We start from the raw sequence: 115,343 nt of genomic DNA, 5'->3' as shown, positions 1-115,343 counted from the left end.
AGAGGTATTATTGATAGTGAATTTTACTTCAGCTGCAATTCGTTCTAATGTGATAGCATCTAATGTCTGATTTTCTTTGGTAATAGAAACTACTTGCTCTCCTACTAGCGGAATTGCGTTAGATGAATTGACTGGTAATGTATAAATAGTATTCTTTAGTGCTTCATAGTTTTGTTTTCCTAATTGGAAAACAATGCTTTTATCTACATTAGCAATTACTACCAGTTTCATATTAGCCCCTGCTACTAATTCTACTGTTTCTGCAGAGTTGATACTGAATCGTAGTTCTTTTATAACTGCAACATTTTTACCTTGTTGATCGAATTCTAATAACCAAAAGTTTTCAATAGAAGTTCTGTTATCATTTATATTGGTTCCCATTGCGTTGATAGGAGCAATATTTAATGATACATTTACATTTGTTTTTTCTCCTTCCGGAATAATAGAGGTGTTTTCGTCGTCTTTTGAACAAGAACTGAAAATTGCGCTTATGATAAGATATGCGCTAAGCCAAATTAGGTTCTTCATAATTCTAGTTTTAAATAATTAATATTGATTTTCTTGCTATATCACATTTTATATTATATATTAATAGTTTAATCAAGATGTTATTATAGAATCTGATTTTGCTTACGTTTGATATTGCAAAGTTATGGAATATGATTTATGAATACAAAAAAAGCATTGGACAATAGATATTATATAAATCGCTAATAATTAATGTGTTAATGTAAATAGGTATAGATTACCATTGGACAAATGGCAATTAAATCCTTTTATTATGAATAGATGTTAATGTAAGGAGGGATATTTCAGAATCTTTGAATAAAATCATCTAAAGAGATGTTTTTATCTGTAATGTTTAGTTTTTCTTGTTTGATTCTAAGTTTTCTTTTGCTAATTGCAGCTTTACTTCTGCAGTAGATATTGGCAAGGGTATTTAAATCTAATTGTATTTTTATTAAACAGCAGAACTGAATTTCATTTTTGTCGAGTAGTGGATATTCTTTCTTTAGTCTTACTGTAAATTGATCAAAAGTAGCATTAATATCTTTTTCCAGATTAGCAAAATCCTCATTAGAAAGTTTGATAACGAGATCGTTTGCTTTATTATTTAGAGATGGAATGTTGATAGCCACTAATCTGCGTAAAAAGTCTGCTTGTAGTGAAGATAGTTTTTCTTCTTTTTGAAGATTTTCTATAGCTTGCTGTTGTAGTTTATCTTTGGCTTGAGATATTTCTCTTTCTTGTTTTCGTATACGTTCACTCTTCTTTTTGTAGGTTATGAAGTAGCATAATCCTGTAATTAGTAACGCGAAAGCTGCAATTGCACTTATTTTATATACAAGAGAACTAATTTCTTCCATCTTTTTAGATAGTTCTTTGTTGTTTTTCTGCAGTTTTTCGTTTTGAAATAGATTCTGCATTTTAATAATTGCCACGCTTTGGTTTTGATCTTCTATTGAATCTCTTAATAGTTCATAGGTTTTGATAAATTCTAACGCTTTAAGAATGTTCCCTTTTTTTTCATAAATTTCTCCCAGATAGCTATAACTGAGTGCTTTTGCATATATATATTGGTTTTTACTACTTAGGGTAAAATAATGGATAGCAGAATCATATTGTTGTATATCTTGAAAGATTACTCCTTTGATAATGTAATTGTTATATCGGTCAATTGAATCCTTTTCACATGCAATGGCCTCATTGCAGATTTTTAGTGCGGAAATATAATCTTTTTTATTTATATATGCATAACATATATCGTTTAAAGCAGAAGAGGTGGCTTTGGGATGTACTTTTTGAGCAATAGGGAATGCCTTTTCGAAAAAATAAAGTGCGCTATCGATTTGCTCTTTGGTAGAATAAGCATGTCCCAGATCTGCCAATGCATAATAAATAGACAGACTATCTTTAGAAATCTGTGCATAATTATATCCTCTCCATGCCTCTGTTAACTTATAATCAAATAATCCTTGTTTAGAGTAGATGTCGCACAAGTCATGGGAAATTTTGAATGCTAGATTGTAGTCATTTGCTTTCTCCGCGAAATCTCTTGCTTTTAATAAGTATTGAGCAGCTTCTTCTATGTTTCTTATTTCTTTACTGATAAGTGCAGTATAAAAATATGTTCTTGCTGTTAGTATCGGGTCGGATGTGTCTTTGGAAAAATAATCAAAAGCTTTAAAAACAAATGAGTCCGGAACTAAGCTTTGAGCATTGTTATATTTTGCTTGAGCTACTAATAGGCACCATTTTGCATAATCCTTTGGGGACATATTTTCAGGATGCTGGATAGCTTTCAAATATGTCAGGGAACTATCAGGATAAAAATTTATTAGTTGGTCAGCCTTTGATAGATTGGGATGCGGATTACAAGAAGTAAATATACTAATTACTCCCATAATAATTGTGATAAGTGTATCTTTCCTCATTCCCATTTATCAAGACTTAACAGACCTTACAAAAGTATGAGTAAAAATATAATTCTACAAGACTTTAAAGTGAATTTTATCTTGCAGCAGAAAGTAGGGCAGCTTTTACTAGTTATTTAGTATTTTGCCTGATATTTCTTATAAAAAATCAAGAATAAAGTAAATCCAATTAGAGCAAATGGTACACCCGCCAGAGCCGGATAACGGTATCCACCACTAACAGCCAGTCCGCCTGCATAAGCACCGATGGCATTTCCGAGATTGAATGCAACCTGCACGCAGGCTGCTCCCAGCATTTCTCCTCCCTTTGATACGCGGATAATTAATATCTGCTCCGGACTGGATACTGCGAACAGTCCTGCCGTACAAAGACACATCAACAGGGCTGCTGCCCATTTATAGGGAGAAAGGAAGAAAATGAGCAATAACATAATACAGATAAGTGCTTGTGCGGCAGTCCCTACTTTTCCGGGGGTGTAGCGGTCGGAGAGACGTCCGCTAATCAGGTTTCCCATCACCATACCGAAGCCGGCAAGGATCATTAAAGGCGTAATGCTTTCAGCGGAGAAGCCGGACACATTGGTAAGCATCGGATTGATGTAGCTATACCAGCAGAATACACCGCCATTACCTAGTGCCGTAGCACCGAGAATCAGCCACGGAGCCGGAGTTCTAAGAAAGCGGAATTGTCCTTTAAAGCCGGTATCCTTTAAGCCTTCTACATGCGGAACCCATCGCCAGATGTAATATAGGATAACAATTCCCCAGATACCGACCAGCAAGAAAGTGGCACGCCAGGAAAGCATGGTACTTAGGGAAGTGCCCAAAGGTACACCAAACAGGTTGGCAATGGTCATTCCTGCAATCATGATGGAGACGGCTTCCGAACCTTTACCCTTGTCGGCTAGTTTCTCTGCAACAATAGAGCCTACTCCGAAGTATGCACCATGAGGCAAGCCGGAGATAAAACGGGCAGCGAGCAACACCCAGTAATTGGGAGCCATAGCCGCACAGATATTACCTATCATAATTAAGGTAACTAATACTAACAGAATATGTTTTAGCGGATATTTGCGAGCCAGTGTCAATACAGGTGCACCGACACAGACGCCTAATGCATAAGCAGAAATGAAATGCCCTGCGGTAGGAATACTAATACCTAAATCTTTTGCCACATCGGGCAAAATTCCCATCATTACAAATTCGGCAATACCTAATCCCAGTGTGCCGAACGCCAATGCAATAAGACTCTTCTTCATACAAAACTTAACCTTAATACCTGTTACCTTTTTACCTTACTATTATTTGCCGCTTATTTATTTCGGCTGCAAAGGTAAAACAAAATCTTTCAGGGTGAGTTCGATGAGATAGATTTTGATTTAAATCAAATTAGACAATGTTGGTGTAAGCTGATGACGGGAGATTTATGTAGTATATGTAAATTGTAGCCATTTACTTTCTTTCCAATTCTTGCAAATATTTGAAGAATTTGCAAGAATTAGCAAGAAAAGAATGTGATATTGAGAAATGTGTACTTGCTAAGTAATATCATTAATAGACTTATTGTTTCCTTATCCATTCAATGATATCTTTCAAGACTTCCGGATTGATTGTTTCTTCCAACTGCCCGTATTCAGCCAATGTTCCTTTTTCGCAAGTCTGAAACAGATGATTTAAGTTCGGATAGGCTTTGACTGTTACATTTTTGTTTCCATTTCCGGTGATTCTTTCCTGAATGGCAGCAAGATTCATGGCGGCATCCACTTGAATATCCTTTTCTCCGTTCAGAGCCAGAACCGGACATTTTAGTTTCTTCAAATCCTGGGCCGGGTCATATCTCATAAAATGAAGATACCACGGAGAAGTCATCGAACTGATTTGTGCGGATAGTTGCTGGATGGTATTCAGGTCTTTCAATTGTTCGGGAGACATTGTTTTTGTAACATCTGCATACAGTTCTTTCTGCAACTCTTCGGGAGTTTTGTCTGTTTGTTGCAGTATGGCATATCTGTTCCGTATCGAAGGCTTCATCCCTTGCCAGACGGCATCCGGCATTCCCTGGGATTTAGAGATTAACTCTACCTGCTTCAGCATCAGACTGTCGCCTCTCACGCCGGCTCCTGCCAATGAAACGACAAATGCAATGGATGGGTCCTTTTTGGCAACGATGAATGCAATGATTCCGCCTGCGCTATGTCCGATAATTCCGATTTTCTTTGCATTTATTTCTTTTCTGCTGCGCAGATAATTCACCATTGCTTCCGTATCTGTGGCAAAATCCTCATTGGTAGCTGTTGCGTGAGTACCTTGTGAAGCGGCAGTACCCCTGTCATCACATCTAAGCACAGCAATTCCGTTTCGGGTCAGATAATCGGCGATGACAAAGAAAGGTTTGTGTCCCATGATTTCCTCATCCCGGTTCTGCGCACCGCTTCCTGTCACCATTACCACTGCCGGAAATTTAGTTCCTTTTTCGGGAAGAGTCAATGTTCCGGCAAGGTTAATACCATCGCGTTCATTCCTCACGGTGACTTCTTCACTTCTGTAAGGGAAAGGCGGTTGAGGCTCCTGCGGACGCTTGGGGCGGCTGGCTTCTCCCTTTTTCAAATTCAACGGAAGGGGCATCCCTTGCGTAAATGTTCCGTTGATTGTGTTATCACTGTTCAGTTTTCCTTTGTACGAAGCATGAATCACAGGTATCTGGATAATTAAAGTAGAATCATTGAAAGAAGTAGTCTGTGTCTTGATACCGTTGGCTCCCTGGTCGGGACTGTCCAGTGTGGTCACATAAGCGCCTTGTTCCGTTTGACTGATGTGGAATACAATAGTCAATGAACCGGTGGGAAGGGAAAGTTTTCCGTGCCAGGCTCCCGAAATATCTTGGGCGGAAACAGAGGATGAGAAGAACACTCCGGCTAATAGTCCGGTAATGAATATAACGATGTAGGTAGCCTTAACTATTTTCATAAGCGAAAAATTAGGTTTAATCTTAATTGTAAATATAAGATATATACAAAGGTAACAATTTTCATCATTATAAAAATAAGACATTACCTAATCTTGTCAGAATCCGGTAATATCTTATTGGGCTGTTCCTGTATACTATTACAGTTTTTATTGTTAAGCACAACCTCTATTCCAAACTATATAGCCTCCCTTAAAAAACGATGATTCTTAAAAAAGGAATATTTAATCATCGGAGAAGGACATAAATCGCAGTTTGGTAAAGAAAAGCCGGAAAATGCCATGCATTTGTAATTACGTGATTCTCTATTCTCGCTGTTTTGAGAATATACTAATCGAATTGCGATAGATTCTTGATTCTTTTTGTTATTTGGAGAGTAGATACCTGAATAACCAATCATTTTATTATTTTCTCCTTTCCAATATATTATGATAAACTAGGGAGAAAATATTTCTTAATAGTCCATTTTTATCTTCTTCACCGGAGAACGATAGCTTCCTCGGTGAGGAACAAGTCGATGCACACCGAGGAACACTTCGTTGGTTTTAAGGCAATGAACGGTTCCTGAATAGAGAAAGATGTATATCTTGTTTGGCTTTATGCAATATTAGACTGTTTTTTGTATGCTCATGCGTTTATTTATACAGTTTATTTTCTAGTTTGCTACTTTCTAACTGGCTATTTTCCTGTAGAATATTAAAAGTAGAACATTGACAGGCCTATGCTATCATTTCGAGTTAATTCATCACACGCATTTTCATACCTTATTTCTCTGGAATAGTTGCAGGATGGACATTTCTCCCCATTATTAAACATTTGTTCTACATAAATAAATAAGTGGTGGCTAAATTTGCATCGTTATTAACTACATAATATTATGAAAAAGATAATCTATCTAGTTCCTACGTTGTCTTTAGTAGGTTGTACCTCACAGCCAGTAGAAGAAAAGCCGAATGTGATTGTGATTCTTGCCGATGATCTGGGATTTGGTGATGTCAGCGCTTATGGCTCTACTACGATTCATACTCCGAATATCGACAGTCTGGCTCATGGCGGAGTTTGTTTCACGAACGGATATGCCACTTCGGCAACTTCCACTCCCAGCCGTTATGCTTTGATGACCGGAATGTATCCGTGGAAAAATAAGGATGCAAAAATCCTGCCGGGAGATGCTCCTCTTATCATTAATGAAAATCAGTTTACCTTGCCGAAGATGATGCAGCAGTGCGGGTATGTGACCGGAGCTATCGGAAAGTGGCATTTGGGGATGGGAGACGGCAATGTCAACTGGAACGAAACCGTCAAACCGGGTGCCAAAGAAATCGGTTTCGACTACTCTTGCCTGATTGCGGCAACCAACGACCGTGTCCCGACGGTTTACGTGGAAAACGGTGATGTAGTAGGACTCGACCCGGCCGACCCTATCGAAGTGAGTTACGAGCATAATTTTGAGGGCGAACCGACTGCCATCTCTCATCCGGAGATGCTGAAAATGCAGTGGGCACACGGACATAATAACTCTATAGTAAACGGAATTCCTCGTATCGGATATATGAAAGGCGGACAGAAAGCCCGTTGGAAAGACGAGGATATGGCCGACTATTTTGTAGATAAGGTAAAGAACTTTGTTACTGAACACAAAGGTGCTCCTTTCTTCCTGTATTATGGCTTACACGAACCTCACGTCCCTCGTGCTCCCCACCAGCGATTTGTGGGCAAAACAACGATGGGGCCTCGTGGCGATGCCATCGTTGAGGCAGACTGGTGTGTCGGCGAACTGCTTGCCCACTTGAAGAAAGAAGGCTTGTTGGAAAAGACACTGATTATCTTCTCCAGCGATAACGGGCCGGTTCTGAATGACGGTTACAAAGACGGTGCTCCCGAACTGGCAGGCGATCACCTTCCTGCAGGAGGTCTGCGCGGAGGTAAATATAGTTTGTTCGACGGTGGTACGCATATTCCTCTGTTTGTTTATTGGAAAGGAAAGATTCAGCCGGTCGTATCCGATGCACTGGTTTGTCAGGTAGATATTCTCGCTTCTCTGGGTTCGATGATACATGCCGATTTGCCGGAAGGTTTGGATAGTCGGAACTATCTGGATGCTTTCTTCGGAAAAGAGCAGACTGCCCGCAAGGATGTAGTGCTGGAAGCGCAAGGACGTATGGCTTATCGTTCGGGCGACTGGATTATGATGCCTCCTTATAAAGGTTCCGAACGAAACCTGACCGGAAATGAATTGGGTAATCTGGGTGAATACGGATTATTTAATGTAAAAGCCGACCGGACTCAACAACAGAATATGGCGGCACAACAGCCCGAACTTCTGGACTCCCTGAAGCAGAATTTCTTTGCTGAAGTGGACGGTTATTATCGCAGTGAAGTAGAAGAAGAACCATTAAAATAAGGTCAAATGTTTATTCTGAACATAAATCCCGTTGATAAAACAATCGTTCTATTCTACCGGAGTTTATTTCTCTACCTTTGTTCTGTTCGATGTCGGACAATTAACCTTGAAGTATGTATATGAAAATGAAAGCTTTTTTAATGTTTGTATTGCTGTTCTTATGTTCGATGGGAACAAAGGCGCAGGATTTGGGGGCGAACTATAATGAAAATATAGATTACCCGATTACGGAAATAGAGATGTTGAAACAGTCGAAAGTGACTTGGGTGAGAGGATTTGTCAATATCCCCAATCTGTTTCTTCAAAATGAAAACGGGAAGATTGTTGGTGTGAAAGAAAATGCCATCAGGACACATATTCCTACACTGAAATTTATTCAGGCCAAGAAAGCCTTGGGCGACCGTGTGAAATTTATATTGAGCCTGAAAATACCTTTTGAATTATATACCGACACGGTTCCCAAAGTAGGAACTAAGGAGATGGAGTACATATTTCAGGCAACTGAAGTATTACTGAAAACCTATGATATGGCGAAGAATATTGAAATACTTGTCATGGGTAACGAACCGGAATGGGAGAATGCATTGGATACCGATCTCTGTCATGCGGACGGTGAGGATTATCGGGCATTTCTGAATGAGTTTGCCAATCGGCTGACTGCCTGGAAACAGGCTAATGGATGGACATTTGATATTTATGCCGGAGCATTGAACCGTGTATCCGAATTGCCGAAGAGCGAAACGGTACCTGCGGTAGTCTCTGTGGTTAATAACAATCCTAATGTTGTAGGGCTCGACTTACACGTTCACGCATTGAAAATCAACCAGGCGGAAGATGATTTCCGTATTATCCGCGATAAATATGGTGTAACAAAGAAACTGATTTGCACGGAATTCTCTATGGTACGTGCTTTAAATCCTCATGTAGCCGACGCACTGGGAGAATGGGGAACCAAGCATGGTTATACGGCCGGGATGAAAATTTACGAATACCTTAATCTGATAGCTGAAAAAGCTAATGCCGGTACACCGGTCAGTGCAACCGAGTTCAAGAGCCTTTTTGAGAGTTATTCCTGGTATCCGAAGAATTGGTATAAGACTTTTTATGAAGTATTCAAGAAATATGATACGTATGCCATTACCGGACGTTTTAGTGTGGTTCCCGGTGGAGCGAGAGCTGTTTACGATGCGAAGACTGAAATGTGGGAACTTGGAGGAATTTATTTTTCCCGTTATTTAGGACTGGATGCAGACGGATTCTACAATCCCAATCCATTGTTATATCCTGATTTTATTGCTGCCCGGGATGGATTGACAGTTTCCAGCCTTGTCGGAGGACAACGGGAATTGTTCATAAGTTGGGGTAATGGAGCCGATAAAACAGGTATATTGTCAGTAACAGATGAGGAGGGAACAGAGGTGGTGCGTCGATCGCTTGATTCGGAGAATGACTATACATTGGTTGAAAATCTTGCTCCCGGAACGACTTATCATGTAGCATTGCTGAAATCGGATGATGCCGTGTTGTGGAAGGATGATGTTAAGACCAAGTCTGTAACAGGAAAGTTTCCTTTGTTGAAATATCAACAAGTGGATGGATATATGTTGGTACAACTATTAAATTTGCCGGATGATGTCTCATCTTATAAAGTAAAGCTGGATGGACAGGAAATCAATATAGTGAATAAGAACCTGAACGGACAAATACTTACCGCCGAAGTGACTTATAAGGATGGATCGGTAGAAATGTTGTCGACAACTATTAGAAAGTAATTATCTTAAATTTATTCGCTTATGAAAGTAATATATGTAGTGTTGGTATGTTTGTTGGTTTTCGCCTCTTGTGCGGAGACGGAATATGCCGAAAACGGGGTTGATAAAAAGAATATAACGGGATATACCGAAGTTGGGTTTTATAGTTTGGATGGAATTTGTACTTTTACAGAGCAGGAACAACTTCAGGCTGCAATTAATCCTAAACGGTTGACTTATCGCCTGCAAAATTCGGATCAAAGCAAATACATTCATGTGAAGTTTGACGGGAAGCCCACGGCTGTTGGTCAAAAGATGAAGACTGAATTCTCATTCCAAGGAGTTTCTTTCCTCAAAGAAGGGATGGAGATGGAGGTAGTTCGTATAGACGGAGATAAAGTTTGGTTGTCAGGAGATAACGTCGGTATAGTAATCCCTGTTTTTAATAATTAAAAGAAAGATATTATGAAAAGATACATTCCTATTGTAGCGTCATTAATGGTGTTTTCGTTGATATCATGTGGTGAAGTCATGGATCTGACACAGCCGGAAAAGGCTGAAGTTACCTATTCCAATATTACCTTGTCGCTTTATCAGACAGGCAAATATGATTTATATCTGGATGAGCCGGAATACCAATATAACATTATGGTGGAGAAAAGCCATTGCGAAAAAGAAGCAAAGGCGAAATTGGCTGTTGTTGATGCCAAAGAGTTTGGTGAAGAATATCACCTCTTACCTGTGGAATATTATGATCTGGATGGAAGTAATTTTAATTTTAAGGGGGACGATGTCCTGCGTATGGTAAATTTGCGCTTCCATGATTTAGGTACGCTTGACGGATCAAAGAAATACGTTCTCGGTTTGAAACTGGTTTCCGACGATCTTGCAGTCAATCAAGAGAAAAGTACAATGACTTTCTTCCTGCAACAGAAACAGGGAGAAATCGACAACCCTTATACCGTGGCGACAACGAGCGACTTGATAACTCTCGGAGAGAAACTCAAAGATGGTAAGACGATTTATGCCAAGATAGAGAATGATATTGATTTGCAAGGTGTAGACTGGCAACCGATAGAGACCTCGGTTTCCAAACAACTTGTATTGGATGGAGGCGGACATACGATTCGTAATCTGAAAGTAAATACTTCCTCTTCTGTTAATCAGGGATTCTTTGGATTGTTGGTTGGTAAGTGTTCCAATATAAACTTTGAAAATGCGCAGATTACAGCCAATACAAAGATGGCAGGCATCCTTGCCGGACAGGTGGGAGCTGCTACTTCTCCGGGTATCGTGGAGAATGTTCGGGTATCCGGTACGATTTCTTTAACTTCGGGAACGGGAGCGGCTGCCTGGGATAACGGTCAGGCTGGTGGTATCTGTGCAAGACTTCATGGTGCAGATAGTAAAATTCATCAGTGTACATCGGCAACGGATATTACTGCCGTATGGTGCGCCGGCGGTATTTGTGGGGAAACGAGAGGCGGAGCAACGATCTCTCAATGCTCTTCCACTGGGGATATTGTGACTGAATCATGTGTAGGAGGCATTGTTGGACGTATGTTATATTCTATCGTTACGCAGTGTTATTCTTCAGGTCTTGCACAAGCTTTCCCGATGAAAGTGGCGAATCCTGCGGGTGGTATTGCCGGATTTGTAGATCCTAGTCCGACAGCTGTGATCTCTTATTGTTATTCCGATTGCGAGATTTCCGCTCAAAATCAGGTAGGCGGTATTATGGGATTTGCTAACAAGGCGACAGGAATCACCGTAACACATTGTGTGGCTTGGAACCAGAAATTATTCTCTAACGGTGCACCCAAGTCGGGAAGAATTTGCGGACGCTTTAACAAGAATGAGGCTAATAATTGCTATGCGAATCCAAATATGGAATGTCGTTTCTCTGCCAATACGCCCGCTATCGTAGACGAAGAAATACCCAATTACGGAGCACAAACATTTGGTGCCGACCGTTACAATGGTCTTTCTACGATGAGTACCCCGATAGATGCTGCCAAGGCTCTTTCTTGGGATGAAGCAATATGGAATCTCGCAGGGGAGAAACCCGGTTTGGTTTGGATGTTAGATTGAAATTTTGTAGATGAGATAAAGATCAGATATAGAATAAAATAGGTATGAAAAAACATAAAATGACAAAAAGACTTATTCTCGCATTAGGAATCATTGGTTTGTCTGTCACTGGGGGACGGGCTGATTCGGTTAATGAGAAGGAGATCACTTATGCTGATCCTACAATTTATGTGGAAAACGGCAAGTATTACCTCACCGGTACACGCAATCAGGAACCACAGGGCTTTGCTATCCTCGAATCGACCGATCTAGAGCATTGGACAGTGCCTGATGGCAGTTCCCTGCAACTGATTCTGCGGAAAGGAGATCGAACGTATGGTGAAAAAGGCTTCTGGGCACCTCAATACTTTAAGGATAAAAGAACTTATTATTTCACTTATACTGCCAATGAGCAAACGGTGATCGCTTCTTCCAAATCGGTATTCGGACCTTTCCGGCAGAAGGAAGTCAAGCCGATAGACGCTTCCGCTAAGAATATAGACTCTTTCCTATTTAAGGATGATGATGGGAAGTACTACCTATATCATGTCCGCTTTAATAAAGGTAATTACCTTTGGGTAGCCGAGTTTGACATAAAGAAGGGAAGTATCAAACCGGAAACATTGAAACAATGTATGGACTGTACGGAGGCTTGGGAAAAGACTCCGACCTACAAGTCTGCACCAGTGATGGAAGGACCGACTGTTATGAAGTGGGACGGGGTATATTACCTCTTCTATTCTGCCAATCATTTTATGAATATCGACTACTCGGTAGGCTATGCTACTGCTTCTTCCCCTTTCGGTCCGTGGAAGAAGCACCCGAACAGTCCGATCATTCATCGCAGCCTCGTAGGAGAAAACGGATCAGGACATGGAGATGTATTTAAAGGGCTGGATGGAAAATATTACTATGTTTACCACGTTCATCGTTCGGATTCCACCGTGTCTCCTCGTAAAACACGTATTGTTCCGCTCATCCTGAAGAAAGGAAACGATGGCATATACAATATCACCGTAGACAAAGAGCACGTCATAAAGCCAATGTGGAAATGATTTGTTCAGAAATGTAGTAGAGAAATCTATTTTGCACATTTGTACGGGTTTTAAGGAGATTCTTCCCTTTCATTTGAAGATTTTCCCGCTTAATTTGTGTCTTGAGATAAAGAATTTGTTAACAGTTAAAAATAATGTTTATGAAAAGAGACAGACTTTATTTTTCTTTCTTATGTCTTTGTTGCTTTTTGTTTTGTGCGCTGGACGTGCAGGCACAACAAGACTATTGGAAGGGACAAGTGAAGGATGCAGTATCCGGTGAACCGATGATTGGCGTCAGTGTTCGCGTGAAAGGTACGGGAAGCGGTACGATTACTGATTTTGACGGTAATTTTACTGTGAAGGCATCAAAAGGAGACATACTTGTCATTTCTTATGTGGGTTATAAAACTCTGGAACTGGATTTAAAGAATAAAACGACTTTAGGCGTAATCTCTTTAGGAGAAGATACGGAGACCCTGGAAGAAGTGGTAGTGGTTGGATACGGTGTACAGAAAAAGGTGTCCAGTGTCGGTTCCATTGCCACTGCAAAAGGAGATGACTTATTAAAGATAGGTAGCGTGAACTCCGTTTCCGAAGCTTTACAAGGCCAGATGCCCGGTGTGGTTGCCATTAACTCCACCTCAAAGCCGGGAGCCGATAAAGCTTCTTTGTTGATTCGTGGTAAGTCCACTTGGGGAGAAGCTGCTCCGTTAGTATTGGTGGACGGTATCGAACGTGATTTCAACGATGTCGATGTGAACGAAATTGAATCTATTTCCGTACTGAAAGACGCTTCGGCAACTGCGGTTTACGGTGTGAAAGGTGCGAACGGCGTTATCTTGCTGACAACCAAACGCGGACTCGAACAGAAACCGGAAATCTCATTCACTGCTAACTTCGGTTTTAAACAACCTTCTGCCGCTCCTGAATGGTCTGACTATGTGACCTCTATGAAACAGTATAATAGGGCACAGGCTAATGATGGTAACTGGGGAGCAATGGTTCCCGAATCTACCATTACCGCATGGGAAAATGCGTATGCTACCGGAAATTACGGTCCGTATAACGATGTCTTTCCCGAAGTGGACTGGTGGAAAGAACTGGTAAAGAATGTAGGTTATGAACAGGCTTATAATCTTAATGTACGCGGTGGTACGAAGAAAATGAGTTATTTCGTATCCTTGGGTTATTTGCATGACGGAGATATTTTTAATACTACCAAACAAGAGGATTTCGATCCTTCCTTCTCCTACCGTCGCTATAATTGGCGTAGTAATTTCGACTTCAATATCACAAGTACTACTAAGCTTTCGTTCAATGTGGCCGGTAAGATGGGTTATCAGAATCAGCCGTCTTATTATGAGAATGTCGATTCTCCGGATGAACGCTTTTTTAAAACGTTTTTCACGGCTCCAAGTAATGAATTTCCGATTAAATATAGTAATGGAATATGGGGAGACGGGTTAAGTTCCGATCAGAATATAGCCTGTCTGATGAATGAAGGAGGTAGTCGTAATATTAAACAGCATCAAGGTTTTTACGATGTAATCCTGAATCAAAAGCTGGACTTCATTACAAAGGGGTTATCATTGAAAGCATCGTTGTCTTACACTACTTCTTCATCATGGACCACCCAGATCATGCCGGGTAAGATTTTAGGTAAAGACGATTTGGTTGCCCAACGTACGCATATTCGTATGAATCGTGTGTATGATTACGCCAATCCTATTTATAATGCTGATGGAACAATTACTTATAATTATACCGAGAAACGTTATCCGGATGAGAATGCTCCCGGAGATTTGCCTGTTGGTGGTGTTTATGACGGATTCAAGGCTTACGGACGTAAACTTTATTACGAATTAGCATTGAATTATAGTCGTCAGTTTGGCGATCATGATGTAAGTGCCTTATTTGTATTTAACCGTAAGATGAACGAATCGACCAATCAGAATGTGATGAACTTCCCGGCTTACGAAGAAGATTGGGTAGGTCGTGTCACTTACAATTTTAAAGAGCGTTATCTTGCCGAATTTAACGGTGCTTATACTGGTTCGGAGAAGTTTGCTCCGGGACACCGTTTCGGATTCTTCCCCTCTGCCTCTATTGGTTGGCGTATCAGTGAAGAGCCATGGGTGAAGAAATGGACTAAAGGAATACTGACGAACTTGAAAGTACGTTATTCGTATGGGGTAGTTGGTAATGATAAAGGTGCTACCCGTTTCAACTATATCCAGAAGTTTGAGCAACTCTCCGACAATGCGCAGTTTGGTAAATATCAGACCAGTAACTGGGGACCTTTGTACAAAGAAGGGAAACTGGCCGACCCCGATGCTACCTGGGAAGAATCTATTAAGCAGAATATCGGTATCGAAATAGGTTTGTGGGGTAAACTAAACTTTACTGTGGATTTGTTCGACGAAAAGCGTAATAACATTCTGATGACACGTAATACGATTCCGTCATGGGCTGATAGCGGTATTGCTTTCCCACAAGTGAATCTGGGTAAGACTAAAAATCACGGTCTCGAACTGGATGTCACTTGGAACGACCGTATCGGAAAGTTTAATTATTACGCGAAGTTTAATTTTGCAACCAGTGAGAACCGTGTTGTCTTTATTGATGACCCGAAGAATCAGAGCGAATATTTGAAAAAAGCCGGAAAGTCAATCGGATATGTGAACAAATACTTGGCAACGGGAAACTTCCAGTCGTTGGATGATATTTATAACTCGGCACAGTCCACTATTGCCAATGGTGCACACAACACATTGATTCCGGGAGACTTGTACTACATCGATTATAATGGAGACGGTATGATTGATGCTAAGGATATGGTTCCGATGAAAAACCTGAACTATCCGACCACTACCCTCGGATTTACATTGGGAGGTTCTTACAAAGGAATCGGATTCAATATGTTGTGGTACAGTGCTATGGATGTTTATAAAGAAGCAATACCATCTTACTTATGGGATTTCCCGGAAGGTAATATCAAGGCTCAACCGAATACATTGAATACATGGACAGCCGATGCTCCGATTCAAAGCGGTCCGGTTCGCCCCAGTATTCATGTGCAGAGAAGTTATAATTCGGTGGCCAGTACATACACATATACCAACCATGCTTATCTTCGTTTGAAGAACCTGGAAGTGAATTATCAGATTCCGAAACGTTGGTTGCAGCCTTTACGTCTGACAAAACTGCAAGTATATGTCAACGGCAGCAATTTGCTGACGTTCTCAAAAGGAGATTCCCGTCGTGACCCCGAACATTCGGGACAGAATGTTTATCCGATGGTGAGACGTTATAACATTGGTTTTAGATTAGGATTATGAGACACTTTAAATTTACTGATATGAGAAGACATAAGTTGAATTGGATATGGATCATTCTGTTGGGTCTGTTTGTAGGAAGCTGTGAGGACTATCTGGACCGCTCTCCCGATGACGGACTTTCCGAAGATGATGTTTATAAAGATTATAGCAGTTTGTTAGGGTTCATGGACCGTATCTTTCAAAATGGTGATATATTAATCTTTACACATGGTATCAACTCTTATTCGAATACATATGTAACGGTAGGCAATTTGTCGGATGAATATGCATCCGTCCGCGATAATGATCCGTCGAAGTTTGTCAATGCAGGTAACTGGCTGGAGAATGCTAGTACACGTTTCGAAATCGGAAGTAAAAGTGATGGAGCGAATTTCAAAAGTGCTATTTCTCGTGCTTATACCGGACTTCGTATCGTGAACCGTGTAATTAGTGGAGTAGATCAAGTGAAATCCATCACAGACGACCAAAGGAGAAAACTGTTGGGACAGGCTCATTTCCTGCGTGCCTACTTCTATTTTGAGATTATCAAACGATATGGCGGAATGCCCATCTTTGACCAGCTTTGGGGAGCATCGGACGACTTTGACTTTCCCCGTAAAACTTATCAGGAATCCAATGCTTGGATGCAGACTGACTTGGATAAAGCCATTGAATATTTACCTATAAGCTGGCCTGACGAGGAACATGGACGGCCTGACAGAGTAAGCGCCATGGCATTAAAAGCGATGACACAGCTGTATGCTGCCAGCCCTTTGATGCAGAATGACCTGAATTCTATTGAAAACAAAGGATATGGAAAAGAGATGGCTGCTGAAGCTGCCCGTAGTGCGCAAAAGGCGATCAATGCTATTGAAAGTCACGAATATTATCGCCTGATGAATCATGACGAATATCGTAGTATTCAGCTAATGCCTAATTCCAATCAATTCGCACAACCGGAATATTTATGGTTCCTGCGTTGGCATCATGGCAACTGGTCTGCTTTCGTCAGAGCGCAGTGGCTGACACAACCATACGATAATAAAACCGGTGCCGAAGGTACTCCTTATAATGCTCCGACACAAAATGCGGTAGATATGTACGAACGTAAGGGAGCTGACGGCAACTACTATCCGATCACTGATCCGCGTTCTGGTTATGATGCGGTAAAGACTACCAATCCTTACTCGGATAGAGACCCTCGCTTTACGAATAATATCCTCGTGCCCGGTGAGCAATGGGGGAAGAATTTACAGGGTGTTCCCTATTATCTGACTACTTATTCGGGCGGTTACTCCGAGAACTTCATTTCTACCAATCAGTTTACGAGAGGCTCTCAACAGACCGGATATATGTGTAAGAAGTTCATTTGGCCGGAAGCAAGTGTGCCTTTGTTTGGCGAAGCTGGTTTCCAATTATATCGTTTGGTGGCTGTGTACATTCGTGTTTCGCAAGTTTATCTGGATATGGCAGAGGCTTCATACGAAGCGACAGGTGATCCGGATGCAGTCGTTACGGGTTGTACGATGTCGGCCCGTCAGGCTTTGAATAAAATCCGTGTAAGAGCCGGAATCGGTGAATTGCCGGATGGAGTTGACTTTAGAGAAGCTTATCGTCGGGAACGTGGTGTGGAATTGATGTTCGAAGGACACCGCTGGTATGATATTCGCCGTTGGATGATTGCTGAAGACCTGTTTAAGGGTGAATATCCGATCATGGGCGTCAAAGCAACCCCGATCAATCATTCTTATACGGCCGACCAGTTGAAAGTGGAAAAAGCCTGCACTTATAAGCTGACTGACTTTACTTACGAGTATGTTCCGGTGAGGACAGCCGTGCGGACGTTTAACAAGCGTAATTATTGGTATCCGCTACCGATGGATGAAGTGGCGGCTTTGGATAATCTTCAACAGAACCCCGGATGGTGATACCTAAAATAAAGAAAAGTATATGAGAAACAAGATTAGATATATAAGACTGATAGGGCTCATATTTGTCCTTATCGTTGGCTCTAGCCTGACTTTCGCACAAAATAAATCAAAGAGAAAGTCGGCGAAGAAGCCTTTGGTGGAAGTAGTTTCTATTGTTACCGACGAGAAAGGTAGCCCGTTGAAGAATGTTTCTATCATTTGTGGAGAAGGCGCAGTCGTTCTATATACAGATGCAAAGGGACGTTTTCAGACGAAGGTCGAGAATGACGCAACCGTCATGGTGGAGGCTTTGGGATATGAAGATAAAGTGTATAAGCTGACAGGCAGCAATATCGTTCCTGAAAAGATTGTCCTGAAGAAAGAGCCTCTGTTCCTGACCGAAGAATCGCTGGTGAATAGAGCCGATGGTGGCAAGACATATAAAGGGAATGAAGTAGGCGCAACGAGCGTACTGGAGAACGGACAGTTCGGAACCTTCCCTGATTTGACGCTGACTAATATGCTGCAAGGTAAAATGTTAGGTCTGCAAGTTCGCTCCACAGTCAGCGGATTGGGTAATAATACTCCTGATTTATTTATCCGTGGCCAGCATGGCATGTCGGAGAATACAGCTATTGTTATCATCGATGGTGTGGAACGTCCGGCAGCGGATTTGATTCCTGAAGAAATCGAACGTATCGAGTTGCTGAAAGATGCCACTGCCAAGATTCTTTATGGGGCACGTGCTGCGAATGGCGTACTTTGGGTGACTACCCGCAGAGGAAAGGCCAACCGCCGCATTTATAACGCAACCGCCGAAGCAGGTGTGGTACAGATGACGCGTACTCCTGATTTCCTGAATTCTTATCAGTATGCTAATCTGTATAATGAAGCGCGTGCAAACGACGGACTGACTCCTTACTATAATCAGAAACAACTGGAAGGATATAAAAACTCCAAAGGAGTCAATGACCTATTGTATCCGAACGTCGATCTGTACGATCAGTTGTTGAACAAAAATGCCAATTATCGGAAAGTATCGTTCGATATGACGGGTGGTACCGACAGAGTGCGTTATGCCCTGATTGCCGGATATGTAGGAGGTAGCGGATTTGAAGACGTCACCTATACTCCGCAATTGCACCGCCTGACTCTTCGCGGAAACCTCGACTTCAATGTAACGGATTTCCTGACTATATCCGCAGACGTTGCCGGACGTATGGAAATGCGTAAATGGGGGCAATTGGACTGTGGTCAGGTATTTACGGCCCTGTCTACGCATCGTCCGAATGAATACCCGCTGACTATGTCACCGGAAGAAACCGGACTAGCCAGCTCGGACGGGATTCCCTTGTTTGGCGCAAGTCTGTTGCGTCCGATGAATGCATACGCGGAAACGATGTACGGAGGATATACGGATGAGCGTTATACACGCAGCCAGACCAATATCGGTTTGAAATTTGATCTTGATATGCTGACAAAAGGATTGAAAGCCGGTGCTTTCCTTTCTTTCGACAACTATGATTACCTGCAACTCTCTTTGAGCAAAGTCTATCCGACGTATGCCATCAAGACATATCGTGACTTTGCCGGTGAGGAACAAATTATGTACACCCAGATGAAGAAAACAGATGTAGCCACTTCACAAAGCCGGAAGTCGACTACCTTGCAGCAGACATTGGGTTGGAATGCCTTTGCCGCATACGAGAATACATTCAACCAAAAGCATGATGTATCGGCACGGCTGACTTACATGTACTCGAAAACAACGAATCAGGGAGTGACCCAAGACATCATCAATGCAAACTACGCATTGCGTCTGAACTATATGTATGACCACCGCTATGCTGTGGAAGCCGACATGGCATTGATGGGAAGCAACCGTTTCAAATCGGGAGATAAATACTTCTTCTCGGCAGCAGGCGGCCTAGCCTGGATTCTAAGCAATGAAGATTTCCTGAAAGACAATGAATACGTGAACTTCCTGAAACTGAAAACCAGCGCCGGTATATTGGGCTATGACAGAAGCACGGAACATTTATTGTATGAACGCGCCTGGTCGCAAGACGGCAGCTTCCGGTTCGGAACAACGAACAACGGTGCTACGGCTTACTATTCCACTTTTGTCCGTGCAGGCAATCCGAACCTGAAATGGGAAAAGGCAGCAGAATGGAACATTGGTGTGGAAGGCCTGTTCCTGAATAACCGCTTATATACCGAAATAAACTATTTCCGTGAGAAACATACGGACATCATTGGTTCTGTTGATGCCTCTTACGGGGATTATACTGGTAACTTTACCTACCAGGACAACATGGGCTCTGTCTTGAATCACGGTATAGAAGGAATGTTCACTTGGAGCGACCGTATCAACGACTGGGCTTATTCGGTAGGAGCCAATTTCGTATGGTCTAAGAATAAAGTATTGAAATGGAACCAGGTGAAGCATGGTGAAGAATACCGTTACACAGTGGGGCGTTCTACCGATGCTATGATGGGACTGGTTGCCGAAGGATTATTTGGCAAAGATGTAGCCATCAACGGACATGCCCCCCAGACGTTTGCCGATTATCAGGAAGGCGACATCGCCTACAAAGACCTGAACGGCGATAAGATCATTGACGGTCGTGACGTAAAGGAACTCGGAAACTCATTCCCACGTACTACATTGGGCATTGACTTCAATGTAAGTTACAAAGGCTGGGGATTGTATCTTCAGGGATATTCCGAACTGGGCGTTCACACTTGGGCAACGAATGCTTATTACTGGAATAATGGAGAAGGTAAATACTCCAAACTGGCATTAGACCGTTATCATCCGGCAAACAATCCGACCGGAAGTTATCCGCGCCTGACAACCACTGCCGGTGAGAACAACTTCCGCAATTCTTCTTTCTGGTTGAAGAATACAAGCTTCTTCCGTATGAAGAATGTTGAATTGAGCTACACGTTTAATCAGTTCTCCCCAAGTTCGGTCGTGAAGAAGATGAAGGTTTTCGCTCGTGGTGCAAACTTATTTGTCCTTTCTTCCGTGAAAGATTTGGATCCTGAATTGCTGAATGCCGGTGTGACAAACTATCCGGTGACACGTACTTTTACAGGCGGAGTCTCTTTTGTATTTTAATTTTGAACAATTAATAGATGGCAATATGAAACATATATTAGGAAGTTGCGTTTTAGCAGGTCTGTTTCTCTTTTGTGCTTGTGACGACACATTGGATACAAAGGTGACATGGCAGATCGGAGACTCTGATACCTGGAGAGTTCCGGAACTTGCTCAAGGCGTACTATATAAAGCTTATAATGGCATAGCCAACCGTCCAGATTGTTTTGACAATAACTTTCTGGATTGTGCTACCGATAATGCAGTGACTAATCTGCGCAGCTCTTCTGTCTATAAATTAAATATGGGTGGGATGACGGCGTTTAACAACCCGATCGGAAACTGGAGTAATGCGTACAACATGTTGAACTATGTAAACTCCTTCCTCGAAAACGGCCTGACCGACCAGGTGCAGTACAACCGCACCGATCCGGAAGTGGACAAGCAAATCAAGCTGCGTCTGGAAGGTGAATCGTATTTCTTGCGTGCATGGTGGCATTTTGAGCTATTGAAGATGTATGGCGGAAAGGCGAAGAATGGAAAAGCGTTGGGTATTCCGTTGGCAGATCATTTTATTTCGCAGGATGAGGCCGCGCAGAACGGTGAATTTCTTCGTCCTACTTATCAGGCAACAGTCGATTTTATCGTCAACGATTTGAATAATGCCATCGAGTTATTGCCGAATGTGTATCAGGGAGATGACCTGGAGTTTGGTAATACACAAATCGGCCGTGCCACGAAAGCGGCGGCAGCTGTTCTGAAAAGTCGTGCGCTTTTATATAGCGCAAGTCCTGCCATGCAGGATGATGACGTGACGAAGGTCACCGGCATGGGACAATTCGAAATTCTGAACCCTACGGTTTACCAGGCAAAATGGGAAGCGGTGGCCAAAGAGATCAATAAGATTCTGGGCATGGAAGGTTTCGGAACTTATGTTCCTGTTACGGCTTCCTCCATTGCCGATGTGCAGACCGAAAGTTCCGATTATGCTTTCCGCAAATATTTTAATAGTAATCTACTGGAAGGCCTTCATTTCCCGCCATTCTATTATGGAAGTGCCCGTGCCACTCCTTCTCATAATCTGGTAAAGGCTTTTTATGCGAAGAATGGTTATCCGGCAACCGATGTCCGTTCCGGTGTCGATCTGTCTGATCCTGATTTCGATCTGACGCAGCTTTATGCCGTACTGGATAATCGCTTTGCACTGAATGTCTACTATCATAGTGCTACATTTGGCGATTCCGGCCAGCCGTTGGATATGTCCGAGGGTGGAAAAGATTCTCCTTCGTTTAGTGAGAATGCTACACGTACGGGTTATTATTTGGCTAAATTCGTTTCCAAGAAATCGGCTATGCTGAATCCGATTCAGACCTTAAACTCGGTTCATTACAATCCTTTGTTACGAAAATCGGAAGTTCTTCTTAACTTTGCCGAAGCTGCTAATGAGGCTTGGGGCAACCCGACGGTGAAAGCCGAAGGATGCCTGTATTCTGCATACGAAATATTGAAAACAATCCGTTCGCAAGCCGGGGGTATCAATTTTGATCTTTATCTGGATGAAATGGCTCAAAGTAAAGACTCGTTCAGAAAGTTGATTCAGAACGAACGCCGCTTGGAATTTACTTTCGAGAATCATCGTTATTTTGATATGCGTCGTTGGGTATTACCGTTGAACGAAGAGGTGGAGGGCGTTGCCGTTACCCGCAAGGAAGATGGTACATTCAGCTTCAAAGTACAGAAAGTGGAACAACGGAAATATGAAGTGAAAAACTATTTCATGCCGCTACCGTATGCAGAGCTGGAAAAGAATAAGAATCTAATGAATAATCAGGGTTGGGAATAACGTGCTGTTGATATAAATACTTATTTACAATGAAAAGACTAAATATATTATGGATAGGGCTGATAAGCGTTCTGATGACTGCTTGTTATGACGATTATGAAAAGGACTACGATAAGAGTTCTGTGTACTTTGCTTCGCAAAAACCTCTGCGGACACTGATAGCCGATACAGATATGTCGATAAAGGTGGGAGTGGCTATTGGCGGTAAAAGAGAGGTGCATACCGATGATTGGGCTACATTTGAGATCGATCCGTCTTTACTGGATGGTACGGGCTTGACACTGATGCCGGAAAACTATTATCAGTTGGCTAATCCGAATAAGATGACAATTAGCAATCCGAATCTGGCAATAGCAGATGTGAAAGTGACTTTCTCCGATGCTTTCTATAATGACAATGCTGCCTTGGACAAGCACTATGCAATCCCTTTCCGGTTGGTCGATCATAATCAGGATGAAATAAGTACTGATGTGAATGGCAATTTGAAGGATTACAGTATTGTAGTTGTCAAATTTGTCAGCCAGTATCATGGTACCTACTTTGTGAAAGGAAAAGTTACCAATTTGTCCACCCAGCAGGTTACTGAATACAGTAACAAGGATTTGAGTCAGAATATGACCCGCGACTTTGTTTCGTTAGGTAGAAACAAAGTACGCAGACCGGGTTTCGGAAACACATTGGAAAACAATGAATCGGTGAATCTGACAGTCAATCCGGATGGAAGCGTCAATATTGAAGCCGGAGGAAGTGTCGCTATCACAGATGCATCCGCTACATTAGATCCTGCTGCCGAATCATTGGAATTTGTAGGGAAACAGCCTAAGTTTACCCTTTCTTATAAGTACACGAAAGGTGGCGTCACTTATCAGGTTGACGAGGAACTGATTCGTCGTCAGAATCCGGAAGCCGATTTACGCTTCCAGGAGTGGTAGAATAGGTATGAGTTGATTATAGATTTCTATTGCTCGCCGGTAATTAGCTGCATCAGTGAATGTTGTAGATTAATTACCGGCGATATCTTTTTCTGTTGGGCGTAGTTGATTTACAAGATATACCTACTTGACCTGTTGACTATTAATAGATAACTTCCTTTTGCTATAGACCAAACTATCTTTCTCCGGTTAGATAACTTTCTCTTCCTTCGTTCCAAACTATAAATGCAAGTTCCGTTTATAGTTTGAAATAGGGCAAAGACAACTTTACTATGAAGGGAAGAGATCTTTGCAAAGGGAGCAAAAGAACTTTTCTATTAATAGTTGACACGTTGTCTAAGGGTAGGTTGAATTTCTGAAGCAGTTGCTTTTGCTTTCTATTTCAACTGCTTGAGAAACTCTGTCGGAGTGATATTAAATTCTTTCTTGAAACACTTTGTAAAGTAGTTCGGATCTGATATACCGACGGCAAATGATGCTTCGGAGACATTCATACCATTCAGTAAATGAGTTTTAGCCTCTTTCATTTTGATGATCCGTATGAATTGAGTGATGGAGCATCCGGTGAGTGATTTCAGCTTCATGTGCAACAGGCTGCGGCTGATGCGGAGATGGGCTGTGATTTCCGTTACTCCGAAGTCTTCCTTGGTGAGGTTCGCCATAATCAGTTCCATCAGTTCTTTCATGAATATTTCATCCCGCGGGTTGTTGGTTATTTGCTTGATGTTCAGTTCTTCTGCCTGTTTGAAGTGTTCAATACTCTGTTTCCGGCTCTTTTGGATATTCTGTACCAGCAGTTCCAGATTCTTGGCGTTGAAAGGTTTAGTGATATACGCATCGGCTCCCCGCAGATAACCTTCCGTATGGTCGTTCTCATCGGTCTTTGCAGTCAGGAGGATAACGGGGATATGGCTGGTCGTTACGTCCTGTTTGACACGTTCCGTGAATTCCAGGCCGTCCATCACCGGCATCATTAAATCCGATATAATGAGGTTGGGCAGCTGTTTGGCTATCTTCTTGCAGGCTTCCGCACCGTTATACGCCCGTATAATATCATATTTCTCGCTGAATATGCTGGCAAGATAATCATTCATTTCTTTATTGTCCTCTACAATCATAATAGATTCCCGGGCAGGATCTTTTTCTTTGTTGGTCAGCTTTTCAGGAATGAGTTCGATGGTTTCCTTGATTCGCTGGTTATATTTCTGTATTTCTTCGGTCGTGATGTTCTCGGACGAGCGTTCATCGGGGTTGTAAGCATCCTCGGATACATTCAGGGTAACGATAAAATCCGAACCTTTGTTGATTTCGCTTTCTACCCGGATTTCCCCTTTGTGCATGTGTATGAGCGAACGCGTAAGCGATAATCCCAGTCCGAATCCTTCGCGATGGTCGCGCTTCTCAACCTGGTAATAACTTTCAAATATTTGTTCCTGAGCTTCTTTAGGAATCCCCCTGCCATTGTCTTTGACGGAGATTTGCACAAATGTTTCTTTCTCTTCTTTTATTAGTTTGGCACTCAACTTGACGTATCCGCCGGGTTGGGTATATTTAAATGCGTTTGAGAGCAAGTTATAAAGAATCCGTTCCAGTTTGGAAGGCGAGAACCAGACTTCCTCTTCGGTGTCTTCCAGATTGACGATGAAGTCAATTTCCCGTTCCCCGGCTACAATGTCGAAGATGTGCGACAGTTCTTCCAGAAAGTGCATGATGTCTCCCTTCCGGACGCTGATACGCATCTGTTTCATCTCGATTTTACTGAACGTCAATAGTTCATTAATCAGATAATTCATCCGGTTGGCGTTTCGGTAGATGACTTCCAGTTTCTCTTTATCGTTGTTGCTGATTTGTGGCTGCTGGATCAATCGTTGCAGAGGCGATAGAATCAGGGTCAGCGGTGTTTTCAGGTCATGGGAGATGTAAGTGAAGAAATTGATCTTCTGTTGATTCATATTCTCTATGTTGACGCGTTGTTCATGCTCCGTTTTCAGTCGCATGAGCAGGATGATACGCGTTTTGGTATATCTGTATGCGGCGTAAATGATTAATAGGAAGAGTAGTGCATAAACTAAATATGCTCCCGGTGAGAGCCACCAAGGAGGAAGGACTCTGATGGCAAGGTCCTTTTGGCCCGTTTCGTCCCAGTGGATACCATCTTTGCTGGCTTTGATCTTTAAGATATATCTTCCTGAAGGCAGATTGGAGAAGCGTACCTGATGCTGGTTGCCTACAAACTGCCAGTCCTTGTCGATACCTTCCATTTTCATCGCATATTGAGTGTTGTCGGTATATTGATAATTCAGGCCGGAATATTCGAGACGCAGGGATTGGGCTTGTTCGTGCGTCAGGGTGATCTCTGTCAGTTCGGAGATAGAGGAAGGGATGAATGCTTTCTCATTGTTGGGTGACATATATTCGCTGTTGCTCCAAATGGCAGTCAGTGCAATGTTGAAACGGGGATTGACGGAGCGTACCTGTTCCGGGTAGAAAGAAATCATACCGTTGATAGTTCCGAAATACAATTCTCCGTCAGGCTTCTTGCAGGCGGAGGAGTAGTTGAACTGGTTGATGGGTAATCCGTCGGCCGTGGTATATCGGTCAATGCTTCCTGTTTGGGAATTGATACAACAAAGTCCGTTTCCGGTACCTACCCAAACATTACTCATCTCATCTTCAATGATACCTTTGATGGCGTTGGATCCCAACTGTTCTTTACTGTAAAAGGCGATAATGTTACCGTTGCGGTCTGATACATAAAGCCCGTTGTTGTCTGTACCTATCCATATCCGTTGATGTGAATCGGGGTAGATATAGGTGATGTAGAGATTGGTGTGCGGCAGGATAGGGAGCGAGGTTACTTTCAGTGTATGGGTATTGATCTGAAATATACTGCCTTTTCGGGTTCCTGCCCAAAGTATACTGTCATTAAACTGTACCAGGTTAAAGACACGGAGAGATGAAATTTTTTCCGGGCGGGAGTTTGCTTTCTTCCTGTTGATCAGGAATAAGCCGGAAGGGCCTCCGTACCAGATATGATCGTTCTTGTCTTCGATGATGCAGAAGCCGGAAGAAACCTCATCCGACAATAGATTATAGTCCACCGTGCGGTTTAGATGCGGTATATAGTGAAGAGCTCCTTTCAGGAACAGTCCGAGCCACAAGCTGTTATCTTTGTCGAGCCATAAAGAATGTATGTTCTTGGCGTAGATTTGCATTTGCTTGTGCAGCCGTTCGGCACGGGTGATTTCCTTCTTATTGTCCAGGTAGTTCAATCCGCCATCTTCGGTGGCGATGTACAGACCGTTGTCCGGAGCATTGATAATCTGGCGGACAGCCTTTCCGCTCAAATGATTGAAACTGGCTCCGTATGGATATATCTGGAACTGGTCGGAACCGAATATATAATAGTTGACTCCTCCGAAATAGGTTCCTACCCACATATTATGAGCCTTGTCCTGATAAAGGCTGTAAATGGGAGAATCGTTCAGCGCACTTAAATCCCGTTCCGATTGTTCGTAATGTGCAATCAGTTGGTAGAGTTTGTTGAAGACAAAGATGCCATACTCCGTGCCTACCCATATATTCCCCGTATGGTCGGTTGCCGCACACCGGAAGTCTTTCACTTCAAGGTCTTTCGAGAGATTACACAGCGTATTGCTTTGTATATGATAGACGAAAAAATCGTTGTTAGTATTAAATAAAAGCTGGTTGGACGAGATCAGGACGGCATTGTTGCATTGCTGTGTAAAAGGCTGGATGAGAGTCGGGAGGGAAACGAACTGTTTCTTCTCCAGACTGTATCGCATCAGTCCTTTGTTGGTGTCTATCCATAAGGTTTTGTCTCCGTCCTCCGCAAGGTATCTCACATGAGGTTTTTCTTCATCGAGAAGAAAAGGAACGAACAGACTGTCTTGTTCATTGTAGCGATAGAGTCCGTTGCTACAAGCGGCCAGAAGCACACCATCGCTGGTATTCAGGAAACAAACATCATCCTTAGTGTTCCCTTTAATCTGGTAACGACTGAAATCTTCTGTCTCGTAGTTATAGCTGCAGATGCCCTGATCGGTAGAGATCCATAGAATGTTACGGAGCGAATCGTTATATAAGCGCGTGATGAAATTGTGGCGGAGTGAGGTGCTGTCGGCTTCATTATGTGCGAACAGGTTGATATTATAACCGTCATATCGGCACAATCCGTTGCGTGTACCAAACCAGATGAACCCGTGGTTGTCCTGGGTGATTGCATTGATCGTATTATGCGGGAGTCCTTCAGCTATACTTAGCTGTTTGAAGCGTATATTATTATATTGAATCTGTCCCGTCAATAAGCTTGTATTTAAGAGCACGAGACTAAATAAGAGTACGAATTTAAGTAAGGTGGTTCTCATGGCTTTTCTGATTGATTTTCACGACCTAAAGATACGTCTTTTTTTGTTTTGAACAGTCGTAGAATTGTTCAAACGGGCAGCACTCATGTTCAGTTTGCCGCTTCGCTACAGATTTTTATACATGATTGCAGGTATTAAGCATTATTTTTCTGTTTTTCTTGGATAGAAAAGACCACATTTGCAATGTGAAACTCTAAAAACAAATGCTATGAATCATTCGACATTCAAATCCTTTACGTTTGGTATCGGTCTGTTTTTCACATTACCTCTGGTATATGGGAATAGTTCCTCTCTGTCTTTCTCCGATGGAACGTTGTATATCAATAAATCGAAAACCCACAAAGTGGCTCCCGTAAAGTACGGTTTCCATTATGAGGAAATAGGAATGATGGGCGAGGGTGCTCTGCACGCCGAATTGATACGTAACCGTTCGTTTGAAGAAGCTACACCGCCTGCCGGATTATCTGTGAAGAATGGTCTTTATGAAAATGTTCCGGCTCCCCGCGTTAAAGAGAAAAAGGTGTTTCAGGCCGATCCGCTGATTGGATGGACGACTTATCCGTTATCATATACTCCTGTATTTATCAGTCGCACGGATGAAAATCCGATGAGCGGGGAAAATAAGTATTCGATGCTGGTTAATGTCACGGAAGATATTGCGAACCATTCGGATGCCCTGATTCTCAACCGTGGATATTATGGAATGAACCTGAAGACAGATACGTCTTACCGCCTTTCCTTGTTTCTGAAGAACAGGAATTATTCCGCTCCGTTACGTGTATTTCTAGTTGACGAATGGGGACAGCGGGTGAGCAATGTGATCGAAGTGAATGTAGGAAATCGGGACTGGACAAAATATACCGGTGAACTGAAACCGGAAAAGAACGTCCGGCGTGGAATGTTTGCCATACAACCGATGTCGAAAGGGCAATTTCAGGTAGATGTTGTTTCCCTGTTCCCGTCCGATACCTGGAACGATGGAAAATCCGTATTTCGTAAAGACATTGTTCAGAACTTGAAAGAGTTTTCTCCTAGCTTTATCCGTTTTCCGGGCGGGTGCATCGTGCACGGAGTCAATGAAGAAACGATGTATCACTGGAAAAAGACGCTCGGACCGATTGAAAATCGTCCGGGACAGTGGAGCAAATGGGCGCCTTATTACCGTACCGACGGAATCGGTTATCATGAGTTTTATGAATTGTGCGAATATGTGGGAGCTGATGCGATGTATGTGATGCCTACGGGTATGATTTGCAGCGGTTGGGTGAAGCAAAGTCCACAGTGGAATTTCAGACACATTGATGTCGATCTGGACGCTTATATCCAGGATGCATTGGATGCCATCGAGTATGCCATTGGTGATACAACTACGAAATGGGGAGCCGAACGGGCAAAGAACGGTCATCCTGCTCCTTTCCCGCTAAAATATATCGAGATTGGAAATGAAGATTTCGGACCTGTGTATTGGGAGCGTTATGAGAAAATCTATCAGGCGTTGTCCGCCAAATATCCTGACTTGATTTATATAGCCAATAGTGTCATCCGTGTAGTCGGAAGAGAGAATGATGACAAACGGAAGGATATTCCCAATTTTGTCAACCCGAAGAATGTGAAAGTGTTCGACGAACATTATTATAACTCAATCGAATGGGCTTGCGAACAGCATTATCGTTTTGATAACTACAAACGGGGTGTTGCCGATCTATTTATCGGCGAATTGGGAATCAACGGAAAATATCCTTATAACCTGCTGGCTACCGGAGCCATCCGTATGTCAATAGAACGCAACGGCGATTTGAATCCCTTGTTTGCTGAACGTCCGGTGATGAGGCATTGGGACTTTCTGGAACACCGTATCTTCCTGCCGATGTTGATTAATGGAGTAGACAGTAGCGTAAAGACTTCCTTCTTCTACCTGGCAAAGATGTTCAGGGATAACACGTTTGACGTGTGTCTGGATGCAGCGATCAAGGATATAGAAGGTTTGCAGAACATCTTTGTTACGATGGGATATGATACGGCCAGCAAACAATATATCCTGAAACTGATAAACCTGCAGGATAAAAAAGTCACTCTACAACCGGAAGTTTCCGGCTTCAAACGTCCCGTCAAGGCACATAAAACAAGTCTGGTACTGGTTCCGGGAAAAGAAAACACACCGTTTGCTCCGAATGAAGTCCAACCGGTAGAGACGGAAGTCGGGCTGGACCTGAATCAACCGTTCGAACTGGAGGCAGCTTCCATGGTTGTATATCGTTTTTAGTTCACCACAGAGGACACAGAGAGCACAGAGGACACAGCATTTTTTCTCTCTTTCTGCAAGGAACAGAGTGATAGATGCAGTTAGCTGTAAAAAAAGCGTGAGACTCTGTGTTACTCTGTAATGAATAAAATGATTAAGCCTCCGTGTCCTCTGTGTCCTCCGTGGTGAACTCTAAATTGTCAAATAGCAAATAAAAATAAAATGAAAACAATCTTTTGTATCACAGGACTTGCCATACAAGGTTTGGCTATGTCAGTTCAGGCGCAAACCGGCAAACCGAATATTGTGGTTATTATGACCGATCAGCAGCGTGCCGATTTGTGCGGCAGGGAAGGTTTTCCGCTGGAAGTGACTCCCTTTGTCGACCGTTTGGCGCAGGAGAATGTATGGTTCAATAAGGCATACACTGTGATGCCGGCCAGCTCTCCGGCACGTTGTTCCATGTTCACCGGGCGTTTTCCTTCCGCCACTCACGTACGCACGAATCACAATATCCCCGACATCTCCTATCAACAGGACTTAGTGGGCGTATTGAAAGAAAACGGATATAAAACAGCATTGGTTGGCAAGAATCACGCTTACCTGAAACCTGCCGACTTGGATTTCTGGTCTGAATACGGACACTGGGGAAAGCACAAAAAGACGACTCCCGCAGAGAAAGAGACTGCCCGTTTCCTGAATCAGCAAGCCAGGGGGCAATGGCTGGAGCCATCTCCCATCTCGCTGGAAGAACAGCATCCCACCAAAATCGTGAACGAAGCGCTGGCATGGATTAAACAGCAGAAAGAAAATCCTTTCTTCGTATGGGTCTCTTTTCCGGAACCTCACAACCCTTATCAGGTATGTGAACCCTATTACTCCATGTTCTCCCCCGATAAGCTCCCTGTCTTAAAGACCTCCCGCAAAGATTTGGCAAAGAAAGGAGAGAAATACCGTATTTTGGCGCAACTGGAAGACGCGTCCTGCCCGAACCTGGAACAAGACTTGCCTCGAATCCGTGCCAACTATATCGGAATGATCCGGTTGATAGACGATCAGATCAAGAGACTGATCGAATCATTGAAAGCCAGCGGACAATATGAAAACACCCTCTTTGTCGTACTTTCCGACCACGGTGACTACTGGGGGGAATACGGATTGATCCGTAAAGGAGCCGGACTTTCCGAAAGCCTCGCACGTATCCCGATGGTATGGGCAGGATATCACATTAAAAACCAGCCTGCCCCTATGGATAGCCACGTATCGATAGCCGACCTTTTCCCCACCTTCTGCTCTGCCATCGGTGCCGAAATACCGGCAGGAGTTCAGGGTCGTAGCTTGTGGCCGATGCTGACCGGAAAAGCTTACCCTAAAGAAGAATTCTCCAGCATGGTCGTACAACAAGGCTTCGGAGGAGCCGATGTCGGACTGGATGCCTCCCTGACTTTTGAACAGGAAGGAGCATTGACTCCCGGCAAAATAGCCCACTTCGACGAACTGAACACCTGGACGCAAAGCGGTACCTCACGCATGATAAGAAAGGATGACTGGAAACTGGTCATGAATCATTATGGCAACGGAGAACTCTATAATTTAAAGAAAGATCCTTCGGAAGTTCATAATCTGTTTGGCGAGAAGAAATACAGCGAAATTCAAACAGAACTTCTGACCCGTTTACTGGCATGGGAGTTGCGTTTGCAGGACCCGCTGCCTCTCCCGCAAAGACGTTACCATTTTAAACAGAATCCATTTAATTATCTCCATCCGGAATACTAAAAAATAAGAAGATTGTACATACCTACGGATATTAAAAACATGATTCCATGAAGTCTGCCCCGCAACGGCCTATTTTTGTATCCGTAAACATAAAACAGAAATATATGAAATTGATTTTGCGATTAGGATTGATCTTGTTTACAGGATTTATTTCCATCTCTACAGCATCAGCACAGTTATATGGAACGGCAGATACAAACGCTCCGGAACTACGTGTTCCGACATCTGTAAAGCCGGCATTTGATTATTGGATGAGGGACACTTGGGCTACACTGGGTCCCGACGGTTATTATTATATCACAGGAACCACCTCTACTCCCGATCGTTACTTTCCGGGACAGAGGCATTGCTGGGACTGGAACGACGGTTTGTACCTGTGGCGTTCCAAAGATATGAAGTCCTGGGAAGCCAGAGGACAAATATGGTCGATGGAAAAAGACGGAACCTGGCAAAAGAAACCGAAAGTATATAAAGCAGGAGAGAAATATCAGAAGAAATCCATCAACGGTGATCCGATGGACAACCGCTTTCATGCAGTGTGGGCTCCGGAAATGCATTATATCAAAAGCGCGAAGAACTGGTTTATCGTTGCCTGCATGAATGAGTCGGCAGGCGGGAGAGGTTCTTTTATTTTGCGGAGCAAGACCGGAAAACCGGAAGGTCCGTACGAGAATATCGAAGGTAATAAAGACAAAGCTATCTTCCCGAACATCGACGGAAGTTTGTTCGAAGATACGAACGGCACTGTCTACTTTGTCGGGCACAACCATTATATCGCCCGTATGAAACCGGATATGAGCGGATTTGCCGAGGAACTGAAAACATTGAAAGAGAAAAAATATAATCCGGAACCGTATATTGAAGGAGCGTTTATCTTCAAATATGATAACAAATATCACCTCGTACAGGCTATATGGTCGCACCGTACGTCGGAGGGAGATACCTATATCGAGAAAAAGGGAGTAACCTCGCCGAAGACACGTTATAGTTACGACTGCATCATCTCGACAGCCGATAATGTGTATGGTCCCTATAGCGAACGCTACAATGCCATCACGGGAGGAGGACACAACAATCTTTTCCAGGATAAGGATGGAAACTGGTGGGCTACCATGTTCTTCAATCCGCGTGGGGCACAGGCGGCAGAGTATAAAGTGACGTGCCGTCCCGGATTAATTCCGATGATCTATGAGAATGGTAAATTCAAACCCAACTTTAATTATAATACCAAATGAAAACTTCTTTATTGATAGCAGGCAGCCTGGCTCTGGTCCCGATGACGTATGCGCAGGACAAGCCGAATATTATTATCATACTGGCAGACGATTTGGGCTTCTCCGATCTCGGCTGTTTCGGTGGTGAGATTCATACACCGGTACTGGATAAACTGGCAAAGAATGGCGTCCGTATGACGCAGATGTACAACAGTGCCCGTAGTTGCCCGTCGCGTGCCAACCTGTTGACGGGACTTTATCCGCATCAGACGGGATTGGGACACATGGACGGCAGTCATCCTGCCTGGCCGAAAGGATATTCCGGTTTCCGTTCCAATTCGGACAACGTCACGATTGCAGAAGTCCTGAAAGATGCCGGATATTTTACGGCTATGTCAGGAAAGTGGCATCTAGGGAATAAGTCGAATCCCATTCTTCGTGGTTTCCAGGAGTATTACGGTTTGTTGGGCGGATTTAATTCTTTCTGGAATCCGGCAGTATATACCCGTTTGCCGAAAGACCGTACCCCCAGACATTATGAGGAAGGAACTTTCTACGCTACCAATGTGATAACGGATTATGCGATTGACTTTATCGACCAGGCACATCAGGAGAAGAAACCGTTGTTCCTGTATCTGGCCTATAACGCTCCCCATTTCCCTTTGCACGCACCGAAAGAAGTGACCGATAAATATATGTCTCTCTATATGCAGGGATGGGACAAGATTCGTGACGCCCGCTGGAAACGGATTGTGGACCTGAAACTTATGCAGGGAAAGCCGGCACTTAGTCCGCGTGGTGTAGTTCCCGAAAGTCTGTTTGAAGATGAAACGCATCCGCTACCGGCATGGGATTCATTGACGAAAGATCAGCAGACCGACCTCGCACGCCGTATGTCCATTTTTGCCGCTATGGTAGATGTGATGGACGCGAACATCGGCCGGGTAGTGGATGAATTGAAGAAAAACGGTGAGTTGGACAATACGTTTATCATGTTTATGTCCGATAACGGAGCTTGTGCCGAATGGCACGAATTTGGCTTCGACAAACAGACCGGAGTCGAATACCATACCCATACCGGAGAAGAACTCGACCAGATGGGTTTGCCCGGAACCTATCATCATTACGGTACAGGCTGGGCAAATGTCTGCTGCACGCCGTTCACGCTCTATAAACATTATGCACACGAAGGAGGTATTTCCACTCCGTGTATCATTTCCTGGGGTAATCATGTGAAGAACAAAGGCGGACTGAATCATCAGCCTGCACAATTCTCCGATATCATGTCTACCTGTGTGGAACTGGCAGGAGCCACTTATCCGAAAGAATATCAGGGAAGAGCGATTCTGCCTACGGCAGGTCAGTCTATCCTTCCGATTGTGAAAGGAAAGAAGATGCCCGAAAGATATATTTATGCCGAGCATGAAGGCAACCGCATGGTGCGTAAAGGTGACTGGAAGCTGGTTTCCGCCAACTTCAAGGGAGATGAATGGGAATTGTACAACATCAAGGAAGACCGTACCGAACAGCACAACCTGATCGGTAAATATCCTGAAATGGCAAAAGAATTGGAAACAGCCTATTTCGAATGGGCGGACAAGAGTGATGTCTTGTATTTCCAGAAAATGTGGAATACCTACAATAAGAATCGACGGAAAGATTTTAAAGAATATAAAACCCGCTAATGCTTATGGATAAGAGAATCTTACTAACTCTGGCTTTAGGAGCCATGTCGCAGGTGTTTACCCATGCATGGGAGCCTAAAGGAGATAAAATTAAAACAGTATGGGCTGAACAGGTGACGCCGGAAAATGTGTGGCAAAGTTATCCTAGACCACAGTTGCAACGGGCAGAATGGATCAATCTGAACGGATTGTGGAAGTATGCCGTAACGGATCAGAACACGTCCCGGAAGAATGTTTCCTTTGAAGGGGAAATCTTGGTCCCGTTTGCGATTGAATCATCTCTGTCCGGAGTGCAGAAAACATTTCTTCCTACGGATAAACTATGGTATCAACGTGAGTTCTCCTTAGATCCTTCCTGGAAGAATAAATCTGCTATTCTGCATTTCGGAGCAGTGGATTATGAATGTCAAGTATGGGTGAATAACCGGTTGGTCGGTACGCATAAAGGAGGAAACAACCCGTTCTCGTTCGATATTACTAAATACCTGAAGAAGAGTGGTCCTCAAAGCATTGAAGTAGCCGTCACCGACCCGACGGACACGGAATCTATCTCCCGAGGGAAACAGCAACTTAACCAGGAAGGTATCTGGTATACGCCTGTATCGGGCATTTGGCAAACTGTGTGGCTGGAAGCGGTGAATAAAACCTATATCCGTCAGGTACTTCCTTCCACTGATATTGAAAGAAAATCCGTGAAGCTGGCTTTCGATATAATCGGAGCCAAAGGCAATGAAGAAGTGAAAATAGAAGTGTTGGATGATGGCAAAGTAATCAAGACGGTGGAACAGAAGTTGCGTGATGTGATGGAGATAGACGTTCCAAACGCTGTCTTATGGTCTCCCGAATCTCCGAAACTGTATCATTTGAATATTGTCTTATCCAATGGAGGACGTGTTTTAGACCGGGTAAAGAGTTACTTTGCCTTGAGAAAAGTAGATGCCCGTAAAGATGAATGTGGATACAACCGTATTTGCCTGAATAACCAACCCATCTTCCAATACGGTCCGCTGGATCAAGGCTGGTGGCCCGACGGATTGTTGACTCCTCCTTCCGAGGAAGCGATGTTGTGGGACATGGTGCAGTTGAAGAAGATGGGATTCAATATGATCCGTAAACATATCAAAGTAGAACCGGAGCAATATTATTATTACGCCGATTCTCTGGGATTGATGATGTGGCAAGACATGGTTTCCGGTTTTGCTACGTCAAGGAAGAAGGAGGAACACGTCAATCCGTTGGCTACTACTGATTGGAACGCCCCCGAAGAACACACCCGCCAATGGCAAAAAGAAATGTTCGAGATGATCGACCGTCTCCGTTTCTATCCCTGTATCACTACCTGGGTGGTTTTCAATGAAGGATGGGGACAGCATAACACGGTGGAAATCGTAAATAAAGTGATAAAATACGACGATACACGCCTGATAAACGGAGTGACCGGCTGGACGGACAGAGGCGTAGGCGATATGTACGACGTACATAATTATCCTGTCACTTCCATGATTCTGCCGGAGAACAACGGCAACCGCATTTCCGTACTGGGAGAATTCGGCGGCTATGGCTGGGCAATCAAAGAGCATATCTGGAATCCGAATATGAGGAACTGGGGGTATAAGAATATAGACGGAGCAATGGCTCTGATTGATAGTTACGGCCGTCTGGTATATGATTTGGAAACGCTGATTGCCCAAGGATTGAGTGCGGCAGTCTATACACAAACCACTGATGTGGAAGGAGAAGTGAACGGCCTGATTACTTACGACCGGAAAGTAACTAAAATACCGGAAGGCTTGTTACACCTGATGCACAACCGTTTGTATGAAATCACCCCTGCGAAAGCTGTTACTTTGATTGCAGACGGTCAGAACGGAAGCAAGAATACCCGTCTTGTCGGTCTGAACGGTCAGGAGCTGAAAATGACTTCTTTGCCTTTCGACTGTCCCCCTCGTTCTACGGTAGTATCAGAAGCTACTTTTAAGGTGGATAAGGATTTCAATCATCTGTCTTTATGGCTGAATGTTGCCGGAGAAGCCAAAGTTTGGCTGAATGGAGTGGAAGTCTTTGCGCAGGAGGCAAAGCAGACCAGGCAATATAATCAATATAATATCAGCGATTACAGCCGTTACTTGCGAAAAGGAAGTAATTTGTTGAAAATTGAAGTGAAAGATAGCAAGAAGATGAGATTCGATTATGGGTTGAGGGCTTATTAACAGAATTGTTTTTCTTTTGTCTGTTTCTATTGTAAGGTATGTACCTTTTATTATTTATTACCTTATTTCCAATATATTCCAAATAAATCATTTATCTTTGTCACACGCTTTCTGCCCATCAGCGTGATGGAACTGGTGGAAAGTGGTTTTATCTCTTATTGGAGTAAAAGCGTATTATCTCTCGCTCATGAAAATTAGCAACTTTCGACCAAAGAGAGATGATTCAGCAGATACTCCACGCGAACGGTGTATATCAACATATCCGTCAGGAATGTGTTATATATAAACGATTGGCGTGGGTGTCTGTTGTTATCATTATCCTTTGGAAAGGTCTTGCTAAGCCTCATGAGCGGATAATGGTGCAACAGCATCTGCGCCTTTCTTGTATCCGGTCGGTTTATTCATAATACCCCAATATAACCTAACCAATCCCCGCCCACCGGACTGCAGGAAGCGTAGATGCCCGTTGCACTAATATAATAAAAAGAGTATCCCTCTTTCATTGTATCACACATAAAAAAACGAACATTATGTCAGAATGGATTAGCGTAGAAGAAGCGGCTAAGAAATACAATCTTAAAAAAGAATATATCCAACTTTGGGTGGATATGCGGGTAATCATGTCATATTTCAAGGATTACAAAACGGTTGTAAACGATGAAAGTCTCCGTGGATTCCTGAAAACCAGGGAGAAAGGCATTGATCCGGAATATGTGAAAGCATTGGAACAATTCTGTATCAGTAAATCCGAGACGTGCTTGATATATGCTTTCCTCTTAGGGGCACGCGACAAAGAGCTTGAAATGTATAGGGAAGCCAAATCACAGCGAGATGCGTTACGGGGCATGTGGATGGAACAAAACGAACGGGTACGGGATTTAGAAATAGAACTTGAATTAGGACAGTTCAACTGTTATAAATGCCGGTTAAAAAAGTGGTGTATGAGAATCAAAAGAATAAAATTGAATTGGTTTACAAAGGTCTGGAAATGAGGTAAATGTCAACTCAAACATGGAAATTTAGGGGCATAGCGCCCCTAAATTTCCATTTAACTAAGAACGGTGCAGTCATGAGTACATCAATTAAAAATTCAGCAAGCTCTGCAAACGATTTGGTTCTTAATCAAATTCCGTGCTACTTATTTATGTTCAATTACCTTATTCATGGCTATTCTGGAGTACTTTAAGATGCATATAGTTTGGATAATTTATTTGTTATTTCTAATATGCCGATATCCCTTTATCCATCGGCCTTTCAATGAGCTTTACTAGCACGGAATTTGATTAAGAACCACGATTTTTCATTTTTATTTCTCATATTCTCATTGATGACTGATAAACAACAAAGAATCAAATAAGTAGCTTATGAGAAATACTTTCTAATATGGTATTTCTCATAACGTACCCTCTATTTTAGCTTAAAATTCACCTTGTTCTCATAGTATTTCAAGGTATTTCTCATAGTCAAGATACTGTCTTCTTCCTTTTTCTAGTTGGAGATAAACTAGTTCCGATCGTCCCATATATTGTGGGAAAGTATTTCCTCATATTATGGGAATTTGTTCCCACAAAATGAGGGAATCTTTTCCCAGTTAGTAGGGAATACTTTCCCACAATATATGGGACAAAAAGAATATGTACTTCCCTGATAATGGTTGACTAGTTGTTTTTTTATTCTTGTTATAGGTTGACTGGAAAGACACTATGAGAAATGAAAATTTGTGTATTCAGAATAATTATATCAGGCAGAGTTTCTATCTGACTTCTTCCATCCGTTCCAACTCCCATCCGCGAAACTGCATGACGATGCAATGCAACTCGGTGTCGTATATCATCCTGCGTACCTTGGGACCGGCAGCATAACCTTTTATCTGCTCTACAGCTTCTTTCCATTGGGCTTCGGCTTTCGCTTCCGAGTCTTTGACAGAGAGATATTTTAGTTCGATGATATAACTGTGCTTCACGTCATAGCGTATCAGGTCGGGCATTAGGAACAGATCACAATAACCGTGGTTCAATTCTACTTCCGGGGCTATCAGGTAATATGCATTCGTACTCAGGTAAGCAGTAAAGAAGCCTTGCAGGTTGCGCTCTCCCTCAATAGCGTTGCGCACGGAAGAGTTTTCCTTGTAGGCATGGGCGATAAATTCCAGCGTTTCACGCCAATGGCCGTCGTAAGCCATTTCGTAATACATCAGGCCAAGGTCGTTCAGATTAATATGTCGATTGTCCTGATATTCTTCCAACAAGAATTCGTAATACTGTTTACGCACGTTATTATTGGGAATACTTAACACCAGATAGTTGCCGCGAGTGGCAGTAATGGTAAGCATACCATAATAAAAAAGCAGACTGGGGAAAATCTCAGGTTTGGTAATATCGGTAGCGGGAAAGGTAGTTGTCAACGTGGTGACAATCTGCCCATCTTCGGTGATTTTACGTAACACTCCTTTGCGGTTACCGTCCAATTTGTCCAGCCGGATAAGTTTTTTCATCTTATTATAGTCCGTGCGGGTATTGGGGTCTATCATTTCTTTGGGGGATTTGCCCAAAGTCATATAATGACGCAGATAATAAAACACCATGTCACAGTTGAACATCTTCGGGTCACGCTCCAAGCTTTCTTCGGCAAAACAATAATTGTCATACCACGGTCGCATTTCCTCTATCATCGCATCTATGTTCGTATTGCCCGGCAACTGTCCGGCATCCTTATAGTATTGGATCATCTCGCGTACATCGGTCTCGCTGAATCCCAACATCATATTAAACTGATGATCGGTGCTGATATTCCAGCCGATATTGAATCCGCTAGTCAGGTCGTCCAGCGTTACGGGGCTGACTCCGGTCATGAAGATGCGTTCGAACATGCCTTTGAACTTCTTGAAGATTTCGCGGTAGAAACCACTGGCGTGGGTTAGGGCGTGATAGACTTTGTCGCCTTGCTCGTTTAGCACCACATTCGTGAAATTATCATATTCATCCACTATCAGATAAAGCTTGGAGCCGTTGTTGCGTGCCTTGCGATCGAGGAAATTCAGTTTGTTGGTAGTGCCGTATTGGGCTTTCATTTCCTCTTCAAAGCCGGGATAATAATAGGGTTCATAGATAGAAGCAAAATCATCCAGTCCGCCGCAACAGTAATCATCAAAGTTTTCGGCAAGCGTTCTGTCAAGCCCTCCCACTCTGGAGAAATCAAGAAAGAGTATTTGGAAAGTCCCTTGCAACTGTGTAGGACGACTGCCTATCCATAAATTGCTGAAACGTTTTTCGAACTTTTCTTTTTGAGCGATGTCATAATAAGTTCGGAGCATACTCAGAAAGATGCTCTTGCCGAAACGGCGGGGGCGGATAAAGAACAAATTACTAGGTTGTTTTTCCAACAACGGCAGATACATAGTCTTATCCACGTAATATTGATTCTGTTCCACCACTTCCACAAAGTTGGAAACTCCGTAAGGGATTCTTTTTACTTCTTCCATAATTTGTTCCTTTCTTTAGTTCTCATATTTATGAGATAATGCAAAAGTAGCATATTCCCGCAGAAAGAACAAAGAAAGGGAAAGAAAGTTGGGGATGTTGACGCACCAGAGTGATGAATATAAACCCTCTTGCGTTTTTATGTCATTAGCCAAATAATGTTGATAATGGAGATGCTTTGCTAATAACCGTACCAAAAATGAATGAAACCTTATTCTTAACTATTCATTTCTAGGATTTATAGTCTAATAATTCTTTTGTAACCAGACTCCCAACAGTTTATCAGCTATTTCATACTGATTTTGTTCCTGCGAGACTAGATTCTTTTCCAGTAATCCCTTGAGTGCAGCTTGTACGGAACTCGGAGTACTTAGCTTGTATTTTTTTATAAATTTTCCTGAAGTGACTCCGGTTGCTTTTTGTTCTTTTCCGATAGCAATCAGTACTTCTTTCTGTTTTTCCGGAAGGCGGGAGAAAATCTCCTGATATGTGAAGTCCTGCATCTGCAGGATATTGGTCAGGGCAATACTTTGGAGGGAACGATCACACACTTCCCCTTTTCCGGTCAGTATATATAATTCATTAAACATGAGTTGTACATACCAGGTATGTCCTTCAAAGAAATTATATACTTCGTCTATCAGTTCTTCTTCAATACGTTTCTTATTTTCAAGGAAAAGCCTTTCAACAAATGCCCTGTATGCCGTAAGCGGAATGCTCTTTAGTTGCATCATATTGACACTTTGATAAAAAGGTCGGGCCGGGCTGTTGAACATATTCATCATAATGTGTTTCTGGCTTCCGGCAAAGATGAAACGAGCATTTTGGCAATGCTGGACTTTAGTTCTCAATATGGCTTCTACATTCTTCTCTGTGTAATTGCCTATTTGCTGAAATTCGTCGATGGCTACGATACAAGGTTTATCAGCCTGTTCTAAATAAGCGAAGATTTCATCCAGTGTTGTTTCTGCAGTATGAATGTCTCCTAATCCAATATCGAAGGTGGGTTCTCCCGTAACAGAATCCAGTTTAAAACCTGCGCGCAGTGAGGAAATGACGGAGAAGAAACGTTCGATGAACTTTATTCCTTTGGGTTTGAGCTTCTCGAAAATCTCTTTTCCCAAAGCGAATACAAATTCCCTAAGGCTGGCTGTCGCATAAATATCAATGAAGAATGTATAGTAATGCTCTTTAATCTCATCCTGATAAAAGCAATGACGAATCAGACCTGTCTTTCCCATGCGACGCACAGAAATGATAACGACATTTCTTCCATTGGTTATGTTACGTATCAACTGTTCTGTTTCCACTTCGCGGTCACAAAAGTAATGGGGAGATAGGTATCCGCCTACGATAAAAGGGTTATTAACGATTGCCATACTGATTATTATAAATACAATTATTACAAATATAATAATTATGTTTATAATAAATCCGATTTACCTCCTCTTTTTAATAAACATTGTTTTTCTGCCTGCAATAATTTTCTCCTGAAAGCCGGAAGTTTCTGAAAGACTTTTATCTTTGCAACTATAATACATACGGCACTATGAAAAAAGTGATTCTGATTTTTGTGACAATCGTCCTTTCCGGTCTGCTTTATGCAAAAGATAATAAGAGTACCGATGCGTTACTTCGTGAGATTGATGGTATCATTAAAAACCGTCAGACCTATGGAGCAGAAAAGGAGGCGCGTATCGCTGACCTGAAGAAATTGTTGGCGGAGGCTACTTCCGATGAACAACGATATGGTTTTTGCGGACGTCTTTTCGATGAATACCGGGCTTATAATCTGGATTCGTCTTTTGTCTATGCTCAACGGAAAGAGGAACTGGCGCATCGCATGGATAAACTGGATTACCTGGATGATGCTGCCATGAATATGGCGGAAGTGATGGGAACTACCGGAATGTATAAAGAAGCGTTGGAACTATTGGGGCAGATTGATAAGAAAACGTTGCCCGATTATCTCTATGGTTACTATTATCATCTGTATCGCACTATTTACGGATTGATGGGAGATTATGCCGTTACGGAGAAAGTCAAGAAAGAGTATTATCGAATGACGGATCTGTATCGTGACTCTCTTCTGCAGGTCAACGCTTCCGACTCTTTGGGGCACGTGTTGGTGATGGCGGATAAGTGTATCGTACATGCTCAATACGATGAAGCCATCCGTATGCTGATGGAATATTACAACAAACCTTCTTTGGATGACCATTCAAAAGCAATGCTTACTTATACTCTCTCCGAGGGTTACCGGTTGAAAGGCGACAAACAGGGGCAAAAACATTACCTGGCTCTTTCGGCCATTGCCGACCTGAAATCGGCAGTAAAGGAATATGTATCTTTGCGCAAACTCGCTTCTCTTGTCTACGATGAAGGGGATATTGACCGTGCCTACAATTACCTGAAATGCTCCTTAGAGGATGCCACTCTTTGTAATGCCCGCCTTCGTACGTTAGAAATCTCGCAAGTCTTTCCTATCATTGACCAGGCTTACCAATTGAAAACCAAACGGCAGCAACAGGAGATGAAAGTATCATTGATTTGTATCAGTTTGCTTTCCGTATTTTTGTTGGTTGCCATTTTCTTCGTTTACAAGCAGATGAAAAAGGTTGCTGCCGCACGTCGCGAAGTGGTTGATACTAATACGTTGTTGCAAGAACTGAACGAAGAACTTCACGACTCCAATTCGCAACTGAAAGAGATGAACCATACGCTTTCGGAAGCCAACTATATCAAGGAGGAATATATCGGCCGATATATGGACCAATGCTCCACTTATCTCGACAAGATGGATTTATACCGTCGTTCCCTAAATAAAATTGCCGCTGCCGGAAGAGTGGAAGAACTATATAAAGCCATTAAATCTTCTCAATTCCTTGACGAAGAACTGAAAGAGTTTTATGCAAATTTCGACATGACTTTCCTGCAACTCTTCCCCAATTTTGTGGAAGAATTTAATGCGCTGCTTACCGAACCCATGCAACCCAAACCGGGAGAACTGTTGAACACCGAACTCCGTATATTTGCCCTTATCCGGCTGGGGATTACGGACAGTACCAAGATAGCGCAATTCCTCCGTTATTCCGTGACTACCATTTATAATTACCGGACCCGTGTCCGTAACAAAGCTTTGGGAGAAAGAGATGAATTTGAGACTAAAGTAATGCAAATAGGGAAGGTGGAAGAATAAGAAAATCACTACTTTTTTAGTCTGACTTCTATTTTATAACGTTCTTATATTTAGTGGTTTATGCTGTGAGATACTGTATAAATCACTATATTTTTGCTATCTGCTTTAAGAAGCAGTATGAAATGTGGATACTTTTGTTTCACGGTCATTCAGCAATGACACAGAGAACGAAAACAAAAGTAACCCTAATATTAACTTTAAATTAATGTACATGAAACAGAGTATGAAGTCGAAAGGCTTTGAACGCCGCCTCTTATTAATAATGTGGGGCTTGTTCCTATCTCTTAGTGCATTCGCACAACAGATTTCAATAAAAGGACATGTAGTAGATGCCACGGGTGAACCGGTGATCGGTGCCAGTGTGGTGGAAGGACGTACAACGAATGGTACGATAACCGATGTAGACGGTAATTTCTCATTAAGCGTTCCGGCTAACAGCACGCTGACTATCTCTTTTGTCGGCTATAAAACGCAGACAGTTCCGGTGAACGGGAAAAACTCGTTGAAAGTAACCTTGCAGGAAGATACGGAAGTATTGGACGAAGTAGTAGTGGTAGGTTACGGAACAATGAAAAAGAGCGATTTGACTGGTGCCGTATCTTCTGTCGGAGTGAAGGACATCAAAGACTCTCCGGTAGCTAATATCGGTCAGGCAATGCAGGGAAAAGTATCCGGCGTGCAGATAATCGATGCCGGTAAGCCGGGTGATAATGTCACTATTAAAATTCGCGGTTTGGGTACGATCAACAACAGTAACCCGCTGATTGTCATTGACGGAATTCCTACCGACTTGGGATTGTCTTCTTTGAATATGGCTGATGTGGAACGGGTAGACGTATTGAAGGATGCTTCGGCAACAGCTATCTATGGTTCCCGTGGTGCCAACGGTGTGGTGATGATTACCAGCAAACGTGGTGCCGAGGGTGCCGGAAAAGTAACGGTAAACGCAAACTGGGCTATTCAGAACGCTACTAAAGTGCCCGATATGCTGAATGCTGCGCAATATGCCGCTTTGAGCAATGATATGCTGTCTAATAATGATGATAATACAAACCCTTATTGGGCAGATCCTTCTTTATTGGGAACAGGAACGAACTGGCTGGATGAGATGCTACGTACGGGAGTGAAACAAAGCTATTCGGTTAGCTATTCCGGCGGTACGGAAAAGGCACATTACTATGTATCCGGCGGTTTCCTCGACCAGTCCGGTATCGTGGAAAGCGTTAATTACCGTCGTTTCAATTTCCAGGCAAATAGTGATGCCCAGGTCAATAAATGGTTGAAGTTCACTACCAATCTGACATTCAGTACGGACGTGAAAGAGGGAGGAAGCTATAGCATCGGAGATGCGATGAAAGCACTTCCCACCCAGCCGGTGAAGAATGAAGACGGTGGCTGGAGCGGTCCCGGACAGGAAGCGCAATGGTATGGAAGTGTCCGCAATCCGATCGGTACGTTGTATATGATGACGAACGAGACAAAAGGATATAACTTTCTGGCAAACATCACCGGAGAGATTGCCTTTACCAAATGGTTGAAGTTGAAAAGTACCTTTGGTTATGATGCCAAATTCTGGTTTGTCGACAACTTTACTCCGGCTTACGACTGGAAACCGAATCCGGTAGAAGAATCTTCCCGCTATAAGAGTGACAACAAATCATTTACCTACCTGTGGGATAATTATTTTGTATTCGACCATACTTTCGCCCAAAAACATCGTGTAGGTGTGATGGCAGGTTCTTCCGCCCAGTGGAACAACTATGATTACCTGAATGCTCAAAAGAATATCTTCATGTTTGATAATATCCATGAAATGGACAACGGCGAGAAGATGTACAGTATCGGTGGCAGCCAGAGCGACTGGGCACTGCTTTCTCTGATGGCACGTCTCAACTATTCTTACGAAGATAAATACCTGCTTACAGCCACTGTGCGCCGTGACGGTTCCTCCCGCTTCGGTAAGAACAACCGTTGGGGAACATTCCCTTCCGTTTCTCTGGCATGGCGTATTTCGCAGGAAGAATGGTTTCCGAAAGACAACTCTCCGGTGAATGACCTCAAACTGCGTATTGGATACGGTGTGACCGGTAATCAGGAAATCGGTAACTACGGCTTTGTGGCTTCCTATAATACAGGAGTCTATCCTTTCGGCAACAACAACTCCACCGCTTTGGTATCTACCACCCTTTCCAATCCGAATATTCATTGGGAAGAGGTACGCCAAACCAACTTCGGTGTGGATATGAGCCTGTTCAATTCACGTGTCAACCTTTCGCTGGATGCCTACATCAAAAAGACGGCAGACATGTTGGTGAAAGCTTCCATCCCTATCACCTCCGGTTTTGAAGATACTACTGAAACCTTTACCAATGCCGGCAAGATGCGCAACAAAGGAGTGGAAATGACCCTGCGCACCATCAACCTGAAAGGTCTTTTCTCTTGGGAATCTGCTTTAACGGCTACCTATAACAAGAATGAAATTCTGGACCTGAACAGCGAAACTCCGATGTTTATCAATCAGATGGGTAACTCATACGTGACTATGCTTAGAGCCGGTTATCCGATCAATGTATTCTACGGATACGTGACCGACGGACTTTTCCAAAACTGGGAGGAAGTAAACCGCCATGCCACCCAACCGGGAGCAGCTCCGGGGGATATCCGTTTCCGGGATTTGAATAACGATGGAGTCATCAACGATGAAGACCGTACCGTTATCGGTAACCCGAATCCGAACTGGTTCTTCTCTTTAAGCAATAATTTCTCTTATAAGGGATGGGAACTCTCCGTTTTCCTGCAAGGCGTATCGGGAAACAAGATTTATAATGCCAACAATGTTGACAACGAAGGAATGGCAGCCGCTTACAACCAGACCACAGCCGTATTGAACCGCTGGACGGGTGAAGGAACCAGCAACTCTATGCCCCGCGCCATTTGGGGAGACCCGAACCAGAACTGCCGTGTATCCGACAGATTTGTGGAAAACGGTTCCTATCTCCGTCTGAAGAATATCACGCTTTCGTATACACTGCCTAAAAAGTGGATGCAAAAGATTCAACTGGAAAATGCCCGCATCTCTTTCTCTTGCGAGAATGTGGCAACTATTACCGGATATTCCGGCTTTGACCCGGAAGTTGATATTAATGGCATCGACAGCAGCCGTTACCCGATTTCACGTACCTTCAGTATGGGCTTGAACTTTAACTTTTAAATCAGGAGAAAGAATATGAAAAAGATAATAACTTTGGTATTTATGTCTGCCGTGCTGGCATTGACATCGTGCAACGATTTCTTAGATAAATATCCCAAATATGGCGTCGATCCCGAGTCGGAAGTGACGAATGAGATTGCTGTGGCACTGACTACTGCCTGCTACAAGACTCTTCAGTCATCTAATATGTATAACCAGCGTATTTGGAGCCTCGACATCATCGCAGGTAACAGTGAAGTAGGAGCCGGAGGAGGTACTGACGGTTTGGAGACTGTTCAGGCTTCCAATTTCATTGCCCAGAGCGATAACGGCTTTGCCTTGTATGTATGGCGTTCTCCGTGGGTAGGGATCGGACGTTGCAACATCGTGCTTTCCAATTTGCCTTCAGCATCTGTCTCCAATGAGATAAAGACCCGTTGCATGGGTGAGGCTTATTTTCTGCGTGCACATTATTATTATATTCTGGTTCGTTTGTACGGAGGGGTGCCTTTGCGCTTGGAGCCGTTTGAACCGGGAGAATCTGCGGATATTGCCCGTAATACGGTAGATGAGGTATATGCTCAAATTCTTTCCGACTGCAAAAATGCAGTGAATATGCTTCCTCCGAAAAGCAGTTATGGAGATGCTGACAGGGGACGTGCCTGCAAAGAGGCTGCAATGGCGATGCTGGCGGATATTTACCTGACACTGGCTCCCAACCATCGCGACTATTATAATGAAGTAGTGACCTTGTGCAATAACATTGCTGCAATGGGATATGATCTGACTCAATGCAATTATGCTGATAACTTTAATGCGACGATCAATAATGGTGCAGAATCTCTCTTCGAAGTGCAATACTCCGGTAGTACGGAATATGACTTCTGGGGCGGCGATAATCAAGCATCCTGGCTGTCTACTTTCATGGGGCCTCGTAATTCGGGTATGGTAGCCGGTGCTTATGGATGGAACTTGCCTACGGAAGAGTTTGTCAAGCAATACGAGGACGGTGATTTGCGGAAAGACATCACTGTGTTGTATCAGGGTTGTCCTGCTTTTGACGGTATGGAATACAGACGTTCCTGGTCGAATACGGGTTATAACGTACGTAAGTTCCTTGTGTCGAAAACCGTCTCTCCGGAGTATAATACCAACCCCAACAACTTTGTAGTATATCGTTATGCGGATGTCTTACTGAAGAAAGCGGAAGCCTTGAATGAGCAGGGACATCCGGATCAGGCTGCCGAACCATTGAATATCGTTCGTAAGCGTGCCGGACTGACAGGGTTGCCGACCACTCTGACGCAGACCGAAATGAGAGAAAAGATTATTCACGAACGTCGGATGGAACTTGCTTTTGAGGGACATCGCTGGTTCGATATGATCCGGGTTGATAATGGAAATTATGCATTGACATTCCTGAAATCTATCGGTAAGAATAATGTGACCAAAGAACGTCTCTTGTTGCCTATTCCGCAAACGGAGATGGACTCCAATCACCTGATGACTCAAAATCCCGGTTATTAATCCGTTTTATAATCATTCATTTAGACAAATAATATGATGAAAAAATATATATATCAGTTGTTATGCTCTCTTTTCATCGGCGCAACGATGGTTGCTTGTACCGAGGATTATATGGAGACAGATAAAGGACATGATACCCTCACCCTTTCGGTGAATCAGCAGGAGTTGGTGTTGAACGAAAAGAACCATAGTCAGGAGGCGCTGGCGCTTTCATGGACTACCGGAACGAATTATGGAAGCGGTAACCGTATCTCTTATACGCTTGAACTGGCGAAAGCCGGAACGGACTTTGCGAATGCTTATTCGGTGGATTTGGGTACGGGAACGTATCAATGGACTAAGAAAGTGGAAGAACTTAACCAATTTCTGCATACGCAGTTCGGTATCGGTTATGACGTGAAGGCAGAGCTGGAAGCACGTATCACAGCCGTCGTTGCCGGAATGGAAGATCAGAAGCAGATTGCGACGACTGCCTTTACGTTGACTACTTACCAGCCGGTTACTACGACGCTTTACCTGATTGGTGATGCTACTCCGAACGGATGGAGTGCCGATAACGCAACGGCAATGGAGCGCACGGATAACGGACAGTTTACATGGACAGGAAAGCTGAATACCGGATCGTTTAAGTTTATAACGACCTTAGGAGAATTCCTGCCGTCGTACAACCGTGATGCTACTGCCGGAGAAGGACTCAAACTGACCTATCGTACATCGGGTGACCAACCGGACGAACAGTTCACAATCAGTAAAGAAGCAACTTATATCGTAAAAGCAAACCTGCTCGACTTGACGTTGACACTTACTGAAACAGAAGATATTGGCTGGAGATATGAAGAATTTTTCATTGTCGGTTCGTTTACGGGTAACAATGGTTGGGGATTTGAAGCACTGTCTAAAGATGCTGTTCAGATGAACCTGTTCCATTATGGAGCCGTGATTCCCTGGAAGGCGGACGGAGAATTTAAATTCGCTTCTGTGACAGATTTCGGTCAGGCGGATGCTTTCTTCCATCCTACTGTGGCTAATGCTCCGTACACTTCGACATCAGTAGTGCTTGGAGGTGACGATAATAAATGGCAGATGAAGGAAGCCGAATGTGGCAAACCTTATAAAGTATGGTTCTATACAGGCAAAGGAAAAGAAAAGATGCTGATGCGTCCGTTCACTCCTTACGAAGGGCTGTATCTGGTGGGTGAGGCAACTCCAAACGGATGGGATTTAGGCAATGCTACTCCGATGACGAAGAGTGCCGACAGTCCTTACATCTTTACCTGGAGCGGCACACTGAAAACAGGTGAGATGAAGATTTCCTGCGACAAGCAATCAGACTGGAACGGGGATTGGTTTATGGCGGATAAGAGCAACAAGGCTCCGACGGGAGAAGTAGAGACGGCATTGTTTGTTGTTAAGTCGGATGCGGAGTTGAGCAGTATGTATCCGGATGCAGATTTGGGTAGTTTGGATAATAAGTGGAATATTCAGGAAGCCGGTTCTTATCGGATTACGATTGACCAGTTGAAAGAGACGATTTCGATTGTGAAACAATAAAACAAGAATTCAAGATGAAGAAAATAATATATTGGGTGGCTGCTTTTCTGTGTATGGCTTGCAGTGACGATCATGGGGCGAACCAGGAGAATGGAGGAGCTTCGGGCAGTGTTACCGAAGTGACTCCGGTAACATCGGATTTAAGTGTGGACCTGTCTACGGATAAGGCTTTCTATAAACCGGGGGAGAAAGTGGTATTTACAGCAGAAGATGCGTTGCCTGCCGGAACTAAAGTTCGCTATCGTCTTTTAGGGGAGGTTGTCGGAGAAGAGTCGGTAAATGGTACGAGCTGGATATGGCAACCGCCTACTACTGATTTCAAAGGATATATGGCGGAACTGTACCGTCAGGAGAATGGTACGGATGTGATTGTCGGTACGATTGCGGTAGATGTATCCAGTGATCCGTCACGTTTTCCGCGTTATGGTTTTGTCGCTGATTTCAGTCAGGAGAAGACGGCTGAAAAGACACAGGAAGAGATGGCGTATCTGAATCGTCATCACATCAATTGGGTACAGTTTCAGGACTGGCATAATAAACATCACTGGCCGTTGGGCGGTACACGCACACAGTTGGACGAAGTATATATGGACATCGCTAACCGGGAGGTTTATACAAGTTCGGTGAAAAATTACATTGAAGCGCAGCATCGTTTCGGTATGAAGTCTATGTTTTACAATCTTTGTTTCGGGGCGTTGAAGGATGCTGCTACGGACGGGGTGAAGGAGGAATGGTATTTGTTTAAGGATGCTTCTCACACTACTAAAGACAGTCATGATTTGCCGGGCGGATGGAAAAGTAATATTTATCTGGTCGACCCTTCTAATAAGGAATGGCAGAAATATTTGAACGAAAGGAATGATGATGTATACGCGAACTTTGCCTTCGACGGCTATCAGATAGACCAGTTGGGACGACGTAGCACGCTTTACAATTACAATGGTATTCCGGTCAATCTGCGTGAGGGATATGCTTCTTTTATTGAAGCGACGAAGCAGGCTCATCCGGACAAGAGTTTGGTGATGAATGCGGTCAGCCGTTACGGTGCCCGTCAGATAGGGGAGACAGGTAAAGTTGATTTCTTCTATAATGAGGTGTGGGCGGATGAGGCTGATTTTACCAATCTGAAAGCCATTCTTTATGAAAATGGAGTCTATGGCAATTATCAGTTGAATACGGTTTTTGCAGCTTATATGAATTATAATAAAGCGGATAACCGGGGAGAATTTAATACGCCGGGTATCTTATTGACAGATGCTGTCATGTTTGCTTTGGGTGGTTCGCACCTGGAGTTGGGAGGCGATCACATGTTGTGCAAAGAGTACTTTCCGAATGAGAACCTGACAATGAGCGAGGAATTGAAAACAGCGATGGTTCGTTACTATGACTTCCTGACTTCTTATCAAAATCTGCTTCGTGACGGTGGTACGGAGAATAGTGTTTCCATGAATTGTACCAATGGCGAAATGAGATTGAATAGCTGGCCTCCTCAACAGGGATCAGTTACTACTTATGCCAAGCAGGTAGGTGGCAAGCAAGTGATACATCTTCTTAACTTTTCGCAAGCGAACAGCCTTAGCTGGAGAGATGTGGACGGTACGATGCCGGAACCGGCTCTGATTACAAAAGCAGCTTTGCAAATGAATCTGTCGGCAAAAGTGAATAAGTTGTGGGTAGCGTCGCCGGATGCACACGGAGGGGCTTTGCAGGAGTTGGCCTTTACACAGGAGAACGGGGTTGTCTCATTCACATTGCCTTCCCTGAAATATTGGACGATGATTGTGGTTGAATAAAGCGGCTGCTACAGAATAACTAAAATGATAGGTATGATGATTAGATATAGATTATGGGTATGGGTGTTGTGCCTGATATTTCCAACATGGGTTTGGGCGGAAAATACGACACGTACATGCACTTCTTTTACACAGCAGGGACGTCAGGTGACTTTTCACCTGGCGGACAGTGCCGCCTTACAATTGCAACTTTGCAGCTCTTCCGTCGTGAAAATCTGGTTCTCACCCGACGGGCAATTGCAACGAAGAAATGCTTCGTTTGCAGTGATTAATGAAGAACTGGAAGAGGTAGGAACTATTCATGTGGATGAACAGGCGGCCTGTTACGAGATATTTACTCCGAAGTTGCGTATCCGGGTGAATAAATCTCCGATGAGTCTTCAGATATTCGATAAATATCAGAAACTCCTGTTTAGTGATTATGCCGATAAAGGCCATGTCAGTGAAGGAACGAAGAAGGTGGAATATAAAGTGCTTCGTCGTGACGAGCACTTCTTCGGACTTGGTGAGAAAGCGGGAAAGATGGACCGTCGTGGCGAGTCTTATAAGATGTGGAATAGTGACAAACCTTGTTATAGTGTGGTAGAAGATCCTCTTTACAAGAGTATTCCTTTCTTTATGAGCAATTACCGGTATGGTATTTTCCTTGATAATACCTATAAGACGGAATTCAAATTCGGAACGGAAAGCCGTGATTATTACAGCTTTGAAGCGCCGAACGGGGAAATGATATATTACTTTATTTTCGGTAAAGACTATAAAGAAATCATCAGCCAATACGTCGGACTGACCGGAAAACCTATCATGCCGCCGAAATGGGCGTTGGGTTTTGCTCAATGCCGCGGTCTGTTGACAAGTGAAAAGCTAAGTCGTGAAATAGCCGAAGGTTACCGGAAACGGAGAATACCTTGTGATATTATCTATCAGGATATCGGCTGGACAGAATATTTGCAGGATTTCGAATGGCGCAAAGGAAACTATGAAAACCCTAGGAAGATGCTTTCGGATTTGAAAGAGATGGGTTTTAAGGTAGTCGTATCTCAAGACCCGGTAATTGCACAAGCCAACAAAAAACAATGGGAAGAAGCAGACCGCCTGGGCTATTTTGTAAAGGACAGTACGAACGGTAAAAGCTACGATATGCCCTGGCCGTGGGGTGGAAACTGCGGAGTGGTAGACTTCACCCTGCCTGCCGTAGCCGACTGGTGGGGAACTTATCAGCAGAAACCTATTGACGATGGTGTCTCCGGCTTCTGGACAGACATGGGCGAACCTGCCTGGAGTAACGAGGAGCAGACGGAACGCCTGGTGATGAAGCACCATCTCGGTATGCACGATGAAATCCATAACGTCTATGGCCTGACTTGGGACAAAGTGGTAAAAGAGCAATTTGAAAAGAGGAATCCGGACCGTCGTGTTTTCCAAATGACTCGTGCTGCTTATGCCGGATTGCAACGTTATACGTTCGGTTGGACGGGTGATAGCGGAAACGGAGACGATGTACTGCAAGGGTGGGGACAATTAGCCAATCAGATTCCTGTAATGCTTTCCGCCGGATTGGGATTAATCCCATTTTCTTCCTGTGATATTACCGGTTACTGTGGAGATGTTGAGGATTATCCGGCTATGGCGGAACTCTATACCCGTTGGATTCAATTCGGAGCATTTAATCCTTTGAGCCGTATTCACCACGAGGGAGATAATCCGGTGGAACCGTGGCTTTTCGGACCGGAAGCGGAAAAGAACGCGAAAGCGGCTATCGAACTGAAATATCGTTTGTTGCCGTATATCTACACTTACGCCCGCGAAGCGTATGATACAGGATTGCCTATCATGCGGCCTCTATTTCTCGAATATCCAATGGATATGGAAACGTTTTCTACGGATGCCCAATTCTTGTTCGGTCGTGAATTGTTGGTAGCCCCCGTGGTGAAGAAAGGTGCCCGCACAAAGAACGTGTACCTTCCCGAAGGTACATGGATAGACTACAACAACAAGCAGACGGTCTACACCGGAGAGCAATGGACTACCGTTGATGCTCCCTTGTCTTCTGTTCCTATGTTTGTGAAGCAAGGTTCTATCATCCCTACGATGCCGGTGATGAACTACACCCACGAGAAACCGGTATATCCACTTACTTTTGAAATCTTCCCCGCACAGGAAGATGCACAGGCAGCCTTTACTCTTTACGAAGATGAAGGAGAAAACTTAGGGTACCAGCGTGATGAATTTGTCAAAACACCGATTATTTGCAGTACTTTGGCAAATGGATATGAATTGACTGTCTCTGCCCGTGAAGGAAAAGGATACACTGTCCCCGGTCCGAGAAATCTGTTGTTCCGTATTTATTCTGCGAAAGCCCCGAAAGAGGTAACTGTCAAAGGAAAGAAGATAAAGAAAACTAAACCGGAACGTTTGGAAGAAAATCTGGAGAATGACACTGAAACTGTGGTGTGGAGTTGGGATAAAGGAACAGGTGTCTGTAGTGTGAGAATACCTGATAAAGGTGTTGGTGAAAAGATTATGATTATCTTTAAGTAGTAATTGCAGAAATCATGGGTTACTTTGCCTATGTTTTTTGCTTATATTTTCTTCATTTTGCCTATGTTTTTAGGCGGTTATTTCGTTAAATTGCCTATGTTCTTAGAATAAAATGGTATATTTGTAGCTGATTAACAATGATTTTTATGTTTGAAAGAGATATTTATAATCAGTTGCAAAAGTGGGCCGAACGTACAGGGCGTAAACCCTTGGTGTTGCGTGGTGCGCGTCAGGTAGGAAAAACGACGTTAGTTAATGAGTTTGCCCGGAACTTTGAGAATTATCTTCATTTGAATCTGGAGCGTGAAGAAGATGCGCGCCTGTTTCAGAGTACGGATAAAGTACAGGAAATAATGAAGATAGCTTGTTTTCAAAAGAATATTCTTCTGCGTGAGGGGCGGACGTTGCTATTTATAGATGAGATACAGAATGTGCCTAAGGCGGTAGCATTGTTGCGGTATTTTTATGAAGATATGCCTGATTTGTATGTTATCGCTGCCGGTTCACGTTTACAGTCATTGTTGAAAGAACGTATCTCTTTTCCGGTGGGTAGAGTAGAATATATGCAACTTTCCCCTTGTACTTTCGGAGAATATCTGACTGCTATGGGCGAGGGGCATTATCGTACTGCTATAGATGAAATAAGTTTGCCATCTGCGTTGCATGAAGAGGCAATGTCTCGTTTTCATAGATATACATTGATTGGTGGTATGCCCGAAGTAGTAGCCGATTATGCGGAGAATGGAGACTTGGTGCGTTTGAAGTCTATTTATAATTCTTTATTGAAAGGTTATAACGAGGATGTTGAAAAGTATGCACCGACCCAGTTGCAGACGTATGTCATCCGGCATATATTGCGGACGGGCTGGAACAAGGCAGGACAGACTATTAAACTGGGAAATTTTGGAGAGTCAACCTATAACTCAAAGGAAGTGCGTGAAGCTTTCAATATTTTGGAAAAAGCTTTTATACTACATTTAGTTTATCCTGTTACAGCTATGCACGCACCGGCGCTGCCTGCTCTAAAACGTGCTCCTAAATTGATGTGGCTGGATACAGGACTAGTTAATTTTGCTGCAAATATCCAAACTGAAGTTCTGCATGACCGTACGTTGATGGATACGTGGCAAGGAGCTATCGCCGAACATATTGTAGCACAACAATTGCAGGTATTACTTGATGAACAGTATATTTCCGACTTGCATTTTTGGGTACGTGACAAACAAGGCTCCAATGCCGAAACAGATTTTGTATGGCAAAAAGGAACACAAATTATTCCGGTTGAAGTGAAATGCGGAAAGAATGCGCATCTCCGTTCGTTACATTCTTTCATGGATTTGTCTGGCGGTGATTTAGCTGTCCGTATTTGGAGTGGTCCATATTCTATTGATGATGTGAAGACGGTTGCCGGAAAGAGTTTCCGATTGATAAATCTTCCTTTTTATTATTTGGGTAGTTTACCGAAGATACTTTCTTCGATTTGAATACAATGCATTTATCCTGAATTTTTCTTTCGTTTTATATGGATAATGTGTGTATTCGCACGAAACTCGTATCGAAAATGTGTAAATTATTACATTTCTGATATCAAAAATGTGATTTATGATGAGAAGCTTTTCCAGCCTGCTTGCCGGATCCGGTATTCAATACTGAATTTGAAACAAGATGGTAATTTGATTAATATTCCCCTATTTTTGGCGGATAAGACAAAAGAGCTATTGAAGGATAAAAGTTGAAATAACCTTCTTAAAAAACGATGATTCTTAAAAAAGGAATATTTAATCATTGGAAGAAGGACGTGAATTGCAGTTTGGTAAAGAAAAGCAGGGAAATGTCCTGCATTTGTAATTACGCGATTTTTATATTTCTGCTGTTTCGAAAATATACCAATCGAACTGCGGTAGATTTTTGATTATTTTTGTTATTCGGATAGTGGATGCCCGAATAACTAATCATTTTGTTATTTTTTTCTTTCCGACATATTCTGATAAACTGGAGAAAAAATGCTTCTTAATAGTCCATTTTTATCTTCCTCACCGGGAAACGATAGCTTCCCCGGTGAGGAACAAGTCGATGCACACCGAGGAACACTTCGTTGGTTTTAAAGCAATGAACGGTTTCCGAATAGAGAAAGATACATATCCTGTTTGCTTTTATGCAATATTAGGCTGTTTTTTGTATGCTCATGCAATTATTTATGCAGTTTATTTTCTAGTTCGTTACTTTCTAATTAGCTATTTCCCTGCAGAATATTAAAAATAGAACATTGAAAGCATATTGTTTAGAGAATGGAAATCGGAGGAGAGCAATGCTTTCCCGGGATTCAGTTGCTACTTGTCGGATGATCTGGTAAACTGGATGCTTGAACGAAATTCTATCAAATTGTACATGATTCTATCTTGTTTTAGAACTTGATGTCGTATTTTTGTACAATCTAAAAACATGAAACTTATGAGATGTAAAACCTTACTTCCCTTATTTCTTTTCTTAATGACAGTCTTGTCGGTTCAGGGCAAGCAAAAAGAGTTTATTCTGCAATCCGGTCAGACGGTTACGATAGCATGCTGTAACTCGGAAAAGCTAGTGGTACGCACTTCGCTGGAAATGCTCGGTCGCGATATTCGGACTGTATTGTCTGCAACCACCGAACTGAATGATAAGGTAGGGGCTATTGTGGTAGGAACTGTAGGGCAGAGTAATCTAATCAACGAAACAGGTATTGATCTTTCCGCATTAAAAAATAAAAAACAGGCTTTCCTGCTGACTGTCTCACAAGATGGAAAGCTGGTTGTAGCCGGTAGTGACAGTCATGGTACAGCTTACGGCATACTCGAAATATCCCGTTTGTTGGGTGTCTCCCCTTGGGAATGGTGGGCGGACGTGACTCCTGAAAAGAGAGAAACCTTCCGTCTTTCTTCAAAGTTCAGAGAGTTGCAATCGCCTTCTGTAGAGTATCGGGGCATCTTCATTAATGATGAAGACTGGGGACTGATGCCTTGGGGCAACCAAACTTACGAACCGTCGGATGTGAAAGGAGAAATCGGTCCGCGTACCAACGAACGTATTTTTGAGCTGCTGCTCCGTTTGCGGGCTAATACTTACTGGCCTGCTATGCACGAGTGCACCCTTCCTTTCTTTCTGACGAAAGGGAATCGGGAAATGGCGAAGAAATACGGCATTTTTGTGGGGGCTTCCCATTGCGAACCGATGGCATGTAATGCTGCCGGTGAATGGTCGAGAAGGGGAAAAGGCGTATACGATTACGTGAATAACAGTCCGGCTGTTTATAAATTTTGGGAAGATCGTGTGAAGGAAGTTGCCGGACAAGAGATACTTTACACATTAGGTATGCGTGGCGTGCACGATGGAAAGATGCAGGGTGCCAAAACGGTAGAAGAGCAGAAAGCGGTCTTGGACCGTGTACCTGCAGATCAGCGCGGGTTGCTTGAAAAGTATGTAAATAAAGAGGTTACTCAAGTGCCACAGGTCTTTATTCCTTATAAAGAGGTACTCGATATTTATCATGCGGGATTGCAAGTGCCCGAAGATGTGACACTGATGTGGTGTGATGATAACTATGGTTATATCCGCCATTTCCCCACTGCCGTTGAGCGGGCACGTAAAGGAGGTAATGGAGTTTACTATCATGTCTCTTACTGGGGACGTCCGCACGATTATTTATGGCTGGGCACCATGAGTCCTTCACTGATCTATCAGCAGATGAAACTGGCCTATGACCAGGGAATACAGAAAATGTGGATACTGAACGTCGGAGACATCAAGCCGGCCGAATATCAGATCGAACTGTTCATGGATATGGCATGGAATCTGGATAAGGTGTCTTCCGAAGGAGTGACCGTGCATCTGAAACATTGGCTGGAACGGGAACTGGGAACTTCCTGTGCAAAGGCTGTACTTCCCGTTATGCAGGAACATTATCGCTTGGCGCATATCCGCAAACCCGAATTTATGGGAAATACACGGGAGGAGGAAAATAATCCGATTTATCGGGTGGTCAAAGACCTGCCGTGGAGCGAAAGAGAGATAAACGAACGTCTGAATGCTTACGACGAACTTTCGGAAACGGTGGAGAAGGCGGCCTCTAAAGTGCCTGTCGACAGACAGAGCGCCTACTTCGAACTGGTGAAATATCCGGTACAGGCTGCGGCACAAATGAATCGCAAATTGTTATATGCCCAGTTGGCACGCCATGATAAGGTAGACTGGGAAAAGAGTGATGCCGCTTATGATAGCATTGCCGCGCTCACTCAACACTACAATTCTCTGGAGAATGGAAAATGGAACCGTATGATGGATTTCAAGCCCCGCAAGCTTCCTGTATTCAATCGTGTGGAACGAAAAGCAGCTGCAGCTCCAATGATAGCTGACCGTAAGGCAGCCTGTCAATGGAACGGGGCGGATGCTAAAAAAGGAAATGCTGTTGTCTGCGAAGGCTTGGGATATGAAGGTAAAGCCGCAGAAATAAGAAAAGGTGATGCGCTGACTTTCTATTTCGGTAATTTGAAAACGGATTTATTAGAAGTAGATATCCGGTTGCTTCCCAATCATCCGGTACAGGGTGATAAGCTGCGTATCTCGGTTTCTTTGGATGGTGCCGAGCCTGAAGTGATAGCTTATGAAACGGAGGGACGTAGCGAAGAATGGAAAGAGAATGTGCTTCGTAATCAGGCAATCCGGAAAATCGTACTCCCCGTTTCCGGCAAAAAATCACATCAACTTGTCATTAAAGCATTGGACGAGGGGGTGATACTGGATCAGATAATGCTTTATGAGGCGGGTCATAGTGATTTGCCATAATGCGGGATCGTTCTTTACGTGAAGCTTCCCGGTTGGAGTTATAACCCATCCGGATAGTTGATAATTGTCAGGCGCGTATTATATAAAGTACGTGTCGTGTGGATGCAGATAGCAAGGCAGGCTATTGACATTCCGGATTTATGAACGATAGTTTTGTGGTTAATATTTACTATTAATCCTAGCTAAAACCATTCATTCGTTTTCTTGTTTTTATAGTCTATTGAAAATAGTTTACCATTTATGCACAAACTCTTTTTTAGTTTATAATAAAAACCGTCATCGTTTATTATAAACGGGTCTGGAGTTTATTATAGACTCTCATCTGCCGTTTTAGTAGTTTCTACTTGATTTTTTGCAACAAAAAAGGCTGCAAACCCCATAAGAGTTTGTAGCCTTAAGCCTTCAGGAGATGCTTTATGTTCTAGCTTTCATAAGAACCGGCTATGTATATTGTTATGATATTATACTTCGTTAGAGTAGGACACAGGTGCTTATATGGATTTCTTTCTTTCATGTTTAGGTTTCAATTTATAGTTTTTATTATATGTTACGCAAACAAAATCTCTAATACTTATTGAACTTATCTTACGGGAAACAGCGTTATCCGTAGGGTACTACATCCATAAGGGATTAATTCGATGTCGTATTCTTTGGGTTCCGGACTATCATGATGTTGTACAAGATAAGCAATAGAACCGGTAGAATTACGGTTTTCTGTTCAGCCGGGTAGTCGGTATGCTTTGCTCCGAATAGTTATGGGAACATCTGCTGACGTCCATGGATAGGTTGCAATGTTCTTCTTTTTCTCGACGATGAAATTCTTTTCAATTTATACATATCTCGCTTCATGTCTTTAATATAGTAGAAACTCTACTTGACTAAATTCGAAGAGAGTGAATAAAAAGAGATATTTTGCTTATTTACCTGTTTTTTTCCTTCATATTACTTGTAAATAATGAAAAAAGCTATATATTTGTGGTATCTATCCGTTGTGAGCATGTTGATAACCGGGAGATAGTTATTTTAATAGTTGAATTAATTATATTAAGTAGAGTCTGTATTATAAAAGAAATAATGAATAAGAAAGTAACTTTAAAGGATATAACCATGATGCAATCCGGTATATATATGAAAACTGATTCGCAGGGTGAGGTCAGATATTTGCAGGTGAAGGATGTTGATCCGGAGAGTCGACTTGATTATACTCAAGTAGCTACGGTAATAAATACAGGAATTAATGATAAGCATTGGTTGAAAAAAGGTGATTTGCTATTTGCGGCTAAAGGAGGCTCTAATTATTGCATATTGTATGAGGGGGCAGAACGAAGTACTATAGCATCTTCATCCTTTATTATTATACGTCCCATTACTAGTGATGTATTACCGGAATTTCTTTGTTGTTTTTTAAATACGCCGTCTATTCTTGGTATGTTGAAGAGCGCAGCGGTAGGTACGGGCATTCAAGTGATTCCCCAATCGGTAATAGGAGAAATACAGCTTGATATACCATCTATAGAAGTACAGAAGCTTGTTGTAGAAATGGATCAGTTGAGAAGAGAAAGTGAATGTATTCGTAGTGAAATAAATGAACTTAAACAAAGTTTGCAGGATCAGTTGCTGATGGATTCTTTAAAATGATTGTACTATGAAAGAAAAAGCGTATTATATTGCAAATAAAGCGCGCCAAATCTTGGGTGGAACGCTTTCTGCCAATCAGTGTAGGGATTATGTATTGGCTTTGCTATTTCTGAAGTCTGCAAGTGAATATTATAAGTCTAATGATTCTTTTCAACAAGACGATAACAAACTTACTCTACACTTATTGGTGTCCGAGCGTAGTTCTTTTGATTATCTATGTAAAGCGCTTGATTCACCGGATCTTGGTAGATTGATAAATATGGCTCTTTATGAATTGGAGCAGGCAAATGGGTTCGTAACTGAAGGTTATGAAATCAATAAAGCTATTGATTTTGAAAGTAATATATTAGGAGAAGCAAACACGCGATCGAGTAAATTGCGTGGACTCCTTCAACTTTTTCAAGAAGTCAGGTTGACTGATGCTATCGGGCAGTTGATAGATGTTGGTGATTTATATAATCAGTTATTATATATTTTTGCTGAAGAGGCGGGGAAAAAGATAAATAATGTACTTGCTCCTACAGAGGTAGTTAGTTTGATCACGAAACTAATAGATGGCAATAGAAAAAATGCTTGTTTGTGCGATCCGGCTTCTGGTAGTGGTACTCTGTTGATTGAGGTCGGTAAAAAAATGGGGATCAGGGGTACTGATATCTATGGGCAGGAAGTGAATTGGAATTTGTATGCATTGACAAAAATGAATCTGATGCTGAATGGCTTCAAGGGTGCGACTTTTCTTTGGGGAGATAGTCTTCGTAGTCCTAAATTATTGGATCATGGAGGGTTGAAAAAGTTTGATATTGTTGTTTCTGTACCTCCATTTGCAGATAAGTGGGCATCTGAGGAAGCTTATGATGATTTTTACAGACGCTTTAAATATGGTATTCCTCCTAAAAGTCAAGTTACATGGGCATATATAAGTCATATTTTGGCAAGTTTGCGGAATGATGGACAAGCTGTTGTAGTAGTGCCGGTAGGTGTTCTGTTCCGAAATACTGAAAGCAAGATACGAGAGCAGATTATTGAATACAATCTACTTGAGGCGGTTATTGAATTGCCGTCGAATCTATTTCATGGAACGGCTATTTCTACGGCAATTCTCGTATTCAGAAAAGAAAGAATGAGGACGCAAACTTTATTCGTTGACGCACGGAAGGGGTATATTTCGAATAAAGGTCTTTATAAACTTTCTGATAAAGTATTGGAACAACTTCCGAATATATATAAGAAGTTTCTTATCGGAGAAGAGGTGGGGGGAGAAAAAAACGGTTGTCCGGTCTATGTTGCTACGCAGGATGAGATACGGCATAACAAATATGACTTGAAAGTAATTAAATATGTGGAGGATAAGATTGAAAGAAAGGAGATTGATGTAAAAGATGCTTTACGAAAAATTGATGAATTGGAAGAGCGGCTAACGTATATTGATAAGCAATTCAAAGATTGTGCATGGCGATTGAGGGAACTGACTAAAGAATAGTAATTATGAAAAAAAGACACAGACATATGATAGAAATTGTAGTTACAACAGTCACAATTCTAGCGGGAGTGGTTACTTTGCTTTCATATTTCTCGAAAGAAAAAGTCAGAGTGACGGTTTGCTGTACAGAGAGTACATTGCTGACGCAAAAACCTAAAATACCGGGGATTACTGTCTTTGTACAGTATGAAGATACGATACTGGTTGAAAATCTTTGGAGAATATGTTATACGTTAGAGAATACGGGAAATAAGAATATTATTGGGGAAGGTGCCCAATCTTCTTTAGTAGTTAAAGGGGGTGGCCTTCCATTATATACGAGAAATATAAAAAAGATGATTCAATTATCAGCCACGGAAAATAACATGGTAGAACTGAGAGATAATATGCTACATTTTAAACAGTGGCTGCCGGATGAGTGTATCACAATCGAAGCTTTGGTGGAAAGCTCAGGTGAGAATCCTGAATTATATATTGATGAACATGACATTATTAACTCTAAAGTAATTTTTAAGAATAGTACTAATAGATGAATATAAAATAAATGAAACCATGAAAAAGATTTGCCTTCTTCTCTTTTTGCTTTGTGCTTGCATTGCTCAAGCACAAAATGCTTATCGCACAAACAAAGATATATCTTATGTCTCTGGCTCCGAAACGGATACCTATCGTCTGGAACGTTGTAAACTGGATATTTATTATCCTGAAAACAAGAAGGATTTCTCAACTATCGTCTGGTTTCACGGTGGTGGTATGGAAGGTGGAAATAAATTTATTCCCAAAGAATTGAGAGAACAAGGGTTTGCAGTAGTGGCGGTGAATTACCGTTTGAGTCCGAAAGCAAAGAATCCGGCTTACATCGAAGATGCGGCTGAAGCTGTGGCATGGGTTTTCAAGAATATTGAGAAGTATGGTGGTCGTAAGGATCACATTTTTGTTTCCGGTCATTCAGCGGGAGGCTATCTTTCGTTGATTCTGGCAATGGATAAAAAGTACATGGCAGCATATGGAGCAGATGCCGATAGTGTAGCTGCTTATCTTCCGGTGAGTGGTCAGACGGTGACACATTTCACTATTCGTAAGGAACGCGGTTTGCCTGACGGTATTCCGGTGGTTGATGAGTATGCTCCGGTAAATAAGGCTCGTAAGGAAACAGCTCCTCTCGTGTTGATTACGGGGGACAAGCATCTGGAGATGGCGGCAAGATATGAAGAAAATGCGTTGTTGGAAGCTGTCTTGAAAAGTATAGGTAACAAGAAAGTGACTTTGTACGAAATGCAAGGATTCGATCATGGGCAAGTACTCGGCCCGGCATGTTATCTGATTGCAGATTATGTGAAGAGATTCAAATAATATAGTTATAAATAAGAATAGATTGGAAGATGAAAACACGCAGTGATGCTTTTCAGTTTGAGAAAGAATTGGATTGGGAGAAACCGGCTCCGGGAATCCGTCGCCAGATAATGGGGTATGACGGGCAACTGATGATGGTGAAAGTGGAATTTGAGAAAGGTGCCGTCGGTTCTATGCATCAACATTATCATAGCCAGGCTACTTATGTTGCAAGCGGTAAGTTTGAATTGACCATTGGAGATCGGAAAGAAATTCTTTCTACAGGTGATGGTTATTATGTGGAACCTGACCAGCCTCATGGATGTGTTTGTCTGGAAGCAGGTGTATTGATTGATACATTCAGCCCTATGAGAGCTGATTTCTTAATATAATATCTGGCAGGAAGTCAGATATATGTGGTATGAATTTACCACATATATGGTATTTACCCTGAACAGAATCCGCACTATCTTTGTCATATATTAAAACAAGAGAAATTTAAAACAGATATATATGGAAAAGATAGCAAGAAAATTGACGGATTTGGTGGGTAACACTCCGTTATTGGAACTTAGTAACTATAATACAAGTAACGACCTGAAAGCTCGTCTGATTGTAAAGATTGAATCTTTCAATCCCGCAGGAAGCGTGAAGGACCGCATAGCATTGGCTATGATTGAGGATGCAGAAACGAAAGGAATTTTGTATCCCGGAGCGACTATCATTGAACCGACCAGCGGGAATACCGGTGTGGGATTGGCTTTTGTTTCAGCTGCTAAAGGCTATAAACTGATTCTGACGATGCCCGATACCATGAGTATCGAACGGCGTAATCTTCTGAAAGCTTTAGGTGCGGAATTAGTATTGACTCCTGGTGCAGATGGTATGAAAGGAGCCATTGCCAAAGCTGAAGAACTGAAAGCGGTCACTCCGGGGGCAGTCATCTTGCAACAATTTGAGAATCCTGCTAACCCCGCCATGCATTTACGAACTACTGGTCTGGAAATATGGAGAGATACCGAGGGGAAAGTCGATATCTTTGTAGCCGGAGTAGGTACTGGCGGGACAGTTAGCGGTGTAGGTGAAGCGCTGAAGATGCGTGATCCGAGTATAAAGATCGTGGCAGTAGAACCTTCTGATTCTCCGGTACTCTCGGGAGGAAAACCAGGGCCGCATAAGATTCAGGGAATTGGTGCAGGGTTTGTTCCTAAAACGTACAAGGCTTCTATCGTAGATGAGATTATTCAGGTGCAGAATGACGATGCCATTCGTACGAGTCGTGAATTAGCCAAACAGGAAGGTTTGTTGGTAGGCATATCTTCAGGCGCAGCCGTATATGCTGCTACGGAACTGGCGAAGCGACCGGAAAATGCCGGGAAAATGATTGTTGCATTATTACCCGATACAGGTGAACGTTATTTATCTACCATTTTGTATGCTTTTGAGGAATATCCTTTGTAAAGATGAACTAATTTATGGCATGAGGATGGATGTGTCAAAACTAATATTTGATAAATAATTCATCCTCATGTATTTCGTTCCATTATTTTATAAGACGTTCGCTAATTCTTATTAAAACTACTGTAATAATCTCGTATGATATACCAAGCTTTTTTACGGTATCCTTGATCGGATACTAAGCCTTTGCGATTCCATTCACCTCCTTGATTGGGGTGAAAGCGAAAAGGAGAGCGAAAATCAAATAAGATCCATGGAGATATTCCGCGTAGATTAGGAATATGGCTGAACATTTTTAAATTATCCAGATATAATTGCGTCTGATAATCTTCACTCCATGAACTTTTGATATCAACTTTGCCTTTTTTCCCATACAACGCTTCCCCTCCGAATTCTGATATAATGAGAGGTTGTCCAGATGCGATATTCCATTTTACCTGCTCAGGTTTGGCAGGCCAATTGTGATACCATCCCATATATTTATTGATTGCAACCACATCCAGTTCTTTTATGAATGGATCTTTCATCTCGAAGGCTTTTGTTTCTTGATTATACCTTGCCAGATCAAATGCGGCAGTAATGAGTCTGGTAGTATCCAATTCATGGCAACAATTAATTAAATATCTGAGGAATTGGTTACGAGGTTCGGAAGTGGCTGTTTCGTTGGCAACTCCCCAAAATATAAGAGCACATCGGTTCTTATCACGCATGATCATTTCCTTAATCATTGTACCGGCTTTATTTTTGGTTTGTTCATTACCAAAGTCTATTCCTTGCCAGATAGGAATTTCTTCCCATAAAAGAAACCCCATTTTTTCAGCGTTTCTTACGATGTATTCGTTTTGGGGATAATGAGCTAAACGAATCATGTTAGCTCCTAATGCTTTTGCTTCCGATAATAGCATGATTGCATCGCTTTCTGAAAAAGCGCGTCCTTTGCGTTGTGGTATTTCTTCATGGAAGCTTATACTTCGCATGAAGATGGGGGCGCCATTTAGATAAACATCTTCTTCTTTCACATAGATATTACGAAATCCAATCTTTTCTTCTATTTTATCGGAATCGGATGAAATAACGACTGTATATAGTTTGGGAGATTCGGGTGACCAACGTTGTAACTTTCGGGTTGTGAAAGAGAGTTGTGCGCTACCTGAAAGATCTGTTACTAATTCTTTTCTTACTTTCAGTTCCGGTATTTCAAGTATTATTTTCTGCCCCTCTTTTTTATCTGACAAAGAAATATGCGCATTGATTTTATCAGAATTGAATTTATCCAACTGGATAAAATAATCTTTAATATACTTTTGAGGAACTGTTACAAGCATGACATCTCTTGTAATTCCTCCATAATTCCACCAGTCGAAAGACATGGCGGGTATTGCATCTTTGGTTCGGGTGTTATTCACTGCTACAGCCAGAAAATTATCATTCTCTTTAACTTTATCAGTTATATCTATTTGAAAAGGAGTGAACCCTCCTTCGTGCTGACCTATTTCATTCCCGTTTAGGTACACTTTACAACGATAACTGACTGCATTGAAGTATAATAACAATCTTTCGTTTTCCTTTTTCTTGATGTCCAAATGGCGAGCATACCAAACTGTTCCTTCATAAAATTTAAGTTCGGGAATCTGAGAGTTCCAGTCGGAAGGAACGTTCAAAATTAAACCTTCCTCAAATGAGTATTCATAAAAATCAGTTTTACCCACAGGCTTTTTATTCTTAAACATACCCATTCGGATGCCTTGGTCATAAGGGTCTATGATTGCATTCCATTTGCCATTCAGTAGTTGGTAGTTGCGTCCATAGACATTTGCGATAAGCTCCTGAGACCGACAGTTTTGACTTACCAGGATGAGTGACAATAACGTCAGGATGATGTGTTTTTTAGTTCTCATAAATGTTATTTATTTCAGTTATTATGTTGTATATCTGAATGAAGTCAGGCTATTTGTTGGAAGATATTCGTGTCTCCAGTAATTCAAAAGAGGTAGCCCGTAGGTTGTCGGAACTATTACCTGCAAATAGTTTAAACTCGCCGGGTTCAGTAATGAATACTTTTTCATGGCTGTAAAATGAAAGATCTTCCGTAAACAGAATGAATTCGACAATCTTTTCTTCTTTAGGTGCTAATTCTACTTGTCGGATGCCGCAAAGCTCTATGAGAGGACGTGTAATGGAACTTACGACGTCTTGTAAATAGAGTTGTACGGTTTCTATTCCTTTATATTTTCCGTTATTTCTGACTTTTACTTTTACCTTAATAGGTTCGTTAAAAAAATATTTCTCTTTCTCAAGTACTGGGGTGTCTATTTCAAATTGTGTGTAGCTTAGTCCGAAACCAAAGGGGTAGGCAGGCAAAGCTGTTTCGTCACAGTATCCGCTGACATATAGATTATTGGGAACCCAAGGTCTTCCGGTTCGCTTCTGGTTATAATAAATAGGACATTGACCTACTTGTTTGGGAAAAGTAACCGGTAGCTTTCCGGAAGGATTATATTTTCCGGTGAGTATATCTGCAACAGAGTTCCCTGCTTCGGATCCCAACCACCAAGTCATTAGTATGGCATCGGCATAAGGTTCCATATCTGAGAAAATCAATGGTCGTCCTCCCATTATGAGTGCTACAACCGGTTTGTTGCTTTTTTCTTTTAATTGTTTTACTAGCAACTGTTGATTTCTGTGGATATTGATATCCACTTTTGACCTTGCTTCTCCTGATTCCATTGCTCTTTCTCCTACCGCTACAATAATCATGTCGAAGCGGTCTAATGCCGGTAATGGTTTGAGTTCATTATTTTCCAAATCATATCCTTCGATATAACTTATTTGTGCGTGTGGGATAGCATTACGTAAACCCTCATCGACTGTAACAACCTCTTTTTCGTCTCCTACTGCTTTCCAATTGCCTAACATATCTTTGGAGGCTTTGTTGAGAGGACCGATTAGTGCGATGTTGGATATATGCGGCTGGATAGGAAGGACTTGATTGTTTTTGAGAAGGACGATTGACTTGCTTCCCATCAGGCGTGCTGATTTTCGATGTTCGTTGATTATCTTTTTATCACTTAGTTCCTGATATCTGTTGTTGTAACAATAAGGGTCGTCAAACAGCCCTAATTCGTATTTCAATGTCAGTATTCGTCTTACGGCATTATCTATCAGGTTTACATCTACTTGGCCTTCGTTTACAAGGTCGACCAGATTTCTTTTATAAGACATGGAGTGCATATCCATATCACATCCTGCTATGACGGCAATTCTGGTAGCATCTTTGTTGTCTTTGCCCATTCCGTGTCGGGCAATTTCTCCAATGGAACCCCAATCGCTTACGGTAAAACCTTTAAATCCCCATTTTTCTTTTAATAGCTCACTTTGAAGATATTTGTGGGCAGTAGCCGGAATACCGTTTATTTCATTGAATCCTGTCATTAACGTAGCTACACCGGCTTTTACAGCACTATGAAAGGGAGGGAGATATACTTGATGGAGTGTAGCATCCGAAATATCGGCTTCCGCGTAGTCTTTTCCGGCGAGGGCAGCACCGTATGCAGCTAAATGTTTGGCACAGGCAAGAACAGTATTCTGTCGGGAATAGTCTGTTCCCTGAAAGCCTTCTATGCGCGCTTTGGCTACCTGGCTTCCGTACCATGTATCTTCGCCTGCACCTTCCATACCTCTTCCCCAACGGGCATCTCTGGCTATATCTACCATTGGCGCAAAGGTCCAGTGAATACCGTATGCTGACGTTTCGGAAGCGGCTATCCGGGCGGTCTTCTTTATCATTTTCAGGTCAAAACTGGCAGCTTCTCCTAATGGAATAGGGAAGATAGTCCTCATCCCATGCACAACATCCAAACCAAATATCAAAGGAATCTTGAGGCGTGATTGCATAGCCAAATCCTGATACTGTCTGGCACGTTCTACCGTAATGATGTTGAACATCGAACCGACCATTCCCTTTTTTATTTCTTCTACATGATTTTGGTTTTTGATGGTAGGACCTGTCTGGAGTTTGTCATTGGAGTATTGGATCATCTGTCCGACTTTCTCTTCCAACGTCATTTGTTGAAGAAGAGAATCTACTTTCCGGCTATAATCTTTTTTTATAGGTTGTGCCGATAAGTCATTCAGCAATATGCTGTAATTAATAAGTAGTAGGATATAAACAATATACTTTCTCATTTTATTTTTTGATTGAATGGTGATTATGATTTTCCGTAATGATGCTTACAAAAGTAGGGCTTATAAACATAGGTAAGAAAGGCGTGCGTCTCAAAAACTTGCGGAATCGTCTCATACCCGAAATTTAGCCTTGCAACGCTTGTTAGCAAGGAATGAAATGTATAGTTTTGCTCTCAATCATTTAAAACCAAGTTATAAGAATAAATATGAAAAACATTACATTAATTTCTCTATTTCTGTTTTCGGCTACTTTGGGATGGAGCCAGAAACGCTATGAAGTATTCTCTCCTGACAAACAACTGAAGGTGTCTGTAAAAACGGGGAATGTTCTTTCTTATGCATTGTTACATAAAGGCGATACTTTGATTTATCCTTCTTCTATTTCTATGATATTGGGAGACGGAGAGGTGTGGGGACCAAACTCAAAAGTACGGTCTGTGCGTAATAATACGGTGAATAAGACGATAGCTTCTCCTTTTTATAAACGTGCTGCCGTTACTGACCATTTCAATGAGATGACACTGGTTTTTAAGAATGGTTTTAACCTTATTTTCAGGATGTATAATGAAGGTATGGCCTATCGTTTTGTATCGAGCGGGGATAAGCCTTTTACGGTAGTGTCGGAAGAAGCGCGTTTTCATTTCCAGACAGACCGGAATGCTTACATACCGTATGTCCGTACTAAAAGCGAAGACCGTGAGAAGCAGTTCTTTAATTCATTTGAAAATATATATACTTATGAGGCCATTAGCCGGATGAATCCTCATAAACTGTTATTTTCTCCTATGGTTGTTGAGACGGGTGATAATCGTAAATTATGTATTGCTGAGGCTGATTTGGAACAATATCCCGGTATGTTTCTGGTTAAAACGAAAGATCGGAACGCATTGGAGGGAGTATATGCTCCTTATCCCAAGGAGAAAAAGCAAGGAGGATATAATTCCTTGCAGGAAGTGATACAAGTGCGCGAACCTTATATCGCTAGTTGTCAGGCTAATGCTGTATTTCCCTGGCGTATTGTTGTCGTTTCCGAGAATGATAAAGAGTTGGCAGATAATGATATGGTCTATAAGCTTGCTGCTCCTTCGCGCGTGAAGGATATATCATGGATACGTCCGGGAAAAGTTGCCTGGGAATGGTGGAATGCCTGGAATTTGAAAGGAGTTGATTTTAAGACCGGAGTGAATAATGAAACTTATATGGCATATATTGATTTTGCTTCTCGTCATGGCGTTGAATATGTAATTCTGGATGAAGGATGGGCTGTGAATTTGAAGGCAGACCTTTTTCAGGTAGTACCGGAAGTTGATTTGAAGAAACTGATAAATTATGCCGCTTCCCGTAATGTCGGGTTAATTTTATGGGCGGGATATTATGCCTTTAATCGTGATTTGGAGAAAGTCTGCAAGCATTATTCCGAGTTAGGAATAAAAGGTTTTAAGGTTGATTTTATGGACAGGGATGACCAGCCGATGGTTGAATTTTACTATAAAGCGGCGGAGATTGCTGCAAAACATCGGTTATTGCTGGATTTTCATGGAGCTTATAAGCCGACAGGACTAAACCGCACTTATCCGAATGTGCTTAATTTTGAGGGAGTGCATGGGCTTGAACAATTAAAGTTTACTAGTAATAATATAGATCAGGTGACTTATGATGTGACTATTCCGTTTATCCGTATGCTTGCCGGACCTATGGATTATACGCAAGGTGCCATGCGTAACGCAAATAAAAAGAATTTCCGCTATATTACTGAGGAGCCGATGAGTCAAGGCACTCGTTGTCGTCAGTTGGCGGAGTATGTAGTTTTTGAATCTCCTTTGAATATGCTGTGTGACAGTCCTTCTATGTATGAGCGCGAAGCGGAATGTACGAGTTTTATAACTTCGATCCCCACTGTATGGGATCATACAATATCTTTGGATGGGGCTATCGGGAAATATGTGGCAATTGCCCGTAAGAAAGGAAAAGACTGGTATGTGGGAGCAATGACTAATTGGGATGAACGCACGTTGACACTTGACTTGTCGTTTGTCGGTGAAGGTGCGTTTGCGGCGGAAGTCTATCGTGATGGAGCAAATGCTCACAGAGTAGCATCCGACTATGTAAAAGAAGTGATTGATATTCCTGCAGACAGGAAACTGAAGATATCTATGGCGCCAGGTGGAGGTTGCGCAATGAAAATCTATAAAAAACCGTAGTTATCAATGGAAAGACGGAATAATATTCTTTTAAAGGTCCTTTTGTGGCCGTTTATATATATCGGTATGCTATTTTGCTTAGGCAACCATTCCATATATGCTAAGGAGACTTGTAGGATTGAAACTGCAAGTTATATTCTTCAAGCATCCGGTTTTGACGAAATATTTGTTATGAATAAACAATCGGAAAAGCTTGTCCGGTTGGGAAGTATGAGGTTGGGATGGTCACCGGCGATTGTTCCGGAAGCGTGTACTTATGAAATGGTGAAGGAGGATGGTTGTCAGGCTATTCGTGCTCATTTTACGTTTCCTGAAAGAGATGACAGTGGAAGGAAAATTCCGGAGACGCTGGTTCTTACGGGTACTTATATAGCACGTCCTTCTGCGGTAGATGTCCATTATACTGTTAGTGGGATGCCCGAAGGATATGTAGAAAAGAAATGGGGCGGTTCCCAATTCCGTTTCGTTTTATTAGGGGAGCGGAGCTTGGAACTGCCTGTAGCGAAAACTGGTCTTTGGCAACGTCATTCTGAAGGTGGGCTTCCCATTGAAGAGTTTGATGCAAAATTTGTTCCTTTTCGGAACGGCAATTATAAGATATGTTTGGCGTATAACAAAGGTAATTCTGCTAATCTTAATTGGAAAGACGAGGGATTCAGACATACAGTATTTACTGAGAAAAGTCTACAGGGAGAAAAGGTTCTGGATACTCGCTTTTCTGTTGTGATTGCTTCGGCAGACGAATCTTACGAGGTCATCAGCTCACGATGGCACGGGCGTCCGTTTGCACTGACTCTGACTACAGATAAAACCTACAACTGGTGGGAAGACGCCTTGGAGACTTTGGAAGTGAATGTTAACGTAACCAATACAGCTCAAGAAAAAAAGAACTTTAGGTTAAATTATTGGGTACGTGATTTTAAGGGCAATGTAGTTGTCAGACAGAGCGAAGCTTTGGTATTAGCTAGCGGAGAGTGTGTTGTTCGGCCTGTCCGGTTCAGGTCGGAGCAAGAACGGGATTTGTTTTTTGTAGAAGCCTCTCTGGTCGACAATGAGGGGCGTGAGCAAGTTTTTTCCAGAACTAATATTTGCGTATTGCCTCCTCATAAGTTTTTTTCTTCTCCTGAGAAAAGCATTATGGGGCTTTCTGCCTATTGGGAGATTCCTGATTTGGATAATTTGAGCCGCTTGTTGCAGAGAATGGGAGTAAAATGGTTGCGGAATGGAGATACGGCAAATTTTCCTTCTATATGGGCGATGTTCCATAATAATGTTAATTGGAAAAAGGAATGGGACGAACAGATGCGTAAAAGAACGGTTCGTGCTTGTCTTGAAAAAATGGTTTGCAATGGCAATAGGATATGGGAGTTTGGCAATGAAATCAACATGGATAATGCAGGTATTGCCGTAAGCAAAGATGGCATCGGAGGCGCTGTGTTGCTTGAACCTTATGTGGCGTGGCTGAAAACAATTCGCCGGGTGCAGCAGGAAAAACCGGAATGGCAGGCAATTAAACTGATTTCATTTGGCATGGCAGGTTGGGATGAAATATTTATGAATAAGTTGGTAGAGGTTGGTGGTTGGGACTTGTTGGATGGCATTGCATTGCATCCGGGTAGAGGAAATTATACTCCTGATTATCCTGTAGTTACTCCGTGGAAAAAATATCAGAAACCGGTTAAAGGATATCCTTATTGGAATTATTACGCTTCCATTCGATTGGCAAATGATTTTATAAAGAAGCATGGCGGAAATAAGGAACTGTATTTGACGGAGGTTTATGCGTTGGATTATCCCAATCATTCATGGAACGACACTCCTCGTGGTTCTGCCGAGAATGTAGTCTTGTCGTATGTATTGGCAGCGGCGGAAGGAGTGAAGAATGCTCTTTATTACCAATTGTTTAATTCAGTTTGGTTCGACCAACTGGGAGTGAATGCCGGCAACCGGGAGTATTTCTTCGGTCTTATCAACAGAGATCTTAGCTTTAAGCCTTCACTGATGGCTTATTGCACGATTGCCGAAGCACTGGACGGGGCAACATGCAAGGGATGGATTAAATTCCCAGATGAGAACAGCCATCATAGAGGATTGCTGTTCGACACTCCCAGCGGGGCGATGGCCGTCCTTTGGAATAGAGCGGAAGGGTTTATCCAGAAACACAATGCCCTGTCTCCAGAACCTTGGGTGGATACATGGCGTGTGCACACGGAGTTGGAACTCCCTGCTGCCGGAGAAAGTCTGAAGTTGGTGAACGTCATTGGACAGAAAATACGGTTGAGAGCTCCTGATCATAAGGCAACCATATCATTGACCGGGGCACCTGTCATCGTATATGGAATAGATACCGCAAGACTCAACCTTTACACTGTTGATTGATTCTTTCTTTGAGGTCTTTTGAAGTTTCTACTATAAAGAGGCATTTCGAAGGTTCATAGGTTTCACATTAGCCCGGATGATTGTGAATCGGTGTTTTATGGTGATTGGAAACGTAAAAGATGAGATAAATCGCTCTTCACCTCCTTCACATTGTACCGGTAAGCGTCTCCGCGCTGCCGTCTTGTTTTACCGCTCCCTGCAAACGATTTTTCATTTTCATTTCTCATATTCTCATTCATCAATCATAAGTAGCAGAAAGCTAATAGAATAGACTATGAGAAATGATTTCTAAAACAGCATTTCTCATAGTTTTTCCGTCAAATACCCCCGATTTTACCCTGTTTCTCATACTTGTTGGATTCATTTCTCATAGTGTCTTTCCTGCCAACCTATAACAAGAATAAAGAAACAACTAGTCAACCATTATCAGAGAAGTACATATTCTCTTTGTCCCATATATTATGGGAAAGTATTCTCTGATATTATGGGAATTTGTTCCCACAAAATAAGAGAATCTTTTCCCATAATATTAGAGAATACTTTCCCACAATATGTGGGACAATCGGAACTTGCTTGTCTTCCACCAGAAAAAGGGAGAAGATAGTATTCGACTATAAGAAATACCTTGAAAATGCCACCTGAATACCCACCCGGACAAGTCATGGGTGCGACATGAAGTCGCATAGATAATTGTTGGAATGATACTTACGGGTATCAGCTTTAACCCGCTGTTCCGTCAGCGGTAGCCTACCGACCGATGCACCTTAATGTTGTATTAAGCGGTCGGGACGAAGTACACTTTCGCAAGACAAGACAGAACCGTGAGGGGAAGTCAAGTACGGTTAGTATCATACCGTAGAGTGGCGAGGCTGGATAGTATGGTTAGCGCAAGCGAACTGTTAGTAAACTTCGTAATGTCACGAAAGAGTGTAAGATACTGGCACACTCTACCCAAAAGGGAAGCGGTCGGTTAATCCTCTCCATGGTAGGATTACACGGATATAAGCACCGCCGGAGGATGAGACAGAACCTAACCTATTCGTTAGTTATCTATGTGGAACATGGTAAGCCTGTATATCTCCTGTCATGTAAAAATGACAGGTAAGCTGACAGCAATGAAGGCCGAATGGTGTGCAGGTATAAGATAACAGAAAAAGCGAACGCCGTTCTGTAATGGAGCGGATACGGATTGAACCGACATCACGGGCTGATGTGGGCGACATCATCCGACACGAAAGTGGGCAGACTTCTGTGACGACATTAGGTAGGCAATCAAACCGAATGTTGTCAAATGGTGATTCTTTACAATTAACTTTTAGAACTTTCAAAAGGAGGAAAGCAAATGAACGAAAACAAGACATCGTGTGCGCCTGCTGACAATCAGCAAACACTTTGGGACAGAATAGACTGGACTAAAGCGGAGTTGGCTGTCAGAAAGCTACAAGCACGAATTGTAAAGGCTCAGAAGGAAGGCAGATACAACAAGGTGAAAGCCTTGCAGTGGACGCTGACCCACTCTTTTTACGCAAAAGCCTTAGCCGTAAAGAGAATTACTTCTAACGGAGGTGGCAACACCCCCGGAGTGGACATGGAAACATGGGAGAAACCCGAAGCAAAAACACAAGCGATAAGCGAACTCAAACGCAGAGGCTACCAGCCGAAGCCATTGAGAAGAGTCCACATCAAAAAGAGTAATGGCAAACTGCGACCGTTGGGAATACCGACAATGAAAGACAGAGCCATGCAAGCACTCTACCTTATGGCATTAGAACCAGTGTCGGAAACAACAGCCGACTCACGTTCATACGGTTTCCGCAAGGAACGCCGCTGTATGGACGCGGTAATGCAATGCCATAACATTCTCCGAAAAGGCTATTCTCCCGAATGGATTTTGGAGGGTGACATCAAAGGGTGCTTCGACCATATCAGCCACGAATGGCTGCTTGCCAACATCCCTATGGACAAGGCAATACTCCGAAAATGGCTGAAATGCGGCTATGTCTTCAACAAACAGATGTTCCCGACAGAGGAGGGAACGCCACAAGGTGGCATTATCTCTCCCACGCTTGCCAATATGACATTGGACGGATTGCAGAAAGTCCTTGCAGAGAAATATAAGCGAGTTAGAATCAAAGGCAAGTTATATTCGCCAATGGTGAATCTTGTCCGCTATGCTGATGACTTTATAATTACCTGCGAGAACCGTGAAACACTTGAAAAGGAAATCAAACCATTGGTAGCCGACTTTATGTCTGAAAGAGGTCTGACCCTATCGGAAGAAAAGACGGTGATAACCAACATTCGTGACGGTTTCGATTTTCTCGGGTTCAATATCCGCAAATACGGCAATGAAATATTGACCAAGCCGACCAAGAAAGCCGAAAAACGTTTTATGGAAAATATCCGTAAGGTGACAAAAGGCCATAAAGGTTGTAAGCAGGAGTCGTTAATCAGGATGTTGAACGCTAAAATCCGAGGATGGGGAGCATATTATCAGCATGGGGCGACACGTGATTCATTTCACAGAATCGACCATCAGATATTTCTCGCCTTGTGGCAGTGGGCTAAACGCCGTCACTCCAAGAAGGGGAAACGGTGGATAAAAGACCGCTATTGGCACAATATCCGAGGGAACAGTTGGACTTTCGCCGCTAAGTTCAAGAAATCAAACGGCAAAGAAGACCAACTCACCTTGTTGAAACTGGCATCTTCGTTTCCTTTTCTGCAATATACGCAGATAAAGGGGGACATGAATCCGTTTGACGCAGACTGCCGCCTGTACTTCAATAAAAGAATGAAGTCAAAGATGCTTGTGACGCTGAAAGGACGTAAATCCCTGCTTTACCTATGGGAAAAGCAAGGTCGGAAATGTCCGATATGTGGTGAACCGATTGACACGCATAAGGCATGGAATGTAATGCCGACCGTACAAGACGGACGGAAATGCAATCTGTTGGTTCATGATGAATGTTTCAAATTATCCCGTAAAAACAATGGAAACAAGAAGTAGGATGAGCCGGTCTCTGCACACGAACAGAGACTTTGAAAAGCTTGAGCCGTATGAGGGGAAACCCTCACGTACGGTTCTGAGGGGGGAAGAGGGCAGTAATGCCCTTGACCTACCCGATAATACAGAAAGAAGCATATGCTCCCTATATTAAGCGAATTAAAAGATGAACTGTTGCAAATACAGACGAAAAAGACAACCCTGCCCAAAAGTAATTTGAGCAAGGCGGTCAATTATACCCTGAATGAATATCCGGCATTGTGCAATTATGTGCTCAAACCGGACTACAAGCTGGATAACGAGATAGAAAGGTTAAACAGGTATATCAGTTTAAGTAGAAAGAACTCGCTATTCTGCGGAAGTCATCAAGGGGCAAAGAGAGCGGCGCTGATATATTCATTGGCGTGCTCATGCAGACTTAACGGGATAAACACATTCGACTACTTCAAAGACATACTTAACAGATTTATTGGGATTAAACCAAACACTGACAAAAAGGTGCTAAGGGAACTGTTACCGGACAAATGGAGAAAGTAACGGCAACGCGGAGACGCTTACAGCTTAACTGCGTTAAATCAGGATTTTCCGTATTGTTCTTTGTATTTTTTAGGAGATATCCCGTATATACTTTTGAAGAAATCGCTGAAATGGCTGTAACTGCCGAATCCGACTTGTATTGCGATTTCGGTGGCAGTCAGTTGTGAGTTGCGTAATAATTCGGAAGCACATTCCAAACGTATATTTCTTATCATTTCCGCTGGTGATAAGGTAGTGATTGCTTTGACTTTCCTATATAAATTGGCCCGGCTTATAGCTAGTTCTTTACAAAGTTGGTCAATGTTGAAATCTGGATTAGAGATGTTTTCTTTGACAATGGCAATGTATTTATCAACAAAAGCTTTATCTATAGATTCTACTTCTATGCCGGCACTCTTCAATGATAATTGCTTGCCGTAAATCTTTTTCATCTTCTCTTGTCGGTTCAGAATATTTTTGATACGTATTTTCAGTGTAGACACTTTGAAGGGTTTGACGATGTAATCGTCTGCTCCGGCCTGGAAGCCTTCTTCTATATACAGATTCATGGCTTTTGCCGTGAGTAGGATGATGGGGAGATGAGACAGGTTATGGTCTGTTTTTATTCGTTTGCATAATTCGATACCATCTATTTCGGGCATCATGACATCGCTCACCACTAATGAGATATTCTGTTGTTGTAACATGCCCAATGCTTCCTTTCCGTTGGTGGCAGTGAGTATATTGAAAGATTTTCCAAGTTCTTTTTTCAGATAGTTCAGTATCTCAGGATTGTCGTCTACCAGCAAGATAGTTTTTTCGAGCAGATTTACCTTTAGCGGGAATTGTCCGATGTCTTCCTTTCTCACGTCTTCTTCATCAATGATAGTGGGCGAGATGGTGTATTGGGGATTGAATACCCAGGGAAGTTCTATATGGATGCAAGTCCCGTGCGGAGGATTGTTTTGAATTTGTATGGTTCCTTTGTGATGTTCTATAATTGTCCGGGTGATACTCAGTCCTACTCCACTGCCGCTGATATTTCCATGCAAGTCTTTACGTGATAGGGCAAAGGGACGGAAAATCTTCTCAACGTCTTCGGGCGAGATACCGATACCGGTATCTTTTATCTCAATCAGGATACTTTTGGATTCGACAGTTTTTTCTGTGGTGACGGACAGGTGTACCTCTCCGCCTTCAGGAGTAAATTTGAAAGCATTGGAAAGCAAATTGAAAAGTACCTTCTCCATGGCTTCTCTGTCAAAAGTAGCCATGATGGGAGTATTTGGCAAGTTTAACAAAAATTTTAGATGACGTTGTCCGGCAATTCCTTGAAAAGTATAATAAACTTCTTTGGTGAAATCGTTGAAATCAAAATTAGAAAGGTTTAGCTTATCCGTTCCGGATTCTATTTTCCGCAAATCCATCAGGTCGTTGACCAATGCCAGCAACCGTTGTGCATTTCTGCGGATAAGTTTCAATGCTTCTTGCACGCCTGCTATGTGTATAATTTTATCCTGTATTTCGTCCAGAGGATTTAATATTAAAGATAAAGGAGTACGAAATTCGTGTGCCACTTGGGTGAAAAACAATTGCAGCTCATGATTCAGTTCTTCCGCTTTTTGTTGTTCAATCTGTTTCAGATGCAATTCATGCTCTAGTCTTTGTTTTCTCTGCCGGTATATTACGTATCTGTGTATCAACAAGTATATAATGACTGCGTACATAAGAAATGCCCACCAGCGTATCCAAAAAGGAGGGAGAACGATGATTTCTATCTCTTTTTCTCCGCAGAACATATTGTCGTTGTTGAAGGCTTTGATATGAAACCGGTAATGTCCCGGGCGCAAGTTACTGTAATATACCGTTTTCCGGTTGTTGGCATCAATCCACTCTTCATCTACACCATCCATTTTGTAAAAAAAGGTATTGTTGTCCGGATAGATGAAATTGGAACAGGTATAACTGATAGCGATATTAGTCTGATTGTAATTAAGGCTCAGTGTCCGAGTCTCATTAAAATTCTGTTTCAATACGGATTCGGGTGCCAAAGGGTGTTGAACACGGTTGTTTACCAATAAATCAGTGAAGATGATTGGAGAACGTGATGTATTTAGTGGAAAATTTTCGGTATCCAGCATTGCAATTCCCCGGTTGCCCGAAAACCACAGTTGCCGATTGATATCCATCCAGCAAGAATAGGCACTGAAGTCCTTCAGGTTAAGTCCGTTATGGCTGTCAAATGAACGGATGAGGCGCGTATTGGTATCATACAAAAGAATGCTTTTGTTGGTCATCAGCCATAGCTGGTTTTCTTTTCCTTCTGCTACGTGATACAAATCTTCCAGATAATTGTTTCCCGAATGGAATAAATGCTCCTTTATTTGAAAGTCCGTATCCAATAGGAACAACCCTTGATTTTCTGTTGTCACCCATATCTGGTTGTCTTTCGTTTTGCAGAAAGAAGTTATGCTGATGTTGGTATCTTCCGGAAGTTTAAAGAAACGATTATCAAGATGTTGCCATTGGTTGGTTGACGTATGGTATATATAGATACCTTTCGTTTTGGAACCGAACAGTATGATTTCGTTTGGAAGTTCTTCTATGACACATACGTCTTCTATGGGAATAAGACTGCTAGTTGACTGTTTGACATATTTTCCGTCGGCATTTTTTGCTAACTGTATAATTTCTTGTTTGGTGCCAATCCAGATATGTTGTTTGGAGTCTTTAAAAATAGCAAGGATATTACTGTCACCTAGACGTGTGTAGAATGAGAACTTTTTCTTTTTTATGGAGAAAATAAAAATCTCTCCCTTTTGATTGCCGCACCAGATAGAATCTCCGTCAATAAACAGAGATTTGAGGATATTGGCATAATAGGTTGATTTCTCTTTGCCGTGTACTAGATAATTTTCCTGATAACCGGTTTGCTGGTTGTAAGAGAACAATCCTCCGCCTTCTGTAGCTACCCATATATTGTTTTCTTGGTCCTTGCGTATCATCCCCATGCGTCCTAAAAACAGATTGGGATGGATCGTTTTGAAACGTTGATTGTAAGGATGACAAAAATTCACGCCTCCTGCATTAGTACCTACCCACAAAATGTTCTGCTTGTCTTTGTAGAGACTATAAATCGAGAAATGGTTTAAAGTGCCCTCTTCCTCTGTTTGTGGAGAAAGAACGTGAGAAGGATTCAAGGTTTCTTTATCCAATCTGAAAAGACCGTTAAAAGTTGCGATAAGCATATAATCTTTATCCATTTCAATCATGTCGCGTACGTCAGGATTGATAAATGATGTATTCGATAAGCTATATTTGGTGATACTCTTTGTTTGAGGGGTATACCGTTCGATACTTTGGTTTTTTATGCCATACCAAAGTCTGTTTTCCGAGTCTATACACAAAGGAAAAACCAATCCTTTGTTTGCCGGACCTTTTTGTTTTAGTGCAGACTGGATTCGTGATGTGATATTCCAGTTGCTGTCGCATCTTAGCACCTCATATTGTCGGGTACCAATGTAATATCCTCCTTGTTTATCTTTTATTAGAGAGAATAGGGAGTAGTTTTCAGGGGCAGTGAACAACCGTTTGTAAGACCGTGACGGTTTTATGTATTGCCATACTTCCTGATCGCAGAGGATGAGCAGTTGTTGATTATAGTCAGTGCAGATATCGATAACTGATTTTCCGATAGAGTCGTGCGCCCATCCATGTCGGACATTTCGGGTAATGTAATTGATTTCGTCCGTTCCTTTTTCGTGTTGTACCCAGATATTATTGTCGCGGTCTTGAAGAATCTTTTTAATGCCATTTCCTCTAATACTGTTGGCGGTGGATGAATCTCTTTTTTTATAGAGCCTGAAATTATGACCGTCATAGCAGTTCAGTCCTTTTTGTGTTCCTAGCCACAAAATTCCGTCCTTACTTTGGAAAATAGCTGATACATGATTGTTGGAAAGCCCGTCTTCCATAGTCAGATGTTGAAAGAAGAAAGGCTTGTCATGTGTTGTTGCTGTCATAGAATGAAAGCAGGAAAACAAAGTTATAATGAATGTAAACCACAAACGATACATGCTGCAAATATATTATTTTTTTCTTTTGTTTCTTTTCTATGAGACAGAAAAGAATGTTTTTGAGATATATAATTCTGTATCTGTGAAGAAGCATTTCTACTTTTACGGCAGAATTTAAAAATACAAATGTGATGAAAGTACAGCTATTGTTTGAAAAACACTTGAATAGGGGAAGAAAGAAGAAGTCTTTTTTTCTGTTGGGGTTGTTATTTCTTTTAGGAAAGACGGTGGTGGCTCAAGACACTTTTTATGGTTATTTAAAGAAGGATACATTGATTATGGGGAATAATCGGATTGAACGTACTTTTCTTTGGAATAATGGAAATCTGATAACTCATACACTGACTGATAAAACAAATCGGTATTCCTGGAGGAATACTTCACGTACTCCTGATTTTCAATTAAATAAAGAACTTGTGGAGGCGGAGAAAGCTTCTGTAGATATAGTACGGGTGGCGCAAACAACTATTCACCCGGCATATTTGCAGATAGAAGTAAAGTTTGCTTTACGGCAGTTGCAAGTTAAACGTGTTTATAAAGTATATAATGATTGTCCGGCTATCGCCTGCAACACCTATTTAAAAGGGAATGTGTCCATTCTGGGGAAAAGTGAGGAGTTGAATAATGCCGATCGAAAGAATATTGAGTTCCTTGAAGATATGCAAATTAACCAAACTGCATCTACGCTTGATAAATTGAATTTCAAAGGGCAACACTGGAATGTCGATTGTATTGAATTCTTTGATGCGACAGACTGGAATAATAATTTAGTGGTGGAGAGAAACTTCCTGTCTTATCGTAAAAATCATTATCGGGGAAATCTATTACAAGTTCGTGAAAATATCAGTAAGAACGGTTTCTTTTTTCTAAAAGAGGCTCCTTGCTCAAATGTACAGCTAGCCTATCAAGGATATGATTTTATGGCTGAGTTTGGGAGCTTTACTGTTACGGGCCTAGGGGTTTCAGAGAAAGATATTACTCCGGACAAATGGACTCCTGCTTATGGATGCGTTATCGGGGTTTATGGTCCGGAAGCGGTTGACAAGTTGGTGGCGTTACGTACTTATCAGAAACAAATACGCCGGCTGCTTCCTCAACGGGATGAAATGATAATGATGAATACATGGGGAGACCGCAGTCAAGATTCGAAAGTAAACGAGGCATTTTGCTTGCGGGAATTAGAGCGGGCGGTTCAACTGGGAATTACTCATTTTCAGATTGACGATGGCTGGCAAACCGGGAAGAGTCCTAATTCGGCAGTAGCGAAAGGCTCTTTTAAGGATATATGGAGTAATCCGGATTATTGGACACCGGATAAAAGCAAGTATCCTCGCGGATTGTCTCCTATCATAAAAAGAGGCAAAGAACTGGGCATTGACATAGCATTGTGGTTTAATCCCAGCATACAAGATAATTTTGCAGATTGGAAAAAGGATGCGGAAGCTATTATCAGATTATATAAAGAATATGGCATCTGTATATTTAAGATTGATGGACTGTCTATCCCGACTAAAGAAGCGGAAATGAATTTGCATAGGTTGTTTGACTACGTTTTGGCTGAAACCGACAATCAAGTGGTTTTTAATTTGGATGCGACGGCCGGTCGCCGTGGGGGATACCATACATTTAATCGGTATGGAAATATATTCTTGGAAAATCGGTATACAGATTGGCAGAATTATTATCCTTATTGGACTTTACGTAACTTGTGGCAGCTTTCCAAATATGTACCTGCTGAAAAGCTACAAATTGAATTTTTAAATAAATGGCGTAATGAGAAGAAGTATGCCAATGATCCTTTCGGGCCGGCTAATTATTCATTTGAATATCTTTTTGCCATTACTATGGCAGGGCAGCCATTGGCTTGGATGGAGGGAACTAATCTGCCGCAAGAGGCTTTGCTGTTGCGTGAACAGGTAGAAAAATATCGTGGTTTTCAACATGATTTTCATCAGGGAATCATTTTGCCGGTAGGTGATATGCCCGACGGCAGGTCATGGACAGGTTTCCAATCTATACGGGAGCACCAAGGATACTTTATTTTTTTTCGAGAGTATCATCCTTTGCAATCTTATCATGTAAAAACTTGGTTGGCTCCGGGAACGGAAATAGAATGTGTACCTCTGTTGGGACACGGTAAAGCGATAAAGACAATAGTGGATGAAAAAGGAACAATTGAGGTTTTTTTACCTTCAATGAATGATTATGTGGTGTATAAATACGTGATAGTTCAATCGCAAAGCCTGGTTGAGATAAAATAGAAAGTGTTTGAGACTTTAGAATGAGTGCATAACCTCATGAAATACTATGTTTGCATGGTCAATCAGAAGAAATGATGAATAATGAAGAGGTGCATGAATTAATATAATAGAAAAATATATGAAGTATACGGTTTTAATATCCTTACTCTTTTGGGTGTTCGATGGCATAAAGGCCCAGTCGGTTCGTGAAGTAGATATATGTATATATGGTGGTACATCCGCGGGTGTCATTGCGGCATATACGGCTAAGAATATGGGGAAGAGTGTCATTCTTATCGAACCTCGCCGTAATCTGGGTGGGATGACTTCCGGAGGATTGGGATATACGGATATCGGCAATAAATATGTGGTAAAAGGATTGGCCCTGGATTTTTATCGTAAACTGGGAACGCACTATGGTAAGCTTGAGCAGTGGATTTTTGAACCTAAAGTAGCAGAATCTATTTTTGTCGATTATATAAATAAGGCAGAGATAGAAACTTGGTATGAATATCGTATCGTATCTTCTACAGTGGCTGAAAGGAAGATAAATGAAATAATGCTGGAGAATACATATAATCCGCAGCCGGCAACAAACAGGAGTGTTCGGGCTAAAGTGTTTATAGACTGTTCATATGAGGGAGATTTGATGGCACGGGCGGGTGTGTCATATATGACCGGACGTGAGTCTAATGCTACTTATGGTGAGACTCTAAACGGAGTTCAAATACATAAAGGTCATCAATTTAACCGAAAAGTTGATCCTTATAAGATTAAGGGTGATCCGACAAGCGGTTTGTTGTGGGGAATACATCATACTGTTCCTCAACCTACGGGCAGCGGTGATAAGAAGATACAAGCTTATAATTTCAGGATTACTTTGACCAACAATCCGAGAAATAGAATACCCATTACCCGGCCGGAAAACTATGATTCGAAGAAATATGAATTATTGGTTCGCTTGAAAGAAGTGGAGCCTTGGAAAGGGTTACAAGATGTTTTTATCTGGAGTTTGATGCCCGGCGATAAGACTGATATCAATAATAAAGGTGCTTTTTCTACGGATATGATTGGTGCTAATTGGGAATATCCGGAAGCCTCTTATGAAAAAAGAGACAGTATTTGGCAAGAACATGTGGATTATACGAAGGGATTGCTTTATTTTGTCGGGCATGATAGAAGGATTCCAAAGGAGATCAGGCGCGAAATGAGGAAATGGGGTTATCCGAAAGATGAATTTGTAGGCAATGGGTATTGGTCACATCAGTTGTATGTTCGTGAGGCGCGCAGAATGCTTGGAGAAGTGGTGATGACTCAGCAGCATTGTGTCGGAAAGAAGACATGTGACGATGGCATTGGTTGGGCTGCTTATACTATGGATTCGCATAATTGTGACAGACACGTTATCAATGGCTTTGTAAAGAATGAGGGAAATGTCGAAGTCGGTGGTTTCAAACCTTATCCGATTTCCTATCGCTGCATAGTTCCCCGTCGGGAAGAAGTCAGGAATCTTCTGGTACCGGTTTGTCTTTCCGCTTCTCATATAGCTTATGGCTCTATTCGTATGGAACCGGTTTTTATGGTACTGGCACAGTCATCGGCAGTAGCGGCCAGTCTCGCCATAGATAACAAATGTGATGTGCAAGAAGTTTGTGTGTCTGACATTAAACGGTTGCTGGACGAAAATCCTTATTCCGACGGCCGACCGGGAGATATACTGGTGGATGATGACCAGGCAGCGTATGTTCAGATGACCGGAGACTGGAAAACGAAACAGAAACCCGGATATGGACTTACATTCCGTACGCATGAGTCGGATGGCAGGAATATAGCCAAAGTGAGATATCAGCTTCCGATAAAGAAGGAAGGATTGTATAAAGTCTATATTTATTCTCCCAAGATGAAGCAGGCGGATACGTATACTGTCAGGATTGGAAATGGTAGGGGTACACGGCACATTATAGTGACTCCTAACGCTTTGAAGATAGAAGGCCAAACCACCGGAGAATGGTATTTGCTGGATGAATGTCATTTTGAACCTTCTGAGCAAGGGTATGTAGAGATCTCCAGTGAGAATGCCATAGGAACTGTGCCGGCCGATGCGGTATTGTTAGTTCCCCAATTTGAATAAGAAATATTATCAACTATGAAAACGAAAACACTATTAATCTTATGGATTGCTTTTTTATCTTTTGAAAGAGGTAATTCTCAGAGCTTGTTTATGGAGGCTTCTCCTGAAATAGAAGAAAAGGTAGAAAAGTTGCTACAGCAAATGACACTAGCTGAGAAGATCGGTCAGCTCAATCAGAGTAATGCGAATGGAGTGGCAACGGGGCCGCAGAAAGCACAGGATGACTTTTACAAGCAATTGGAAGCCGGGCGTATAGGGTCGATATTGAATATAGCGGGTGTAGAAGAAATCAGAAAGTACCAGGAAATAGCGGTAACAAGATCTCGTTTGAAGATTCCCTTGCTGTTCGGGTATGACGTGATTCATGGATATAAAACGATATTTCCGATACCTCTGGCCGAATCATGTAGCTGGGATTTGGAATTAATGGAAAAGTCTGCAAGAATTGCAGCTAAAGAGGCTGCTGCAGCAGGACTACACTGGACTTTTGCACCAATGATTGATGTTTCCAGAGATCCTCGTTGGGGACGTGTATTGGAAGGAGCAGGAGAGGATACTTGGCTGACTTCCCGGGTGGCGGAAGCTAAGGTTCGTGGATATCAGTGGAATTTGGGTAGCAATGAGTCGGTGCTGGCATGTGCCAAACATTTTGCGGCTTATGGATTGCCGCAGGCGGGAAAAGATTATGGGACGGTAGATATTAGTGAACGCACGTTGGAAGAGATTTATCTGCCTCCGTTCAAAGCGGCGGTAGAGGCAGGGGTAGCAACTTTTATGCCGGCATTTAATGATATTGCAGGTGTACCATGCACTGCGAATAAATGGTTATTGACAGAGGTCTTGCGGAATCGTTGGAAGTTTAAAGGGGTTGTAGTGAGCGATTGGGGAGCTATATGGCAGTTGGTGCCACATGGAATGGCTCACGGTTCCAAGCAAGCCGTAGAACTATCAATCAATGCAGGAGTAGATATGGATATGGCAGACGGGGAATATAACAGGCACGCTTTAGCTCTAATCAATGAAGGGAAAGTGACTGTTGGGCAAATTGATGAAATGGTACGCAGGATTCTTCGCATGAAATTCAAGTTGGGTTTATTTGATGACCCTTTCCGTTTTTGTGATGTGAAGCGGGAAAAAAGGGTTATTAGAAATTGTGACTTTATAGCTGAGGCACGTAAGGCGGCGCAAAAATCTATTGTACTGTTGAAGAATGAGAATCATCTTCTGCCTCTGGCTAAAGATATAAAAAGTATCGCTGTGGTCGGACCATTGGCTGATAATAAGCAGTATCTGAGAGATTACTGGGCTGGGAAAGGAGAAGTAAATGATTATGTAACCTTGTTGGAAGGATTGAAAAACAACTTGCCTTCGCATATAAAAATCAATTATGCAAAAGGATGTGACGTTACCGGAACAGACTGTTCTTTCTTTTCCGAAGCAGTAGAAGCAGCTAACCAATCGGAACTGGTCATTGCAGCTATCGGGGAGAGGGCCTCTATGAGCGGAGAAGACGCAAGTCGGGCGGATATATCTATCCCAGGGGTACAAGAAGAATTGGTACAAGCTCTGTTGGATACGGGAAAGCCTGTAGTGGTAGTTCTGATGAATGGACGTCCATTGACAATTTCAAAGTTGACAGAGCAGGTTCCCGCTATAGTAGAAGGCTGGTTCTTAGGTACGGAAACCGGAAATGCAATTGCGGATGTGCTCTTGGGTAAATATAATCCCTCCGGCAAACTCACGATGAGTTTCCCTCGTAATGTGGGGCAAATTCCCGTTTTCTATAATTACAGGCAGTCCGGTCGTCCGGGAACCGATAAACTGACAAAGTGGACGAATCGTTTTATTGATTCTCCTGTATCTCCATTGTATCCTTTCGGATATGGGTTAAGTTATACTACTTTCTCCTATTCTGCTCCTCGGGTTAGCCAAAAAGAGTTCTCGACCAATGAGATACTCAAAGTGAGTGTCGATGTAACTAATACCGGTCAATATGACGGAGAGGAAACGATTCAACTTTATATTCGTGATGTCATTGCAAGTGTGACTCGCCCGGTGAAAGAGTTGAAAGGATTTAAGAAAATATTCTTAAGAAAGGGAGAGACCCGTACTGTTGGATTCGAATTGCGTGCGGAGGATTTGTCTTTTCTTAGTCAGGATATGGAGCCTGTTATTGAATCCGGAGAATTTATTCTTATGACAGGACCTAATTCGAAAGATGTACAATCAGTAAAAGTAAAATTTGTAAAACCCTAAATTATAATGTGTAGCCTATGAGAAACAGTTGAATGATTATCTATGAAAAGCAGATTTTTTCTGCATTGTGAAGTTACAATAATTAATTAACATTTATCGATATTATGATTGAAATACACAGTTGTCGTATAACCTACGTATTTTTAAAGAAACTGTTTGTGGCATGTTTCTTTGGAATGAGTTTTAGCATTCCCGTATTTGCAGAAGATTACGGAATGCATAATTACGAATCGAGCCAACAGAAACAGGCTCAAACGAAAAAGTCTATTATGGTGAAAGGAAAAGTGGTTGATGAACAAGGTGAACCTTTGCCGGGGGTAAATATTGTTGTAGCGGGGGGAACCCGTGGAGTTGCGACCGACCTTGACGGTTCGTTCACCATAGCTGTATTGCCCACAGACGCACTACAAGTCTCTTATTTGGGAATGGAAGACATGACTGTGGCGATTAAAGGAAGGACTGAGTTGATAATTACTATGCGTACAAAACCGGATGAGCTTGATGAGGTAACGGTGGTTGCATTTGCCAAGCAGAAAAAAGAAAGCGTTATTGCATCGGTTTCTACTGTAAAACCCGCAGAGCTTAAAGTCCCTAGTTCCAATCTTACTACTGCTTTGGCCGGAAGGGTGGCAGGACTCATTGCTTACCAACGTAGTGGTGAACCCGGTTCGGACGATGCCAGTTTCTTTGTACGTGGAGTTACTTCGTTCACATATGCCAGAGGACCGCTGATTCTGATTGACGGGGTAGAAATGTCATCTTCGGATTTAGCACGGCTGCAGGTAGACGATATTGCCAGTTTTTCTATTATGAAGGATGCGGCAGCAACTGCTTTATATGGTGCGCGCGGAGCAAATGGCGTTATACTTGTTACGACGAAAGAAGGTAAAGAGGGAAAGGCCAGCATTTCTTTCCGTTATGAGTCTTCTCTTTCTGCACCGACTTCCAAGATAGAATTGGCAGATCCTATCACCTATATGAAACTAAATAATGAGGCTATTCTTACGCGTAATCCGATGCAGGCGGTGCCTTATTCTATGGAGAAGATTGAGATGACACAAAGAGGGGCTAATCCTCTGATTTATCCGGCTAACGATTGGAACGAGATTATGTTTAAGAACTTTGCCGTCAATCATCGGGCGAATTTTAATGTGAGTGGCGGGGGAAAAGTGGCGAGATATTACATTGCGGGTTCTTTTACGCAAGACCAGGGAGTTATCCGATCTACAAAAAACAGTGACAATGCCATTGATTTGAAAAAGTATCTGCTTCGTTCCAATATAAATATTAACTTGACAAAAACTACAGAGGCTGTAGTTCGTTTGCATGGTGCTTTTGAAGATTATAATGGTCCGATTGTGAGTGGTAATGATTTATATTCCAGAGTAATGCGTAGTGATCCGGTAGCATTTCCCGCTTATTATGCACCGGATGCTGCAAATGCCTATAAAGAGCATATTCTTTTTGGTAATACAGACCAAGGGCAGTATATCAATCCGTATGCAGACATGGTGAAAGGGTTTAAAAATTATTCCCGCTCTACAATGATGGCGCAGTTTGAAGTAAAGCAAAAATTGGATTTTATAACCAAGGGCTTGAATGCGCGTGCCTTATTCAGTACAAACAGATATGCTTATTTTGTACAGACCCGCGAATATACACCTTACTATTATGCGGTGAGTATGTATGATAAAATCAATGATACTTATGTGCTGAATTGCTTGAATCCCGATAAGGGGTCTGAGTGGCTGAGCTATACGGAAGGAAGCAAACAAGTAAATGCTACCACTTATTTTGAAGCAGCTATTAATTATGATCGTGTGTTTGGGAATCATGGCGTGAGTGGTTTGTTGGTTTATAATATGCGCAATTATTTGTCGGGAAATGCGGGAAGTTTGCTTCTTTCGTTGCCTCACAGGAATATGGGGGTATCCGGTCGTTTTACTTATAATTATGATAGTCGTTATTTCTTGGAAGGTAACTTTGGATATAATGGTTCGGAGCGTTTTGCTAAAAATAATCGTTGGGGCTTTTTCCCTTCTATCGGTTTCGGTTGGATTCTGACCAATGAACCATTTTGGTTGAATAGAACAGATGGGTGGAAACATGCGATTTCAAAATTGAAACTGAAAGCTACGTATGGACTTGTTGGTAACGACCAGATAGGTAAAGATGAAGACCGTTTTTTCTACCAGTCGGATGTGAATGTGAACGATTCCGGTAGGAAATATATATGGGGACAAGATTTCGGATATACAGTGAATGGAGTCAGCATCAAGCGTTATGCTAATGAATCTATCGGTTGGGAAATATCGAAGAAGATGAATGTAGGTATCGAGCTGGGTTTATTCGATAAAGTGGAAATACAGGCTGATTATTATACAGAAAGACGTTCGAACATATTGATGAGCAGGGCGGATATTCCTGCAACGATGGGGCTGCAACAAACTCCGCAGGCAAATATCGGGAAGGCTGAAGGACATGGTTTTGATATGTCTATAGACTTGAATCATTCGTTTACTAAAGACTTCTGGATTACAGGGCGTGCCAATTTTACCTATTCTAAATCAAAGTATAAAGTATATGAGGAACCTGATTATTCGTCTACTCCTTGGCGTTCAAAAGTGGGGAGACCCATTTCTCAACAATGGGGATATGTGGCAGAGCGTTTGTTTGTAGATGAGCAAGATGTGGCAAGTTCGCCGGTGCAATCTTTCGGAACTTATATGGGTGGTGATATTAAGTATAAAGACATTAATGGTGATGATAAAATTACAGAAGCGGATATGGTGCCTATTGGTTATCCTACCACCCCGGAGATTGTCTATGGTTTTGGTTTGAGTACAGGTTATAAAGGTTTTGACTTTTCGTTCTTCTTTCAGGGATTAGGACGCGAATCTTTCTGGATTGACGCTAAGAAAACTTCTCCTTTTGTCGATACGGACGACAATTCTTCCATTGTTTCGAAGAATGCCCTGCTTAAAGTGTATGCAGATGACCATTGGTCGGAAGATAACCGTAATGTAAAAGCATTATGGCCTAGATTGTCCGGCACATTAGTGGAGAACAATATTCAACGCAGCACTTGGTTCATGAGAGATGGTTCTTTTTTGCGCCTTAAGTCGGTGGAACTGGGATATAAGGTTCCTGATAAATATACGAGACGGGCTCACATAACCAATTTGAGAATCTATGCTAGCGGAACTAATCTGCTGACGTTTAGCAAGTTCAAACTTTGGGACCCGGAAATGGCCGGTGATGGAATGAGATATCCGGTGCAAAGAGTATATAACCTCGGTATTCAACTATCCTTCTAAAAACATGCAATTATGAGAAAAATTCAAGTTATATTATTATCAATGACGATGGCGGTCTTATCAGCATGTGCTGATTATCTGGATATTGTGCCGGATAATGTACCGACTATGGAACATGCGTTTAAAGACCGGGTAAGTGCGGAACGTTTTCTTGCCACAATCTATCAATATATGCCACAAATAGGGCATCCGATGTATGACCCGGCACTATTGGGAAGTGACGAATATGGAACGAACCAGAATGATTATCATCTCAATCTCTTTCATTATTGGGGAGACAGGATGAAACTCGGTGAGCAAAACACGAACGATCCTATTATGAATTATTGGGAGGGACGAAATGACGCACGTAATCTTTATATCGCTTTGAGAGATTGTAATATCTTTCTTGAGAATATCGGTAAGGTGGGGCCCGACTTGAACGATGAGGACAGGGCACGTTGGATAGCGGAAGTAAAGTTCTTGAAAGCATTCTATCATTTTTATCTGCTCAGGATGTATGGTCCTATTCCTCTGGTAAAAGAGAATTTGCCGATAGGTAGTTCTTCGGAAGAAGTAAGGGTATATAGGGATACATTTGATGATTGTGTTGATTATATCTGTCAGCTTTGTGAGGAAGCGATTCCGGATCTTCCTTTGAGCATCACCGATGTGATAAATGAAATGGGACGTATTACACGTCCAATTGCCGCTACCTTATTGGCGGAAGCGAGAGTGACCGGTGCCAGTCCGTTGTTTAATGGAAATCCTGATTTTCAGGATCTGACAGATAACAGGGGTATGAAGCTGTTTTCGGAAGAAGACCCTAATAAATGGAATGTAGCTGCTGTAGCCTGCAAGGAGGCTGTAGAGATATGCAAAGAGGCAGGAATCAGTCAATTATATGAGTTTAATGATTCGCGCTATGATTTGTCGGAGGAAACGCGGCGAGGCATGAGTATTCGCGGTGCATCCACCGAGAAATGGAATGAAGAATTGATTTGGGGTAATCCGGTAAACACATCCGCGCAGTTGCAGCAACGCATACTTCCCTGTTTTAAGGATAAGGACTGGAGCCATACTTCAGGTCCCATACCGGAGGTGTATCCGACATTCCGCATGGCAGAGTTGTTTTATTCGCAGAACGGAGTACCTATCGAGGAAGATGTGAATTATGATCATCCGCATCGTTATCAGGTAGTGACTGTTGGAGACGACCATACTTACTATATCAAAAAAGGTGAGAGAACTGCTTATTTGAACCTTTATCGTGAACCTCGTTTCTATGCAGACTTGGGATTTGATCGTGGTTACTGGTTTGGCAATGGTAGGACAAAAGATGTGGGAAAAGGGACGGCTTCCGAGACTCCGTGGATTGTAGCGGCAAAAAAAGGACAAATGTCCGGAAAGACCAAAGAAACTACCTATTCCCGTTCGGGATACTTTTGTAAGAAGATGGTGCATTTCGAGGCGGCTACTGATGCGAACGGAAAAGCTACTTATGCACGTACTACTTATCCGCTTATGCGGCTTGCCGATTTATATCTGCTTTATGCGGAGGCATTGAATGAGTCGTTGAATGAACCGAATGATGAAGTATACTATTATATTGATGAGGTACGTAAGCGTGCCGGCTTGAAGGGAGTGAAAGAGAGTTGGAGCAACTACTCCAGGAATCCGGATAAGCCTCTTACAAAGATAGGTATGCGAGACATTATCCGTCAGGAGAGAATGATTGAATTATCTTTCGAAAGCAAGCGCTTCTGGGATGTAAGGAGATGGAAACTGGCTCATATCTACTATAATCAAGTAGAAAGAGGATGGAATGTACATCAGAGCACAGAACAGGAATATTATAATGTGATTACGGTTCAGCCTTTACAGTTCACTACCAAGCAGTATTTGTGGCCTATCCGTGAAGCAGAATTGATGAAAAATTCAAATCTAATACAAAATCCGTATTGGGACTAATTAATATGGCAAAATATGAAAACAGTATATAATGCATTATTTGTATTGCTTCTTCTCACTGTGTTTAGTGGTTGTAAGGAGGAATATATCGGCCAATATCCGGTGGATAGCGTGGCCCCGAAACAAGTATCAAATGTGCAGGTGCAAAATATGAAAGGGCGGGTTGTTTTGACTTACACTTTGCCGGAAGAAGATGATTTGTTGTGTGTTACGGCACGGTATGTGTTGCAAAATGGAGTGAAGCGAGAGATGTCCAGTTCGGCTTATTCGAACAAAATCGAATTAAAAGGTTTCGGAAAGGGACGCAAGTATCAGGTTGAACTTTATTCAATAGATAAGAGCTATAATGAGTCGGCTCCTTGTGTAGTAGAGGTGGAGCCTGAAGACTCTCCGATTTATGATGTTTTTCACACATTGCAACTTTTTGATGCATTCGGAGGCGTAAAATTACATTGGGAAAATCCATTAAAAGAGAATGTCGTTTTGGGGGCAATGATGAAGGAAAGTGATGGAACTTGGAAACACGTCGAGACTATCTATTCATCGGAAGCGGTGGCAGATAAGGCTATTCGCGGATTGGATGCGAAACCAGCGGATTTTGCTTTTTATTTTCGCGATATTTATGATAATCATACCGATACCCTCTATAAAGAAATGACTCCTCTTTTTGAGGAAGAAATGGATAAGTCGAAGTTTATGGAATTCCCGTTGGGTAAGTATTTTACTCATAACAACTTCGGTAGCAAGTCAATGACGGGGATGTGGAACAATGTGTATAATGTAGAAAAGGATTTGTTCTATATTTCTGCCGGTACAGGAATGAAGCCTTACTTCTCTTTTGATATGGGTGTGGAAAGTAAGCTGTCGCGGTTTAGATTGTGGACTCGTTTGCAGTATATGTATAGATTGCATCATTTGCGTACCTTTACCGTGTATGGTACGAATGATGCGGCAGTAACAAAAGATCCCGATAACTGGGAAGGATGGATAAAATTGATGGATTGTGAATCGTTCCGTCCATCCGGGCAGATAATAGGAGGAGAACCGAATGCTGAGGAAAAGGAACATATGCTTGCGGGAGAAGAATGGGAATTTCCTGTGGATGTGCCGAAAGTGCGCTATCTGAAATTCCAGATACACACCACTTGGGGAGATACGGATGGTGCATTTATCAACGAGATATCATTATGGGGTAGTACTAAATAAAGAAAAAACAGTATGAAACAATTATATTTTATTGTTGCTTGTATGTGCATGATCTGGCTGGCAGCCTGTTCGGATATGAACGATGTACATGATATATATCTGAAAAATGGGGAGACTGTCTATATCGGAAGAGTAGATTCTATTCATGTCTTCAGTGGTAGAGAAAGGGTAAAGATTCGTTATTGGGTGACCGATCCCAGAGCCAAGCATCTGGAAGTATTGTGGAATCACGGTAAAGAGTCGGCCGTATTCGATATTCCGGCACATGACCCTTTAGAGGGATTGGATATAATGATTGGCGAAAATGGGTCTTCTATAGCGGAAGGAGATTATACATTTACGTTTTATACTCATGACGATAAAGAACACCGCTCTATCAGATATGAACAGTTGTTGAAAGTATATGGAGCTCAATATGAGCTGACGCTTAACAATCGTATCGTAAAGAAACTTACGAAAGGAGATAATGAATTGACTATCGAGTGGGGAGGAAGTAATAGTGACCAAGAGATCGGCGTTGAAGTGTTTTATACGGATTTGTCCGGAAAGCAAGCATCAGTTCGTAAGCCTACGGAAGAATTGGGAAGTGCGACAAAAATTGTAGGTATTGACCTTTCCCGGAAAGTGACATATTGTACTTGGTATAAGCCTGGCGAGGAAGTGATAGATGACTTTCATGCTGCGATTTTGGAATTACAGTTATAAGATAGGTAGATGATAATAACGGGGAGGGCGCATTTTTTAACTTTGGTAGCCCTCCTTCTTTTTATTTTTCGGAATAAATTAATTAAATAGATGAGAAAACTCTTAGTATTGTTTTTAATGGCAGTTTCTATAACTTCCCTATCGGCTAAAGTTGTATTGCCGGATATTATAGCCAGTCATATGGTATTGCAGCAATGTGACTCAATAAAATTGTGGGGACATGGCTCTTCAGGGACAGTCATTAAAATTACTCCTTCATGGGGACAGAAAACATATAAAACAGTTGTAAATGAAAAAGGGGAGTGGCAAGTGGCGGTCTATACTCCTTCTGCCGGTGGACCATATAATATAGTGTTCGATGATGGTGACAAAATAATCCTAGAAGATGTTTTAATAGGGGAGGTGTGGTTATGCTCGGGGCAGTCTAATATGGGAATGCCGATGAAAGGATTTCCGGGACAGCCTGTTGCCTATGCGAATGATTACATAACCCGGGCTAAGAAAAAAGTGCCGCTTCGAATATATACAGTAAGCAATCATTCCAGTGCAGTGCCTTTGGAACATAGCGGAGGCCAGTGGAAATGTCATGACTCAGGTGCTGTGGCCAATTGCAGTGCTACAGCCTATTTTTTTGGTAAATATTTGCAAGAAGTGTTGGGAATCCCGGTGGGTATTGTCATTTCTGCCTGGAATGGTTCGAATATTGAAACATGGATGAGCCGGGAAAGTTTCCGGGCATTGGATATACTTTCTGTTGCCAAACGTCCTGTTCATCAAACGCCTTCTCTTTTATATAATGCAATGATTTATCCCATTCGCAATCTGGCGGTGAAAGGTATGATTTGGTATCAGGGAGAGGCAAATCGTAATAAGCCTGAAGAATATGCCAGGTTGTTTCCTGCTTTTGTACAGGATATTCGTAATACATTTCAGAAACCCGAACTTCCTTTCTACTATGTACAGATAGCTCCTTTTGCATATAGTTCATCGGAAGGCATTGAAGGAGCTTCTTTAAGAGAGGTACAGCTAAAGTGTGCCTCCCAAATACCTCATTCAGGCATGGTGGTGACTCTTGATATTGGGGAACAAGGCTGCATTCATCCGGCTAAAAAGAAAGAAGTGGGAGAACGTTTGGCTTATTATGCATTGGCCAAAACTTACGGTTATAAGTATACTTGCTATACGGGACCTGAATATCGTTCGATGACAGTCCGGGAGAATAGAGCCATCTTGAAATTTAGTACACCCTTGGCGTATGGAGTAGGACCTGTCGGACAAGAATTGAATGGTTTTGAAGTTGCGGGCAGTGACCGGAAGTTTTATCCGGGCAAAGCTGTAGTGGGTTCAAAATCTTCGTCCGTTATAGTTCATAGCGAGAAAGTCAGCGTACCTGTTGCAGTAAGGTACGCTTATAGAAATTATGTAGAGGCTTCTCTTTTTAGTGAGTGTGGCTTGCCTGCTTCTTCATTCAGAACGGACGATTGGTAGAATATCTTTTGTATCCGGTAGGGATATAACATGTAAGGAGGTCACTGAACCTCAAAACTTCCCTTCAGCCGAATATTCTGCGAAGAAACTCTCACCCATCACGCCTAAGAAACTCCCGTTTCTACGGTAAACTGATTATTCTTGTCTCATAATCCCAAGTCTTGGGGGTGAGGGTGAAATCTTCACGGTGCATGGCTAATTCTACCACTTCATATCTCTGTAACTTTCCACCATACATAAAAAATATCCCCTTCATTTTATTTCAGTTCTCTGATGGCTTTTGCTACTCCATAGAGAATACGTTCCAGATAGTAAAGTTCACGAGTGTTCTGAACCTCGATGATGATTATTTCATCCTTATCGTTTTTAGCTTTGATATCTACATGGTTGAATTTATCATCGGCTACTTGCTGATTACTTTTACTTTTGAGTATCTCGATGATTTTCACCAAGTAGCACTGTGAGGAAACCTTCTAAAATGCAGAAATTAGTTCTATGACGGAGCAGTCTCTTTATTGCCCATTCAAACGAATATACTTGTCCGCTTGTCCATATCGTTTCTGCTTTTTAAGTGGAGGATATTAATTCGTGTATTCTGTTTACTTGCATATAATATTCAGTGTTTGATTTCCGCATTGCATACGGAAATCCCCTTGTTCCAGTACCCATTGCCCGTCGGAATTGACAAAAGCCAAGTCGCTGCCTTTGATGGATAGAGTGATAGTCTGGGTTTCGCCCGGTTGCAGTTCCACCTTTTTGAAGGCTCGTAACCGGCGGTTTTCGGGAGTAAGCGAAGCCACAAGATCACTGCTGAATAGCATGACAACTTCTTTTCCGGCATATTTACCGGTATTGGTTACATCTATGGAAAAGTGCAAATCATCTCCTGCGGTAAACGAAGATTTGTCCGTTTGGAAGTTGCTGTACTCGAAAGTGGTGTAACTCAATCCGTATCCGAAAGGCCATTGAACGGAGACTACTGCATTGTAGTCATAAGCTCCTTCCATTTTGTCCATTTCTTCACTCACCCGATAATCGTAGGTAGTCAGTGCTGCTTCGTGTCGCGGATATGTGTAAGGCATCTTGGCACTGGGGTTCACGTCTCCTGCCAGAATGTTCGCCAATGCGTCGCCACCATAGTTTCCGGGTAATAGAATGTCAATAACTGCATCAGCCAATGGCTCCAACTCGTTGATAATGCGGGGACGACCCTCATTGAGTATCAGGATGATCGGTTTTCCTGTAGCGGCAAGTGCCTTTACCAGTTTGCTTTGGCTGGCAGAGATGGCAAGTTCGGAAAGATTACCGGGTGTTTCGCAATATGAATTCTCACCGATGCAGGCGATAATAATATCCACGTTGCGGGCGGCGGCCACAGCTTTCTCAATCTCCGGTTCATTTTCTTCCATGTAAGCACCTTCGGGTTTGTAGGTTACGCCCTGTTCCAGACGGACATGATCGGCTCCGAATTTGTTGCAGATTGCTTCGTAAATGGTGTTATATTTGTCGGCAAATCTATCGGTCAGATGTCCTTGCCACGAATAGCTCCAACCGCCGTTCAAGCAACGCATAGAGTTGGCGTTCGGACCGGTTACCAGTAGCTTTTTCCCTTGAGGAAGCGGAAGAATATTATCTTTATTTTTTAGCAATACTTCCGATTCTTCAGCTGCATGAAGTGCGATAAGTGCATGCTCCTTGCTGCCGAAGAGAGGATAATCTTTCAATAAAGTGTTCGGATGATCGAACAGACCCAGACGGAATTTAAGTCTAAGCACCCGGCGGACGGCATCGTCAATACGGCTCATGGGTATTTTCTTCTCTTGCACTAACTCTTTTAGTAGTGTACAATAATTGAGATCATACGGTTCCATAGCCATGTCTATACCTGCATTGATTGCCATTTCGATGGCTTCTTTCTTGTTTGCTGCCACATGTTCGCGGGTATAAAGATTGTTGATGTCCGCCCAGTCGGTGATTAACATTCCGTCCCATCCTAAGTCTTCTTTCAGCCATTGTGTAAGGAGTTCGCGGTCGGCGTGCACAGGCTTTCCGTTGATGGAACCACTGTTGACCATTATAGTCAGTGCACCTGCTTCCACACAAGCCCTGAACGGTGCAAAACATTTTTCACGCAGTTCGGAAACAGATATATAAGCCGGTGTGCGGTCCTTGCCGGTACGTGGCATGCTGTATCCCATGTAATGTTTCACGGAGGTGGCGATTCGGTCGGCGGGAATATGGTTAGGATCATCTCCTTGGAAGCCTCGGACAGCAGTGCTGCCCATAATGGCATTGACTAAACAGTCTTCTCCATAATTTTCCCATACACGCGGCCAACGGGGATCACGTGCCATATCGACAGTGGGGGAGTATGTCCAGGGACAATTGCTAGCCCTTGTTTCATAAGCCGTTACACGTGCCGCTTCGTAGGTCAAATCCGGATTGAAGGCAGCACCCATATTGATATTTTGAGGAAAGAGCGTGCCGCCCAATGTATAGGTAGTACCATGATTCTGATCCAGGCCGTAGATACATGGAATACCAATCTCCGCCATCGACAGTTCTTGTATTCGACCGATAATCTCGTTCCACTTTTCAGGGCTTTGTGCTACCGGGCCGGGAGCATTGAGAAACGAACCTACCTTGTATTCAGCAATCGCTTTGTGGAGTTTTGCCTCGTCCAATTGGAATTCTCCATTTATCGTCTCTCCTAATACATCAATAGCAAGCTCGGTCATTTGCCCTATCTTGGCGTCAAGATCCATCTTTGATAGAAGCTCTTCCACTTGTTGTTCTATTTTAGCGTCTTCAGGAATGGCAGTGGGAACTGCCTGTTTGGAACAGGCAGTCATTGCGATAGATGCGGTCATTAATATAATATTTCTTAGTTTCATTATGATTTGTTTTTAAGTAGCATCGTTTATGTAATCTGTCATTCAGAGGGCTTTAACCCGAAGAATGACAGATACTTATGGTATGAATGATTTTTAAACTTACTTAGGAACATTATTTCACGGTTACCAAATCTACATAATAGCCATGTCCTACACATAAGAATCCGGCTTCAGCTTGAATCTTATTCAACATGTCTTGTGTTAGTATCAGTGTATATTCACCGTTTTCCGTAAATTCCATCTCACTTGCCAAGCCTGTCCAATAGCCTGTGGCAAGCTGCATTTTATGATATTCGGCAGTAGGTTCTATGGAGTAGACTACTTTCAGTGTCGACCCGGCTGTGATACCAGCAAATACATCCATTGGAATCAAACCAAAAGTTTTGTTGGGATCACCGTCCGGCTTATCCCACGAAACGTAATGGTGTCCTGACCAAAGCGTTATTTCGGTAGATACGGTCACAGTCTGTTCGGTAGTCGTAATATTATCGTTCAAGAACTGCACAGCCTCTCCGCTGCGGGTCTTGCCTGTCATCGTATAGCTTCCATCAGACAAATCCGGACAAGTCAGCGTAATCTCTGTAGAAGATTGGTTGCTGAATTGAGATACCGTTTGCCCGCCAATGGTTAGAGAAGCGATGTTTTCGAGATTGATGCCGGAAATGGTCCAATCCACGTTGGCAGTAGCCCGGTTAGCTCCCGAAATGACAAGGGAAGCATTGGTTACTTTCACCATGTCGGCTCCATATTGATTGCCGTCGGCATCTTGCAGAACGATACGGTAATCGCCTTCGCTTACGCCTGTCGGAATGGTGTATTCCAGATAATTCTCGTCTGCCGATTCAACATAAGTAGGATCGGTGATCGTGTTTCCTCCCAAGAGGATGGCTGTTACGTTCTGTAAATTACTGCCATATAAACGGGCAGTCTTACCGGGAGATACAATTCTCTCAAAGGCTACTTCTTTCGATTGAGGGTCATCAGCCAACGGATTGACCACCACCAATCCTTCACGGGAAGTCTTCTTCCCTTTCACAGTTTCCACTTCTATTTTCAAATTATACGTACCGGCTTTCAGACTACGGTTGATTTCTTTGTCGGAGTCGGTACCCGATTCTACTTCCTGCCCATCAATGAACCAGGTTACTGTGGTGTAATCTTTCGGAGTCACGGTCAGCGCGATGGATAAGTTCGCATCCCGACTGATGTTGGCGAATGTAGCCAATTGGCCGTTCGTTCTGTCAGGGAATACCGGGGCAAGGATATGCGGATCATCATTTTCTGTCACCGTAGCGAACGGTTCTTCCTCGGTGCATGCAGTAAATGTGGAGCCTACAGCGAGTAGGGCAAATAGTGCAATATATATCTTTTTCATAATGGATGATTGTTTAATAGTTAGTTTTCAGTATCCCACCACAGAAGGCTGTGCCAATTGTCTGTTCCTCCCATGCGCTCGATGGCTTCATTGTAGCTCTTTTTATTATAGGAAGATTCCAATACAGGATAGCATAGACGTACCGGAATTTCCGTTCCACCGGTGAGGTATTGTCCGAACCCATATTCTGCCGGTGATTTCAACTTCGGATAACCGGAACGACGCACGTTTGCCCAACATTCGGCAGGATTGGTGAAGTGAAGAATCCAGGCCTGTGTATTGATAGCTTCAAGTTTCTGATTGTCCGTATGTCCGAACGCCCCTTTATCTTGAATGAATGCATCAAACTCTGCATCAGTAGTAGCCGTGCAACCGTAGTTGTCTGTCAGGAAATCAATAGCAGCACGTACTCCTTGCTTGTAAAGATCTTCTGCTGACACACTGCCGACATTCCATTTTTTCACGGTAGCTTCCGCCATCAGGAACTTCACTTCTGCAGAGGTCATCACTACGCCCGGATTGTCGCTTTTTAGGAAATTATTGGCAAGTTTGGGTTCCACTTCACGAGCCATGGTTGCTGTAACGGAAGGGTTGTTAACGGCTAATTCCGCACAAATATCGCTGTCGTACCCTGTAGGCCATGGTTCCCACGAGTAGGCACCTGGGTCGCGCGGACTGAAAGCAATCCCTTTTTCAATCATCTCTTGGGTGATGTCGACACGATTGTCGGGACTGGTGGCACTCATCAGCCCGTCATAATAACAACGGGAAATTTTGAATGTACGGGGGTCACCGGAATTGTATAACTGATTAAAGAAAGTGGAACAGAGGTAACTTGGATTATTAGCGGGGTCGTTGCCGAACAACAACTGTGACAATGAATTTCCGCGATAATCAGAGTAAGCTTCTTGTCCGAAACTAAATGCGATTGTCATGTATTTGATGAGCGCATCGCTTGAGGCGTCCGTTATCACACCCCCATTGGCAGCCAAAGCGTTTTCAAATTCCGTTTGTGCCTTTGTAGGATTGACACTGGATATTCGCATGGCAAAACGTAGGCGAAGCGAGTTTGCCAGTTGTTGCCATTTAGTTACATCACCGGCATAGATGAGGTCACCTGTCACTTTATCTTTGGTCGGATCGATTTTATTGACGGCATCTTCCAGCTCCAGAAAGAAAGCGTTGTAAATATCTTCCTGTTTGTCATACTTCGGATTGAACTTTCCTTCGAGGAATCCCAGGCCGGCTTCACTGAAAGGAGCGTCTCCGTAAGTGTCGGTGATGATAGACATAAGATAAACCCGATAAATGCGGAGTACAGAGTTGATATTCACTTTCTCTGCATCTTCGGCTGTGCGATATTGAGCATCAATGATATTCTTCAGGGATTGAGTGTAGAACGATGTCCAGATACGGCTCATTTCATTATTGTCTAGCGTATGGCGTCCGCCGTAGTTGGTGGTGTTCCAACATCCCATCAGTTGTTGGGTGAATGCATAATGGTAGTTACGGTAGATTTCCATCATACTAAGGTCTCCGTACGTTTGCAGTTGGGCAGTGGTGAGCTGCGCATTCGGGTCGATGGTAGCGGCCTTGGAAGGGTCGGTATTCATGTTTTCCATGTATTCATCGCTGCAAGAAGCGAAAAACAGGGCACATGCCATCGTGATGATTGTGATGTATTTAGATTGTCTCATGATATATCTTTTTAGAATTTCACATTTACATTAAAACCATAGCTTCTGCGTGAAGGCAACGAACCGTATTCAAGTCCCATACCGGTGGTATTGTTGTAGTTGGAATCCGGGTCGATATTCGGGATATTCTTCCATACGATGAACGGATTGCGGGCAACGAACGAAACGGTCAGTCCGCTTACTACATTCTTCAGCCAGGATTTGGGTACATTGTAACTCAACGTCAGCTCACGGCATTTCACGTATGAGTTGTCGTAAATAAACATAGAAGGTGCATTACGGCAAACGCTCATCCAGTAGTCTTCCGGATTGATGTAGATGTCGTTGGGACGATATGTTCCATCACCGTTGTCGATGACACCCGGAGCAACGAATCCGCCTGTCGGCTTCCAGTTATCGGCTCCTTTTGCAATGCCGGCTGCCAATCTTTCTTCTTCCGAGCGATACCAGGCGTCGCGTCCTGCCAATGTTTCCGGACTTTTACCCGATTCGTAAGCAGCACGGGCAGACATAGAATAGAGGTCGGCGCCTACTTTCACATCGAATACTGCTACCAGCGAGAGATTCTTGTAGGTAAAGTTGGTGAGTAATCCACCTGTCCAGTCCCAAGAGGCATTACCTAATACATGGTTGCTCTTGTCATATTGCGGCAGACCGGTTTGCGGGTCAATCAGAATATCTCCCTTTTCGTTCCGTTGGAAGTCCGGGCCTACAATAGAACCAAAGTTCTCGCCTACCTTAGCGGCCACCTGAACGTCGAGCCAAGACGCCTTTTCCAGTTCAAACATATCTGATTCGCCATCCAGTTCTTTTACTTTGTTGCTGTTTTTGGAGAAGTTCAGATTAATGTCCCAGGAAAAATCGCGTGTTTGAATCGGTCGTGTGCTAAGGGCAATCTCAATACCTTTGTTTTCTATCTTGCCGGCATTAATCAAGCGATAGTTGTAACCGGTTGTCCAGGAACTTGCCATTCCCATAATCTGGTTTTTACTGATTTGAGAATAGTAGGTGAAATCCAGTCCGATACGGTTCTTCAGGAATTTCAATTCCAATCCCATTTCCACGGAGTTTGTTTTGGTTGGTTTCAAGTCTTTGTTGGGGATGGTTCCGTTATCGATATATCCGATGGTATATCCGGGATAAGCATATTTGGATTTCGTATAGACGAGTCCCAATTGATAAGGATCGGTATCGCTACCTACTTGGGCCCATGACATACGCACCTTTCCGTAAGGCAGGAGGTCGCCCAGTTTTGTCAGCTCGGAGAATACAAAGCTACCGGAGAAAGAAGGATACACATACATGTTGTTGCCAGTGGGAAGGGTAGACGATTGGTCGCCACGCAACGTAGCATCGAGGTAAAGCATGTGTTTCCATCCCACGTTCACTGCTCCGTAAACCGAATTAATCTGCTTGCGGTAACTGCCGGGCACTACACTGATCTCGTTGAAGCTCGTCAATGAAGGGACATCGCGTATCTTCATGTCTTGAGCGGTGGTAACGGTGGTCTGGTTGTTCACCTTATATACATTGCCGCCTAATGTAGCATTGAAATCGAAATCACCCCAATGGTTGTTGTAGAGAGCCAACGCTTCAAAGTTGTACATGCGGTTGCGGAAAGCACTGTTTTGAAGTCTTCCGGCTTCGAATCCGGGAGTGGTAGGTGCTTTGTAATCATCGAACGTGAACCAGTTGAGTTCGGCACCCAGCGTTGCCTGAAGTTTCAGATGTGGGTCGATGTTCCATACGGCCTTGCCGTTCATGCGGAACAAGTCTTTCTTGGATTTGTTGAAGTTCTTATAGATATCCCAGTACGGATTCACGTTGTAGGGATCCATGCCGTTCCAGTTGGAATATTCGCCGTCGGCAGTCTGATAGGTTTGCAACCATTCCTGGTCGTAGGTGGTGGCAAGGGTCATCAGGTTTTTACCGATATTGGACTTGCTGTCGCCCAGAGCCGGACGGTTCTTCACGTCTTCCCGTGTATAGTTGACACTGAAATCCAAGTCTACCTTTCCTGCAGACGTATTGGCGCGCAGGTTGAAAATGTCACGGCTCATGTGCGTCTGGGGAACAATGTCTTTATTGCGCATATCCGTATAGGTAAAGCGAATTCCGGTTTTTCCGCTGTTCACACCTATGATGGCGGAGTTGGTGGCGGTGATACCTGTGCGGAAGAAGTTGGACGTATTGTCGGGGACAATGAGGAAAGGGCGTTCTACGCCGTCGAAATACTTCAACATGTTTGAACCGTCCGCTTTGGGGCCCCAACTTTTGTTTGTGTTGGATATGGCATCATAGCTATAAGTACCGTTGCTTCCCATACCATATATCTGTTGCACTTCATCCCATTTGGCAAGTTGGGTGTCGAAAGTCAGCGTTCCGTTATATTCCACGCTGATTTTATCCTTGTTGGCTCGCTTGGTTGTAATCAAGATAACACCGTGGCTGGCACGGCTACCATAAAGTGCAGATGCCGCAGGGCCTTTCAATACCGACATGTTTTCTACGTCATCGGCATTGATGCTCGAAATACCGTCGCCCAAGTCGAAGCCTCCGTTTGTGCCGGCACTGCCGAAATTAGTGTTGTCCAAAGGTACACCGTCCACTACATAAAGAGGCTGGTTATTGCCGGTCATTTCGGTACTGCCTCGCAGAATAACGCGCGTAGAACCGGAAGGACCACCGGCGGTCTGGCTGACTACCAAGCCTGGCACACGTCCTGCCATGGAGTTGATGAGATTCGTCTCTTTCGCTTTGGTCAAGGCTTCACCTTTCACTTCATCAATGCCGTAGCCCAACGCTTTGCGCTCTCTCTTGATGCCAAGGGCGGTAACTACCACTTCATCCAATGCTTTGGCATCCTCTTTCAAGGTGATGTTCAAAGGACCTCTTCCCGCTTTTACTTCTTCGGATTTATAACCCACGTAGCTGACAACGAGCGTAGCTCCCGCTTTTACATTCAAACTGAAATTTCCATCCAGATCGGTAATCGTTCCGTTGGCAGTTCCTTTCTCCACTACGGAAGCCCCAATGATGGGACCTGTGGCATCGCTCACTTTTCCGGTTACCTTGTTGCTTTGTTGTTGAATAGCTTGGGAACTTGGTTCCGTTGCTGCATACACTTGCTGGAAACTTCCCGCCATCCAAAGGGCGAGTGTTCCGCAAAACAGTAGATACTTACATTTTTCCATATTCATAGCATGTATATTTAAGATTCCTATAATATTTTCACCCAGTCGATGTACATATTCACTTTCTGACCGTCTTTCAGGCCCGTCAGTTTATTAATATCGGTAATTCCTGTAAACGCACCTCCCACGGCGAGGTTGAACAGGATGTAGAAGTTGTCATGAAAGTATGTGTTCGAGCTAATGTCGAACGTATGAAACTTGACGTTGTCAATGGATATTGTCAGGTTGTTTTCATCCCAATCCAGGGAGTAGGTGTGATAATTGCCGTCTTGTAGGCTGTTGGCAACATTGGCTTTGTAGTATTGCTGTTCGTGAGCCGCTGCGCTGGGGCCATAGTGAATGGCGGTGTTCACTTGTTTTTCCGAATCGCCCGCAGCCATTCCGCTCTGTTCTCCCATTTCCATAATATCAATCTCCCCGCATGCCGGCCACTGTTTGTCGTTGTCTCCCATCATCCAGAAAGCAGGCCATAGTCCGCCGTTAGTCTTGGGAAGCTTGATGCTTGCTTCTATCTTGCGATACTTGAAACTCTTTTTTCCTTTTGAATTGATCCTGCCTGAATAGATTTTATTCCCTTTGCGTTCGGCGGTAAGAATCAGAACCGATTTATCCCCGTCTTTTCCTACCGATACATGAGCGGCATCGTATGCCTGTAGCTCTTGGTTGGTCCAACCGGGTTCATGAGTTTCTTTCGTCCATACTTTTTCGTCGAAAAAGTTGAAATCGTCTTTAAAAAGAATGTCTTGTGGATTTTCTTCCGGTTCCGTTCCAACAGAATCCGACGAACAGGATTGTTGCGCGAAGCAAACGGATAAAAATAGGAATAGTGCTACTTTTTTCATCGTTTTAGCATTTTAAAGGTTAAACGTAATATGTGCTTTATACTTGTAAAGCTTGGTGCAAAGATGCTAATATCCGGCTGAAACGATGGTCAGATTGCTGACATATTAGGTTTGATTGCTGACAAATCTGCTGATTTTTATCGAACGGACGTTATCTTACCCATTCTTTTTCGAAGATTGTTGCTGTACGGAATGATCCCAAGATACTATTGCTGACAATAACTCGTCAATATGCAGTTTTTATTTCTTTCTCTTGCTTATATTATTTTTTCAATTGCCTAAGGAGTTTTCGTTTGACAGTTGTTGAACGAACGCTTGACATATGTTGAACTATCGCTTGACTATAGTCAAACGAAAACTCCTTAGGCAATGAAATAACTATCAATAGGTAAACGATTGCTTAAAAATAACTAATAAAATCATTAGTGGCAATTGATTCCAAACCATGCGGTTTTTAGTTAGGAATTTAATTCAGACATAAGAACATAAGAACAAAAAATAAAATAGCCGTTCAATAAGCAACAGAAATAATTTTCAAAGCGCAGCATTTATGTTCTTTTGTTCTTATGTCTAAAAACAAATGATCGTTTAGCTCATTTCTATACCTTTAATACTTGTCTATTTACCACTATATTTACTCGGTTGCATCCCGAATTGTTTCTTGAACAATGAACTGAAATACTTCGTGTTGACAAATCCGGTTTCGGTGGCGACATCGGTTACGCTTTTACCTTCTTTCAGCAGTTCGGCAGCTTTTTGTAGCCGGATGATACGAATAAACTCTTGCGGCCCTTTTCCCGTCAGTGATTTAAGGCGACTGTAGAATAGTGTTCGGCTCATTGCCATTTCATGGCATAAGAGATTGATGTTGAAATCGGGTTCATCCAAATGTTCAAGAACAAACCGGGTAGCTTGCATGATAAACCGGCGGTCGCCCTCGGCCATTGTTTCGCTTGCTGTCGTTACGTTTTTGTTGTCGATACTTTCATTGTTTTCATTGCTTTCATTGTCGTCACGTTTGCCGCCCGCCTCTACTTGAGCGATGGCTTGCCGCATGAAAAACTGCCGTTGCCTGTTTCGATTGTCAATCAATCCTTGTACTTTCAATTTCAGTATCTCTGTACTAAATGGTTTGGGGATATAATCATCCGCGCCTTTCTTCAATCCTTCCACTATTGCTTCGTGGTTAGCCTTTGCCGTCAGCAGAACGACGGGAATACCTGATGTGTCAGGATTTTCCTTGACCATTCTGCAAAGCTCGTCACCCCGTATGCCGGGCATCATGACGTCGGAGAGGATGATGTCCGGATATTCATTGGCGAGACAGGCGATAGCTTCGTGTCCGTCGGCAACATCAATCACCCGATAGAGGTGTTCAAAGGTCTGGCGGAGGTAGTGACGGAGAGTTTCGTGGTCTTCTACAATGAGCAATGTATTCCGGTCGTCCGGATCTTTCATTTTATCCGTTTCGGGGCTGTTATTATCCGATGTGCCGGCAAGGTGTTCGAGGGATGATTCGTGCGACACGGGTTCGGCTACGGTGGTGGTTCGCGGCAATGTTACGATGAAAGTAGTTCCCTTGCCCTCCTCGGAACAGAAAGTGATTTTTCCATGCAGCATCTTTACAATGCGTTGCACCTGCAACAGTCCGAATCCGGTTCCTTCTTCCTGTGACTGCCGGGCATTTTCGGCTCTGTAAATATCGGAGAAGATATGCTTTTTCGCTTTCTTCGGTATGCCTATTCCGTTATCTTTCAACGAAAGGATGGCTTTGCGTTTCGTGGCTTTCAAATCCAGACTGATTTCTCCCTGGGGCATGGTGTATTTGCAGGCATTGGAAAGAAGATTGTCGAGTAACATCTCTATCAGGTGTTTGTCGGCCGAAACGAAAACGGATTCGTCGGGTTGGGTCAGATTCAGTGTCAACTGCTTCTTCTCGCAAAAAGACCGGAAGACGGAGACTTCTTTCAGCAAAACTTCATTCAGACAAAGCGGAACCGATGAAGAGGATGGCTTGTGGGCGTCTACCTTTTCAAATTCGAGCAACTGTGTGATGAGCGAATGGAGTTTCTGGGTACTTTCATGGGCCAGATTCAGGTAATAACGGGCTTTGTCCGAGAGATCCTGTTCCCGGTTCAAATCCTCCAGTGGCGCCATGATAAGCGTTACCGGCGTGCGAATGTCGTGCGCCGTGTCGATGAAGAAACGTATTTTGTCTTCGTCGTATTTCTTTTGGAGCTGGTTGCTCTTATAGCGCAGGATGAAATAGAAAACGAAGCCTATTATAAATAGGTAAATAGTCCAAGCCCACCACGAGTTCCACCATGGCTGGCTCACTTTCACTTCTAAGGTGCTTTCGGAGATAGTCTTTCCGTCGCTGCGTCGCAGGCTGCGCACTTTAAAAAGATAAGTGCCCGGCGATACCTTGGTGTAGGATGCCTTGCCCTCGGCAGACGGTTTGCTCCAGTCATTGTCATACCCCTCTAAAATATGCTGATAGACAATATCGCGCTGGAAACGATAGTTGATAGATTCAAAAGAAACGGTAAACGAGTTGTATTTATAGCCGAGCCGTACCGCACGGTCGGCAAGCATATCATGGATGGCGGGTCTCAACGATTCTTCTTCCTGGACGTTTTGATAATCAACCGTCAGCCCCGTGAAACGCAGGAGCGTCCAGTAGTCTACGGTTGAGATGTCGAGTGGCATGATAAAGACAGCGCCATCCGTGCTGCCATACACAAACTCGCCGTTCATCAACCGGGCAAATGAGGATTTGTTATATTCCTTGTCTATATTGCCTGCATAGTTGAGGTTCGACACGCGCAGGCTGTCTATCAAGGCAATTCCTTTTCCGGTGCTGACCCACAAGCGTTTCTTGTCGTCTCGCTGCAAACTATATATATCGTTGGACGGCAATCCCTCTTGAACGGTGAAAGTCTTTACCGTCCGGTTTTTCATATCATATAGATTCAATCCTCCCCCTTCGGTTCCCAGCCACACGGTTCCGTCGTCATTGAACAGCATAGAGATGATATAAGCACTGACATTCTGATTGTGAAATTCCTGGGAATTGGCATAGTGCTGTATATTCCCTGTATGTTTGTCCACTAGGAAAAAACCGTTGACGGTAGCCACCGCTACCCGGTTTCGGTCGATAGGTTCAATGGACTGTACCCAATTCACGTCGAAAGACTGTCTGCTGCCTTTTTCTTTTTCAAACATGATCAGGCATCCGTCCAGACCTCCTATCCATAAGTCTCCCTCCATGTCTTGTCTGACGGAGAAAATATAATTGGTGGTCAATTGCCCTTGTTGCTTGGTGAGATGGCGTAACACGCGTCCGTTGTTATCCAATAGATACACTCCGTCTCCGTACGTTCCTACCCATACGTTCCCATTTCCGGATGTGCAAAGAGAAATGGTTACGATTTCTTTCAGCACGTGTTTCCAAGTGCCTGACAGGGTGTTTCGGATGCTGATTCCATCATCGGTAGCGAACCATTGGTTGCCATCCGGGTTTTCTTCGATATCATTCACGTTGTTGCTGATGAGAGAATGGGTATTTCCCTTTTCGTGTGCTAATATCGAAATGGGATGTTTCAGCAGGATAGCCACGGATACACCTCCCGTATAACTACCTATCCAGATGTTGCCCTGATCGTCTCTGGTTACGGCATATACGCCGTTTCCGCGCAGGTAAGTATCTGTGTCATCTTTGGTATTCATCAGTAAACGGGCTTTCTTGGTGTCCTTGTCTATCGCATACACACCGCCACCGTCCACGCCTATGAGTATGGTATGTACATCATAGTCTGTAATTGCCCGTATCGGATGAAGGAACGTGCTCCCTTGTCCCTCCAGCGCAAGCACTTTGGAAGTGTCGAGGTTCATCACAGACAAACCGCTGCCAAATGTGCCTATCCAGAGTTCTTTTTTCGGTTTGTCGCAGAACAATGTTTGTACATTCCACCCCTCCAGCAGCTGGCGTTTCTTATCCGGCAGGGCGTGTGACAGTTGCCAGACTCCGTTAGAAGTGCCCACAAAAAGCGACTCGCCGGCAAATGCGATGTCGTTGACATATTGTCCTTTCAACACGGCAACTATACGATGGTCCGCTTCTTGCTTGTATAGTCCTTTATCCGCCCCCATCCACCAGGTTCCGTCACTATCCAAACAGAGTTTGTTCAAGATGACTTCTTCCTGAATCAATTGTCCCAGGTGGAGGACTTGTTCAAAATGATCCAGGATGGTGGAATATCGGTAGATTCGTCCGGTGTGGTCGTAGGCGAACAGTCCTTGTTGTGCGTCGTACAATAAGTAAAGCCTGCGTCCGGCAAGATCACCATAATAGAAACTGCCCGGCAAATCATAGTTCTTTACCGTATGACCGTTGTATCTGTCTATTCCGGTTTTTGTAGCAATCCACATAGCACCGTCTCCATCCTCGACAATCGAAAAAACGCGTTGGCTACTAAGGCCTTCTGCATAGCCTACATGCCTGACATCGAACATCCGGTTGGTCAGTTCGGCTTTGACAGCTATGCTTATCATTAGTAGTAAGGTGATAACAAGATTAAAACGAACCATATTCTTTTAATTGTTGACATTACAAAGATAAAGTTTCTTTAGAAAATCCCAACAGAATAGGGGTGTGAAATTAGAAGGAATATTCAGTAAATGTTCCTATGTAAAGTCAATCAGGAAATCAACAAGATTTATATTTCCGGGAATGGCAAGTTTCTTTCTTATTCGGTAACGGGCTGTTTCTACTCCACGAATAGTAAGATTGGTGAACTGCGCAATATCTTTGGTTGACATCCTCCCCTTTTACAGTGAACCGACGAATACGCTCTGTATAAATAGGGCTATTGATAAGTTTCATCTTTTTATAGTTATAGTTGATATACAAAACAGATATGGCAGTTTTATTAAGCATAACTTATAAAGATGCCAGTTTTATTTGTGTTATTAAGTATAACTTATAACTCTATCCTAGTTGACGAAAGAGAAATAAAAAGAATGTGAGGTGGCCTAAATAGTAAGAGGCTGCCTCACATTGCTTTTAGTGACTGTCTTGGATTTATTTATTGGACCTCAAAACTCCCCTTCAGCCGTATGTCCTGTGAAGAAGCTCCCACCATAACCGAGAAACTTCCCGGCTCTACTGTAAACTGATTATTCTTGTCCCATAATCCCAAGTCTTGAGGCGTAAGGGTAAAGTTGACCGTTTGTTCTTCTCCCGGTTGCAAGTGAATACGTTCAAAGCCACGCAATACTTTATCGTAGGTGGTTACGCTGCTGAAATCATCCCGGATATAAAGCTGGACTACTTCGTCCCCTGCTTTCTTTCCTGTATTCTTTACAGTACATGAAAGAGTGATATTTTCCTGCGGACCGATCACCGGTTTAGATATTTTCAAGTCTGAATATCCGAAGGTTGTATAGCTTAAACCATATCCGAAAGGATAAAGTACACCGTCTACACGGACTTTCCCTTTGGAGTCAGAACCCGGCTTGAATGGGAAAGCAAAAGGAATCTGTCCCACAGATTTCGGGAAAGTGACAGCCAGACGTCCTCCCGGATTATAGTCTCCGAAAAGAACTTTAGCGATGGCATCCCCCATAAATTCTCCGGGGAACCAGGCATGAATGATGGCAGGAATGTATTTGTTTGCCCAGTTGATGGTTGCTGCCCTTCCGTCCACCATCACTAGAATGACAGGTTTACCTGTTGCATAAACCGCTTCCAATAATTGTTGCTGCCGTCCGCAGAGGTCAAGATTGGTACGTGAAAACTCTTCCCGAACCGTTTTCTCATTTCCACCCAGTACAAGAATAGCGATATCCGAAGCTTTTGCTAATTCTACCGCTTCCTGAATCATCGCCTGCTCTTGTGTATCTAATGGAACATTGTACAGTTCGCTCTCCGGGAAATACTTATCAATAATATCACAGCCTTTAGCATAGCGAACTTCCGAGTTAGGCAGATATTCTTTGATTCCCTGATATACAGTCTTAATAGACGCATTGGCGGGACCATATCTGCAAGTCAGTTCCTTCACTTCTTCCCCATTCGGACCAATCACAGCTATTTTGCTGAAGTTCTTGGATAACGGAAGCATCTGATTCTCATTCTTCAAAAGAACGATGGACTCTAAAGCGGCTTTCATAGATACTGCTTTATGAGCGTCGTTGTGTACCACTGTCTCCGGACGACGGTCATCACCGGGATACGGATTATCAAAAAGTCCCATCATAAACTTGACACGGAGAATCTCACCGACACGTTGATCGAGCGTGTGCAAAGAAACTTTGCCTTCGTTGATAGCACGGCGCAACGGGAGAATGAAATCTTGTGGCGGAGTAAAGTTGGTACGGATATTCAATCCTGCATTGACCACTTGTGCTGCCATCTCTTCTTCAGTCGGGGTGATACGATGTTTGGTGTGCAGAAACTCTACCGCCTCACTATCCGATACTATATATCCTTTGAATCCCCATTGCTGACGCAGAATTTCCGTGAGGAAATGATAACTTCCGGAAACAGGCTCCCCATCATAATCATTATACGAACTCATCACTCCTAGAGCACCCGCTTCCTGAATACCTTTGCGGAAAGGTTCCAGATAAAGAGTCTTCATCTCACGCGGAGCCACGTGCGGATCCGTACGCGTACCTCCGTCACGTCCACCAACCGGAATACTGTAAACGGCAAAATGTTTCGGAGTAGCAACGATACCTTCATTTTGCAGACCGAGAATCATCTGTTTTCCCAATTCGCCCACCAGATAAGGATCTTCCCCATAACTTTCCACCACACGTCCCCAGCGAGGATCTTGTGCTATATCCAGAATAGGAGAATAAATATTGGTATATCCCAATGCTTTTGCCTCATCTGCAGTGACTTTCGCAATTTCCCCGATCAGTTTTTTGTTCCACGTGGCACCTTGCCCGCATTGAGCGGGAAACATGGTAGCCCGGTCGTGACATAATCCGCGTATTCCTTCATTGGTAAAGTCCACCGGAATACCCAGTCGTGTCTGTTCCACAAACCAGCGTTGAATGGTGTGTCGGTTCTTTACGCTGTTGGCATACGGATAGGAGATTTCAGAACCGAATTTACCCAGTCCGTTCGCCTGCTCATCAATATTACCGATACCGTCCTTCCAGATTTCCGTTGACCATCCGGTGGTAGGCCATGCATCTTTCAATACCCGTCCCGAACCGTAGAGAGTGGCCATCTGACAGGTTTTCTCTTCCAGCGTCATTTGCGAGAGCAGGTCGGCGATGCGGGCTTCGATAGGAGCGGAGGGATCTTCGTATACATCCTTTATACCGTTTTTATTGAAGTCGATCCAGGTCTTTTTGTATATGTCCTTTGAGTTGTTGCCGGATTTGTTATCAGTAGGTTTGTTGTTTGCCGAGATACTTCCGGAGTAGATACTTCCGGCAGATACTAACAGGGCGAGACATAGCAGTTTCTTCATAATCTATTTTTTTGCAAGAGTACTTATCTATTTTATTTATGTTGCAAGTATACAAAAAGATTTTGATATGAGAGGATAGAATAGTCTTTATAATCACCTTTACCCTCACACCTGTAATGCCGATGGATAAAGAGATACAGACAATGGTGAGGGTGTGAGGGTAAAAGTGATCTAAACTTTTGTTTAGAGAAATAAGTTTGGAAATACTCTACAATGCTTGTTGAATACTCTACTCAAGTATTGTCGAAAGCCGGAAAACCGCTTCATGGCTTTTCGTTGGCCCGCAGACCGAAAACTTTTCCTGTCATCTGATTGATACGTACTTGCCATACTTTGACATTACGTACCGCAGGATCGGAATAGTTGAACTCACTATCTGTGTAATGACGCATGATAATATCCAATGCACGGCGTTTCTCGTCTATCTCTTCGATGAATTCTACTTGCCCCCGACACATCGCGCTTTCCGAACGCATACTGTAACTGCAGGCTACCTTTTCGTGTTGGTAGACAAGTTTATGTCCAACGCTGAAAGTGATGCATACATTATTATTATGTTCCAGCATCTCCAACTTGCTGCCTTCAGGACCCGAATGAAGATATATGATGCCATTCTCATAACCGAAGTTCATCGGAACTACGTAGGGATTACCTTCCAAATCAGTAATGCCTACAAAACAGGCATCGCAATGGAGAATAATGGATTCGATTCGTTGTTTATCTTCAATAATGACAGTTTTCATAATGGCTGTTTGGCTTACCACAGAGGACACGGAGTACACGAAGTCTTTTTACTTCCTGATTTCTTAGCGTACTCTGTGGTGAATTTACTTTTCTATTAATTCAAAATCCAATTGTTTCTTTTCCAGATTGGCACGAGCTACCCGAACAGTAATAGCGTCTCCC

The 115,343-nt window shown here is 42.8% G+C and carries 63 protein-coding genes and 4 pseudogenes (2 of these 67 only partly in view); 44 read left to right on the top strand and 23 right to left on the bottom strand.

Features of this window, described 5'->3' with window-relative positions; all coding sequences use genetic code 11:
- The 4 genes from Bovatus_RS15585 to Bovatus_RS15570 form a co-directional block, all read right to left on the bottom strand.
- Positions 1 to 528, bottom strand: partial view of a DUF4906 domain-containing protein gene (locus Bovatus_RS15585; RefSeq protein WP_004298662.1) — the 5' portion only. Its footprint begins 1,599 nt before the window's first position; the window shows 528 of its 2,127 coding nt (coding positions 1-528); its start codon is at positions 526 to 528; the stop codon falls past the left edge of the window.
- Between the two features lie 284 nt (positions 529 to 812).
- Positions 813 to 2,435, bottom strand: coding sequence for a hypothetical protein (locus tag Bovatus_RS15580; RefSeq protein ID WP_004324097.1), 1,623 nt, complete (start codon positions 2,433 to 2,435; stop codon positions 813 to 815).
- Between the two features lie 116 nt (positions 2,436 to 2,551).
- Positions 2,552 to 3,694, bottom strand: a complete 1,143-nt coding sequence (gene araJ, locus Bovatus_RS15575; RefSeq protein WP_004298658.1) for an MFS transporter AraJ — start codon at positions 3,692 to 3,694, stop codon at positions 2,552 to 2,554.
- Positions 3,695 to 3,995: 301 nt separating this feature from the next.
- Positions 3,996 to 5,402: an alpha/beta hydrolase family protein gene (locus Bovatus_RS15570; RefSeq protein ID WP_004324096.1), complete on the bottom strand. Its 1,407-nt coding sequence runs from the start codon at positions 5,400 to 5,402 to the stop codon at positions 3,996 to 3,998.
- 875 nt (positions 5,403 to 6,277) lie between these two features.
- Between Bovatus_RS15570 and Bovatus_RS15565 the strand changes: the two genes are divergently transcribed.
- The 10 genes from Bovatus_RS15565 to Bovatus_RS15520 all read left to right on the top strand — a co-directional run bounded on the left by Bovatus_RS15565 (position 6,278) and on the right by Bovatus_RS15520 (position 23,767).
- On the top strand, positions 6,278 to 7,804 hold the full coding sequence (locus Bovatus_RS15565; protein WP_004298654.1) for a sulfatase-like hydrolase/transferase: 1,527 nt from the start codon (positions 6,278 to 6,280) through the stop codon (positions 7,802 to 7,804).
- Between the two features lie 113 nt (positions 7,805 to 7,917).
- Positions 7,918 to 9,576 (top strand): hypothetical protein, encoded by a 1,659-nt coding sequence (locus tag Bovatus_RS15560; RefSeq protein ID WP_004298648.1) that lies wholly within the window; start codon positions 7,918 to 7,920, stop codon positions 9,574 to 9,576.
- A gap of 21 nt (positions 9,577 to 9,597) precedes the next feature.
- Positions 9,598 to 10,008: a hypothetical protein gene (locus Bovatus_RS15555; RefSeq protein WP_004298645.1), complete on the top strand. Its 411-nt coding sequence runs from the start codon at positions 9,598 to 9,600 to the stop codon at positions 10,006 to 10,008.
- 12 nt (positions 10,009 to 10,020) lie between these two features.
- The gene (locus Bovatus_RS15550; RefSeq protein ID WP_004298643.1) at positions 10,021 to 11,646 is read left to right on the top strand and encodes a DUF1735 domain-containing protein; all 1,626 of its coding nucleotides are present in this window, start codon (positions 10,021 to 10,023) and stop codon (positions 11,644 to 11,646) included.
- 44 nt (positions 11,647 to 11,690) lie between these two features.
- Positions 11,691 to 12,680, top strand: a complete 990-nt coding sequence (locus tag Bovatus_RS15545; RefSeq protein WP_004298641.1) for a glycoside hydrolase family 43 protein — start codon at positions 11,691 to 11,693, stop codon at positions 12,678 to 12,680.
- 140 nt (positions 12,681 to 12,820) lie between these two features.
- Positions 12,821 to 16,000, top strand: coding sequence for a SusC/RagA family TonB-linked outer membrane protein (locus Bovatus_RS15540; RefSeq protein WP_004322907.1), 3,180 nt, complete (start codon positions 12,821 to 12,823; stop codon positions 15,998 to 16,000).
- 20 nt (positions 16,001 to 16,020) lie between these two features.
- Positions 16,021 to 17,907: a RagB/SusD family nutrient uptake outer membrane protein gene (locus Bovatus_RS15535; RefSeq protein ID WP_004322908.1), complete on the top strand. Its 1,887-nt coding sequence runs from the start codon at positions 16,021 to 16,023 to the stop codon at positions 17,905 to 17,907.
- 22 nt (positions 17,908 to 17,929) lie between these two features.
- The gene (locus Bovatus_RS15530) at positions 17,930 to 21,013 is read left to right on the top strand and encodes a SusC/RagA family TonB-linked outer membrane protein (RefSeq protein WP_004298636.1); all 3,084 of its coding nucleotides are present in this window, start codon (positions 17,930 to 17,932) and stop codon (positions 21,011 to 21,013) included.
- Between the two features lie 25 nt (positions 21,014 to 21,038).
- Positions 21,039 to 22,835 carry a RagB/SusD family nutrient uptake outer membrane protein gene (locus tag Bovatus_RS15525; RefSeq protein ID WP_032852425.1) on the top strand — a complete coding sequence of 599 codons (1,797 nt, stop codon included), beginning with the start codon at positions 21,039 to 21,041 and terminating at the stop codon, positions 22,833 to 22,835.
- 29 nt (positions 22,836 to 22,864) lie between these two features.
- Positions 22,865 to 23,767 (top strand): BT_3987 domain-containing protein, encoded by a 903-nt coding sequence (locus tag Bovatus_RS15520; protein WP_004298632.1) that lies wholly within the window; start codon positions 22,865 to 22,867, stop codon positions 23,765 to 23,767.
- A 377-nt stretch (positions 23,768 to 24,144) separates the two neighbouring features.
- On the opposite strand, the gene Bovatus_RS15515 is transcribed toward Bovatus_RS15520, so the two are convergent.
- Complete coding sequence (locus Bovatus_RS15515; RefSeq protein ID WP_004298630.1) at positions 24,145 to 28,155, bottom strand: hybrid sensor histidine kinase/response regulator transcription factor; 4,011 nt, start codon at positions 28,153 to 28,155, stop codon at positions 24,145 to 24,147.
- 208 nt (positions 28,156 to 28,363) lie between these two features.
- Here Bovatus_RS15515 and Bovatus_RS15510 point away from each other — a divergent pair, with 208 nt between their 5' ends.
- From Bovatus_RS15510 to Bovatus_RS15485, 7 genes are all read left to right on the top strand, one after another.
- Positions 28,364 to 30,418, top strand: coding sequence for an alpha-L-arabinofuranosidase C-terminal domain-containing protein (locus Bovatus_RS15510; protein ID WP_004298628.1), 2,055 nt, complete (start codon positions 28,364 to 28,366; stop codon positions 30,416 to 30,418).
- Between the two features lie 201 nt (positions 30,419 to 30,619).
- A complete protein-coding gene (locus Bovatus_RS15505) occupies positions 30,620 to 32,173 on the top strand; it encodes a sulfatase family protein (RefSeq protein WP_004298626.1) in 1,554 nt (517 codons plus the stop codon).
- 47 nt (positions 32,174 to 32,220) lie between these two features.
- Positions 32,221 to 33,408 (top strand): family 43 glycosylhydrolase, encoded by a 1,188-nt coding sequence (locus Bovatus_RS15500; RefSeq protein WP_004298624.1) that lies wholly within the window; start codon positions 32,221 to 32,223, stop codon positions 33,406 to 33,408.
- Positions 33,405 to 35,072 (top strand): arylsulfatase, encoded by a 1,668-nt coding sequence (locus Bovatus_RS15495; protein WP_004298622.1) that lies wholly within the window; start codon positions 33,405 to 33,407, stop codon positions 35,070 to 35,072. The genes Bovatus_RS15500 and Bovatus_RS15495 overlap by 4 nt, the downstream gene beginning before the upstream one ends.
- Before the next feature lie 5 nt (positions 35,073 to 35,077).
- A complete protein-coding gene (locus tag Bovatus_RS15490; protein WP_085939369.1) occupies positions 35,078 to 37,282 on the top strand; it encodes a glycoside hydrolase family 2 protein in 2,205 nt (734 codons plus the stop codon).
- Between the two features lie 218 nt (positions 37,283 to 37,500).
- The gene (locus Bovatus_RS25270; protein WP_004298614.1) at positions 37,501 to 37,689 is read left to right on the top strand and encodes a hypothetical protein; all 189 of its coding nucleotides are present in this window, start codon (positions 37,501 to 37,503) and stop codon (positions 37,687 to 37,689) included.
- 123 nt (positions 37,690 to 37,812) lie between these two features.
- Complete coding sequence (locus tag Bovatus_RS15485; protein ID WP_004298612.1) at positions 37,813 to 38,274, top strand: hypothetical protein; 462 nt, start codon at positions 37,813 to 37,815, stop codon at positions 38,272 to 38,274.
- A gap of 761 nt (positions 38,275 to 39,035) precedes the next feature.
- Here the strand turns inward: Bovatus_RS15485 and Bovatus_RS15480 are convergent.
- Positions 39,036 to 40,763, bottom strand: a complete 1,728-nt coding sequence (locus Bovatus_RS15480; protein ID WP_004298610.1) for an ATP-binding protein — start codon at positions 40,761 to 40,763, stop codon at positions 39,036 to 39,038.
- Positions 40,764 to 41,006: 243 nt separating this feature from the next.
- A complete protein-coding gene (locus tag Bovatus_RS15475; protein WP_004298606.1) occupies positions 41,007 to 42,140 on the bottom strand; it encodes an AAA family ATPase in 1,134 nt (377 codons plus the stop codon).
- Between the two features lie 170 nt (positions 42,141 to 42,310).
- On the opposite strand from Bovatus_RS15475, the gene Bovatus_RS15470 reads away from it, so the two are divergent.
- From Bovatus_RS15470 to cysK, 15 genes and pseudogenes are all read left to right on the top strand, one after another.
- Positions 42,311 to 43,960: a DUF6377 domain-containing protein gene (locus Bovatus_RS15470; protein ID WP_004298604.1), complete on the top strand. Its 1,650-nt coding sequence runs from the start codon at positions 42,311 to 42,313 to the stop codon at positions 43,958 to 43,960.
- A gap of 211 nt (positions 43,961 to 44,171) precedes the next feature.
- Positions 44,172 to 47,171 carry a SusC/RagA family TonB-linked outer membrane protein gene (locus tag Bovatus_RS15465; RefSeq protein ID WP_004322917.1) on the top strand — a complete coding sequence of 1,000 codons (3,000 nt, stop codon included), beginning with the start codon at positions 44,172 to 44,174 and terminating at the stop codon, positions 47,169 to 47,171.
- A 42-nt stretch (positions 47,172 to 47,213) separates the two neighbouring features.
- A complete protein-coding gene (locus Bovatus_RS15460; RefSeq protein WP_004322918.1) occupies positions 47,214 to 48,677 on the top strand; it encodes a RagB/SusD family nutrient uptake outer membrane protein in 1,464 nt (487 codons plus the stop codon).
- Between the two features lie 36 nt (positions 48,678 to 48,713).
- The gene (locus Bovatus_RS15455; RefSeq protein WP_004322919.1) at positions 48,714 to 50,228 is read left to right on the top strand and encodes a SusF/SusE family outer membrane protein; all 1,515 of its coding nucleotides are present in this window, start codon (positions 48,714 to 48,716) and stop codon (positions 50,226 to 50,228) included.
- A 14-nt stretch (positions 50,229 to 50,242) separates the two neighbouring features.
- Positions 50,243 to 52,021 (top strand): endo-dextranase, encoded by a 1,779-nt coding sequence (locus Bovatus_RS15450; RefSeq protein WP_004298599.1) that lies wholly within the window; start codon positions 50,243 to 50,245, stop codon positions 52,019 to 52,021.
- Positions 52,022 to 52,057: 36 nt separating this feature from the next.
- Positions 52,058 to 54,562 carry a glycoside hydrolase family 31 protein gene (locus Bovatus_RS15445; RefSeq protein ID WP_004322920.1) on the top strand — a complete coding sequence of 835 codons (2,505 nt, stop codon included), beginning with the start codon at positions 52,058 to 52,060 and terminating at the stop codon, positions 54,560 to 54,562.
- Between the two features lie 146 nt (positions 54,563 to 54,708).
- Entirely contained in the window at positions 54,709 to 56,046 is a 1,338-nt protein-coding gene (locus Bovatus_RS15440) for an ATP-binding protein (RefSeq protein ID WP_004322921.1), read from the top strand.
- 105 nt (positions 56,047 to 56,151) lie between these two features.
- A pseudogene (locus Bovatus_RS25900) lies at positions 56,152 to 56,298 on the top strand (ATPase); the annotation flags it as partial.
- A 715-nt stretch (positions 56,299 to 57,013) separates the two neighbouring features.
- Entirely contained in the window at positions 57,014 to 59,380 is a 2,367-nt protein-coding gene (locus tag Bovatus_RS15425; protein WP_004322922.1) for a glycosyl hydrolase 115 family protein, read from the top strand.
- Between the two features lie 1,074 nt (positions 59,381 to 60,454).
- Positions 60,455 to 61,018, top strand: a complete 564-nt coding sequence (locus Bovatus_RS15420) for a restriction endonuclease subunit S (protein WP_004322923.1) — start codon at positions 60,455 to 60,457, stop codon at positions 61,016 to 61,018.
- Between the two features lie 7 nt (positions 61,019 to 61,025).
- On the top strand, positions 61,026 to 62,498 hold the full coding sequence (locus Bovatus_RS15415; protein WP_004298590.1) for an N-6 DNA methylase: 1,473 nt from the start codon (positions 61,026 to 61,028) through the stop codon (positions 62,496 to 62,498).
- Between the two features lie 5 nt (positions 62,499 to 62,503).
- Positions 62,504 to 63,031, top strand: coding sequence for a hypothetical protein (locus Bovatus_RS15410; protein WP_224440831.1), 528 nt, complete (start codon positions 62,504 to 62,506; stop codon positions 63,029 to 63,031).
- Between the two features lie 19 nt (positions 63,032 to 63,050).
- A complete protein-coding gene (locus tag Bovatus_RS15405) occupies positions 63,051 to 63,851 on the top strand; it encodes an alpha/beta hydrolase (RefSeq protein ID WP_004298588.1) in 801 nt (266 codons plus the stop codon).
- Positions 63,852 to 63,880: 29 nt separating this feature from the next.
- On the top strand, positions 63,881 to 64,222 hold the full coding sequence (locus tag Bovatus_RS15400; RefSeq protein ID WP_004298587.1) for a cupin domain-containing protein: 342 nt from the start codon (positions 63,881 to 63,883) through the stop codon (positions 64,220 to 64,222).
- Positions 64,223 to 64,343: 121 nt separating this feature from the next.
- Positions 64,344 to 65,291, top strand: coding sequence for a cysteine synthase A (gene cysK / locus Bovatus_RS15395; RefSeq protein ID WP_004298586.1), 948 nt, complete (start codon positions 64,344 to 64,346; stop codon positions 65,289 to 65,291).
- A gap of 101 nt (positions 65,292 to 65,392) precedes the next feature.
- Here the strand turns inward: cysK and Bovatus_RS15390 are convergent, their stop codons facing one another.
- Complete coding sequence (locus tag Bovatus_RS15390) at positions 65,393 to 67,186, bottom strand: glycoside hydrolase family 2 protein (RefSeq protein WP_004298585.1); 1,794 nt, start codon at positions 67,184 to 67,186, stop codon at positions 65,393 to 65,395.
- A 49-nt stretch (positions 67,187 to 67,235) separates the two neighbouring features.
- Positions 67,236 to 69,473 carry a glycoside hydrolase family 3 N-terminal domain-containing protein gene (locus tag Bovatus_RS15385; RefSeq protein WP_004298584.1) on the bottom strand — a complete coding sequence of 746 codons (2,238 nt, stop codon included), beginning with the start codon at positions 69,471 to 69,473 and terminating at the stop codon, positions 67,236 to 67,238.
- 206 nt (positions 69,474 to 69,679) lie between these two features.
- Between Bovatus_RS15385 and Bovatus_RS15380 the strand changes: the two genes are divergently transcribed.
- Both Bovatus_RS15380 and Bovatus_RS15375 read left to right on the top strand, forming a co-directional pair.
- Positions 69,680 to 71,674: a glycoside hydrolase family 97 protein gene (locus Bovatus_RS15380; protein WP_004298582.1), complete on the top strand. Its 1,995-nt coding sequence runs from the start codon at positions 69,680 to 69,682 to the stop codon at positions 71,672 to 71,674.
- A gap of 171 nt (positions 71,675 to 71,845) precedes the next feature.
- On the top strand, positions 71,846 to 74,053 hold the full coding sequence (locus Bovatus_RS15375; protein ID WP_224440832.1) for a T9SS C-terminal target domain-containing protein: 2,208 nt from the start codon (positions 71,846 to 71,848) through the stop codon (positions 74,051 to 74,053).
- Positions 74,054 to 74,148: 95 nt separating this feature from the next.
- On the opposite strand, the gene Bovatus_RS25775 is transcribed toward Bovatus_RS15375, so the two are convergent.
- Positions 74,149 to 74,280: a hypothetical protein gene (locus Bovatus_RS25775; protein WP_256380922.1), complete on the bottom strand. Its 132-nt coding sequence runs from the start codon at positions 74,278 to 74,280 to the stop codon at positions 74,149 to 74,151.
- Positions 74,281 to 75,395: 1,115 nt separating this feature from the next.
- On the opposite strand from Bovatus_RS25775, the gene ltrA reads away from it, so the two are divergent.
- Positions 75,396 to 77,063, top strand: coding sequence for a group II intron reverse transcriptase/maturase (gene ltrA, locus Bovatus_RS15370; protein WP_004298575.1), 1,668 nt, complete (start codon positions 75,396 to 75,398; stop codon positions 77,061 to 77,063).
- Positions 77,064 to 77,183: 120 nt separating this feature from the next.
- Positions 77,184 to 77,597: pseudogene (locus tag Bovatus_RS15365) on the top strand (IS66 family transposase); the annotation flags it as partial.
- 38 nt (positions 77,598 to 77,635) lie between these two features.
- Here the strand turns inward: Bovatus_RS15365 and Bovatus_RS15360 are convergent.
- Positions 77,636 to 81,598, bottom strand: coding sequence for a hybrid sensor histidine kinase/response regulator transcription factor (locus Bovatus_RS15360; RefSeq protein ID WP_004298573.1), 3,963 nt, complete (start codon positions 81,596 to 81,598; stop codon positions 77,636 to 77,638).
- A 185-nt stretch (positions 81,599 to 81,783) separates the two neighbouring features.
- Between Bovatus_RS15360 and Bovatus_RS15355 the strand changes: the two genes are divergently transcribed.
- From Bovatus_RS15355 to Bovatus_RS15320, 8 genes are all read left to right on the top strand, one after another.
- A complete protein-coding gene (locus Bovatus_RS15355; protein WP_004298571.1) occupies positions 81,784 to 83,913 on the top strand; it encodes an alpha-galactosidase in 2,130 nt (709 codons plus the stop codon).
- A 118-nt stretch (positions 83,914 to 84,031) separates the two neighbouring features.
- Positions 84,032 to 86,023, top strand: a complete 1,992-nt coding sequence (locus Bovatus_RS15350; RefSeq protein WP_004298570.1) for an FAD-dependent oxidoreductase — start codon at positions 84,032 to 84,034, stop codon at positions 86,021 to 86,023.
- A 15-nt stretch (positions 86,024 to 86,038) separates the two neighbouring features.
- Positions 86,039 to 88,279 (top strand): glycoside hydrolase family 3 N-terminal domain-containing protein, encoded by a 2,241-nt coding sequence (locus tag Bovatus_RS15345; RefSeq protein ID WP_004298569.1) that lies wholly within the window; start codon positions 86,039 to 86,041, stop codon positions 88,277 to 88,279.
- 104 nt (positions 88,280 to 88,383) lie between these two features.
- A complete protein-coding gene (locus tag Bovatus_RS15340; protein ID WP_004298568.1) occupies positions 88,384 to 91,596 on the top strand; it encodes a SusC/RagA family TonB-linked outer membrane protein in 3,213 nt (1,070 codons plus the stop codon).
- A 12-nt stretch (positions 91,597 to 91,608) separates the two neighbouring features.
- Positions 91,609 to 93,546 carry a RagB/SusD family nutrient uptake outer membrane protein gene (locus Bovatus_RS15335; protein ID WP_004298567.1) on the top strand — a complete coding sequence of 646 codons (1,938 nt, stop codon included), beginning with the start codon at positions 91,609 to 91,611 and terminating at the stop codon, positions 93,544 to 93,546.
- Positions 93,547 to 93,561: 15 nt separating this feature from the next.
- A complete protein-coding gene (locus tag Bovatus_RS15330) occupies positions 93,562 to 94,752 on the top strand; it encodes a DUF5000 domain-containing lipoprotein (protein ID WP_004298566.1) in 1,191 nt (396 codons plus the stop codon).
- A 12-nt stretch (positions 94,753 to 94,764) separates the two neighbouring features.
- On the top strand, positions 94,765 to 95,457 hold the full coding sequence (locus Bovatus_RS15325; RefSeq protein ID WP_004298565.1) for a DUF4998 domain-containing protein: 693 nt from the start codon (positions 94,765 to 94,767) through the stop codon (positions 95,455 to 95,457).
- Between the two features lie 90 nt (positions 95,458 to 95,547).
- On the top strand, positions 95,548 to 96,945 hold the full coding sequence (locus Bovatus_RS15320; protein WP_004298564.1) for a sialate O-acetylesterase: 1,398 nt from the start codon (positions 95,548 to 95,550) through the stop codon (positions 96,943 to 96,945).
- 121 nt (positions 96,946 to 97,066) lie between these two features.
- Here Bovatus_RS15320 and Bovatus_RS25770 read toward each other — a convergent pair whose 3' ends face one another.
- The 12 genes and pseudogenes from Bovatus_RS25770 to rnr form a co-directional block, all read right to left on the bottom strand.
- Positions 97,067 to 97,201, bottom strand: a complete 135-nt coding sequence (locus tag Bovatus_RS25770) for a hypothetical protein (protein ID WP_004298563.1) — start codon at positions 97,199 to 97,201, stop codon at positions 97,067 to 97,069.
- A 10-nt stretch (positions 97,202 to 97,211) separates the two neighbouring features.
- Positions 97,212 to 97,478 (bottom strand): annotated as a pseudogene (locus Bovatus_RS15315) (PD-(D/E)XK nuclease family transposase); the annotation flags it as partial.
- A gap of 66 nt (positions 97,479 to 97,544) precedes the next feature.
- The gene (locus Bovatus_RS15310; RefSeq protein ID WP_004298561.1) at positions 97,545 to 99,839 is read right to left on the bottom strand and encodes a glycoside hydrolase family 3 N-terminal domain-containing protein; all 2,295 of its coding nucleotides are present in this window, start codon (positions 99,837 to 99,839) and stop codon (positions 97,545 to 97,547) included.
- A 112-nt stretch (positions 99,840 to 99,951) separates the two neighbouring features.
- Complete coding sequence (locus Bovatus_RS15305) at positions 99,952 to 101,214, bottom strand: hypothetical protein (protein ID WP_004298560.1); 1,263 nt, start codon at positions 101,212 to 101,214, stop codon at positions 99,952 to 99,954.
- Between the two features lie 20 nt (positions 101,215 to 101,234).
- The gene (locus Bovatus_RS15300; protein WP_004298559.1) at positions 101,235 to 102,911 is read right to left on the bottom strand and encodes a SusD/RagB family nutrient-binding outer membrane lipoprotein; all 1,677 of its coding nucleotides are present in this window, start codon (positions 102,909 to 102,911) and stop codon (positions 101,235 to 101,237) included.
- Between the two features lie 11 nt (positions 102,912 to 102,922).
- Positions 102,923 to 106,111, bottom strand: a complete 3,189-nt coding sequence (locus Bovatus_RS15295; RefSeq protein WP_004298558.1) for a SusC/RagA family TonB-linked outer membrane protein — start codon at positions 106,109 to 106,111, stop codon at positions 102,923 to 102,925.
- Between the two features lie 20 nt (positions 106,112 to 106,131).
- Positions 106,132 to 106,947, bottom strand: a complete 816-nt coding sequence (locus tag Bovatus_RS15290) for a glycoside hydrolase family 16 protein (protein WP_004298557.1) — start codon at positions 106,945 to 106,947, stop codon at positions 106,132 to 106,134.
- Between the two features lie 618 nt (positions 106,948 to 107,565).
- Positions 107,566 to 111,537, bottom strand: a complete 3,972-nt coding sequence (locus Bovatus_RS15285) for a hybrid sensor histidine kinase/response regulator transcription factor (protein ID WP_004298556.1) — start codon at positions 111,535 to 111,537, stop codon at positions 107,566 to 107,568.
- 96 nt (positions 111,538 to 111,633) lie between these two features.
- Positions 111,634 to 111,768 (bottom strand): annotated as a pseudogene (locus Bovatus_RS25700) (helix-turn-helix transcriptional regulator); the annotation flags it as partial.
- Positions 111,769 to 112,034: 266 nt separating this feature from the next.
- Complete coding sequence (locus tag Bovatus_RS15280) at positions 112,035 to 114,437, bottom strand: glycoside hydrolase family 3 N-terminal domain-containing protein (RefSeq protein ID WP_004298554.1); 2,403 nt, start codon at positions 114,435 to 114,437, stop codon at positions 112,035 to 112,037.
- Between the two features lie 263 nt (positions 114,438 to 114,700).
- On the bottom strand, positions 114,701 to 115,180 hold the full coding sequence (locus tag Bovatus_RS15275; RefSeq protein ID WP_004298553.1) for a pyridoxamine 5'-phosphate oxidase family protein: 480 nt from the start codon (positions 115,178 to 115,180) through the stop codon (positions 114,701 to 114,703).
- 84 nt (positions 115,181 to 115,264) lie between these two features.
- Positions 115,265 to 115,343, bottom strand: partial view of a ribonuclease R gene (rnr, locus tag Bovatus_RS15270; RefSeq protein ID WP_004298552.1) — the end only. 2,078 nt of this gene lie beyond the right edge of the window; only the last 79 of its 2,157 coding nucleotides appear in the window; its start codon lies beyond the right edge, outside the window — the gene reads right to left on this strand; it ends in the stop codon at positions 115,265 to 115,267.

Source organism: Bacteroides ovatus, from assembly GCF_001314995.1.
Classification (GTDB): domain Bacteria; phylum Bacteroidota; class Bacteroidia; order Bacteroidales; family Bacteroidaceae; genus Bacteroides; species Bacteroides ovatus.
This window is presented reverse-complemented; position numbering and strand designations above follow the sequence as displayed.

What these genes read in the sequence shown, in the direction of transcription:
- Bovatus_RS15580 (WP_004324097.1), bottom strand. Translation starts at nt 2,435, where the DNA reads ATGAGGAAAGATACACTTATCACAATTATTATGGGAGTAATTAGTATA.
- araJ (WP_004298658.1), bottom strand. Translation starts at nt 3,694, where the DNA reads ATGAAGAAGAGTCTTATTGCATTGGCGTTCGGCACACTGGGATTAGGT.
- Bovatus_RS15570 (WP_004324096.1), bottom strand. Translation starts at nt 5,402, where the DNA reads ATGAAAATAGTTAAGGCTACCTACATCGTTATATTCATTACCGGACTA.
- Bovatus_RS15565 (WP_004298654.1), top strand. Translation starts at nt 6,278, where the DNA reads ATGAAAAAGATAATCTATCTAGTTCCTACGTTGTCTTTAGTAGGTTGT.
- Bovatus_RS15560 (WP_004298648.1), top strand. Translation starts at nt 7,918, where the DNA reads ATGTATATGAAAATGAAAGCTTTTTTAATGTTTGTATTGCTGTTCTTA.
- Bovatus_RS15555 (WP_004298645.1), top strand. Translation starts at nt 9,598, where the DNA reads ATGAAAGTAATATATGTAGTGTTGGTATGTTTGTTGGTTTTCGCCTCT.
- Bovatus_RS15550 (WP_004298643.1), top strand. Translation starts at nt 10,021, where the DNA reads ATGAAAAGATACATTCCTATTGTAGCGTCATTAATGGTGTTTTCGTTG.
- Bovatus_RS15545 (WP_004298641.1), top strand. Translation starts at nt 11,691, where the DNA reads ATGAAAAAACATAAAATGACAAAAAGACTTATTCTCGCATTAGGAATC.
- Bovatus_RS15540 (WP_004322907.1), top strand. Translation starts at nt 12,821, where the DNA reads ATGAAAAGAGACAGACTTTATTTTTCTTTCTTATGTCTTTGTTGCTTT.
- Bovatus_RS15535 (WP_004322908.1), top strand. Translation starts at nt 16,021, where the DNA reads ATGAGAAGACATAAGTTGAATTGGATATGGATCATTCTGTTGGGTCTG.
- Bovatus_RS15530 (WP_004298636.1), top strand. Translation starts at nt 17,930, where the DNA reads ATGAGAAACAAGATTAGATATATAAGACTGATAGGGCTCATATTTGTC.
- Bovatus_RS15525 (WP_032852425.1), top strand. Translation starts at nt 21,039, where the DNA reads ATGAAACATATATTAGGAAGTTGCGTTTTAGCAGGTCTGTTTCTCTTT.
- Bovatus_RS15520 (WP_004298632.1), top strand. Translation starts at nt 22,865, where the DNA reads ATGAAAAGACTAAATATATTATGGATAGGGCTGATAAGCGTTCTGATG.
- Bovatus_RS15515 (WP_004298630.1), bottom strand. Translation starts at nt 28,155, where the DNA reads ATGAGAACCACCTTACTTAAATTCGTACTCTTATTTAGTCTCGTGCTC.
- Bovatus_RS15510 (WP_004298628.1), top strand. Translation starts at nt 28,364, where the DNA reads ATGAATCATTCGACATTCAAATCCTTTACGTTTGGTATCGGTCTGTTT.
- Bovatus_RS15505 (WP_004298626.1), top strand. Translation starts at nt 30,620, where the DNA reads ATGAAAACAATCTTTTGTATCACAGGACTTGCCATACAAGGTTTGGCT.
- Bovatus_RS15500 (WP_004298624.1), top strand. Translation starts at nt 32,221, where the DNA reads ATGAAGTCTGCCCCGCAACGGCCTATTTTTGTATCCGTAAACATAAAA.
- Bovatus_RS15495 (WP_004298622.1), top strand. Translation starts at nt 33,405, where the DNA reads ATGAAAACTTCTTTATTGATAGCAGGCAGCCTGGCTCTGGTCCCGATG.
- Bovatus_RS15490 (WP_085939369.1), top strand. Translation starts at nt 35,078, where the DNA reads ATGGATAAGAGAATCTTACTAACTCTGGCTTTAGGAGCCATGTCGCAG.
- Bovatus_RS25270 (WP_004298614.1), top strand. Translation starts at nt 37,501, where the DNA reads ATGATTCAGCAGATACTCCACGCGAACGGTGTATATCAACATATCCGT.
- Bovatus_RS15485 (WP_004298612.1), top strand. Translation starts at nt 37,813, where the DNA reads ATGTCAGAATGGATTAGCGTAGAAGAAGCGGCTAAGAAATACAATCTT.
- Bovatus_RS15480 (WP_004298610.1), bottom strand. Translation starts at nt 40,763, where the DNA reads ATGGAAGAAGTAAAAAGAATCCCTTACGGAGTTTCCAACTTTGTGGAA.
- Bovatus_RS15475 (WP_004298606.1), bottom strand. Translation starts at nt 42,140, where the DNA reads ATGGCAATCGTTAATAACCCTTTTATCGTAGGCGGATACCTATCTCCC.
- Bovatus_RS15470 (WP_004298604.1), top strand. Translation starts at nt 42,311, where the DNA reads ATGAAAAAAGTGATTCTGATTTTTGTGACAATCGTCCTTTCCGGTCTG.
- Bovatus_RS15465 (WP_004322917.1), top strand. Translation starts at nt 44,172, where the DNA reads ATGAAACAGAGTATGAAGTCGAAAGGCTTTGAACGCCGCCTCTTATTA.
- Bovatus_RS15460 (WP_004322918.1), top strand. Translation starts at nt 47,214, where the DNA reads ATGTCTGCCGTGCTGGCATTGACATCGTGCAACGATTTCTTAGATAAA.
- Bovatus_RS15455 (WP_004322919.1), top strand. Translation starts at nt 48,714, where the DNA reads ATGAAAAAATATATATATCAGTTGTTATGCTCTCTTTTCATCGGCGCA.
- Bovatus_RS15450 (WP_004298599.1), top strand. Translation starts at nt 50,243, where the DNA reads ATGAAGAAAATAATATATTGGGTGGCTGCTTTTCTGTGTATGGCTTGC.
- Bovatus_RS15445 (WP_004322920.1), top strand. Translation starts at nt 52,058, where the DNA reads ATGATTAGATATAGATTATGGGTATGGGTGTTGTGCCTGATATTTCCA.
- Bovatus_RS15440 (WP_004322921.1), top strand. Translation starts at nt 54,709, where the DNA reads ATGTTTGAAAGAGATATTTATAATCAGTTGCAAAAGTGGGCCGAACGT.
- Bovatus_RS15425 (WP_004322922.1), top strand. Translation starts at nt 57,014, where the DNA reads ATGAGATGTAAAACCTTACTTCCCTTATTTCTTTTCTTAATGACAGTC.
- Bovatus_RS15420 (WP_004322923.1), top strand. Translation starts at nt 60,455, where the DNA reads ATGAATAAGAAAGTAACTTTAAAGGATATAACCATGATGCAATCCGGT.
- Bovatus_RS15415 (WP_004298590.1), top strand. Translation starts at nt 61,026, where the DNA reads ATGAAAGAAAAAGCGTATTATATTGCAAATAAAGCGCGCCAAATCTTG.
- Bovatus_RS15410 (WP_224440831.1), top strand. Translation starts at nt 62,504, where the DNA reads ATGAAAAAAAGACACAGACATATGATAGAAATTGTAGTTACAACAGTC.
- Bovatus_RS15405 (WP_004298588.1), top strand. Translation starts at nt 63,051, where the DNA reads ATGAAAAAGATTTGCCTTCTTCTCTTTTTGCTTTGTGCTTGCATTGCT.
- Bovatus_RS15400 (WP_004298587.1), top strand. Translation starts at nt 63,881, where the DNA reads ATGAAAACACGCAGTGATGCTTTTCAGTTTGAGAAAGAATTGGATTGG.
- cysK (WP_004298586.1), top strand. Translation starts at nt 64,344, where the DNA reads ATGGAAAAGATAGCAAGAAAATTGACGGATTTGGTGGGTAACACTCCG.
- Bovatus_RS15390 (WP_004298585.1), bottom strand. Translation starts at nt 67,186, where the DNA reads ATGAGAACTAAAAAACACATCATCCTGACGTTATTGTCACTCATCCTG.
- Bovatus_RS15385 (WP_004298584.1), bottom strand. Translation starts at nt 69,473, where the DNA reads ATGAGAAAGTATATTGTTTATATCCTACTACTTATTAATTACAGCATA.
- Bovatus_RS15380 (WP_004298582.1), top strand. Translation starts at nt 69,680, where the DNA reads ATGAAAAACATTACATTAATTTCTCTATTTCTGTTTTCGGCTACTTTG.
- Bovatus_RS15375 (WP_224440832.1), top strand. Translation starts at nt 71,846, where the DNA reads ATGAATAAACAATCGGAAAAGCTTGTCCGGTTGGGAAGTATGAGGTTG.
- Bovatus_RS25775 (WP_256380922.1), bottom strand. Translation starts at nt 74,280, where the DNA reads ATGAGAAATGAAAATGAAAAATCGTTTGCAGGGAGCGGTAAAACAAGA.
- ltrA (WP_004298575.1), top strand. Translation starts at nt 75,396, where the DNA reads ATGAACGAAAACAAGACATCGTGTGCGCCTGCTGACAATCAGCAAACA.
- Bovatus_RS15360 (WP_004298573.1), bottom strand. Translation starts at nt 81,598, where the DNA reads ATGACAGCAACAACACATGACAAGCCTTTCTTCTTTCAACATCTGACT.
- Bovatus_RS15355 (WP_004298571.1), top strand. Translation starts at nt 81,784, where the DNA reads ATGAAAGTACAGCTATTGTTTGAAAAACACTTGAATAGGGGAAGAAAG.
- Bovatus_RS15350 (WP_004298570.1), top strand. Translation starts at nt 84,032, where the DNA reads ATGAAGTATACGGTTTTAATATCCTTACTCTTTTGGGTGTTCGATGGC.
- Bovatus_RS15345 (WP_004298569.1), top strand. Translation starts at nt 86,039, where the DNA reads ATGAAAACGAAAACACTATTAATCTTATGGATTGCTTTTTTATCTTTT.
- Bovatus_RS15340 (WP_004298568.1), top strand. Translation starts at nt 88,384, where the DNA reads ATGATTGAAATACACAGTTGTCGTATAACCTACGTATTTTTAAAGAAA.
- Bovatus_RS15335 (WP_004298567.1), top strand. Translation starts at nt 91,609, where the DNA reads ATGAGAAAAATTCAAGTTATATTATTATCAATGACGATGGCGGTCTTA.
- Bovatus_RS15330 (WP_004298566.1), top strand. Translation starts at nt 93,562, where the DNA reads ATGAAAACAGTATATAATGCATTATTTGTATTGCTTCTTCTCACTGTG.
- Bovatus_RS15325 (WP_004298565.1), top strand. Translation starts at nt 94,765, where the DNA reads ATGAAACAATTATATTTTATTGTTGCTTGTATGTGCATGATCTGGCTG.
- Bovatus_RS15320 (WP_004298564.1), top strand. Translation starts at nt 95,548, where the DNA reads ATGAGAAAACTCTTAGTATTGTTTTTAATGGCAGTTTCTATAACTTCC.
- Bovatus_RS25770 (WP_004298563.1), bottom strand. Translation starts at nt 97,201, where the DNA reads ATGAAGGGGATATTTTTTATGTATGGTGGAAAGTTACAGAGATATGAA.
- Bovatus_RS15310 (WP_004298561.1), bottom strand. Translation starts at nt 99,839, where the DNA reads ATGAAACTAAGAAATATTATATTAATGACCGCATCTATCGCAATGACT.
- Bovatus_RS15305 (WP_004298560.1), bottom strand. Translation starts at nt 101,214, where the DNA reads ATGAAAAAGATATATATTGCACTATTTGCCCTACTCGCTGTAGGCTCC.
- Bovatus_RS15300 (WP_004298559.1), bottom strand. Translation starts at nt 102,911, where the DNA reads ATGAGACAATCTAAATACATCACAATCATCACGATGGCATGTGCCCTG.
- Bovatus_RS15295 (WP_004298558.1), bottom strand. Translation starts at nt 106,111, where the DNA reads ATGAATATGGAAAAATGTAAGTATCTACTGTTTTGCGGAACACTCGCC.
- Bovatus_RS15290 (WP_004298557.1), bottom strand. Translation starts at nt 106,947, where the DNA reads ATGAAAAAAGTAGCACTATTCCTATTTTTATCCGTTTGCTTCGCGCAA.
- Bovatus_RS15285 (WP_004298556.1), bottom strand. Translation starts at nt 111,537, where the DNA reads ATGGTTCGTTTTAATCTTGTTATCACCTTACTACTAATGATAAGCATA.
- Bovatus_RS15280 (WP_004298554.1), bottom strand. Translation starts at nt 114,437, where the DNA reads ATGAAGAAACTGCTATGTCTCGCCCTGTTAGTATCTGCCGGAAGTATC.
- Bovatus_RS15275 (WP_004298553.1), bottom strand. Translation starts at nt 115,180, where the DNA reads ATGAAAACTGTCATTATTGAAGATAAACAACGAATCGAATCCATTATT.